Origin of the sequence: Lysinibacillus sp. NPDC095746, from assembly GCF_044763535.1 — a bacterium.
Classification (GTDB): Bacteria; Bacillota; Bacilli; order Bacillales_A; family Planococcaceae; genus Lysinibacillus.
This window is the reverse complement of the sequence record NZ_JBIWGL010000001.1, coordinates 1-115,343: the sequence shown is the minus strand read 5'-3', so window position 1 is coordinate 115,343 and position 115,343 is coordinate 1. Positions and strand designations below refer to the sequence as shown.

The following is a 115,343-nucleotide window of genomic DNA, read 5'->3' as shown; positions in this document are numbered from 1 at the left end:
TTCCCTGGTATTTTCCGTGGGGCATTGGATGTTCGAGCAACAGATATTAATGAGGCTATGAAAATAGCTGCAGTGGAAGCGATAGCCGCTCTTGTAAGTGATAAAGAATTAACGGAGGAATATATTGTACCTAAATCATTAGATGAGCGGGTTGTTGAAATTGTTTCCCAAGCTGTAAGTGGAGCAGCTGTTGAGTCTGGTGTGTCGGAGCTATTCCAACAAAATACAGTGCTTTCAGTTTAACGTGAAAAAATCTCCCACTCTCATAGAGAGAGGGGAGATTTTTTACGTTCTGGCTAAAATGCCGATAGCTGCAAAGAGAACAATCATCAGAATAATAAGGACAATGAGAAGAATGCCTGGGATATAGAGTGTAAAGAAGGCCCTCCAATTGGTTATTTGGTGTGCTTCTGCAATAATTCCTACTGTAATAATAAGGTTCCAAATTGCAACCACAATCGATAATAAAATTGCAATCCAAATAACCCAAGGGTAAGGCCCGGCGAAGTCAGGATCCATTAAAGACTCAGGTGATGTAAATAACCAAATTAAATAAAAAGGAATAAGGACTATAGATGGAATAGCAGTTAAACTTAATCCTTTGAATAAGTGTGAGTACGTACCTGTCCCTTTAAAAAGTTTACCGAACAGCCAAGCGATTAGTGCAAGAAAAGCTGTACCGATTATTCCTGAAATCGGTGCTACAATAACACAAAATAGTAAGATAAGCCAAGGAGACAAGTCTATCACGGATATTTTATCAATAAGGTCTGAAAGTGTAACACCAATATAACCAATTGACAAAAGAAGAAGAGCAAAACCAATTGATTTTTCTTCTATCATGTAACGGGTTGTTTGCTTTGGGTGCAACCAAATAGACAAAAATGGATTAACCTTTAGCCTTTCTTGTGATCTTTCATTAAAGTCATCCATTAAATTACCTCCAAAATAATAGTATAAATGCATGATGCGTATAATTAGTATACGAGTGATTCGATGAAAAGTTTCGAAAAAACATTTTAGACAAAAAGAGCCGCAAGAAAGCGACTCTTTTGGAATACTCGTATCTAGTCAGGCATGGCATTTTAATAGAATAGTTTTTTACTCAGCCAACATAATTTTTTCAAGCTCTAATGGTTCTATGTATTGTTCGCCTTTGTAAGCACGCATATTACCACCTGAAATTTCATCTATTAATAAAATTTCATTTGTTTTAGCATCGCGGCCAAACTCTAGTTTGATATCATAAAGTGTTAACCCTTTTTTGTCAAGCTCTGCAGCAACAAATTTAGCAATTTCAATTGTACGTTGCTTTAAAATTGCGTATTCTTCATGTGCTAACAGGTTTAACATGGCTAAAGCATCTTCAGAAATGGGAGGATCTAGTCGATCATCATCTTTGATGGTAACTTCTACGAAAGAATCTAAGTCTTGTCCTTCTTTTACGTAAGCACCATAGCGACGTAGGAAAGAGCCAACTGCCTTGAAGCGGCAAATGACCTCTAAACCCTTACCAAAAACAGTTGCAGGCTTTACTGTCATTGTTGCATCGTTGAAGTTTGCATCAACGTAGTGAGTAGGAACACCTTGTTCGTTTAATTTTGAGTAGAAATAAGAAGTTAAGCGAAGTCCAGCTAAACCAGCGCCGTCGATTGTTAACCCTACAGTATTAGCACCTGGGTCGAATACGCCGTTTTCTCCAGTTACATCATCTTTAAATTTTAATAAGTAATGACCATCTTCTAATTGAAACACATTTTTTGTTTTACCTGTATACAATAATTCCACAAAAAACCCTCCAATATTTCGTAGTACTTCATTAGTATAACACGAATGTTTTAAATATTTAATACTAAAAATGTTCGTTTTAAACGATACTTTTTTATGTTTTTAACTTTATTTCTATTGACAAAACAAGGTGATAACGAATGTTCGTTATCACCTTGAATGATTGAAAGGATTCTGAAATTAATATTAATAAACGCCTTCAGCTAGCATACCATCAGCCACTTTTATGAAGCCAGCGATGTTCGCGCCAACTACAAGATTTCCGGGGTAGCCATATTTTTCAGCAGCTGCTTTGCTGTCCGCATAAATGTTTTTCATAATTTCATGTAATTTAGCATCTACTTTTTCAAATGACCAGAAAACGCGACTTGAATCTTGCGCCATTTCAAGAGCAGATACAGCAACACCTCCGGCATTAGCAGCTTTAGCAGGACCAAATAATACGCCAGCATTTAAGAATTCATTAATTGCTTCAAGATCTGATGGCATGTTTGCACCTTCACCAATAGCTTTCACTCCGTTTGAGATTAAAGTACGAGCTGAATCGCCATTGATTTCATTTTGTGTAGCACATGGAAGCGCGATGTCACAAGGGATCGTCCAGATACCAGTGCAACCTTCTGTAAATGTAGCATTTGGACGATAGTTTAGGTAAGTAGAGATACGATCGCCTTTTACTTCTTTAATTTCTTTAATTGCATCAAGATCTAAACCTTCTGGGTCATAAACATAGCCTGAAGAGTCAGAGCAAGCAACAACTTTTGCGCCATAAGCTTGTGCTTTTTCAATCGCATATGTTGAAACGTTACCAGAACCAGAAACTACAACTGTTTTACCTTCAAATGAATCGTTGACATCTTTTAGCATTTCGTTTACAAAATATACAGTACCATAACCAGTTGCCTCTTTACGGGCTAAAGAACCACCGTAGCCAGGAGTTTTACCAGTTAATACACCAGATTCGCTTGCTTTTGTTAAACGCTTATATTGGCCCCATAAATAACCTACTTCACGAGCGCCAACACCGATATCACCTGCTGGAACATCGACATCTGGACCAATATGGCGGTATAATTCAGTCATGAATGCTTGACAGAAACGCATAATTTCCGAATCTGATTTACCTTTAGGATCGAAGTTTGAACCACCTTTACCACCACCGATTGGTTGGCCTGTTAAAGCATTTTTAAAGATTTGTTCAAAGCCTAAGAATTTGATAATGGATTCATTTACGGAAGGGTGGAAGCGAAGACCGCCTTTGTATGGCCCCATTACGTTGCTGTATTGTACACGGTAACCACGGTTTACTTGAACATCGTTGTTATCATCTTGCCAAGCTACACGGAAAGAAATGATACGATCTGGCTCAACGATACGAGATAAGATATTGGCTTTAATATATTCAGGGTGTTGTGCAAATACAGGCACTAATGAAATGAAAATTTCTTCAGCTGCTTGTAAGAACTCTGCTTGATAACTATTTTGTTGTTTTAGTTGCTTGAATACGCCATCAACGTATTCTTTTGCTAATTGTTCGTTGCTTACAGTTGTAGTTGTCATAGTAAAAAACCTCCAGTTATTTGATAGTTGTATCGTATATCTATTTTTCACACTATTCAATAAAATACTTTTTCCAACAGTCTAAAGTTTGTGAAAAATTGAACAATCGAGGGGAGGAATTTATTATATTGAAATAATAACAGGTTGAGCGATCTATCTAATTATGAGAAAGGAATGATGCTTTATTGTGAAGGTTTTAATTGACGCTGATGCCTGTCCAGTCGTGGATTTAGCGTTATCTATATCATCTGAGTTTGAGATTGAAACAATCTTGTTTTGCGATACATCCCACCGTATCGAACGTGATAATGTAATAACAATTATGGTTCCAAAGGGTCCGGATTCGGTTGATTTTACGCTAGTGAATGCGCTTTCAAAACATGATATTGTCATTACACAGGATTATGGTTTAGCAGCTATGGTTTTGGCAAGAGGAGGTTATCCAATCGATCAAAATGGAAGAGAGATGTCTAATGAAAATATCGAACGTTTGCTCGATATGCGCCATGTTGGACAGAAAATTAGACGTGCTGGAGGACGGACGAAAGGGCCTAAAAAACGAACTCAAGAAAACAATATTTCGTTTGAATTGAAATTTCGACAAATTTGTGAACGAGCGATTTTAGCTCAAAAAATGGAGGAATCTGAAGGTGGAAAATGAGCGTAAACACGAACTATTAAATCAATTTCCGGGACTAAACGAGTTAGCAAATTATCATACTGTACTTTGGGAAAATACAAATCGAGAAAAAAAGGCGCAAACAAATCTTTTTTCAATGGAGGAAGTTGAGGAGGCAGAGGAAACGCTTAAACGCTTTTCTTCCTATTTAACTTTAGCATTTCCAGAGCTTTTGGAAAGCAAAGGGCTTATTGAATCGTCTTTACTAGATATACCTTGCATGAAGAAAGCTCTTGAAAAAGAATTTGATGTATTAATACCAGGTCAATTTATCTTAAAATGCGATCATGCCTTGCCAATTTCCGGCTCTATTAAAGCACGTGGTGGTATTTTTGAAGTATTAAGGCAGGCAGAACGGCTTGCGATCGCTAGTGGCAAGCTAACAAAAGAGGATAGTTATGCGATGCTGGCAACAGAGGACTTTCAATCGTTCTTTCAGCAATACACAATTGCCGTAGGTTCTACAGGTAATTTAGGATTGAGTATCGGCATTATGGGCAAAAAACTCGGCTTTAATGTCGTTGTACATATGTCGAGTGATGCAAAAGAGTGGAAAAAAGCATTACTGCGTGAAAAAGGTGCGACAGTTATTGAATATGAAGCAGATTATAGTGTTGCTGTAGAACAAGGTCGTCGAGAGGCTGAACAAGATCCTATGTGTCATTTTATTGATGATGAAAATTCGAAGTACCTATTTGCCGGCTATGCAGTGGCAGCAAAGCGTTTAAAAGCGCAGTTTGAAAAGACGAATATTTCTGTGGATGCTGCCCATCCATTGTTCGTGTATTTACCATGTGGTGTAGGTGGAGGACCAGGGGGGATTGCGTACGGGATACGTGAAATTTTTGGAGAGCATGCCCATATATTTTTCGCAGAGCCCGTAGCATCTCCTTGTATGACAATTGGCTTAATGACAGGTTTACATGATGAAGTTAGTGTAGAAGATATCGGTCTTACTAATAAAACCGAAGCAGATGGCCTTGCTGTTGGTCGTGCGTCAAAATTTGTTGGCAAAGTGATGGAAACATATATTAGTGGTTGTTATACAGTGAAAGATGAAGAATTATTTACGTCACTCGGTTTAGCGATGGATTCGGAAGGCCTGTTTTTAGAACCATCTGCACATGCAGGGATGTTCGGACCAATTCAGTTAATGAAAAATGGACAAAGTTATTTAGAAAAGCATGATTTAGTTAATAAGATGGAGCAAGCTACCCATCTTGTATGGGCAACAGGTGGAAGTATGGTGCCGGAGGAAATGCGTGAGGAATACATGGCAAAGGTGTGCCGGTAGCAAGAATGAATGATTAAGGTAGTTCGTTAATAAGAAAATGCAAGAATGCTATCGGAATCAGCATTCTTGCGTTTATTACTTTTAAAGTTATTTATATAAATAGTCCAACGCTTGATAATCTTGCTGATAGCGTCCACCGTCTGCTACTTCAGCGTGATATAAAGCTTTTAAAGCATAATTTTTTTGCAAATCCATTTCGGACATTAACTCTTTTAGGCGATCATGTAATTCACGGTTTTCTTTCACAAGTTGCTGCATTTGTGGTTTAAAATATTTCATACTGTCTAACTCCTCAATTTATAACGTGCTTATTAGTATAACACTTTTAGCTTTTGAACATGCACTCATATTCATAATTCGAGTCGATCATGCCGTGAAGTACTGGCCGAAATTGCAATTTTACTTAGGTATATCGTTCTCTGACGATTTCAATGCTTGTTTATGAACTTTTGATTTAATGACAGGTATACTTGATGAGATCAATGTTGAAGATATTGGGATGTTTAGTCTAAAAGGATTTTTTAAACTGAACATTTCTTCTTGTTCAGTAATCGCCCTCGTTTCTGAATTACGTTATCTCCTAAATATCCCGTTCTGTTTTACTTTTTTACGTAATAAACAAACTTCCAAATCCATACATAGATTTGGAAGTTTAAATCTTTATCCCATTTATCAAGCAATAAGAGGAAGAATAATTACCGATATAATCCTAATTGGTGAAGACAAATCACATCTGTGGGGAAAGTTTCACTTTATCGTGGCATTGTTTTCGCTGAGCGGTTAAAAATACTTCCTGTGCTGCCCGTACACCTGCACCTGGCTCAAAGTCATATTCAAAGTCTTGAAGTGCTGCTTCCATTAAAGAAACTGCTTGTAAAATATCACTTGGGAAACAATAGCCCATATGGCCGAATCTAAAAATTTCACCTTGCAAATGGCCGAGGCCACCAGCGAAATCTAAATGATATTGTTGTTTTAAATGTGCCAAGAAGTTACCGAGTGCAATCCCTTTTGGTGCCATAATCGCTGTAATGGTCGGAGAAGCATGCTCATCCGTAGTTAGAAGCTCAATATGAAGGGCATTCATCGCATGACGTACCATGTTTTTCATTAGTTCATGGCGGGCAACTGTATGTTCAAAGCCTCCTTCTTCCTCTATAAGGTTACAAACCTCATGAAGTCCAGAAATAAGTGTCACAGTAGGCGTGTTTGGCGTCATCCCTTTTTCTGCCCAGCTACGATAGCTTAATAGGTTTAAATAATAGGACGGTGTATTGTTTTCTTCAATAACGTTCCAAGCCCTATCACTAACGCTGACAAGAGAAAGTCCTGGAGGTAGCATCATCGCTTTTTGAGATCCAGTAACAAGAATATCAATTCCCCAGGCATCCATTTCAGCTGGAGCTCCACCTATGCAACTTACACCATCGACAATACACAATGCATCTGTTTCCTCACGTACAACTTGTGCTAATTCAGCAATTGGGTTTAAGATACCAGTCGAAGTTTCATTGTATGTGACAAAAACAGCTTTAATATCTTTCAACGGTTGCAAAAATTCTCGTAGTTCCTTAGCTGTGCAAGCTTGTCCCCATTCTTTTTCAAGCTTATGTACATGAAAGCCATATTTCTCACAAATCGAAACAAAATAGTCTCCGAATGCTCCAACAGTGATCACAACAACATTTTCACCGGCAGAAACAGTGTTAACCGCAGCGGCCTCTAAAGCTGCTGTACCACCTGATGGAAGAAGTAAAATTTCTTGCTTTGTCCCGAAAATAGGTTTTACTAATTCAATTGTTTCACGGTAAAGTGTTACAAATTCATTGCTTCGATGACTAATAATATCGCGATTCATTGCAAGCTGAACCTTTTTAGGAATTGGCGTAGGTCCTGGATGTCTTAAAATATTTTCATACACAATCATCAAACCCCTTTGTATTAAAAAATTGAAATTCGAAATTTTCTAACTATAATATAGCATATTTTTTCTGTTATCTAACTTATTTTTCAAAATTTGATAGATCGAGTGTCGTAGGAGAGTAGAAAATACAGCTGATTAGTTCCTAATTTTTGTATGGTAAAATTTTTATAGAAGGGGGTCTAAGTGTTGGAATCGAAAGTAAAGTATCCATATATTTATTTTTTGCTGGAATCAAATATAGTTTTTGTCTATCGAATTAAAACACATAATTATTTGAACGCATCGGATTTGATAGAAAGGAGTGAATGGGAGGTTTATGAATTACAGCATCATGTTCAATTTGAAGCATTCAACCATGAAGAAAGTAAAGCAATTGACGGGTGGAGGTTGTGGTTTGAGCAACATAACTTAAGCGACATCGTAGAAATTATCAATGACTGTATTCAAAAACATTGTTCTGTGGATCAACGAATAACAACACAGGCTGTTCATATTGTGAGCTCTGAATCTGCAGCTGGCTCAGTGAGAGTAGCACTTGCACCATCAAAACATGTGATTGGATTCCCAGATTGCTTTTCAATTGGACCATTGTGGAAGCTAGAGGAGAAAAGAGGTCAAACATCCCGAAACAATTGGTTATTTGAAAATATTAACGATGGACAGGAAGATGTTTATCAAAATAAGTTTACAAATACTTTGCGTGAAATAGAAGATATTTCGAATCATATTCCTATCTATATTTGGTATGGTAATAATGCCGATGAACAATGCGGGCTTCGTTTTTTCCTCTATTTATTGCGAGATAAATCAAATGAGATTTTTCTTATTAATACAACAGAACAGAGTAAGGCTAATTGTGCGACAAGCCATCTTAGTTCACAGCAATTAGCGCAGCTTTTTATGAACATGGAAGAAAAAAAGCCATTAACTATCCAGGAGCGTCGTATGTTCCAAAATGAATGGGAAACATTATCGCAAACTAACGATATTCTGCGCTTATGGACTAATAATGGAATAAAAGGGGTACCAGAAAATTATTTTGATCCACTTATTATAGAGACGATAGAAAGGCTACATAGTGAACAAGCAACAACAGATTTTATCAAGACAGGGGCAGTGATTGCGGAACTCTTACCTTTGATTGAAGAGCTTCCTAGTGTCTTCTTTTTAGAATCTAGAATAAGATTTTTAGTCTATAGTGGGGTGCTCGCATTAAAAGGTATTCCTAAGTCCATAAGACATTATAGTGTAAAATTACGTGAATAACTAGAAAACCTCTTTCACCTAAAATGGTGTAAAGAGGTTTTTGTACGGGCATATGTATTATGCAACGAAAGGTTTATTCATTTTTAGTAAGCCATAGATCGAATAGAATAGTCCTAATGTGATGAACGATAAAATCGTATAAAGTACAGCTTTCCCAGTTCCACCAGTCCAACGATAGAAAAGACGATATGTGAAATAGAAAATAAAGCCAAGAAGACCTATTGAAGCAATCACATCTAGAAACAGAAACGGAATAAATGAAACAAATACCAATACAGCATAAATAATAGCATTTTTCATTGCTGCTGCTCGAACTGTTGCGTCATTATCACCCTTTGCTGTTAATAAGAAAAGGTTATAAATACCAATAATCGGAATCCAAGCAATGTAAGCCAGTTTGCTAAAGCCATTTACTTTAGATGCCTGGTAATAAATAAGTGAACTAATGACATAGCTTGCAATACTTAGCAATGCAATACAAATTAACATAATAATGAGAAATTCCAAATCTAAATCATCGAAATCATTGTAATATGAAGAATCGTACATAAGAAAACCCCCTTTCAAAAAAATACTTCATAATAATAACAATACTAAAGTCATATATCTACAGTTAATTTTATCCGGAATTTAATGTTAATGATGTATTTGTACTATTCCGATAGATGTAAAAATTGTATTAATGATAATTTCTAATAAATGAATGATTGGAACAAAAAAGGGGTTAGCAAAGGGTAGTAGATGTCACCAAAAAAACAGTGTTTAAACAGATAGCTTCCAAAAAACATTCAAACTAAAATGCTACAAGAAACTATTTTGATGAAAAATTGAGTACTAATGTAAAAAATCCTAAAAATATCCATGATAATATTGGTATAATAGTTTTAGGATTTTTGGCTTATTGAGGTAAAAGAAACAATAGATAGGGGAGTATGTTTATGCTAATTATAATTTTAATATCGATAGTGATAAGCTTTTACTTTATGGAAAAACATTATCGGAAAAGTGTCTATTATAAACAGACAAAAAATAATTACTTTGCAGTTAAACTAAATAAAGGGAGAAATGGTGAGTACTTAACATCGAAGATTATTGAACGGCATGCCTTACAAAGTCATAGACAATTATTAAATGTCTATATTCCAAAAAGAAATTCAGATGAATTAACGGAGATTGATTTACTTTATATTGATCGAACTGGTCTTTATGTAATTGAGTCAAAAAACTATAGTGGTTGGATTTTTGGTAATGAAACACAACAACAATGGACACAAACGATGCCGAATAAGAAAAAATATAAATTTTTCAATCCAATCCGTCAAAATGCTACGCATATCCGTGCAATTCAAGATTTTTTAGACCTCCCGAAAGATGCAATTCATTCAGTCATTGTTTTTAGTGAACGCTGTACATTAAAAAAAGTGGTAGTAACTTCCCAAAATGTTCATGTTATAAAACGAGAGAATGTTGGGCGTTTTATCCAAACACAAAAGCAAACTGCAAAACAGTTTTTCTCTCAAGACGATATTCAAGCAATTTACAATAAGCTTGTACCTCAAATGCAAGTATCCAATGAAGTCAAAAAACAACATATTCAAACGATTCAGCAGAAATATGGAAAATAATCTTATGTAAAGGGGACAGTTGGCATACCAATATACAATAAATTAGTACGTGATTTAATTCCTCAAATAATTGAAGAGAATGGTAAAAAATGTAGCATAAGAGTATTAGAACAAGGAGAACACTTAGAGGAAATAAAAGTGAAAATGCAAGAAGAAGCATTAGAATTTCTAGAGGCAGCCTCACCAAAAGAGGCCGTTGAGGAACTTGCGGATATTTTAGAATTAGTACATACAGCTATACAAATGTACGACGTGCCCTATGAACAATTAGAACAAATACGTACTCAGAAGAAGAGCAAATGCGGAGGCTTTGCGAAAGGTATATATTTAGTTGAGGTGAAGGAGTAGGAATAAGCATGTCGCATGATTTAAAGGTCGGTGAAATACGCGAACAATATGTAACTGAGGATCAGATTTGGCATCATCTAAATAATTTTTACTATCGTTCATCAGTCGCAACTTCTTATAAGTATGTGTTTTTTAAAGCATTGCTTGAAGATTTATACAATGTAGATGAAAAGTTAATACTCAGTTATGATCAAATATTTTATTCTTTCACAAATATATATTGGAATCTTGTAATTCATCACGAGTTAGCACAATCGCCAAATAAAAATAAACCAGCTCGTGCCCAAACAATTTTACAGAAATACGCTATTGACAATGCGATCCCTCCCGAATGGCAATTCGATCAGCTTTTAGATTCGTTGCAACTAAAAATCGTCAATGAGGTGAAGCGTGATTGTAAGCAGAACGTGATCGGCGCATTTTACGGAGATACAGCAGGGGTATTCTATGAATTTGACATCAAACATGCACATTTTCGTTTCAACAATCCTGTCTATCAATTCATGAAAAAATACCAGCGGGTTTTAACAAATCTAACAAATTATCATTTAGCCAAATATCTCGAAAAAGTGAATGAAGTCACAAGTACAATGGCTTTGCTTTCGAAAATAGAAGTTATTTCAAAGCGCAGTTCTTTAGAGGCATTTTACAAGGTTCTTACACAATTTGAACAAAATCGATGCTTCTATTGTAATTGTGATTTATCAACTAATCGCCGAAAAACACATGTAGATCACTTCATTCCGTGGAGCTTTGTTCAAAATGATAATTTATGGAATTTAGTGTTGGCGTGTAATGATTGTAACTTACAAAAAAGTGACAAAATCACAACTAAATTTTATTTAGAGTCCATGCTTGAAAGAAATCATAATTTAGTGTCAATTATTAGAGAACCAACTTATTTTTATACATATGAAAATAACAAGCTTGTAGATTTATATGATTACTCAATAATGAACGGATATACGACGTTATGGGAACCAAGGAAGGTACACAAGGTAAAAAATTAATTTTATGACGGAATAACACAAGATTAATTCTGATGGATTTTACGTTTCTTAAGAAGTGTAATTATTGCAAGTATTGTCACGTTTGATAATCCTATTATTTCAAGATATAGTTCTTATTACAGATACAATAAGGAGGAATGAATATGGCTGAAATTAAATACGAAATTGTTGAAACAGTTGCGGTATTATCGGAAGGCAATAAAGGCTGGAAAAAAGAATTGAATTTAATTAGCTGGAATGGTCGTGAGCCGAAATACGATATTAGAGATTGGTCGGAAGATCGTACAAAGATGGGGAAGGGTGTTACGTTGTCACTGTCGGAATTACAGCTTTTGAAAGAGTCATTAGCTAAATTGTCAGACTTGGATTAATGTACAGAGCAACTTTTTAGAGTCTTTTGACTAATTATGTAAGTGAGTAGCAATTTTAAATTTTCTGGGGATTTTCCATAGAATATATTTCGTAAAATTGTTAGACTAAACATTAGCAACAATTCATAATGCAGGTGGCGGCTGAACTCCCTTTTGAAGGGGGGTGAGGCGGATGACAGTATTTGAAGCATTCAGTTTGATTGTGCAGTGTAGCCTTTTGCTAATTGCAGTACTGACACTGATGCTTAGCATTATTGTCTCTCAAAATAAAAAGAAATAGCCACCCTGCCGGCTAAGTAAGGTGGCTATTGCTAAAACTTTAACTTGGTCAGCCGCCATTGTTGCGGCATGAATGTTGCTTTGACTGGATGTTGACGCATCCAGTCTTTTTTATTCTATATTTAGTGTATCATATTTATTCGAAAAAGAACATTTTTCTTCATTTTAGCGAGCATTTTAAGCCATACGAAATTGATACAGTCTTTCTCTTGGATTAAATGAATTTTGCGATGTCATTTAGCGCTAAACGAGATGAGCCGTAAGCTGGTGCTGCTGCTTTTCCGATAGCGATTAAGACAATTGGCACTAGATTATCTGTTAATGCAAAGTGCTTCGCAAAAGCCTCTTTATTGAAGCCACCCATTGTAACCGTATCATAGCCCATATCTTTTGCTAAAAGCATGATTTGCATAGAAATTAAGCCTGCATCAAATGTAGCTATATTTTTTAGAACTTCTGTAGGAAGGTTTGAATAAATCTTTAATGAATTTTCAATCATCATGTTTTTTGTTGCTTCGTCCATATAGCCAAGCTCGACGTTTTTTGAATAGATTTCTTCAACATTATTGTACATTGCAGTATCGCCTAATACCGCAATGATGGCAGACGCAGTTTCTACTTGCTCCTGGTTATTTGCAATTAAACGTAGTTCCTTTTTAACTTCCTCATCTTGGATCACTAAAAAGCGCCAAGGTTGTAAATTACTTGATGATGGAGCGGTTGTTGCCATCACAAGTAACTCCTCTAAATCTGATTGAGGAATTTTATAATTAGCTTCATATTTACGAACAGATTTACGATCATGCATTACTTTATTTAAATAACTTATTGGTGTAGTCAAGTCAAAATATCTCCTTTATTTTTGATGAGATTTTACTATACGATATACTTTTCGGAATTCCAAGTAAATTGCTCGAAATTGATTAACTTCTTTCAGCGGGTGTCTAAACAGCTGCGCTACGCTTTCGCGCAAAAAACATGTGTTGACCTAAAGCCTCCGCGGATTTCGGACGCGATGATGCCGGGGCATAATCGATAATTATTACTTAAATTTAAATGTCTCGAAGTCAACGTTTATATCTTTATTGTGGGATTTCAATTGCTTGGCAAAATGTTTTAGCATTTTTTCGGGGCCACACATAAAAATACTTGTATGTGAGGGCACTGGAAAATTTTCGAATGAAAGCCTGTCCATTTGGGTAGTATCAATAAAGTTCACTTTGAATTGTTGATTAGTTATTGCATACTCCTGTAAAAAATCTTTATAGATAGCATTGTTTTGACCATGGTAAGTGTAAAATAACTCAATATCACGATCCAATGGTTGTGATTGCAAATAAGATAAAAATGGAGTAATACCTATACCGCCAGCTATCCAAACTTGTTGCTGTGTTCCATTTTCAAAGTTTAAATGACCATAAGGACCATCGAGTGTGATTGGTGTATTCAGTTGAACTGAATCATATACTTTTTTTGTGAAATCACCAACCGCCTTTATAGTGACAAATAATTTTTTTCCATCGCCACCTGAAATTGAAAAGGGATGAGGCGCCTTTTCTATGCCATCTTGCAAAATTTTGATAAAAATAAATTGTCCATGACGAAAGGGGAGGCTTCTTTCAAGAGTTAGCTCCAGTTCAATAACATTGGAGCCCATTTTCTTGATTCCTGTAATGTTGCCTGTATATTTGAAAAACATATCCTGATACATCGTCAACATATATAATGCTGACATAAATCCAATAGTTGTAGTTATTGCTGTGAAAATTCCTAAAGGTGTAGGCTGCAATAAATCGTATCTGCTTGAAAAATAGGCATGATAAATTCCAAATGTATATGGAATAAGCATTAACCGATGAAAGATCCGCCAATGCTCATATTTTAGAAATTTAGCAAAAAGCGCAATGACAATTAACGCTATGAAACCATATTGACCAAGTGATCCTAGTTCTTTCGCAAATTCGCTGAGTGAAGTTCTTTGTACTTTATCCCAGTGGGGGACCAGATCTTGTAATTGACCATGAATAACCACTAATACTAGTGAAAGAATGGCTAAAGATTTATGATAAAAATAAACATTTTCTAGACCATGGAACCAACGCTCAAACATTTTCATTCTTGTTGCTAGCAAAAAGACAAGGAAGAAGCCTGTAATGGCCATGCCTCCAATGATGTGACTGAGCCTGTTAACTGACTGGATAGGTTCTATAGGTGTAGCGAAAGACCACAGTAAAGCACTACTACTCATTATTAGTATGATAAACAAAATTCCTTTGATAGATTTCATAAATAACCTCCAATATTCATTTTTATCTCTAAATATCCTATATATACAATAAGAGGCTGAAATGTTTCTGAATTTGATAGGAAAGTTAATTTCGTTAACAAAAAAGGGATTATACGTTCGGAATATATGTTCCCTTTTGTGCTGGAGTGTGTTAAATTAAGAAGGATAAAAATATAGAGATATAAGGAGCAGAAGTAAATAATGCAAGGGAATACACATATTATCGGGGGCATCACTGCTAGCCTTGCTTTTGCACAAATTTCTAATGATAATCCACTTGTTTTAGTAGGAGCGGGCGTTATCGGTGCATTACTTCCAGATATTTGCCATGGGGGCAGCAAAATCGGGAGGAAGTTTCCCGTTATTTCAAAGATCGTCAATACTTTGTTTGGACATCGTTCATTTACACATAGTTTGCTTTTTTTATTTCTAGTAGGGATGTTACTACATACGTTTATACCTTACGAATCCATTTCACTAGGCATTTTATTAGGGATGGCAAGTCATGTTTTCCTTGATATGGGCACTAAGAAGGGTGTTAAGCTGTTCTTCCCAGTATCCATTTCAATACGTCTACCAATGACTATAAAAACGGGTAGTAAAGCTGAAAAGGTAGTATTTATGTTGTTAACGATGCTTTCAATCTTTTTTAGTTATGAAATGATTGTTAATCTAGTTCAGTCCGTATAACTAAAACAGCCCCAGTACGGGAATTTCTCATACTGGGGCTGTTTTATGGTGTAAGTTTTAGTCAGCCTGTACCTCTTCGACTGTTTGTTCTACTTCTGCTCGTGACATTTTTTCACGACCTTCTTGCATTGCCTTCAATGTTTTATGGGCTAATGCAAGTGGTAGACGGCAGAATAATAATACAGTACGTTTATTAATATCTTTCATATAAAGATCCGCTTTCGCGAGATTTTCCTCCGCATATGCAAATAAATCTTCACGAGTCCAGCCATCAGGAACGAAACTTACTCCGCGCTCGTCCATATCCTCATGCTGATTGCGTAAAATATTGACTGCTTGGAGACCACGGCCATAGCCAATAGCTAAATCGCGATCTGTTTGAATGTCAGCACCCCACGCCCAAAGCTCAGACAGCATTGTCCCAACAAGCCCTGCAACGTAGTATGTATAATCATCTAAATCCTCTCGCGTATGCACCTGCCAGTTTGCTTTTGCCCATTTTGCCATCCCAAACGCCATTTCACTTGTTGAAGCTTGGACAATTTTACGGGAGCCTTCAGGACAAAACGTTAGCCAATCTGCTAAACGAAGAGATACTTCAGGTAGCTGATCTACATATGGCGCTAATAATGCTTCATAGGCTTCAGCATTAAATGATTCCTTTAATAACTCACTTGTTGCATTAAGTAAATCGAATTTTACGTCATTAGAAAGGTTTTCATGATCCTCAATTTCATCTATGGCACGCATTGCTAAATACGCGGCTGCCACAGACAATTTTAAATCGTTTTTTAAAAAAGTAATCGGTATATAAAAAGTGCGACTAGTTTCCTTTAAAACTTGCATCGCTTCTTTATAAAGTTTTTTTTGATCTTTCACTTGTATTCCTCCGTTCAAATGGTCACACATCTATAGTATATCGTATCGTAAAAGTGATGAAAGATAAAACAGATTGTTCAATTTATAATCAACTATTTTCAAATGGTATAAATTAAGACAAAGTGGGGATAAATAACGAATAAAGAGATTGTAATTTTTATAGGTAGGGACAGGCACGCAAAATTGATTCCGGGAAGCAAACTAGTGATTTTGGAGGATATCAGCTAATCCCTTAACCAGTTCATAGGACATACTTTTTTTAGTTTTATCGGAACACTTTCAGGAATTAGCGCTCAACTTTTAATTTTTAACGATATACACTTGCTAGAATCGATAATGAACTAAGTGTCATTGCATTTTCAGTTCTTTTGTGTTTTTATAGTAGAATAATGTTAAAGTTATAAAATTGCGACGAAAATCGTGTGATTAATAGAAAAAAATTGATATTTTTCGTCTTTTTTTCATGAAAGTTTGCTAAGTTATTGCACATTTATTTCAACAGCGTTAAAGTTTAGGAAGGACAGAGATACAACTTCACTTTTCGAGTAATTGCTGCTGACGCTTCGCTTTCGCGCAGAAGACATTTGTAGCAGTTGATTTGCTTTCGGTACTGAAATACAATACATCGGATTTTGGCACAATAACTCCTTGCAAAATCCGTGATATTTGTGGAGGCATGAACGATATTCAACTGGCTTCTAATCGCCTCTTGAATACAAGCAAAATCTAGTATATATCTCACCATCTGAAATAGAGATTGTACGTAAAGTCAAAGGAGAATGGTATGCCAAAGGCTATAGGTATTGATGCAGGCGGAACATTGACAAAAGTTGCTTATTTAGATGAGCATAATGAGCTCGTTTTAATAACTTTCCCGTCAAATGATTTGCTAGCAGTGCAAAATTGGATTATTAATCATCCAGATATTGAGGATATTGGTGTTACGGGAGGGCGTACAGAACAATTACTGGATGTCATCAAAACAATGAAATCGATTCATTATATAGTAGAGTTTGAAGCCACATTGAAGGGCGTTCGATTTTTATTGCATAAAGAGGGCTACTTCTTTGAGAGAAGTATGATTACTAATATTGGTACTGGTACTTCAATTCATTATATGGAAGATAATACGCATGTTCGTGTTGGTGGTACAGGCGTTGGTGGTGGAACATTGATTGGATTGTCAGCGCTTACAACTGGCATCACGGATTACAATGAAATAAGAGAACTGGCCTCTAAGGGTAATCGCGAAGAAATTGATTTACTAGTAAAGGATATTTATCAAGGGATGGACACACCTATTGATGGGCAACTGACAGCTAGTAATTTTGGGAAAGTTGGTATTACAGAATCCATCAAACATCCAACAGAAGATATTATTGCAACTGTACAAGGACTAGTAGGTGAGGTTATTACCACACTTAGTATTCAATATGCTGAAGAAAAAAATGCTCAACATATCGTTTATATTGGCTCAACTTTAAGTAATAATGATCATCTTACACGTGTTATTGCCAATTACACTCGTACGAAAAAGCATACACCCGTCTTTATTAATGACCACGGTTTTTCAGGTGCAGTTGGTGCATTATTAAATATAACTGAATATACGATTGTCTAAATACAATGTGCATTACTAATTAAAGTTAGTGATGTACATTTTTTTTATCTTTATTCAGTAGAAGAGTTCTACCTATAAGAAGGATGAAAACAGAGCGACTGAAAGAAGAGCTGAACGAATCAGATGTGGTTCGTTTTTTCCAAACACCTACTGTAAAAGACGCCACATCCTGCGGCAATTTGTCTGTGCGAAAGCGAAAACAACAACAACAACACACGACTGTGTGACCAACTTCATGCCGCTTTCGCGTATGTTGGCCCAAAGCCTCATTCGGACGCAATTATGCCAAGGCGAAAATTGATTGGACTGGAAACCTTTTAGTAATGCCTGCAGTTATCCCCAAAGCATAAAACCTTTTATCCTGAGCACATTACATGTAGGAGGTGAATATCCGTGGCCAATAGAAACACCAATAGAAACAACAAAAACAACAATAAAACAATGAATGTGAGAACGCATAATCCTTTTGATACCTACAAAAAAATAGACCTCGATAAATCAAATAGTAATAACAATAACCCGAATGACAATCTCAATGAAGAATTCGCTGCAGAATTTGATGCGAAAGCCAAAAATAAAGATAATAAAACGAACCATAAGAAAAATCAGCAGTCCAACAAAAATAAATAACCGAAATTGGAGGCTTAAATAATGGCAAAGAAAAATAAAACGAGCTTCAAAAAGAAAAAGAAAGAAGATACACATAAAAGAAATGATCGTGAAGAATATTCAGCAGAATTTAATCAAGTAATTCATAACAATCCTCAACAACCAAAACAATCCAGTAAAAGATAATGAAAATTGCTCCTTAAGGTTGAGAATGCTTAAGGAGCACTTATTTTTTGCTGTTTTGGCTACTTTATACCCAAAAAATTGAAAGGTTGATGAACTTGCGAAAATTTTATGTGAAACTTGGCATTTTTCTTGTCTTGTTTACTGTATTCATCACTCCAACGATTACTTATGCTCAACAGGGAATTCCAGCTCATGCTCTATGGGGAAAAGTAGTGATAAAAGAGACACACGCAAAATACCCTCAAGCAAAAATCCTCGATTATTTGTATGAGGGAAGCGAGGTTGTTGAAGATGCCACTATTGAAAAATTTAAACTTTTGCTAAAACAAAGTGACAAGGAATTCGGTGTACATGTTCGAATTAAATATGACACCAATACAAAGAAAGTAGTGAAAATTGAATTCCAAGAAACCACTCCATAAAATAAGAGGATGCCTGCTTTCAGGCATCCTCATTCCGTTAGTTTTCTAGCTTTTGAATAAATTCTCGCATTAAGCCAGGTAAATCTGGCCATGCATGACCACTAATTAAATTATCGTCTGTATGAAGATTAGAATCGATATACGTTGCACCTGCTACTTGAACTTCGGGCTTGCAGGCAATATAGGCTGTTAGTTCACGTCCTTTCAATATTTCTGGGATGGTCGCGAATATTTGAGCTGCGTGACATACAGCAGCGATTGGTTTATTTTTTTCAAAGAAATGGCTCACTAGTGCTGGAACATGTTCATTTAAACGAATGTATTCTGGCGCTCGTCCACCAGGAATGATGAGTCCGTCAAATTGTGCTGGATCTACTTCTGCGAAGGATGCGTGTGCTTCTATGCCATATGCTGTACGCTCGATGTATGTATCGACACCATCGACAAAATCGTGCAATACAGTCTGTAATTTTTTTGCGGATGGTGCTGCAATCGTTACATCATAGCCAGCCTCAAGACAACGGTAATAAGGATAAAAAATTTCTAAAGCTTCAACTGCGTCTCCTGCAAGTATTAATACCTTTTTCCCCATGCTTCCATCTCCTTTTATTTGTAATCTATTAGCTTAATTCGACACTTTTAAAAATTTCCCTTCTGATAGTTAGTACGTCGGAGAAAATCGCTGATAAAATGCAAGCTAATCACTGATGAACAAATACGTAAGTCGCTGTGGTTATGCGCCATCAAAACTTCAAACACTTTACAGCGAAAAAAATGAGGCGTATAGTATTTATTTAGCTAGGTAAATAAATAAGGAGGACGCTAACATGAATCCTATTTTTCATGCTTTATTCCAAAAAAGTCGTTATTTAACGAATTGTTTAAATGAAGTACTGAAACAGCACAACTTGTATAGCTCACAATGGGCTATTTTATATTGCTTACATAATCATGGGCCAATGACATTAACACAAATTTGGAAGTATTTAAATGTTGAGGCACCGAGTATAACGAGAGCAATTACTCGACTTGAGGCTTTAGGTTGGGTGCTTAGAATGGAGGGTGAAGATAAACGTGAAAAAATCGTTACTTTATCACCATATGCAGAGGAACATTTGCCTGCTATCACTGAAACCATCTTAGCTTTTGAGGAAGAAATGGTAGGGGCATTAACTGTTGAAGAACAACAGCAATTTATAATTTTATTGGAAAAAATGAAAGGTTGATAGACGTGCAGCAAGAAGGGAATACAAAAATATGGACGAACAGGTTTATTAGTCTCTTTTTAACAAATATCTCGGTATTTTTTGTTTTTTATGGATTGGTAACGACTTTGCCGTTATATGCGATCGGTGAGTTGCATCAGACAGACAAGGAAGCGGGATTGTTAATATCAGGATTTTTATTATCAGCTATTATAGTTCGTCCTTTTTCGGGTAAATTATTAGATGTTTTTGGGAAGAAAAAGCTTTTAGTTATATCAATAATAGGCTATTTTTTATGTACAGTCTTCTATTTATTTATTCATCCTTTTGGACTTTTACTAGGATTACGTTTTATTCAAGGGATATTTTTTAGTGTTATTACAACAGCAGCTGGCTCTTTAGCCGCAGATATAGTGCCAGCCAATCGAAAAGGTGCAGGGCTAGGCTATTTCGCAATGTCTACTAACTTAGCAGTAGTTATTGGACCATTTATCGGTTTGCTGCTTATTCAATATAGTAGCTTTAATGTGCTATTTATTGTGATGAGTATTTGTATATTAGCAGGGGGCATTTTAGCTGTAACGATAAATACTGATGATTTATCTAAGTCAGAACATCAGGGTAAATTGACATTTAAATTTAATGATTTATTTGAATATCGTGCACTTCCAGTTGCAGCGATTGCTAGTTTAGTAGCTTTTTCATATTCGAGTGTTTTATCGTTTTTATCAGTCTACGCTCAGCAAAAAGATTTAATGGCTGTAGCGAGTCTATTTTATGCAGTTTTTGCAGCAGCAATGCTTATTACACGTCCATATACAGGTAAACTTTATGATACAAAAGGGCCGCAGTTTGTTATTATACCTGGTATTATACTCTTTGCTATCGGTCTTGTTATGCTCGCATTTGTCTCAGGACCAGCACTATTTTTATTGGCAGCCATTTTTATTGGATTTGGCTATGGGGCAGTAACTACAAGCTTACAAGCATTAGCTATACAGTCTACATCACATACACGCAGCGGTTATGCAACAGCAACGTTCTTTACGATGTTTGACATTGGTATTGCGCTTGGCTCTTATATTTTAGGAATGGTGGCCGTGCAAGTAGGCTATTCTTCTGTCTATCTAACTGGAGCAGGCTCGCTAGTTGTAGTCTTTATCATTTATTTAATACGTTTATTAAAAATAAAAGCGAAAAAAGTAGCACATGTATAAATAAAAAACAGTTGGGGCATCCCAACTGTTTTTTATTCACGATATACGACCATATCCAGCAAAGTGTGTTTTCCAATAAGAGCTATTTAAGTTAGCAACAGAAACACCACCGTCACTTGCACTAATCATTTGACTATTTCCAATATAAATGCCTACATGAGAAATACCAGCTTTATATGTATTAGCGAAGAATACTAAATCACCTACTTGAGGTGAACTTACTTTTTTAGCTGAACTGTAAAAACCTGCTGCAGACTTACGAGCTGTAGAAATACCAGCATTATTATATACATAAGTGACGTAGCCTGAGCAATCAAATCCTGTACTCGGCTTACTTCCACCAAATGTATATTTTACGCCTAATTGTTTTTTAGCAACTTGCACTAGATTAGTTGTTGGCTTAGGTGTAGGTGTTGATATTGTTGCTGATGTGAGTGGGGTATTGAGGTTTAACTTTTGTCCAACGCGAATTGTCGTAGAAGATAAGTTATTCCATTTCATCAATGTTTGATAAGTAACACCGTACTGATTGGCAATCTTCCATAAAGAATCACCAGATTTTACTGTATAAGTTGCTGCTGATGCTGTGTCAATTGTTGAAAAAAGTACAGATGAACTTAAAGCCAATGTAGCTAATTTCAATCCCCATCTATACTTTTTATTCTTTTTCATAATATGTATCCTCCTAAAAACCTTAAAACTTAATATATATATGATATTATCATTGTAATATTACAAAAGTATGTCAATAAAATAACATTCGAGATACAAATTATACTAATAATAATTGGAAAATATATTGTTTTATGGCTCATCATCAAAAATCAGGGGTGATATTTATATATATATGCCATGTATGTAAGTTAATTGGATGATGACTTGGCGATTGCAATGTATTGCTTATAAGCACGGTATACATTTTGTTTATATATGAAGAATGATAAAAATGAAATATTGGGGGATAGTAAGTATCTGAATGAAGGAAGGGAGGAGACCGACTCTTGGTAACCTGAAAGAAGTAATCAAAAGAATCTTTTTAGAAAAGTGGTAAGCAGTACATTATACATGCTCAGCCTATGTTTTCATAATAACAAATGTATTATAAATTTCTTCAGAAGAGGTGCAAAGCAGAAGAAAAAAACCACTCTCTGAACCACTAACCACTTCGATTTCAAGTTTCCAACGTAACGGTCGTTCTACTACTAAATAATCGGATTTAACATCTTTCCAATCCTACAAATCCTGGACTTTCTGTAGCAGATCCCTCTATGGTATTTCATTATGGTGATCTGAAGGTTATCATAGGAAATTAAATTATTATTCCTCTAAACGGTTTATATATTAAACTCCTCATCAATAAGCAATTTTACAGTTAAAACTCAAAACCTTGTTAAATTATTCTGCGCCATAAGTTCAATTAAAAAAGAGCTAGCTTCCGATGGTGTTCCTTAAACAACTTAGGGATGATAAGTAATTAGAAAAAAGAGCCCCTTAGGAGCTGAGGGCACTGAAAAAGTCCATATCTTCTCACATTGCGAGGTATTCAGCGGTTAATCGTTGAATACCTCGCTTTTTTCATATGGCACTGTGATTCTACTGTTGTTTGGAGAAGCATTTCGCTCGCTTTCCGCGGGCGAGCGCCGAGCCTCCTCCTACGCTTCGCTTCGTGCGGGGTCTCGTCTGTCTCGCTTTCCCGCAGGAGTCGAGCGATGCTTCTCCAAACAACGCAATGTATCAACCTATTATTTTAGTCACGATAAAGGTGTAGAGATTGATCCAGTTAATATCTATGAAATTGATCAACAAACTTTCAATTTTATCAGAGATGAAGGAGATACACCTGTGGTTAGACCAGTTTTTAATCTTCCACCTGTACCACCTGGATTTGAATTAGAAAGAAAATGTATTTTTACAGTTGATAATGCATATTACGTAATTTATGATTTAGAAAATGGAACTGATACCAATGTTATATTAAGGATTGGTGCAGCTTTATTTAACTCATTGAGAAATTCTGGTAATAAGAGGATAATATGTTCAATATATGAGCATATATACATATTAAAATAGGTCTTTTGTCATACTCTTACACTCTCCTTATCCTTGTGCAAGAGTACTAAGTAAACGTGTTTCATCATCTTTTAATTTAATTTTTTTTGCCAAGCATTATTGATGGCGAAAATCCTTAAATAGCAAATAAAAACATCCCCAAAAATGATAAAACTAAATAAAAGATGGCTTCGTGTTTGATGACAACTGAAGATGATGGTATTTCATCTTTTGCGTTGCTATTTTTTTTCAAGAAGACGTGAAAGAATGCTTTAAAGATGAAATATCCAATAATAGCGCCTAGTGTGTTCATAATTAAATCATCTGTCGTTGTGTTTCGACTTTGAGTAAATAACTGACTTAATTCAATACATAAAGATAACAAAAATCCCGACAAGGCAACTTTTTTAATTGTTCGAAATTGTTTCCAAATCAATGGTAACAAGAATCCTAATGGTATCGTCATTAAAATATTCAAAACATATGGCATAGTCACCTCAGAACTAGAGAATGGAACTAAGTAAATTCGATTAAATTCAGATGTAGATGCGGTAACAAACCTTTGCACATCCCAAATTGTTCCTATACCTGTTACACCATAAACAACTGCCAGATATACTAAAAAAATAAATACCTTTAAAAAATGCTTGCGGGAAACTCTTCCTTCCTTCTTCTTAGCCCTTAGAAAAAATATTTTTTGAAATATAATACATAAAATACATGTGCAAATAATGTTAATTAATAAATCCGTATGAAAAACATATGTAATACATATACGAATATAAACATATAGATACTGAAATAGTGACATAATAATCCTCCTTAATGAATCTCTTTACATTAAACCTTTGACTTTATCATTTTAGAACATAATTCAAGAAAAGGTGGTCACAATCACGCCATCTATATTATTACCAGATATTTCATAATGTTCATCCACTGGTATTTCAACGTCAATTGTCTCGTTTTGAGAAATGGGATAATATGAGATTGTATATTTTTTCCCATCAACACTAACAGAAATGCTCATTTCTTCTTTTAAATAGTCCAAATATTCTTCCAAAGCTAAATTCATATCCTGCATAATTGCACTATGAGGCAAGCCGACATAGCGAATATGCCAAGGTTCATATTGAATTCCTGTAACATCCGTTTTGTCCAACGGATAGCGTAATATAAATCCGTATTCCCAAGAATTTTTTTCTATCCACTTTCCTTCAAGCGCTTCCTCCATCTTCTTTTGAGTGGACCCCACATCAAGCGATAACCCCAAATTGTGTTCGCTACGACCTGCTGGCAAAGCATAATCAGAACCCATTTTTTCGTAAAGTCTGCTTTGCTCATCTAGGTCTCGAAAACCACTACTAATTAAAAAGTGAAAAACACCATCTTTTTTAGCATTAGCTATCAACTCAGAAAATTTTTCAGCTATTTCTTCTGATAATTTAATTTCGTTATCAAGTAACCCATACCCATTCGTCAATTCTTTGTGCGTATATAAATTTATGACATCGGATTTTATGCTCTTTTGGTGAACAGGGTGTTCATTATTGACCAAGAGTAAATTCCCTTGATAGATATGTTCTTTTGTAAGTTCAATCTTTTGGGTATTTTCAGTAGCCGTAATATCATTTTGTTCATATAACTCTACTTTATCTTGGGATATCGGTAATATATTAAAAATAAAAACTATAAATAATGCAAAAACCAATAAAAATCCCCACTTTTTCATTTTTAGTCTCCTCCTTGATGTAACTTGTTTATAGGATAGGAAAAACTTTTAAAATAAAAAGTGGGGTAAATATAAAATTTTTCTTAAATTTTTACTTGGATTTAGGAACCCTCCATTGGTAATCGGACTTCAAATATAGTGCGTATTAAATCACTTTTGGCTGTTATTGTCCCACTGTGTTGCTCTACAATATTCTTCGCAATGAATAAACCGAGACCTGTACTATTTTCTTGATGAGTTCGTGCTTTGTCACCAGTATAAAGCATATCAAAAATATGAGGCAGTTCATCTGGAGGAATGGCATCCCCATAATTGATAACTTGAATAATTACTTCCTCGGACTCAATAAAACCATTGATATCTAGATATTGCCCCTCATACCCATAGCGATTTGCATTAATCAGAAGATTTTCAAACACACGTGCCAACAGCTCTCCATCACCCCTTATAGATAAAGGGGAAGTAATATTCATCCTTGCTATCAAATCGTTTTTCTCGAAAACAGGATACAACTCTTCTTTCAATTGAATAAGTAGCTCACTCAAATCGATTTGTTTCTTTTCAATTGGTAACATGCCATAATTCATCCTAGTTATTTCGAATAATTCATCAATCAACCTTTCTAACCGTTGAGATTTGGTAAAGGCAATCGTTAAATAATGCCTGATCTGATTTTCAGCCAAGCTATCATCCTTAAGGATTAAATCTAAATAACCTAAAACAGAGGTAAGAGGTGTGCGCAAATCATGAGCCAAATTTACGACTAAATGCTCTTTACTACTTTCCGAAAAGTCACCCCTCTCTATTGCTTGTTCCAATTTTTCACTTGCCAGATTAATGCTTTGTGCAATATCATTAAATTCATCATTTGACAATATTTGAACTCGATGCTTAAAGTTACCCTGAGCGAGATAATGAATTCCTTTTGAAATCTCATTGAAGTAAGTAGAATAGGGTTTTGTAAGTAAAAAGAAAAACAATATCGAAAGTAGGATAAATAACAGTAAAAAGACGTTAAGGTCCCCAATATTTTCTATAATTTTGCGAAAATAAGCTAGTGTATCTCCATAATGAACATTTGTATAATAATAAAGTTGGAGTACTTTAAAGAGTAGGTAGGTTATGGCGCTAGACAACAACATGCTTAAACCTAACAACATTATCATTTTTGAACGAAAGCTTCGTAGTATTTTACCCATTAAATTTATAGCCTACCCCCCATACCGTTTTTATCAATTTGTTTTTTCGTTTATCCTCTTCAAGTTTTTTCCGTAAAGTACGAATATGAACCATAACGGTATTCCCACCTTCATAATATGCATCCCCCCATACCTTCTGAAAAATATCTTCGGCACTATAAACTTTATTTGGATTACTGGATAATAAATATAAAATTTCAAACTCTTTCGGTGTTAACTCAATATTCTTACCATATAGACTAACTGTACGTTGTTCAGGTGAAATCGTTAATCCTCCAAATTCCAAGTTTGAGCCCTGTTTGGTTTTAGGCTGATTCAACTTTAAAAAGCGTCGCAGCTGCGCATTTACCCGAGCTACCAATTCAATGGGTATAAATGGTTTCGTCATATAATCATCTGCTCCAATCACGAGTCCCTGCACTTTATCAAAATCAGACGTTTTAGCGCTCAAAAAAATAATCGGCATATTATGTTTTTCACGAATGCGACGTGTAACTTCATATCCATCCATTTTCGGCATCATAATATCCAAAATCAGTAAATCAATTGGTTGAGTATGGATAACATCAATGGTTTCTTGCCCATCTGATACCTTAATCACACGATACCCTTCTTTCTCTAAATGTATAGCAACCAAATCAGCAATTTCAACATCATCATCAGCTATTAATATTGTTATATTTTTCATTTATTTCACTCCTAGATAAAGTTAGCATTAATGGTCAATAAGTTATACGAAGCTGTATCATAAAAAAACATAGAATAACTTTATATTAAACCAACATTCACTACAACTTTTTTATAAAAAATTAAATCATGTTTTGACATTATAATCAAAAAATAAATTGTTAATAGTAATTGTCATAAAAAGAATGTTTTGTTGAGCTAAGAGTCCATTCAAAAAAAGGAAACCATTTTGATTAATCTTTTTTCAAAATGGTTTCCTTTTATTTGCCAAAGCTTGTGGGTTTACAGAAAAAAATGATCACTCTAATACGTTAATAACGGGGCGTTTAACCTAATAAATACAACAATAAGCCCATAAAAAGCATAAAGCAGCGCGGCTTGTTATTTGATATACGGATTATTACTGTAACTCAAGGAGTTTTTTGTTGAGAATTGTTGAAAATAACTTGGAATAGTTTTGGAATTAACATGGAGAATATGGAGTGAAAAATATAAGGATTTTGAAAGAAGTAATAAATTTGTAAAATAAGAAGATTGAAGAGGCTTAGTAGAAATTCTAAGCCTTTTTGGTGCTTTCAATGAAAGGAAATAGCATTTGTATTATGAATTCAAAAAGATTCTTTTGTTGTCGCTCGGTAAGGCAAGGGACAGTCCCCGTTGTTTAATTTTTTCCTTTTTGAATCGCTTTACGTGCAAGTGCATCTGCCGCTTTATTTTGTGTATCTGGGACCCATTTGATGAAAAATAAATCGAAGCTATTTGCAAGTGTAAGTGCCTGCTCAAAATAAGGTTTAAATTCCTCATTTTTCACATATTCTTTTTCCATAGAGGCTACAACAATTTTTGAATCGGAGCGCACTGAGACTAGGTTTGAACCAAGCTTTTGTGCTTCCTCAAGACCGCGTACTAAGGCAGTAAATTCGGCAATGTGGTTATTGGTTTGCCCTATATACTCACTGATTTGTATATGATGGCCTTCTCCTTTAATAAATATCCCAATACCACTGGGGCCAGGATTTCCTGCACTAGCAGCGTCAATATATACTTCTAACATAAAATCCCTACTTTTTGATTTAGATTATACATTAATTGTACATCAATAGTGCTTTTTCACAATATCTAAGTAGAAGATCGATTATGCCTTTGCATAATTTTAGTGGCATCTGACAGAGGCTTTACTTCTTTCAGCAAGGTTTAGACACCTGTTGAAAAGAAAGTAGCTCAAATCCGCTTGTATCTCACTATCTAAAAAGGTGGGAAATGTACCTGTCGCTATGCTTTCGGTACAAAAGGCATTTTGTAATACAAAAGCACCTGTGCCTGCCAATACAAAAGAGATTTGCAGAAAGATGTTAAATGGATAAACAAAATAGTTGCTTGTTCAAAATGTTCACTTCATAATAGTAGGAAGCGAAATTTGGACGTGAAAGGAGCGAGAGTTCAATTTGGATAAAGTGACGGTTATGAAAGATATTGACGAACTACATGATACGTATTGTGCCGATTGCTTAGTGATAAAGCAATTACGAAAAGATCGTGGTAAACCTGGAGCTCACCGCTTTTGTATTGAAGCGTGCACCGTAGGAGAGCGACTACAATTTCTTGGAGAAGAGCTCTTGAAGGTGTATAGTAAATAATGTTTTTAACCAGTACAGAAATGTCGCAAAGTAATCATAGGAACTAAACAGACTATGTTTAAATAAAATAAAGCTTATTTCATTTTTGCTCAATAAATAATCATATTTACTAATTTCGATGCATAAATAACAATATGTTCGGAAATAATAGTATTGGTTGGTTACCATAGAAAAAGCTACTTTGTTGTTGGCTCATTGCCGATAATAAAAGTAGCTTTTTTCTATGGTAACTAAAATGCGCCACACACTCTAAATCTCCTCCAGAGTGTGTGGCGCTATTTTAAGCATTATTTAGTTGCAGCATAGCTACTTAAGTCTTGGTAGTATTTTGTGAGAGAGGAAGCTGAAATATCGAACGTCGCCGCAATTTCTTTTACAGTCAGTGATAACGGCTCGAATAGCTCTTTTTCTTGACCGTACCGAATCGCGCCGGCAGCAATAGCAGCCTCTTTGCGCGCAGATGGTTGACCTTCAATTAAATAGTCCTCTAAAAGCTCTAACAAAGGAGCTGTTTCACGCTCATTTTGCTCAAGGAAATCTTTAACCTGAGTGATTACATTGCTCTCAAAGTTCGTGAACTCCTCGCCTTTATAACCGTTTGACACAAGTAGTTCCCAGAAGGATAAATGCTCTTCTTTTAGGAATGCTCCTGCCTTCTTCTCAGAAGCATCAAAAGTTTTCTTAAATTGCTCAAATACTTTAGCATGATCTTCTGGGAAGAAGATAAGCGTTGATACAGCTAAATAATGTTCCGATTTTTTTGTACCATCTGGTAAGATGAATGCAAAGACATGCATTCCTTCAGGGATTGGCTTGTCATTTTCACGACGAATATGAATCTCTTCATTTGTTAACACATGTGTGGCCTTGAAATATTTTTCTTCTACAACTGACACGGAACCAATAAATAGACGGGGTTGTGACCAGCCTTCTAACACTTTTACCGTAGAAGGTCTTACCGTTTTTTTCTTTGTTTTCTTTAAGTAACCTTTCCAAATTGATGGTTCCTGATGGAAGAAGAAGTCGTCTAACGCGATCGCCTCGATTAGCTCTCTTTGTAGTACGCTCTCTAATTTAGGCTGCCATGTACCTACATGCTCTATATAGGCACGAACATCTTTACGTTCTGGATATTCTAAGTAAAATGTTTGTAGTACACGCTCTAATTCTTCGATTGCTACAGCTTCTACGGTAACCTGTTGTTTACCTTCACAACATTTTTTATATTTTTTGCCGCTACCGCATGGGCATGGATCATTACGTTTTACCATAATTAGAAACACTTCCTTTGAAAATTGTTAGTAGAATTTTGCTAAATAAATTGCATACAATTAATAATAACGGTACATTTGTACGAAGAAAAATGATTGTCTATTTAGAAATATCAAAAAACATTAGGGGGGCGGCTTAATTCTAGTATATGTATATATTTCCCTGCTTAGAACTAAAAAAACCATCTACGCTTTAAAAATAGCATAGATGGTTCTTGCTTTGTTTAGCCTTTGACAGCTTCCATTTCTATCGTTAATCTTTCGAGCTCATCAATAAGGTGACCAATATAAGCAATCGTATCTCGAAGCGGCTGATCTGTTGTAACATCGACACCCGCCATTTGAGCTAGCTCCACAGGTGATTTCGTACCTCCAGCTTGAAGGACTGCTAACCATTCAGCTACAGCCGTCTTCCCTTCTTTTAAGATACGCTTAGATACTTGTGTGGAAATTGTTAAGCCAGCGCTATATGTGTATGGATATAGGCCCATATAATAGTGTGGTTGACGCATCCAAGTAAGCTCTGCTCCCTCCGTAATATCGACGGTGTCACCCCAGAAATCTTCTAATACGGAGCGTTTTAAGTGATTTAAAACAGTAGCATTCACAGCTTCTCCAGCATCGATTAATTCATATACTTTTCGTTGATAAGCTGCCTCTAGTAAGTGTGTGACAAAGTTATGATAATATGTTTTGGATACAATATTTGAAATTACCCAACGTTTGAAGCGAAGATCGTCGTTATGGGTTAATAAATAATTGGCTAGCAGCATTTCATTCATTGTTGATGGTGCCTCTATAAAGTATAACGACGGACGACTGTTAAAATAGGATTGATGGCTATGTGCATTCACAAAATGACCTGCGTGCCCAAGCTCATGAATTAAAGTGAATACCTCATTCATACGTCCATTCCAAGACATTAAAATATACGGATGACTACCATATGGACTTGAGCAGAATGCCCCAGTCGATTTTCCCTTATTTGGTGCATAATCAATCCAGCGTTCGTTAAAGGCCTTTTCGAGCATCTCTTTGTAACCTTCACCCATAACGTCTAATGCTTTTTCAACATATTCTTTTGCTTCAGCCATTGTTAATTTCGGATCATAGTCTGGATCAAGGGCAATCTTTAGATCGGCAAATGTCATTTTTTCAATGCCGTTTGCTTGTTGAATAAGCTTTGCGTAACGGCGCATATGTGGAGCAAGCTCTTTCGTAATCAGATCTATTTGACGATTATAAAGCGTACGATCAACATCTTGATTAAATAATAAATAGTCAATAACAGAATCAAAACCTCGTAAATCAGCCATCGTTTTTTCCTGTTGAATATGTGTGTTATAAATTTTTGCAGTTGTGTGCTGATAATCGCGCAACTTATTCGAAAATGCTTGGAAAGCTGCACGGCGAACATTTGTATCGGCGTCAAACTCCCAATCATTCTCGTATAATACAAAACTAAGTGGATGTTTTTCGCCATTGGCATCAAATTCTCCAAAATGCATATCTACAAGCTTTGTCGTATTATACGTTTCATACGGTGCATCAAAAGTAGAGCTAAATGCAGCTAGTGCTTTTTCTACCTCTGGATGTAGCTGATGCGGCTTTTGTTTTAATAATTCCTCTATATAGACTTTATAATTAGGGCTTAATGTAGCAGCTTCCTCTAAAATAGACCCATCCAGTGCTAGTAATTCACTGCGTACAAAAGAAATTGTACTACTTATTTTTCCGACTGCCGTACCATATTTTGCAGCACGCATTTGAGCTTCGTTATTTGTATGGTCAGCTTGATTATTTAAGCTTGCATAAGTACCAATAGGAACTATGCTTTCATATAGTGCTTCATAAGCTTTTAAAACATCAATTACCTTTTGAGCACCCGTAATTGTACCTTGATACGTGCTTTCGAAATTTATTGCATCTTCCACAAGCTGCGCTAAAGCACGTTCAAAATCCGCGTCATTTTTAAGTAAATCTGTTAAATCCCATGTTTGTTCTACTGGTACATCTTTTCGTAATGGTAATACCTCCATTGATGAACACCCCTTTTTAGTAAGTGATTCCATTATAACGAAACTATTTCGGAAAGTGAAATAATTATAGGTAATAGTTTCAATGTTCTTAAAAATGTAACAATAGTTTAGAAACTTATGTTCGTAATAGTTATAATGTATTTAAGGAAAGGGGGGGATGTAGTTAGTTTGGGAGAAACCAGATGTGTATATGCTTAGTCAAGTGGATCAAGATAATCTATGGAAGAAGTTAATTGCGGATTTGTTTGAAGATTTTTTGTTGTTCTTTTTGCCAGACTTACATGTAGAAGTTAAAGCCTCCGGCGGATGTTGAGTTTTTACAGCAAGAGCTTTTCAAAGAAATTATTGAGCATCGTCAGAGACGCAAGGTAACTGAAATTATTTTGCATTTAAATAAAGAAGATTTACCGTCCACACTTGCTGGAGTTTTTGAAGTAGAAAGGCAGGAAGGCATTGAGCAAGGAATCGAACAAACCATCAAACAAATAATCAGTGGTTTGATTGAAACGGGTGCTGACGACGAGTGGATTGCTGAAGTTTCAAAGCTTCCAGTGACAAAGATAAAAGAGGAACTAAAGTAGTCTAATTGTAAATGACAATCTCTTATTAGTTTTGATGATGTTTAAACGTCCAATTGATGGTATCCATTTGTATTTTAGGACTGGTTATGTAGCGGAAAATGTTTTGGTTTTGTATTTTTATCTACAGATGACCTTAGAATTTTTTCCAATGAGAAAAATGTGTGTATAGCTAGCATACTTTGCAACGCATACTAAAGACTAGAATAACTGGTACATTGGAGGAGAAATAATGTCACAAAACTTAAACAAACAATTAAATAAACTTGTCGCTACATGGTCTGTACTTTATACGAAATTGCACAATTATCATTGGTATGTGACGGGGAAAGCTTTCTTTACACTACATGCAAAATTTGAAGAATTATATAATGAAACAACGTTAAATCTAGATGAAATTGCAGAACGTATTCTTTCGAAAGATGGAAAACCAGTTGCTACGTTAAAAGAGCATCTTGAGCTATCCTTTATAGAGGAAGCTGCAGGGAATGAGACGACAGAGGAAATGGTAGCAACAATCATAGCAGATTTCCAAAAACTTATGAAGGCTTTGAATTCGACGATGGAGCTTGCGGCAGAAGAAGGAGACGATCGAACAGAGGATATACTAAATGCTATGTATCAGTCGTTAGAAAAGCATACATGGATGTTGAAGGCATTCCTTGGGCATTAAAAAACCAATTAAATGATAGGCAAAGGGGGCTATAATGTACTTCCATTGCCTATTTTTTTAATATTTCATAAAAGTATTAGACCATTGTTTCAAAAGGTGAACATGGATCACAGAGATATTACAAATATTAAAGTTCGTTAAAAGAATGGGTAAAATGGATTTATTTCTTGAATAGGAAGGTAAGATACTTAGTAAGCCATAAAAATTAGGAGGAATTGAGCATGATAAATGAGCAAAACCCACAAATTGAAGTGGCCCATACGAGGGAAGAAATGCTCCATATTTTAGAAAGTTTGCGTTTAGAGGCATGTCAAATAGAGGACATTTATGTTATTGCAAAGGATCCAAGCAAATTTGATGGAGTAAAATGGGATGCTAATGTTAAAACCCATGAGGTAGGGAATTGGGTTGATCAAATTAAGTCTTGGTTTACCGGTGAATCGGCTGTAAAAGAAGGATTTAAGCGATTTGATCTTACGGAAGGTCAAACAGCTTACTATGCTCATCTCGTTGAACAGGGTGTTATCGTATTATTCGCTGAGCAGTCAGCTGAACCTATGACAACATAATATATACTTTGATGATAATTGCTATTTGTCTTGATTCACCTTTAAAAAGGTGAGTTTTAAAAAACAGAGTGAGTGCACATGCACCACTCTGAATTAATTTATAGCTTTTTCTTGTTCATGTTTTTTAATAAAGCGTAAAACATGGAGATGCTCTAATTGGGCAACAAGATTACCAATTAGAATAAAGCTACCACCTATTACTATTTTTACTGTTATTCCTTCACCGATAAACAGCATGGCAAACATCGCCGCGAAAATTGGCTCTAAGGAAAATATTAGTCCTGTATGTGTAGCGGAGGTAAACTGTTGTGCAACAGTTTGACCTACGAAGCAAAATGCACTACAAATGACACCAAGCCCTATAATAGCAATCCAAGAAGTCATTGTATTTGGAAGTGTTGGTGTTTCGAAAATAAATGTTAATACAAGTGCATAAAGTCCAGCAAAACCGAGCTGGTAAACGCCATAAGAAATTGATTCAACGCTCCGTGTAAATGAGCTGTTTAATAGTAAGTAAAACGAATAACATAGTGCAGCAATGGCTACTAGAATATCTCCTTTTTGAAAGGTAAATGAGCCATGTGCCGTTAAAATTGTAATCCCAATCATTGTGCAAATAATTGCAAAGCTAACTGCTCTTGAAGGTAATTTCTTGTCAATAAAACTGCTGAAAATAGGTACTAAGATAACTGTTAGACTTAAAATAAAACCAGCATTTGATACCGATGTCGTTTCTAGTCCGAATAAGCTTAGAACGAACACAATGAATAATATAAACCCTTGTATAGCTGCATATTTTAGTGTCTTCACATCGACTTTAATCATGCGTTTATAAAAGATAATACCAGCTACGAAAAATGCGATGATACAACGCAATGCCACCACATTATAAACAGCCAATGTTTCAAGCCCCATTACCATAAAAGTATAAGATAAGCCCCAAAACATTGTCACAATAACCATTAATAAATTTGCTTTTCCTTGGATACTCATTATGCTCACCTACAATCTGTGTACTAAAACAGTTTTGATTCTAAAATTTACTATAAATCTTGTATTGTGATTAGTAAAACGAATGTTTATAATGGTTGGTATTAAAAAAATTCATGTATATAGAGGACAAGGCGATGAGTTTAGTCAAATATGAGATTTTGAATAAAGTGGCTGAGGTAGCTAGCTTTACAAAAGCAGCAGATGCATTGGGGTTAACCCAATCTGCTGTAAGTCATGCTGTTTCAAGCTTAGAAAAGGAGTTCGGCTTTGCACTCATTCACAGAAGTCGAGCTGGTGTCACGTTAACGAGTGAAGGGAATACAATGCTGAGGGCAATGAGACATGTCCTCGATGCACAAGAACTATTACAGCAAGAAGCTGCACACATACTTGGCGTTACGAGAGGAAAAGTAAGAATTGGTGTAATTTCAAGTATTTCTTCGAACTGGATGCCGGAAATTGTTCGTATTATGGATAATCAATTTCCTGGTATACAAGTCGAATTGCGTGAGGGAGATTATTATGAAATTGAACAATGGCTATTAAGTGGAGAGGTTGATGCGGGATTTTTAAATGGTCAAAAGTCTAAACAGTATCATTTTACCGAACTTCAGCAGGATCCGTTGCTGTGTATTGTCTCCGATAAAAGTCCACTTTATCATAAAGCCGAAATTGATATTGTTGAACTAGAAAACATGCCATTTATCATGACTTCATATAAAGGGACAAATGATGTAAAAGTGTTGTTAGAGCAATATCACGTGAAGCCTAATATTCGCTTTGAACTATCGGAAGAAGTAGGGATCATTTCAATGATTGCTCACCAGCTTGGAATTAGTATTTTACCGAAATTAGTGACGTATAACTTACCTCCTACGATAAAAGCTATACCTTTAAAACAAGGTGGCTATCGCACAATTGGAATTGCTATGAAACATCATGCTTCACCAGTGACCAAGAAATTTGCTGAGATATTAAGTTCCTGGTTAAAAGAGCAAAATAGGAAATAGTATTAATTTAATGCCAACCTTATAAAACAACATTGAAGCATAACATAGCATTACGATAAAATAGTAATTGTATATTTTCTAGAAAAAGGTGAGTGTATGGGGACATTACGAGGTAAGACCGTACTCATTACAAGTGGGGGAACACTTGAAAAATGGGATCGTGTGCGTGGACATACGAATTTATCGAAAGGGTCGATGGGCTGTTATTTAGCTGAAGCGGCACTAGAGGCTGGAGCAAACGTATTGTATATGCACGGTTATTTTGCACAGCTTCCGGCGAACAAAGACAAAATGCGTACCATTCGATTTGAAGGTATTGAAGATTTAGGCGACAAAGTTCGACATGCTGTTCAGGAAGAATATGTGGATATCGTTATTATGGCAGCTGCTGGTTCTGATTGGCTCATTGACAAAGTGTATGACCAATCTGGGAATTTAATGGAGGAAGCAGGTAAAATGCCATCTGATGAGCCACCTATCATTCACTTTAAAAAGGCGCCTAAAGTATTAGGTCAAATAAAAGGGTGGCAGCCTAAAGTAACTTTAGTAGGCTTTAAACTCGAGGCAACAGATGACGAGGAATTTTTACTATCCCGTGCACGTCTACGGATGGAATCTGCCAACGCTCAGTTTATGGTAGCTAATAGCTCACAATCTTTATATGGTGGTGATGAGCCACACTGGATTGTACCGGCTAAAGGCAAACCGATGAAGGTTATGGGCAAGCAAAAGACAGCGACAGCACTAATGGATTGCCTACAAAATGATTAATAAAAAACTGTGTAGAGGTAAATAAATCTACACAGTTTTTATTTTGGTGTTTTTTCGTTTTTGAATTCCTTAGTAAACAAATAAGTTTTATAATATTTATGTTGACAATCGGTTTTCAGAATTATAGAATTATTCCAAAGAAGCGAGATACCTACAACTTGGCCTAAAAAGAAGCTTTGATAAATATAGTAGGTCAAATCCAAAGAGCTATTTAGGATAAGTGGCTATAATTAATGTTTTGGCCTCAAAATATGTTAAAAGAAGGGGTGTATCGGATGACTCAACAGGCAAAGGTAAATGACAATAAACTAGAGGCAATTGCAAAGGCAATTCAAAATTTGGAATTTGGAGAAGTACACATTACGATTCAAGATGGTGTCATTGTGCAAATTAACAGACTTGAAAAACAAAGATTTCCGCAGAAAAAATAAAAGTATAGGGGATAATTCGAGTGTTTAGGTTGCTTTTTTATGTTTAGGAACTGTTGAGCTCACTATCCATAGCAACAGCATAGATTATGTTAAAGAGTTAGCTATTTTAACTAATGTGTAAGTTGTATCAGTGTTAGTTACCTCCTTATAAATACCTAGTAAATATTGCAAATTGTTTTTTTCAAAGACAAAAAAGTTAAATAGTTGGTCTTCAAAATAAATTGCTTTTGTATCATCTAGAAGAGTATATTCTTTACCTTTTAAGTTCAATTTGTCTTTAAAGTTTATTTTATTCTCTATTGATCGAATCTCAATTTTATAAATATTTTCTTTTATTTCTTTATTAACAAACATAATACTCAATGCATCATTCACGTTATATTTTTTATCTTCGTAAAATTTCCCGAATTGATGTGTGAAGGAAATCGGTGGCATAAATTGAGGTAACTTTACCTTGCACTTGCAATGATATTCAAATTCTTTAACGGCCTTTTCCACGGATATATATCCACCTTCAGCGAATTTTTCTTCAAACGAAGGAGGGGCGGTGTGAAAATTTGCAGTTACCCATTCATTAGTCGAAAGTAAAAAAATAATAGGTAACATGTAAAGGGATTTTTTTAACATTTGTCATTCACCTCATTAATTATTGTTTCATCAATCAAACTTATTATTTCGATAAAGAGCGGAAAAATACGTCAAAAAAACAGGATGATTACGACGACGAGTCATCCTGTTTTTTGCGTCTATATTTTCTTGCAATAGCCTATTCATAAAAACTATTTGGGATTTCACCAATATGCCTGCGATGATATAGTAAGGGTTCCTTCTGAGAATTCTCAATTTCTAGAACCTGCCCAATAAATATCGTATGATCTCCAGCATCGATTTGCTGAGATGTTGTGCATTGCAAAATGGCCGCAGTATCATGTAAAACCGGTAGACCTAAAGCAGAGGTTGACCATTTAGCCTGGGAGAAACGATCTGGGATTTTACTTGAAAATAGCGTACATAAGTGTTCTTGATTGCTCGCTAAAATATTGACAGCAAACTTTTGAGTCGTTGTAAAATATGGATGTAGCTGTGATTTTTTATCGAGCGACCATAAAATAAGGAGTGGGTCTATGGAAACTGACGCAAAGGAATTGACAGTTAAGCCAATAGGTTCACCTACGTCATTACAAGCAGTGACAACGGTAACACCTGTTGGGTAATTACCTAATGCTAGTTTAAAAGCAGCTACTTTGTCTGTCATTTTAATCACCTCTTTATTGTTTTTTAATGAACTACTAGATCAAAATCCTTTTGTTGCTGATATCGTAAAATATAGCAACTTTTAATAATTATAATATTCTAAATTTTATTTTAAACCAACAAAACTAACAGGTAAAGTATATAATAGAGAAAAAAAGGGGGTTCAGTCATGACTTTATATTTTGACCATCTAGTTCATCAAGTTCAATCACCAGAAAATACAAAGGTTTTTTTAAATAAACGTAATATCCATACAGTTAACGGTGGTCAACATACAATGTGGGGGACATACAATACGTTAAGCTATTTTGGATTAAACTATATTGAGCAAATAGCGATTTATGATCGTACTTTATTTGAAAATGCAGTGAAATTACCTTATTCCCTACATTATACGTTTAAACGTGCTAACGAGCGCTATGGTTTTTCAAGAATTGCATTACGGACAAAAAATATAGAAGAAGAGGCACAACGTTTACGTGCGCTTGGATTTGAAGTATATGGGCCTGATGCTTGTAGTCGTACAAGACCAGATGGCTCTGTAGTAGAATGGAAGCTATTGCATTTTGGGAAGCCAGAGCAGGCAATTGATTTTCCATTTTTGATTGAGTGGACTCATACAGATGAGGAACGTTTTGCACAATTAAAAGCAAATGGAGCCATTGATACGAATCAACCAATATCGATGGAATCTGTCCAATTTTATGTGAAAGATGTGCAAGCAACAGTGAATTTATGGAAGGAAGTATTACAACTACCTGAGCCTGAACAACATGAGCAATTTATCTCCTTACATCTACCCAATATTCGACTGGATTTTTATGACGAAGTGGCTGCAACTGCTATGACACTAGGTCATTTACATGAAGGGGCGTTTGGGGTTACACTTATGGATACTAATAGAACGAAGGAAACGCTAGTTTTTCCTGGAGCTTTTTATTGGATCAATCGCTGAAGTTATAGTGTTATAAAGCAGCGCTAATTTCAGCATTTGAAAAAAAGGAGCCGTTCATCCACCGAACAGCTCCTTTGAGTTTATAGTTTCACTACATTTGACGCCTGTGGCCCTCTATTACCTTCCACCACTTCAAATGATACCTTTTGACCTTCATCAAGTGTACGGAAGCCTTCCTCTTGGATTCCCGTAAAATGTACAAATACATCTTCTCCATCATCACATTCAATAAAGCCATAACCTTTTTCATTATTGAACCACTTTACGATTCCCTGTTGCATAAGCATTCGCCTCCCATGCGCTTGAATGTAGAATAAAATCAATTAAGTCGTGACATAAATTGTGAAAATGTGAAAAAATGCATTTTCATTTAGAACATACATGAATTGTGCAATGTTGTCAATCGATTGTCGAAATACTTGAATAACTTACTATGATTTTTTTCACAATAAAGTCTATAATGGAATTAACTTCTTTCAGCAAATTCCTGCTGAAAAAAGTTAAGGCCTCCGGCGGATGTCCCAGAATCGGAAAAGCAGTCTTAGAGGATGTTAGCCTAAATGCGATAACGGCTAACTGACCTGCATCGGTAAAAACGCCATGTCTTGTGGCATTACCGAAATGACCGACATCGTGTCGGCCCTCGTGCAGGCCTAAGCACAAAGCCGATTCAGGACGCAATTATGCCGAGGCATAATTGACCGACATAGAAAGTAGGATGCCAAATGACAACGAAAAAACAACAACCTTTGACAGATTTAGAAATCGCTAATCAAGCGGTTATGCAACCTATTACTGAAATAGCGAAAGCAGCAGGTATTCCAGAGGATTCACTTGAACAGTATGGTCGCTACAAAGCAAAAATTGATCCATTAAAAATTACAGCACATGGTGAGGATGCAAAGGTTGTATTAGTAACAGCTATTAGTCCAACTCCAGCGGGTGAAGGGAAATCAACTGTAACGGTTGGGCTTGCTGATGCACTTCATCAATTAAATAAAAAAGTTGTTGTTGCTTTACGTGAGCCATCACTTGGCCCTGTAATGGGTGTAAAAGGTGGAGCAACAGGTGGTGGATATGCACAGGTTGTACCAATGGAAGATATTAACTTGCATTTCACTGGTGACCTTCATGCGATAACGACTGCGAATAATGCATTATCAGCTTTTATTGATAATCATATCCATCAAGGAAATGCTTTAAACATTGATCCTCGCCGTATAATTTGGAAGCGTGTAATGGATTTAAATGATCGCGCCCTGCGTAAAGTTGTTGTGGGCCTAGGTGGTCCTGTTCAAGGGATGCCACGTGAGGATGGCTTTGACATTACTGTTGCATCAGAAATTATGGCAGTTTTCTGTTTAGCTACAAGTATTGAAGATTTACGTGAACGTTTATCAAGTATCGTCATCGGTTATACATTTGATCGTGAGCCTGTATTCGTGCGTGATCTTCAAGTAGAAGGGGCCTTAACATTGTTATTAAAAGATGCCTTCAAACCAAACTTAGTGCAAACGCTTGAAGGGACACCTGCCATTATTCACGGTGGACCATTTGCCAACATCGCACATGGCTGTAACTCGATTATGGCGACACAAACAGCTCGTAAGCTTGCAGATATCGTTGTGACGGAAGCAGGCTTTGGTTCAGATTTAGGTGCTGAAAAATTTATGAATATTAAAGCGCGTAAAGGGGGCTTTAAGCCAAGTGCAGTTGTAATCGTAGCTACAATTCGTGCATTAAAAATGCACGGCGGTGTAGCGAAAACGGAACTAATTGGCGAAAATGTAGAGGCACTTTTACAAGGAATTGAAAATTTAGCCAAGCACGTTGAGACGATTCGTACATTTGGCGTTGAGCCGATTATCGCTTTAAATCGTTTTATCACGGACACAGAGGCTGAGTTAGAAGCAGTCCTGAATTGGTGTCAAGAAAATCATGTTCGTATCGCACGTACAAATGTCTGGGAGGAAGGCGGAAAAGGTGGTCTAGGCTTAGCAGAACAAGTGCTAGCTGTTCTTGATGAAGAAAACAATTTCTCACCTTTATATGATGTAACAGAATCTATTGAGGAAAAAGTACGTACAATTGTGCAAAAAGTTTATGGTGGGAAAGATGTGCAATTTACCGACCAAGCGAAAAAACAAATTGCCCAAATTGAAAAATTCGGTTGGGATTCTCTACCGATTTGTATGGCGAAAACGCAATACTCTTTATCAGACCAACCAAGTCTTTTAGGACGTCCAGAAGGCTTTACAATCACTATTCGCGAAGTCATTCCAAAACTTGGTGCTGGCTTCCTAGTATGCTTAACTGGGGATATTATGACAATGCCAGGTTTACCAAAAGCACCAGCCGCTTTGCGAATGGATGTTGATAATGAAGGACATGCGGTAGGGTTGTTCTAGAGTGAAAGAAGTATAAAAGAATATATAAATGCAAAAGCTGTTCCTTTAAGTTATAAAGGGCAGCTTTTTTAACTTCTATTAGCGGATGTAACTGAACAATGCCGAAGCATAATAGTTATTGTGAAAAAGGGGGAAGAAAATTAATAGCCTTTATATTCACGAAGGAGAAAACTGGTTAACCATAAAAAAATTGCAATTCGAATGATTAAATACATTGTATATTCAAAAAAAGAAAGTTTTCTTTCACGCTTTAGATTTTTTAAAAGTCTTACAGAAAAAATTGAACATAAGAGAAGGAATGCTATGGAAATTTGGTCTATGTTTTCTAACAGGTTTACATTTTCTAATAGGCTTTTCAGCAAGATCATCCTTTCATACTAGAACGTATGAGTTGTCTTGTTTTAGTATGCTGATACTTTAGTTGATTACGAAGAAAAATTGGAAAATGACATTCATCAGTTGATTGGGTGCACATTGTATCGGGTCTAGTGACTGATTACTTATTAGCAAAGGAAAATGGTTTTGATGAAGTTAAACAAGAAGTTGGTGGCGAATACAAGGATGATAAGCAGTCAAGATTAGATATTGTTGTGAAAACGCAGAATCAGCAAATGATTAATATTGAAATTCAATTGTCTAATTAGCACGATATGTTTAAGCGTACATTATTTTACTGGGCTCAACTTTATACATCACAATTACAAAAGGGCATGGGGTATCATAAACTGCTACCGACGATTACTATTAATATATGTAACTTCACATTGTTTCCTCAAAGCGCAAGTACCTTCTATTTATATGAGGATAAAACATTAAAGCGATTAGTTTTACAGGATGATGCTTTGGAAGTGCACTTTATTGAAATGAATAATGAATAAATTCCTGGAACAATGGCATAGGGGAGTTCTTAAGCCACTGGATTTTATTGGGAATGGTCGATGCACGAAAGAAAAAGGTCTATGAAAAAATTTATCGTGAATTGGAGGAACTAGCGATGAAGGACGAACATTTATTACAGGCATTTAATGTTTGGGAAGAGCTAAGTTTATCACAGGATGATGTTATAGCTTATCAATCTCGCTTAAAGTATATCCTCGATGAAGCGGCGAAGTTAGAGGATGTGAAGTATATGGCAGAGCAACTGGGAATAGAAAAAGGAATAAAAAAAGTAAAAGAAGATGTTGCTAACAAACTTTTAGCGAATGGCATGGATATTGATTTTATTCATAAAATAACAGATTTATCTGTGGAGCGTATTAAAGAAATTAAAGAAATTAAAGAAAGGCTAATTCAAAGTCGTGACGACAAAAAACGATAAGGTTAACAAGGCTCGTCAGGACCCTAAAATCTCCCGTGTTCAGAATTTCTTCCCTTAGGAATGTCTTAGAAGGGAAATAGGGGATAACAAGTAACAAGGAAAATGGAGATAGGGGATATATGTCTTTAAAAGAAAAATAAAAGCTGCCATCATCTACAATAAATAAGATGGGCAGCTTTTATTGTTTCTTCAGCGGGTTGGTATTACATAACATAACTATCGTTCCTACTTCCTTCATAACTTAATACTTCAATTACGGCTTAAATAAAATTCGGAAAAATTGTTGCCTAAAAAAATTCTCTAGTTTTGTTAGCACGACTCTGGATGATTAGACTTTTCGCAAAATGGCAAGAAATTGGTATGCTATTTGCCATTAATGGGAGGAGTTACGTTCATACATATTCAAGATAATGAATAGAAGAAGGTAACATCGATTAATGATAAAAATATCACACGCTTGCGACATATGCTCAAAGCTTTCTAGGTCGTGAAAAGCTTGTTTGTTCACTTATCTCGTCATGTACATTCACTATGCGGGTTAAAACAAAGAATTTCTAAGGGAAAGTGTTCACTTTTATTTGTTTAGATGATTGGTTTTCACTATACGTACGTCATCTTGCAACACAGTATTCAATTTTAAAGCCCGCTGAAGTTGTTTAATCTGTTAAAACATAGTTCTTGTACATCACTGAAATAGTGAGCCTACAGAACAAAAATAGTTGTTCTGTACATTCATCTTATAGTATTCTGAAAAATTAGTCAATTGAAAACAACTTCCCAAATTGATTTTTTTGTTAAATCTAGAGGTTACTTAATTACCAACAATTCTAAGCAATACCTTATAATAAAGGATGAAGGGACTGAACTAAGAATATGAACAATTTAATGGACAAAGTACGAGGGATTTACGAGCAATTTGATGCTAGCCATGATTTTCAACATATTGAACGTGTTTATCAAAATGCGTTAACGATATTACAATCAGAACCGGAAGCCGATGCAGAGGTCGTGGAAATTGCTGTGCTGTTGCATGATGTTAGTGATAAAAAGTATACCGATAGCAAGGAGCAAGAGAATAAGCTAATTGCCGAGCTGTCTTTAAGCGAGGAGAAGAAGCAACATATTCAAGATTGCATCGCACAAGTATCGTATAATGGTGGCAATGAGCTAGAAGCAACTTCTCTCGAAGCAAAAATAGTACGAGATGCAGATCGTTTAGATGCGATTGGAGCAATCGGTATTGCGCGCACATTTGCTTTTGGTGGAGCTAAGGGTCGAAAGCTTTACGACAAGGAAGAGAATGCACGTACGGATATGACAGAGGAGGAGTACCGCAATAAAAATACATCCTCAGTTACCCATTTTTATGAGAAGCTATTATTGCTGAAGGATTTAATGATTACTGACAAGGGCAAGCAAATGGCTGAAGAACGCCATCAATTTATGGTACAGTTTTTAGAGCAATTACAAAATGAAATAGGTGAGTAATACCTCACGCTACTAAAAAAATCCGTTGTCTATTTCAATAGACAACGGATTTTTAGGGTTAAATTAATGTTGATTCATTTACTTCGGAAGGAGTATTTTTTTGATTCAATTTTTTTTTACGTACAATCTACTCAAATATTAATGTGTGAAAATAAGGTTACCTATATTACATAAAAAAACCGTTGCATCATCACACCCTATAGCTCTGAAAATAGAAAGTGAGATAGCGTTGTGTAAACATGCTTAGGGATTTTTTACATATAATACATTTTTTATTTTTGAATACTCTTTAGTTTGTTTGGATAACATATTTTTATCATAATATTATAATTAGTTTAATTTAAATAGTAAAAGTAGTGAACATAGTCGAAAGGATTAAAGAAATTGCTCATTATGGACAGGTGTTCCTGTTGTAATTAGGCGAAGTCTTAGGTAATAAAACTAAAAATCTCTAAGCGACAGATGCAAAGTGGGAAAAAAATTGGAGGAAGAAAATGATGACAAAAGATTTTTACACTACACTTAAAGAAAGACGTACTTACTACGGAATTAATAAAGAGGTAAAAATATCTGATGAAAGAATTAAAGAAATTGTAGAATTTGCTGTGAAATATACTCCGTCAGCATTTAATTCTCAAACTGCACGTATTGTTGTATTATCAGGTGAGGCACATAATAAATTGTGGGATATCACAACTGAAGTATTAAGAAAAGTAGTTGGAGATAGAGATTTTTCAGGAACTCAACAAAAAATGGATTCTTTTAAAGCAGGTTATGGTACAGTATTATTCTTAGAAGATGAAGCGGTAGTTAAATCACTTCAAGAGCAATTTGCCGCATATGCTGAGAACTTTCCGATTTGGTCAAATCAAGCATCAGGTATGCACCAATTAGTTGTGTGGGCAGGATTGGAAGCAGAGGGATTAGGAGCTTCTTTACAACATTATAATCCACTAATTGATGATGAAGTGAAAAAAGAATGGAATATCCCTAATAATTGGAAGCTTATTGCGCAAATGCCTTTTGGCAATCCAACGGTAACACCAGGCGAAAAAGAATTCCAAGCACTTGAAGATCGAATAAAATTTCACAAATAATTATCTGCTAGGTATATGATATACCAAGCCGTACGGTACTGAGTGTCATTTTTGAGACAGTAACCTTTTTACAGCCAGTTGAAGGTAGTGAACCGACGACTGGTTGTTGTTTAATTTCGGCTTTTAATCCGGATTTCTGAGCGTTGTAAATCCGCATTTTCTTGACTGTACCTCTATATCCATCATTTTGCAATTACGTTAAAATACAATCTACAAAATGTAAGAAGAGTCCATTTTGAACAAATGTTCAAATGGATTCTTCTTTATTTTAAAGTAACCTTTTATAGATCAATGGTATAAAAGTTTTTGCTTCGTTCCATATTACTATTATGTTTTAAGCAGGTGGAAACCCGTATGGGCCGAGTTTTTTATCATAGGTGAGAAAAAACAAAACGACAACTTACAGCAATTTACTGGGTTAGGGATGGCGAAAGTATAACGAGGAGGACCTTAAATGTATCCAGATTTAGAAGGGAAAGTTATTGTTATCACAGGTGCTTCAACAGGATTAGGAAAAGCAATGGCATTACGCTTTGGCGAGGAAAAAGCAAAAGTTATCGTAAATTTTCGCTCAAATGAAAAAGAGGCAAATGCTGTTGTTGAAGGAGTAAAAAAAGCAGGGGGGGAAGCGATAGCTGTAAAAGGAGATGTGTCAGTTGAAGGGGATGTCATCAACCTCGTCCAGACTGCTGTGAATAAGTATGGAACTCTCGATGTGATGATTAATAACGCTGGAATAGAAAATCCAGTACCCTCACATGAAATGCCGCTTGAAGATTGGAATAAAGTAATCAATACGAATTTAACAGGTGCATTTTTAGGAAGTAGAGAAGCGATTAAGTACTTCGTCGAACATGATATTAAAGGGACAGTAATCAATATGTCCAGTGTTCACGAAGTTATTCCATGGCCTTTGTTTGTTCACTATGCGGCTAGTAAAGGAGGCATTAAACTGATGACACAAACATTAGCATTAGAATATGCCCCAAAAGGAATTCGTATTAATAATATCGGGCCTGGTGCGATTAATACACCTATTAATGCTGAGAAATTTGCCGATCCTGAAAAACGTGCAGATGTTGAAAGTATGGTTCCGATGGGTTATATCGGAAAACCAGAAGAGATTGCAGCAACAGCAGCATGGCTTGCTTCATCCCAAGCTAGTTACGTAACAGGAATCACTCTATTTGCTGATGGTGGAATGACCTTATACCCTTCTTTTCAAGCAGGTCGTGGGTAAGTAACGGAAAATGGAAATGGGGTTATCTGCCCTGTTCAAAGTGGTTAAATTCTTATAATACTTCATTGTTGCGTTTGTTGATTTAATAAAAAATAACATAAATAAAAACGGCATTGGAACCTAACAGACATTTAACCCTCTTCCAATGCCTTTCTTCATTTTGTAGATATAAGACCGCGTTTTCGAATTTCCTATATTTAAGGTATGGATAAAATAAATCTGTATTGACTAAGCAACTTTGATATAAATTACTTCATCTTGTTAACACATCTTTTTGAATTAATAATCGATATTTGGTTAATCTGCTGGTCTTGGACCTCTTTCGCCCTGTGTATTTTCAGAGGTTAAAATAGGCCGAACGGTAATGTCGCCTATTACTCGAATTTGACAAGATAGCCGTAAACAGTCTTCATATAAATTCTCATCAATATTTTTAATAGAGAAGGCGTGTTTTTCTATTTTTGAAATATCCTTATATTCACCAGCTAATACCTCCACTCTACAAGTTGTGCATTTTGCTATTCCGCCACACTGATGAAAAATGTTTATATTATTATCTTCAAGAGCTAATACTAATTTTTTTCCTTCTTCTACTTCAAAGGTTTTTCCTCCAAATACGTTGACAAGTGGCATCCATGAATACTCCTTTCAATTAATGGGGTTTTAACGCAGTAACCGGTTACTATCAGTTTGTATTGATCCAGCTATTCTCATACAGTTTAAAAAGTTTTACCTAGCCCAGGAAGTTTGTATGGAGGGAAGCGGTTTGAAGGATACTCATATGGTGGGTAGCCATAGGAAGGGTTCCCAAGCATGAACTTGAAGGAGCGACTTGGGTAAATCCTAAAGACTTCGTGTATCTTATCAATGGATATTGCACATGCTAATTTTAAATGATAAAAAAAGTAACTTTTTCCCAATAATATTAACAAAAAGGGAAATATTTCTGAACCGAGATCATTTTTTTCTTAGTAATGAGTTAAAAATCTTTTCATTCATTACATAAAGCATATATAATTACTTATGTTTTTTCGACAATGGGGATCTTGAATTAGGTCTATTTTTCTTTCAATTATTAGATCGTGGGAGAAATCTCCTTTTAAAAACATTGGGGTAACCGTCAAAGGAGTTTTAACATCATGAAAGAAGCAAAAAGCGCAGTCAAATGGATTCCTTTCCTCATTTCCCTTGCTGTTGGCGTGGCTATCTGGTTTTGTCCAGTGCCTTCAGGAGTAGATGAAAAAGCGTGGCATCTGTTCGCTATTTTTGTTGCGACCATTATAGGATTTATAACGAAACCGTTGCCAATGGGAGCAGTATCATTTATTGCTATGGCTATGATTGCCATAACAAATACATTAACTATTGAAGAGACATTAAGCGGTTTTGGTAATTCAACGATTTGGCTAATTGTTATTGCCTTCTTTATTTCTCGAGGATTTATTAAAACGGGACTAGGGGAACGAATTGCCTATGTATTTGTTCGTCTTTTTGGGAAAAAAACTTTGAGTCTGTCCTACTCATTACTAGCAAGTGACTTAATATTAGCACCTGCTATTCCTAGTAATACAGCTCGTGCTGGTGGTGTTATATTCCCAATCATCCAGTCATTATCTCATACCTTCGGATCTAAACCAGAAGACGGGACAGAGCGTAAGATGGGTGCCTTTCTTTTGAAGGTAGGTTTTCAAGGGAATTTAATAACATCTGCTATGTTTATGACAGCCATGGCAGCGAATCCTTTAATTGTTAAGTTAGCAAGTGATTCAGCTGGAGTAACTATTACTTGGTTTGGTTGGGCAATGGCGATGATTGTCCCTGGGTTAACAGCTTTAATTGTTGTTCCTTATGTTATTTATAAAATTTATCCGCCTCAAATCAAGGAAACACCAGAGGCAGCAGCTATCGCTAAAAAGAAGCTGGAAGAATTCGGTCCTCTGAAAAGTTCTGAAAAACGAATGATCGTAGTATTTGTTGCTGTGTTGTCGTTATGGATTGGTGGAGACTACTTAGGCATTAGTGCTACTACTGCAGCTCTTATAGGTCTTTCGTTGCTGTTATTGTTAAATGTGTTAACATGGGCAGATATTAAAAAGGAAGAAGGAGCATGGGATACACTAATCTGGTTCGCAACGCTATTTATGATGGCATCTTTTATGAACAAACTAGGGTTGATTCCGTGGTTTAGTAATGAAGTTGGTGGTCTTGTATCTGGGTATAGCTGGATATGGGCGGTTGTCATATTAGCTTTAGTCTATTTCTATTCACATTATTTCTTTGCGAGTTCCACTGCTCATATTAGTGCGATGTATGCAGCATTTTTATCTGTTATGCTGCAAGCGGGAGCACCTGCTATGTTGGCAGCTATATTATTAGCGGCATTTAGTAATTTATTTGGCGCCACTACTCATTATGGTTCGGGTCCAGCACCTGTCTTCTTTGGTGCAGGTTATATTGATCAAAAAAAATGGTGGACAGTTGGATTTGTAGTTTCCGTTGTTACTATCCTGATTTTTGTTATAGTAGGAGGCCTATGGTGGAAGCTTCTAGGTTATTGGTGAAATAAAAAGCTTCTGTATTCGGATAGAATTATGTTCTATCCGGATTTTTTTGTGATTTTTACCTCATCTTCATTTTGCAGTTAATTGAGCAGCGTTTTTTAGATAGCTAAGAAGAGTTTGTTGTCCTTTGTTTACCTGTCATTTGGTGTTATGATAAAAATGGATATCAATAATAAACTACATATAAAAGTAGTATGGACACTAAACAACACCTAAATGAAAGAGATGGACAAGTGGAATGAGTCATTTAATAGTACAAAATTTAACGAAAACAGTGGGCGATAAAACGCTCTTTCAAAATATTGAATTTACGATTTATGAAGGGGAGCGAGCTGGGCTAATTGGTATTAATGGTACTGGTAAATCCACATTGCTTTCTATTTTAGCTGGTGAGATTGAAGCGGATTCAATGGAAGTTGACCGCCCAAATAAATATCGTGTTGCCTATTTACCACAGGAGCCTACTTTTAATAGTGGCGAAACTGTGTTGCAGGCAGTGTTTGCAGGGGATTCACCTATTTTAAAACTTAATCGTGAATATGAAGAAACCGTTGCTGCACTTGCATTAAATCCGACTTCAGAAAGTTTACAGAAAACGCTATTTAGCTTGCAGCATCGTATGGATGAGGAGCAGGCATGGGATGTCAATGCACTTGCTAAGACGGCGCTTACGAAGCTTGGCATTGAAATGTTTGATAGAGAGGTTTTAACATTGTCAGGCGGTCAGCAAAAGCGTGTTGCTTTAGCTAAAGTATTAATTGAGCCGGCAGATTTATATTTATTGGACGAGCCTACCAACCATTTAGATGTGCAGTCTACAGAGTGGCTGCAGGAAATGGTGTTACGATTAAAGGGAGCAGTTATATTTATTACCCATGATCGTTATTTCTTAGATGAGCTGTCTACTCATATTTACGAGCTAGCTGATCAAACTTTATACCGACATACTGGGAATTATGGGGATTATTTAGAAGCACGTGCTATTCGTGAGGAAATGAAAGCAGCCTCCGCACAAAAAGACCGCAACCGCTATCGCTCAGAATTAAAATGGATTCGTCGCGGAGCGAAAGCGCGTTCTACGAAGCAAAAGGCACGTATCCAGCGCTTCGAGCAGTTAGAGGATAACTTAGAGCGTAAATCGGAGGATATTTCTCTTGACATGGGCCTAGCAACAACTCGTCTTGGCCGGAAAGTTTTAGAGGCTGAAAATATTTCAAAGGCTTTTGGCCATCAAAAAATTCTCGAAAGCTTTTCATTTTTACTGCAACAGGGCGACCGTATTGGCATTATCGGAGCAAATGGTGTAGGAAAATCAACATTAATGAACATGTTATCAGGAGAGCTTACACCTGATGTTGGTGAAATTCTAGTTGGATCGACAGTGAAGTTAGCGCATTTCAAACAAACTTTACCAAAAATGAATGAAAACGAGCGCATGATTGAATATATCCGAGAAGCTTCCAATGATATCACAGATGCGGAGGGTGTACGTTATTCGGCAGCACAAATGCTGGAACGTTTCTTATTCCCACTTCATGCACACGGTACACCTATCGGTAAATTATCGGGTGGTGAGCGTAAACGTCTGCATTTGTTACGATTATTAATGGAGCAACCAAACGTACTGTTACTGGATGAGCCTACAAATGATTTGGATATTGAAACACTAGGTGTACTCGAGGATTTCATTGAGCATTTCCCTGGGGTTGTTATCACTATATCTCACGATCGCTTTTTCTTAGATCGTATTGCGAAAAAGCTATGGATTTTAGATGGTCTTGGGCATGTTAATGAAACGCTTGATATTTATAGTGAATATTTACAAAAGCGTGACCAGGAATCCGCTGTAAAGGTAGAATCGCCAAAAGTTGAAAAAACTAAGACCGAAAAGCCTAAATCGGACAAGAAAAAGTTATCCTTTAAAGAGCAGAAAGAATGGGAAACAATTGCTGATGAAATAGAAAAGACAGAAACAGCGATTATGGAGACAGAAGAAGGTATCGCCAACGCTGGTGCTGATTTTACAAAGCTACAGGAATTAACGTCGAAGCTAGATGAGCTAAATGCACAATATGAACACCTTATTGAAAGATGGTCATATTTAGATGAAATCGTAAATGGATAAGGAGCGATAGACATGAAGATTATGACAATTGAACCGACACCAAGTCCTAATTCTATGAAGATTGTCGTCGATACAGAGTTACCTTTTGGCAAAAGCTATAATTTTACAAAAGATAATAAAGATGAAGCAACTGGTGAAGTAGCAGCAATTTTAGCAATCGAAGGTGTTAAAGGTGTTTACCATGTAGCGGATTTCTTCGCTGTTGAGCGTAACGCAAAGTATGCATGGGAAGGTATTTTAGCAAGCATTCGCCAAGCGCTAGGTGAAGATGTACAGGAAGAAAACAAAGAACAAGTAGCCAATGAATTTTATGGGGAAGTGTACGTTCATGTGCAATTTTATAAGCAGGTACCACTGCAAGTAAAGGTATTTGATAATCAACGAGAGTACCGTGTAAGCTGTGGTGAGCGCTTTGTGGAAGCTTTCAATAAAATTCTTGAAACAGCAGTGGATGAAAATTATATTTTCCAACGTAAATGGATCGACTATGGCGTACGTTACGGAGAGCTTGAGGAAATTGCGGAAGCAGTAAAACAAGAAATCGATGTGACATATTCTGAGGAACGTTTAGTGGAGATTGTTGCAACGATTAATGATTCAGAGAAAACTATTAAGAAGCCAGCTAAACTAAAAATTACTGTTGAACAGTTTAAGCAACCAGAATGGGAAAAACGTTTCCAATTGCTTGACCAAATGGCAGATCCAGAGCTAGAGGATTTACCGCTTTTAGATTTGGCGTTACAAGATGAGCAAATGTCTATCCGTCGACTGGCAACCGTTTATTTAGGAATGATTGAAGATGTGGCAGTAGTGCCATATTTGGAAAAGGCATTACAGGACAAAAGTGCAGCGGTTCGTCGAACTGCAGGAGATTGTATGAGTGACCTCGGCTTTGTGGAATTTGAAGACGTGATGCAACAAGCATTACAGGATAAAAACAAACTTGTTCGTTGGCGTGCAGCTATGTACTTATATGAGGTCGGCACTGATAATTCATTAGCAGCATTAAAGGCTGCTAATGAAGATAAAGAGTTTGAAGTGAAGCTACAAGTAAAAATGGCGATTGCCCGCATCGAACAGGGTGAGGAAGCAAAAGGTTCTGTTTGGAAGCAAATGACAGAATCTCGCCAGCAATAAAGAGTTTTAATAGTGACCCGATAATGTGGATAAAAGAAATAAACCAGCTCTCTGTTATGAATGTAGTTCAACAGAGACGCTGGTTTTTTATTACCATTTCACACTTTTCCAGCTGGCCAAATGACGAACAGGAAGTCTCTAGCATGACTATTCTTTTGGAAGTTCCAATTTGTCTTAAGTCTTACGATGTCGAAGCGCAATGTTTTTAAAACTAGGCTGTGTTCTCCAAGTTGTTATTTCTTGTTTGGCTTCTTCTTCAACTATAGCAAAAAATTAATAAATTACGGTACGTTGTTTTTCGTTTGAAAGTTCTACTTTTTTATTAAATTACTAGGAAGATAGATTTAATCTATATTTGATAAACTGATACTAATTATCAATATTTCGGAATATTCAAATATCGGGATACTCGGAATAGTTTCCTTGTGATAAATTGGAAATATCACACTAAACTGAAAAGTGTGACAATTAAAGGCAGGGGAGGAATTGAGATTTGAAAAAGTTTAAGTTTACGAAGTTCTTAAGTAGTGTTCTAGCTTTCTTTATGGTGCTTTCTCTATTGGTTCCATTGTCGAGTGCTAATGCTGAAGAATCAAAACTATTCAAGCAGGATAGTCAAAGTGAAAGTATCATTCAACTAAAGGCGGCTATCGCTGAACAGCTAAGCTTGTCTAAAGATGGACCAACTCTTCACGAAAGCTTACAAAATGTATCAGGCAATCAAGATGTTGCAGTCATCGTTCATTTATCTGAAAAGCCTGTGGCACTTGAGCAAGGAATAAGCCAAGTCAAAGGCCAAAAATTCTCTAATGCCCAAGCAAATGAAGTTCGTTCAAATGTAAAAGCACAGCAAGCAGAAGTTAAAAAAGAGTTAGCTGCTAAAAAAGTTCAGATGACTCAAGGATACTCATTTGATACTGTCTTAAACGGTTTTGCGGCAACTGTGAAAGCAAACGATCTCCCGAAATTGCTTACAGTGGAAGGAATTACATTAATCGAACCTGATGCAATTGTTTACGCATCGGAAGATAAGCCGATGAAATCAACGGAACTTAAGAAGGAAGATCCATTAGAAGCTCGAATGAATACAAGTAATTCTTTCCTTGGCATCGAACAGCTTTGGAAGGAAGGAATTGAAGGACAAGGAATAAAAGTAGCAGTATTAGATACTGGTATTGATGCAGATCACCCTGAGTTCGCTGGAATTTACAAAGGTGGGAAAAACTTCATTCCGAATTCAGCAACTTACACGAAGCCTCGGGCAGATGATGACGCATCGGAAACATTGCCTTCGGAGCGTCCTGTCGGAACACCTGAATTTAATGAAAAAGGAAGCTCGTTCTATACTTCTCACGGTACACATGTTGCTGGAATAATTGCAGCAATCGGAGCTAACGAGTTCGGTATAAAAGGAATTGCTCCAAAAGTAGACCTTTATGCTTACCGTGTTCTTGGGGCGTACGGTAGTGGAGCTACATCTGGTATTATTAAAGCAATTGAAACTGCTGTAAAAGAAAAAATGGACGTTATCAACCTTTCACTTGGCGGGGGCGCAAACTCTGAAACGGATGCAGGCTCATTTGCTATTAATAATGCAATGATGGCTGGAACAATCGGAGTAATTGCAACAGGGAACGAAGGTCCAAATCGCGGAACAATAGGCACGCCTGCAACGGCCCGTTTAGGAATTGCTGTTGGTAACACAACAAATCCTGAAACAATGTATAACGGGGAAGTGAATGTTACAGTTGGCAACTACAATTTAACAAAGCAGCTTCCGTTAATGGGCACGACTTTTGGGAAAAATTTAGCAACACAGCTTCAAGGAGAATTTGACCTAGTTGCTGTTCCTGGAAACGGGGAAGTAAAAGACTTCGAAGGAATTAATGTAAAAGGTAAAGTGGCATTGATTTCCCGTGGTAGTATCGCATTCGTTGATAAAATTGCGAATGCAAAGGCAAATGGAGCAGTCGCAACAATTATTCATAACTTTGCTGGTGGAACGAATGCACCGAACATTTCAGGCACATTCCTTGGTGATGCATTTGATTTTCTGCCAACATTTGATATGTCACAAACGGATGGCGATGCAATTCGCGCTGCATTAGCAGGCGGAGCTGGAAAAGTAAGCTTTAGTAAATTTGCTTCCACAAAGACACTGGGAGATGATGTAAACTCTTCAAGTTCACGTGGACCATCTACACCAAATTTTGATATTAAACCAGATGTAAGTGCACCTGGAACAAACATTATGTCAACAATTCCGATGTATAAAAAAGATTTCCCTGCTGCAGATTATAGGGAAGCATATGCTCGTAAAACAGGAACTTCTATGGCAACACCGCATATTACAGGTATTGTTGCATTAGTTAAACAAGCAAATCCTGATTGGAACGCCTTCGATGTAAAAGTGGCGCTTTCTAATACAGCAAAGGTTTTAGATAAAACAAAATACGATGTGTTTTCTCAAGGTGCAGGGCGTGTAAATGCTTATGCAGCAGCTCATCCGGAAATTCTCGCCTATGCACTTGATAGCGCAATTTTAGATGGAACTGGTGCAGTTGCAGAAAACTTGAAAGGTACAGTTACTTTCGGTCCCCAATCTCTTAAAGACCGGGATATTTCTGTAACGAAACAAGTTTTAGTAAAAGATATTAAAGGGAACGGCGGCAATTATAACGTATCAATCGATGTGACAAAAACATTTGGTGATGCAGCTGTTACAGTCGATCAGCCGACATTTAATCTAGTCGGAGAGCAAGTTTTAAATATTACATTAACGGCTTCGCAAGCTACGGCACCAAAAGGCTCTGAAATACTAGGGTATATTTACATCAGCAGTGGAGATACAGAAATTTCATTGCCATTCGCAGCTGACTTTGGTGGCGCGGCAGCAACTGAAATTAAAGATTTTAAGATTACAGAAACAGACCTATCCTTTAACGGAGATGGGGTAAAAGATTCAGCTGTACTGTCATTCACATTAACTGGAGATGTAACAACTAACTATATCGAGCTTTGGGATATTATGAATCCTAAAGGTGGAGAATACGGAGACGGCTACATTGGTTATATACATGCTGGGACTGCACTAGGAAAAGGCTCTTATACGCTGAATATTGCTGGGCAGTACAAACCATGGGGAACAGCACCTGCCACAAAGATTCCAGATGGTCTGTATACAATTGACTTCACCGGTCTTGCAGCATCAGGAGTAGTTTCCGATTATGTTGGACCAATTATCGTGAAAACGACTAAACCAGAAATTACTGGTTCAGTAGCTAAAGGTGTCGCTACAGGACAAGTAACAGATAAATATATCGACTACAATGAAGAGCTATATTTATACGGTTTAGATTACAATTTAAATGATAAATTAAAAGCTTCCTATATTTCGACGATAAATGGTGAAGTACAAGCGCCAGTAGCTTTTGAATTAAATCAAGACGGTAGCTTCACATTCCCAGTAACAGCAGAAACAAATGCTGTTTCAGTAATCATTAAAGACGCTGCCGGTAATGTTGGTGAAGCGAAGATATATGAAAAAGAAGTAGTAGAACCAGTAATAGCACTTTCTGTAAATCCAACTAAGCTAGACTTAATAGCTGGAGAAACTGCACAACTTACGGTAACAGAAACGACAACGCCTGCAGAAGGTGCTGCAACAGAAAAAGACGTAACTTCAAAAGCTACTTATGTTGTTGGAGATGAAAATGTTGCAACAATAGTAAATGGATTAGTAACTGCAGTAGGTGAGGGCACGACGACAATAACTATTTCATATGGTGATAATGAAGTACCTATAAATGTTACAGTTAAAGCACCTGTTGTAAAAGAACCAATAGTAACACTAGAAATTGACCAAGCTCAGGTGGAAACTAGAATAGGTAAAGAAGTTCCAGTTAAAATTACTGAAGTAACTACTTTTGATGGTAAAACAACAGAAAAAGATGTTACAAAGCTTGCAACCTACGAAGTAGAGAATGATAAAATAGCTACTGTAAAAGCAGGGGCTGTAAAAGGAAAAGGTCAAGGTAATACGACGGTTAGAGTAAAGTATGGTGAGCGCACACTAACATTTGATGTGTTGGTTGTGAAGCCAGGGAATGGCAATGGTAATGGTAATGGTAATGGTAATGGTAATAAAAATAATAATGAAGTTATCGAGGATGAGTTATAATTAATTTCAGTTTAAGCACCAAGAGAAATTGCATAGCGCAATTTCTCTTGGTATTTATTATCAAGAAATAACTGTGACATATTCTTTCTGATTTTCTTGCCATTAAGCAGTTCCTCTTTTTTTATTCCTTCTTGTAGTACATATTTATCATTACTTGGATGTCATTTCTTCAACTTTTCATTAAGTTTAATTATTGTTTCTTCATATCCTAAATCACTATTAGATTTATCGGAGCAATTTCTCCAAAACTACCTCATACTTTCCAGAAAGAACAACTCTCCTTACATAATTTCTTAAAGCTTAAAAAAATATGCCCGTCTACGACAAAAACTTTCTTCATTTTAATCACCTTAAATGCATAGTATGTTTGATATTATCCTACTTCCTCACTGCACTAAACTGTTCCGCCAGTTGAATAGCAACAATCTTTTCGAAAGGCCGTTTTCTAAAAGATTGTTGCTATTAACACATAAAGACAGATTAATTCTACAAAATGTAGTGAATGAACTCTGTCTTTTTGTTTTGATATTTCGCAAAACGAATTTTTAACTAAAGCATTCTGTTAGTTTTAATATGATTTCTCATAAATTCTTGGATATTCGTAAAAAGTAGTGGATTACCTTATTTATTATTTTCCTCATATTGTGCATTGAATCAATCCATATTTTCAAACATTACTTCATTATGTTATCCTTATATAGGTTATTAACCTATATATTAGGAGTTGTTGTGCAATGAAAACACATTCTAAAATTGGATATATCATATATGTTTTAGGCATCTTTTCACTTTCAATAGGATTAGGAAGATTAACTGGTTCCCTAGAATACAATTCATTTATTTCAAATAAATCTATTGCAATAATATTCGTTGCTATAGGGCTTTCTGTTATTTTCATTTCATTCTTTGTAAAACCTCAAATAGATAAATAACTTTACTGAACATTTTCTTTCAGATATTCATTCAACATAGCGATGATACCTCTGAAATCTGCTTAAAGAGCATCTGAATAAAGGTGCTTTTTGTTTTTTCTTAATGCTTCAACTGTGAAATAGTTAGATTTTTGACAAGCTGAATTAAGCATTTGTTCTACCCAATTTTCAAATGCCAAGTTTTTATGTATCTCAAGCCAACGATACCAGTAGAGAACTATCCAAATAATACGTACCAACGCCTTGAAATCGTTCCAACCATCCTTTCAAACGGCGATGGAAGTTATTAACGTGTTGTATGTGGTATCCCTTTTTTTACTCGTTGATGTTGATTAAGATTAATTGTATCGTGTTTAAGATTTTTGCTGCTGCAAATTAATAGTTAGTAGCTGTATCTGTGCATAACAAAGAAGAATGGGCTATATAATCCCCGATAACCCCATCGATTTCTTCTGCTTTCACACGACCTCTACCCGCCATCCTCGCAATAATATTGTTATTTTGATCTTGTGCTACAACTACAGCAATTTTTCTGATTTTGAAATTCCTTGTTTTCATCCTTTTCTCCTCGTTTTTTTGGTTTACGATGTGTAAAACTACGACCTTTTAAAGATTCACGAAAGAAAGTCTCATCACTTCAACAATGGCAGGTAATTGATTGAAGCCGTGACTTCCTAAAGATTTAAAATCTTGTGTCTCAATAAAATGCGGTAGATATATGATATTTTTAAAGGTCTGAAATCTTTGATAATGTAACACCGTTTATCATCATTTTAATGTACTTAACCATTTTTCCGGATAACGCGAACCTGAAAAAGGTGTATTTGTCATATCATTAAATGTTTTTCCACAATCCTTACATAAATATCTTTGTCTAGAACGATATTTACCATTACGTTTTACGGCAGTACTTCCGCAATGAAGACAACCTAAACCAGACGAAAAGCGAGACTCCTTGATCATAGGAAGTAATTTTTGCATTTTATTTTCTTCTTTTGGATATAGATCTTGTTTCATTGCCTTAAATAAGGCTAGTGGATCTGCTTTTCCCAATTCTCCGACTGCTTCATACACATATCTCCACATTATTGAACACCTCCTGAAAATGCATTATATTCAACCATAATTAATATTTTCAAGAGAGCAGAATCTATACGAAAACAGCCTTTCGAAAACAGCTTAAAATGAAAAGCTATTTATTTTTTTTACCTAAAAATGAGATGGCATTTTGATAAAACCTATGACATGCGAATAAGGTGATTGTTGTGAAAATCGAACTCCCTCGGAACGAGCCCAATAGAACGAAAATGCATCCCACATTATGGTAAATGCCTGAGCTTTTATTATCGAAAAACAACATAAGATAGATAATTTTGTTGTTTTCTAACTTTTTACTACTAAACAAAAAGTTAATAGCATTTTATGTATTATTAACAAAGTGTCTAATACTTGTCTAATAGGACAATGTTAAAGCTTCCAGCGGATGTCACGGAATCGGAAAGGAGTTCACTTAGGATGTTAGCCTAAAATGATTGCATCCATGCGATAACGGCTAACTGACAACCTGCATCGGTAAGAGCGCCACGTCCTGTGGCATTACCGAAATGACCGACATCGTGTCGGCCCTCGTGCAGGCCTAAGCACAAAGCCGATTCCGGACGCTATTATTTCGAGGCATCATTGATCTCTAGAAAATTCTAAAAACAAGGGGGCATTTTTGATTGGCAGTAACAAGTTTAAAGACAACGGAATCTTATATGCGCGACCGACAAGCAGTTATCGAGCTTACACAAAAGCTAGTACGAATAGATAGCGTTTATCGAGAAGGTGATCCAAATGGCAATGAACAACAAGTTGCGAATTTTGTCGCTCAATATTTACGTGATATTGGGATAGAAACACATGTAGAGGAGGTTATGCCCGGAAGGCCGAATGTTATTGGTATTATTGATTCGGGTAAGCCAGGAAAAACACTACTCTTTGAAGGACACACAGATGTTGTTACAGAAGGAAATCGTGAGGCATGGACGTACGATCCATTCAGTGCAGAAATTATTGATGGTCGAATGTATGGCCGAGGCACAAATGATACAAAAGGAAATCTTGCTTGTATGATTACAGCTTGTCAGTCGTTGTTACTGGATCAGGAGGAATTTACAGGCAAGATTATTTTATGTATTCCATGTGATGAAGAAGGAATGATGCTTGGGATTAAACACTTTATAAAAAATGGCTGGGCAGATGATGTGGATGGGGCGATTATTTGTGAGCCAGAGGAAAACAATGTTTGTATTGCACAGCGTGGCGCAATACGTTTGAAAGTAGATATCTTCGGTAAAATGGCGCACGGTGCAATTTCTTGGAGTGGCATTAATCCGAACTGGCGCATGGCACGTTTTATTGTAGAGCTTGAAAAATTAGAAAAAGAAGAGCAAGCACGTTTAGGACGTGATCCGATGCTTAATTGGCCCTCTATTACACCAACAATTTTACGAGCACCTGTAAAAGGAGATGCCCAAATTAATGTTATCCCTGATCATTGTATGACAACACTTGATATTCGTACAGTCCCTGCACAGGATCATGATAAGCTTCTCGGTAAAATTGATGCCATTATTAAACGTCTGCAAGCAGATGATCCAGATTTTAAAGTTGAGCTAACAGTGCTAGATAATCGTCCTGCAACAGCAACAGCGAAGGAGGATCCTGTTGTACAAGCCATTTATGAGGCAGTCGCTGAGGTAACGGGAAAAGAGCCGAAATATAACGGTGTTCCAGGGGCTACGGATGGAACGTTCCTTCATGTACATGGAGTACCAATCGTTACGGTTGGAGCGGGTAATCGTGATATTCCTCATCAAATTGACGAATATGTCGATATTGAAGAATTAGCAGAAACAACAGCCATTTATCGTTTGGCAGCACTAAATTTTTTAGCAGGTGATGCACAATGACTCACACAAAAATCGCAATCATTCCAGGCGATGGCATTGGAAAAGAGGTTATGGTGGAAGCATTAAAGGTACTGAATTCTCTTCAGGAACATGATTCATCTTTACAAATAGCAACGACCATTTTTCCTTGGAGCTCCGATTACTACCTCAAGCACGGTCGTATGATGCCAGACAATGCATTAGACATATTAAAAGCATACGATGCGATTTTATTCGGGGCAATTGGAGATGCTCGTGTTCCGGATAATGTGACTGTATGGGAATTAATTATGCCGATACGAAAAAGCTTCCAGCAATATGTTAATTTCCGTCCGATTAAATCATTACCTGGTATAGCCTCACCGCTTGCTAACGGAAGGGATATTGATTTTGTGATTTTCCGGGAAAATGCGGAGGGGGAATATTCCGATAGTGGTGGGCGGGTTTATCATAATCAAATGCAGGAAATGACGATTCAAAATACGATTATGACACGTATCGGTATTGAAAAAATTGTCCAAGCCGCCTGTGATTATGCCTATAAAGATGGCAAAACCAAAATTACAAGTGCGACAAAATCGAATGCCATTATCCATTCCATGAAGTTCTGGGATGAGCATGCTAATAGAGTTCTAGCACAAAGCTCACCTGCGCTAGAGTTAGAATCTATCTATATCGATGCTTTAGTAGCTTATTTCGTAGAGCGACCACAAGATTTTCAGGTTGTCGTTGCCTCCAATTTATTTGGAGATATTTTATCAGATTTAGGGTCAGCTATTGTTGGTGGTCTTGGGTTGTCACCATCAGCTAATTTAAATCCGGAGAAAGAATTTCCGTCTATGTTTGAGCCTGTACATGGGTCAGCACCAAATATCGCAGGAAAGGGCATAGCAAACCCGATCGCACAAATTTGGTCACTTGCTTTGTTACTTGGACATATTGGGAGACCGGATATAGAACAGTTAATTGTGAGTGCGATTGAGAAGGTGCTTCGAGATGGTGTTGTGAAAACCGCAGATATTGGTGGACAGGCGACAACAGCGCAAATGGGAGATGCCATTTGTCAGGAAATTATCAAAACGAATTTAGCGGCAAGGGGTGTATAGCATGGCAGTAGAACAACAGGTCATTATCGTTACAGGTGCAGGGGGCGGTATGGGGAAAGCCATTATTCAGGAACAACTTGCGCAGGACAATATAGTAGTTGGGCTAGATTTATCAATAGCTTCGTTAAGTGATTTAGCGCAGGATACTTTACAGTGCTTTGAAATCAATGTCTTACAAGAGCAGTGTGTGAGCGAAGTGTTCAAGCAAGTTTTTGACAAGTATGGACGCATTGATGGACTTGTTAATGCGCTTGGTATAGCGCAAGCAGCAACATCGCTTGAGCAAGTAACGATGGACGAATGGAACCGGTTAATGGATGTCAATGTTAAAAGTTTGTTTATTACAACAAAGGCAGTCGTTCCGTACATGAAAGAGCTGCACAAAGGTTCAATTATTACGATCGCTTCCATTTCTACTGTACGCCCACGCCCAGGGTTACAAGCTTATATTGCTTCTAAAGGGGCGGCGGAGAGTTTTACACGTGCTTTGGCTATTGAGCTAGCACCTTGCCAAATACGTGTTAACACGATTCACCCAGGGCCAGCCGATACTCAGATGCTCGGTCAATTTACGCCACAAGGAGCAGACATCGAGCAAACAAAGCAAAGTGTTTTTGTTCAATCGGTCCCCCTTGGACGCTTAGTGAATCCATCAGACATTGCGGGAGCAGTAAGTTATTTACTTTCTGATGCAGCGGGTATGGTTACTGGAACGACATTACATGTAGACGGTGGTCGCGGACTTTAGGAGGGATAAAGTGAAAAAAATTCCGATGTTTATAAATGGTGAGTGGATTTACGATGCTATGGACGAGGCAGTATTAGATGTTATGAACCCCTCTACTGGTGAAGTCATGGCTCAGATTACGAATGCGAGTAAAACGCATGTCGACGAGGCAGTTCGTGCTGCACGTGTAGCGTTTGAAAGTGAAGAGTGGCGGAAAATAAAGGCCTATGAACGAGGACAGCTACTTGTTGAACTTGCGCACTATATACGCAAGCATGTAGAGGAATGGAGTTTATTAGAATGTCGTGATGTTGGTAAGCCATTAACACAAGCAAGAGCCGATATTGAAGCGGCAGCTCGCTATTTTGAGTTTTATGGGGGAGCTGCTGATAAAGTAATGGGGGACACGATTCCCATTGAAGACGGTATTTTAAATGCGGTAGTGTTAGAGCCTGTTGGAATTACCGTACATATCGTGCCTTGGAATTATCCTATTCAAATCACAGCGAGAAGTGTAGCAGCTGCAATTGCTACTGGCAATGCAGTAATTGTCAAAAGTGCGGAAGATACGCCATTAACTACGCACGCTATAACGGAATGGTTTGCTGATAAATTGCCGAGAGGTATTTTTCAGCATATTACAGGCTTAGGTCGCGATGTAGGGCCGTATTTAACATCTCATCCTGATATCAATCATATTACATTTACAGGCTCTGTACCAACAGGAATTGCAGTGATGAAATCAGCTGCTGAAAATGTTGTACCTGTTACGTTAGAGCTTGGTGGGAAATCACCAAATATTGTTTTTGCGGATGCCAACATGGAGCAAGCACTTGATGGCGTTGTACGTGCCATTATTCAGAATGCCGGGCAAACATGCTCTGCAGGAGCTAGATTACTGATTGAAGAAAGTGCTAAAGAAAAATTCATTGCTCAGTTAGTGCAGAAATTTCAAGCTTTAAGAGTTGGTCCAGGTGAGGCAGACGTTGATATGGGTCCACTTCTTAATGAACGACAATATACGAAAATTTCAACACTGCTGCAAAAGGCGAAAGAAGATGGTTACGTGATTACTGGTGGAGAGACACTGACGATTGCGGGCTATGAAAAAGGATACTATGTTGAACCAACAATACTTGCAGGAGTAGCAGCTAACGATGCACTTGCACAGGAGGAAATTTTCGGGCCGGTGTTGACGGTATTGACGTTTAATACCGTTGAAGAAGCAATTACTTTAGCGAACAGTACAGATTATGGTTTAGTTGCAGGCGTTTGGTCGAAGGATTTAGATACTACGCATTATGTTGCAAGCCGTATTAAAGCAGGACAAGTATTTGTTAATAACTACGGTGCAGCAGGCGGTATTCAAATGCCGTTTGGTGGCTATAAAAAGAGCGGCATTGGCCGAGAAAAAGGTTTTGTCGCGTTGAGAAATTATACACAAATGAAAAATATCGCGATACGCTATGCACCACCAAATCAAATGTGAGATGGAGGAATGCATATGGATCAGTCAAGAGAAAATCAAGTGCTCTTAGAGGTAAATCATTTAAAAATTAAATTCCATTTAAAAAATGGTAAAGAGGCAAAAGTTGTTGATGATGTAAGCTTTACGATTCGTAAAGGGGAAACAGTTGCGCTTGTAGGGGAGTCTGGAAGCGGTAAAAGTATTACATCGTTATCGATAATGCGATTACTGCCCATACCGCCAGTAGAAATGACAGCTGGTACGATTAAATTAAATGGTAAAAATCTCTTAGACTATAAAAATAAAGAGATGAGCAATATAAGAGGTAATGAAATTAGTATGATTTTTCAAGAACCGATGACATCATTAGATCCTGTGTTTACAATCGGTAATCAAATAATAGAAGGTATTCGTAGACACCAAAGGATTTCAAAAAAAGAGGCGAGAGAGAAATCTCTACAGTTGTTAAAAGAGGTCGGTATTGCGAATGCGGAAAAGATTATTGCTGAATATCCCCACCAATTATCAGGTGGAATGCGCCAGCGTGTCATGATTGCTATTGCCATGTCCAATAACCCTCAGCTGCTGATTGCGGATGAGCCCACAACGGCACTTGATGTAACCGTACAGGCACAAATTTTAAAGCTTATGATAAAGATGAAGGAAGAACATCGTTCGGCTATATTATTTATTACACATGATATGAGCGTTGTAGCAGAAACGGCAGACCGCGTTTTGGTTATGTATGCAGGACAAATCGTAGAAGAAGCACCAGTGCGAGAGCTTTTTATGAATCCAAAGCATCCGTATACAGCTGCTCTTTTAAAAACAATGCCTAATTTAGAGACAGATGTTAAAAGGTTGCCGTCAATCCCTGGCGCGGTTCCACCAGCTTATGCGTTACCAGAGGGCTGTCGCTTTGCACCACGCTGTCCATTTGCGATGGTACGATGTCATAACGTGGAGCCGGAGGTAATCCATATTCAAGACGAGCATAAAGTGCGCTGTCATTTATTTATGGAGAAGGGGGTGCTTGATCATGACGAAGAAAGAAGTTTTGCTTGAAATTAATCATTTAAAAGCCTACTTTCCTGCGAAACGTAAGTCGATGAAGGAAGAGAAAAAAGTCATTAAAGCAGTCGATGATATTTCGCTTGAAATTTTCCGCGGCGAGACGCTTGGCATTGTAGGAGAATCCGGCTCCGGAAAATCAACGTTTGGCCGAACTATTTTAAAACTCGTCGAACCAACCGAGGGAGAAATTTTATATAAAGGACAGCCCATTCAACAGTTAAAGGGGAGTAAGTTGCAAACTTTTCGCAATCAAATGCAAATGATTTTTCAGGATCCTTTTGCATCACTCAATCCTCGTATGCGAATAGGTGCCATTATCGAAGAACCGATGAAACTGCAATTAACAATAACAAAAGAGCAACGTAAAGAACGAGTCAAGGAGCTTTTACAAAAGGTAGGTCTACCAGAAGATGCTATGCGAAAGTTCCCGCATGAATTTTCTGGCGGTCAAAGACAACGAATCGGGATTGCTCGGGCGCTTGCTATTCATCCAGCGTTCATTATTGCGGATGAGCCTGTATCTGCACTAGATGTTTCGGTCCAGTCACAGGTCTTAAACTTAATGATGGATTTACAGGATGAATTTCATTTGACCTATTTATTTATTTCACATGATTTAAGCGTTGTAAAACATATTAGCGATCGAGTGGCTGTGTTGTATTTAGGGAGGGTAGTAGAAATAGGCACGAAGAAGGAGTTATATGCGAATCCTCTGCATCCATATACGCAGGCTTTGCTATCAGCCATTCCAGTTATCAATTTTAATCAACCGAAACAAGAAATACCGTTACAAGGTGAATTGCCAAGCCCGATGAATCCGCCTGTAGGCTGTGCGTTTCATACACGTTGTCCTTATGTGATGAACAGATGTCATCATGAACGGCCTGTGCTTCAGGAAGAAAATAACCATCAACGGGTAGCGTGCTTTTTATATGAAAAGTAGACTGAAAAATCAGTCTACTAGCTAAGCGAGGTGTGTACGATGTTTGGAAATATTACAGATGTGCCTGGCGTTAAAGTTGGGCATGCAGAACATAGTGAAGGCATAACAGGCTGTACAGCGATTTTAGTAGAAGATGGTGCTGTTTGCGGTGTCGATGTAAGAGGCTCAGCACCAGGCACTCGAGAGACTGATGCACTTGATCCTATTAACGAAATTGATCATGCTCATGGGATTTGCTTGTCAGGAGGAAGTGCATTCGGATTGGATGCTGCTACAGGAGTCATGCAATTTTTAGAGGAGCAGGGAGTTGGAGTAAAGGTAGGTATTGCTACGATTCCAATAGTTCCTAGTGCGGTGCTGTTCGATTTATTTATCGGTGATCCCAAGACAAGACCTACTGCTTCAATGGGCTATAAAGCGGCAAAGAGTGCGGTTGTTGGTCCATTGGTAAATGGTAATACAGGAGCTGGTTATGGTGCGACTGTAGGGAAATTGGCAGGTCCTCAATATTGTATGAAAGGGGGACTAGGTAGCGCCTCCATAGCTGGCAAAGAGGGGGTTGTAGTGGGTGCTATTGTTGCTGTTAACGCTGTTGGGGATGTAAAAGATCCTAATACAAGAGAAACGCTAGCAGGTGCAAGGAATCTACAAACAGGAGAATGGCTCGATTGTTGTGCTTATTTAGAGGAGCATATGCAATCGGAAGGATTACCTGGTACGAATACGACAATTGGTGTTATTGCAATGAATGCCAAGCTGACAAAAGTAGAGGCAAAAAAAATAGCCCAGCTTACACAAAATGCACTCGCGCGAACAATCTATCCTGTACACACAATGCTGGATGGGGATACGATTTTCGTGCTTGGCACGGGGGATAAAAGATACCCAGTTGACTATTTGGGCCATTTGGCTACAAGAGCTATGGAGGAAGCGATCATTACTGGCATTAAAGCTGCTGATAAATTAGCTGGAGTAGAAAGCTATAAAAGCATTCAAATGAATAGGGGGAAATAATGTGAGTCTGAAGAACAATTGGTTGAGGCTGTTGTTGACATTGATAGTAGTTTTACTCGTTAGTGCCTGTTCAAATGATGACAAAAAAGATGCAAGTTCTGAAGGAAAAACAGTAGCAGATTTACCTCAAGACATTGTAGTACGTATAAGTGATGACCCAGATTTTTTAGATCCACATAAAGCAACAGCATCTATATCTTACCAAATGATACTCAATATTTTTGAGGGACTTATGGCACCAGAAACAGATGGTACTTTAAAAGAAGGGCTAGCCGAAAGCTATTCATTATCTGACGATGGTTTAACATATACATTCAAAATTCGTCCGGGTGTTAAATTTCATAATGGTGAGGATTTAACGGTTGAGGATATCCAATATTCATTTGATCGTTTGATGGGGAAAAACGGTGGCGAAAAGATGTCAAATAGTTTTGATAATGTTGCGTCAACAGAAGCACCTGATGCCAATACATTTGTGATCAAGCTAAAAGAGCCAAACTCCAACTTCTTATATTCATTAACTGCTCGACAATCAGCCATCTTACCAAAAAGTAATGATGGAAAACATAATGAAAATCCAATAGGTACTGGACCATTTGCTTATGTTAAATACTCTCCGGGTTCTAATTTAGAATTGAAGAAAAATGAACGCTATTGGCAGGAAGGGTTACCATACTTGAATAAAGTGACATTTACCTTCCAATCGGATGATCAAGCGGCGATTATGAGTTTAATGGCCAATGAAGTCGATTTAACGAGTATACCTTGGCAGCGCGTAAGTGAAGTAGAAAATAACTATAACTTATCTCATCAAAATAATAACTCATCATTAATCGTTACATTTAATGAAATGAAAGCTCCTTTTGATAATGTAAAGGTCCGTCAAGCAATTAACTACGCTGTTAATAAGTCTGATATTATCGATTCAGTATTTGCAGGCTATGCTGTACCACTTGGTTCAAATATGAGTCCAGCGATGGGGGACTATCAAAAGAAAGGCTTGGAAAATAAGTATAAGCGAGATGTGGAAAAAGCCAAAGCATTATTAGCAGAAGCAGGCTATCCTAATGGCTTTAAAACAAAAATTACAGTATCTTCGCATAATGATATGTATTCAAATATTGCGCAAATCGTAGCGGCTAATTTAAAGGAAATCGGTATTGATGTGGAAATTGAAGTAGTAGAATGGGGCATTTGGCTAGACCGAGTTTACTTTGGTCGGGACTATCAAATGACAACAATCGATTTAACAGGCCGTGCCTCTGCCTATGATATTTTAAATGATTACATTTCAACAAATGAAAGTGAAAACTTCTTCAAATTTAAAAATGCTGAATACGACAAAATTATGGAAAATGTTTTAAAGGAAAGAGATCAGGCAAAACAAATTGACTATTATCATCGTGCACAGGAAATTTTAGCTGAGCAGGCAGCAGCGGTTTACATCGCAGATTATCAGATTGTTTGGGGTTCTAATAAAAAAGTTACGGGATTAAAGAGCTACCCATTCTGGTACCATGATATGTCTGAGGTTAAATTTTCTAACTAGAAAGGGATGAGTGCTAGATGATGTATATAGTACGTCGATTTATTCTGTTACTAACAACCATCCTTCTAGTATCGATCATTACATTCGGTGTTTTTCAAATTTTACCTGGTGATCCGGTTCGAACAATGTTAGGCACGGAAGCGGATCCTACACAAATTGAAAATATGCGATCAGAGCATGGCTTAAATCGCCCCCTTTACGAGCAATATACAGATTGGATGAAGGGATTATTGACAGGGGAATTAGGAAGTTCCATTCGTTTTTCGATGCCAGTAAAAGATTTACTGTTTGACAGACTACCTGTAACGATGTCATTGGCTGGGCTCACGCTCTTAATTGTGCTACTCATTTCCTTACCATTGGGGATGTTTGCAGCGAGAAGACAAAATAAGCTTAGTGATGTCTCGTTGTCGACAGTGACACAAGTTGGCATGGCCATTCCTTCTTTCTGGCTTGGGATGATTCTTATTTTGTATATTGGCATGCAATTCAGCTTCTTTAAAATAAGTGGGTATATTCCGTGGACGCAAAGTGTAACAGGAGCGTTAAGTACACTCGTTCTGCCAGCGTTAACAATAGCGATTCCACAAATTGCGGTCAATTTCCGCTATGTGCGTTCGGCGATTTTAGAGCAAAATCAGCTCGATTATGTACGTACGGTTCGTAGTAAAGGGATGTCTGAGCAAAATGTAATGTATAAGCATGTCTTAAAAAATTCGATGATTCCAATATTAACGGTATTTGGATTAATCATGGCTGAAGTTGTAGCAGGGACGATTATTGTGGAGCAAGTATTTTCACTACCGGGTGTCGGTCAACTCCTCATCACGGCTATTAGTAATCGTGACTTTCCATTAGTACAGGGAATCGTTATGTATATTACAGTAGCGGTAGTCATGATCAATTTTATGGTCGATATTTTATATTCTGTGTTAGATCCTAGAATCCGATTACGATGAGAGGTGGATACGATGAAGAATAGGCAAAGATACAGGGAAAATATCAATTTAATCATTGGTCTACTAGTCATTGTCGGTTTTCTAATCGTATTGATTATCAGCTTTTTTTATACACCACATGATGTGAACTCGATGAATATACCTCAAAAATTACGAAGTCCAAGTAGTGATTATCTTTTTGGTACGGATGAATTTGGTCGGGATATTTTTAGCCGTATGATGAAAGGAACACAAACGGCGTTTGCAGTCGGTCTACTAACTGTATCTATCGGAACAATTTTTGGTATTTTAATTGGTGGTATAGCGGGGTATGTGGGTGGCTGGATTGATGAAATCTTTATGCGCATAATGGATGCATTAATGGCTTTTCCAGGTATAATTTTAGCTTTAATGCTCGTTGCGGTATTTGGACCAGGGATTGTTAATACAGCTATTGCATTAGGCATTATTGCCATACCGGCCATTGCCCGGATTACACGTAGTGGTTTCGTCCAACATCGTGACAATGAATATGTCTTAGCTGCAAAGTTAATCGGCGTAAAACCTTATAGCATTATGTTTCGCCATATATTACCTAATATTTCATCGCAGATTATCGTCGCCGCAACAGTAACCTTTGCAACTGCGATGCTTGCTGAAGCGGCACTAAGTTATTTAGGGCTTGGCGTGCAGCCACCAAACCCTAGCTGGGGACGAATGTTAAAAGATTCACAAGCTTATTTAGTTGGAGCACCTTGGTATACTTATGCGCCAGGGGGAGCCATTACAGTACTTGTATTAGGTTTGTATATGCTTAGTAATGCGTTACGCGATTTTATGGATCCACGTTCAAAAGCGTAAAAATAGCAGGTGCTGTTTTTTTAATAATTCAAAAGCCTATTGAGACGATGTGGGGCCCGCAAAAAATCAGCACTTAATCAAATCAATTATAGAGTGTTTGAATGATTGTTCAGCAGTATCATTTTTGGCACCAATGCATGCTAAATAAACACGTTCGATCAATCAACAGTAAAATGGTGAAAAGATGGGAGCACAATTTGACATTTATAGATCGCTAAAAAGCTATTCTTCGCAAAGAAAGGCGATCCCAAATGCCCAGAAGCGCATGGAATCGCCTTTAATAATTTCGTGTATGACCTTTCTTTACATATTCCCAGTCGGTTTCAATATTTTGACGAATACGTATTAATAAGTCATGAATACTGTCAATTTCATTAGGCGAAAAACCATTTAATGCTCTAGCATTTGAGTAGTCTTCTTCTCGCTTTAACAATGAATAAATTTTGAGACTTTTCTCTGTCGGGAAAAGCTGTTTGTTTTTCTTATTGCCCATTTCATTACGCTTTTCTATAAAACCTTTTGTCTCCAACTTTTGAATTGCTCGGGAGGCTGTTGTGCGATCTACCTTCAATAGTTCAGCTACCTTTTCCTGAATAATACCAGGGTTTTCGCAGATACGAGTGACATACAAATATTGTCCCTTTGTTAAATCAAGTTCTTTAAACTCTATATTACTAATGGAATCAAGTGCCCGCGCAATCGCACCAATATCTCGCAAAATTTCCTTCATTTATTGCCTCCGAAAAATTTATTGTATTTGCAATAAAAAATGCTCTATACTATATATTATCATCCATGCAAGTAAATTTCACTTCATAATATCTACAGTTGGAGGTTCCGCATGCACAGCGTCTTTAGCGGCGAAAAAAGTGGTTTTAGCGGCGCAAATGATGTGTTTACCGGCGGAAGAAGAAGTTTTAGCGGCGCAATAGCCGAATATAGCGGCGGAAAAAGCAGTTTTACCGGCGAAGTAGCCAGCACAACTGGCGGAGGAAAACAAAGTTCACCAACGGAGAGTACGTCCCTAACAGCAAAAAACGAGGAGGAATATAAAGATGAACACGAAAAAAATTACACATAAACAAGATTTACAAACAGCATTTGCCCTTCGTCAAAAAGTTTTTATAGAGGAGCAACAGGTACCAGAGGAAGAAGAATTTGATGAATTCGACACACTAGATGCAGCATGTGATCATATTCTTGTATACTATAACGAACAACCTGTTGGCACTGGCAGACTGCGAGTTGTAGATGACTATGGCAAACTAGAGCGTATCTGCATATTAATAGAATTCCGCAAATTTGGTTTAGGAAAAGTAATTATCCAAAGTTTAGAGGAAATTGCACTTGAAAAAGGTTTAACAAAATATAAATTAAACGCACAATCTTATGCAGAGGGCTTTTATGAAAAATTAGGCTATAAGCGTGAAGGCGAAGAATTTATGGATTGTGGCATCCCACATATTTTAATGAAAAAAACAATTTAATAGGGTGTAGTGGTGGTGGTATTTATTTTTCATTTTAAAAAATAGCAAACCAATGTTAGTTTGCTATTTTGCTTTAGTGTAATAGCGCTTTTATTTTTTCCCATAATGGCTTAATTTTTTCTTTATTCGGTACATTTTCAAAAATCCAATCTGACTCATTGCTGAAGGCGTTCACTAATTTTTTTACTGCCAATTCATGAGTTACAATGCTCAAACAATTCATAATATCGACTATTTCATGCAATGGGTCAGTGGGCAATGAATTAGATAACGTTTTAAGTCCAAGTAAAGCCCGCTCAGGACAATATTTATGCAGTAATACTTTGGCGAAGTGTTCTAAACTATTCAGCAGTAAATGAACACTCCAAATCCCATTTCCACGTTTGGCACTCCAATAATATTGATACAAATACCAGACAGTATCATCTACAGCATCTTGAAATTCGAGTGGAGTTAATGACAAAGTAGTATTCTTTTGTTTAGCTGTAAGGAGTCCATTTGGATCAAATAATATTTTAATGACATCTTTTTCACTTATTTCTGAGAGCGTTACTGTAAATAAATCAATATGAATCATATCTTCATATACGACTAATAGCTGAGGTGCAATAATATAGATATCATCAACGAAACATGTTTCCTTATAAGCTTCAATATGTTGGACGCGATTCGGCAAAAAAGCTGCGACATTTTCTTCATTCACAACGCAATAAATATCAATATCTGAAAATTCATCATGCTCCTCTCTAGCCATCGATCCTCTTAAAAATACAGCTTCAATATATTGATCATCCTTTAGACTTTCAAGTAAAACTTCAACAACATGATCTAATTTCAAGTGTATGCTCTCCTTCAAAATAAAACAGGCTACCAAGTTATTTTTTGAGTAGCCTGTTTTTTACTAGATTTCCTTAACAATAATGCTTGAGAAGCTATCGTGGGGAAGAAATTTTCCATTATGTTATTCGATTTCTTTTGGACTTTTCAAGTAATCTAATATGCTAATTGAGTCGGTTAGTCATTCATTTTCATAATTTAAGTGGAAGTCTGCCTAGTCCTGTTTTCATTCAAAATGTTCAAAAGAGCTTAATGTCTTAAATGGCAATTCACGCTTAGTAAGGTAAGATGCAATAGCACCATGTTTTTCGGTCGAAGCTCCTGCATAGCGATTTGCAAAAGTAAGAAGGGGGATAGCTTGCTCCTTACAAAATTCGACTAGATTGATCGCTGTAATCTGCTTGTTAAGAAGAATAGCTAACAATGCTCCTATAAAGGCATCGCCTGCTCCAGTAGTATCAATCGCATCAACGTTGTCAGCTGGTACCTTTACATGATGCTTTTTAGTATAAAGACTTGCACCTTCTACGCCACGAGTAATTATGAGTACTTGTACTTTCCCTTGAAATAATGAATGGACTGCTGTTTCTTCATCCTCACTTGCTGTTAAAAATAAAAGCTCCTCCTCGGACAATTTAACGATATGTGCCTTTGGTAAAAATTCTAAAATAGTTCGACGACATGCCTTCTCATCATTCCATAGTGGCAAGCGAACATTGGGATCAAAGGAAACAAGACTACCTACCTGATGGGCCTGTTCAATCAATGCTACATGTGCATGTTTCATAGGGCTTTCCACTAAATTAACTGAACAAAAATGAAGAATATCGTGATCTGTTAATAAATTAGGTGGGAGTTGTTCTTTGGTGTAAAGTAAATCTGCTGCGTGGCGACGATAAAATAAGAAATCTCGACCTCCATCACTTGTCAGGGAAACAAAGGCTAGACTTGTTTCACCCTTATCTGTTTGAACAATATAGTTCGTATCGACATCGACTTTTTTTAACGTTTCTACGAGAAAATCTCCGAAAGCATCCTGACCTACCTGTGTAATGAGGGCAGCTTGTTGCTCGAGTTTTGCACAAACAGCGGCAACATTGGCAGGAGCCCCACCAGCATTTTTAGTAAATTGCTCAACTGTAGCAAGGGAAGCATTTTGTTCAGTAGGTGTAAAATCAATTAATAATTCACCAATTGCATAAAGTTTACTCACGGGGGAATTCTCCTTTAAATAAAATATTGCTGTCGCTTCGCTTTCGACAGAAAAATTGCTACAGGACGTGGGCTTTCCGTCGCTTTGCGCAATGCATCCGTCGTTTTGTTAGGCCGTACTGTCGCTCTGGTAGGCTAACCACGACTTTGGCAGCTCTATCCGTCGCTATGCGCAATGCATCCGTCGTTCAGCCAGTTCGTACCGTCGCCTTCAATTGTATTCGTCGCTCAGCACGACCGTTCCGTCAAGTACTTAGACTGAGTTCCTTATTTCAGTAGTTGTTTAGATATCACCTGAAAAGGAACCATACCTTCCATCTTTTCACCTTTAAAGGTGGGTGGGGTCCGTAGCTGACGCTTCGCTTCCGCTACGAGGCACACGTTTTTTCTTCGGTACGTAAATTGTATAAAAAATCCCACCAAAAATTAATACAATACCAGCTGTTTGCATGAAGCTCGGCATAAAATCAAGCAATAGCATATCAAGCAATATAGCCACAACTGGGTCAACAAATACTAATACTGAAACTAGAATGGTAGAAAGGCTACGAATACTATCAAAAAATAAATAGTAAACAAATCCTGTATGAATAAAGCCCGTCCCTAAAATATATAGCCAGTTTGTTGTCGTTAAGCTCTCAAATAATGAAAAATTAACAAATGGCAATAGTATGATAATTCCGACTGTGGTTTGGATATATGTTAAGGCATAGGAGCTAAGCTTTGTGATTGTTTTACTTGTGAGCATCGTAAACGCGTAAAACAATGCAGACAGTAATGCCCAAATAAAACCTGATTTCATAAATTCAGAGAGTGACATAAAATTATTTAAACCGATAATGAACATACTGCCTATAAAGCAGGTTACTGTTGCTAGCAATGCTTGAATAGTCATCTTTTCTTTTAAAAACAATGCGCCAAATATTAATACGAATATTGGTGCTAAATTATAGATTGAAATGGCAATGGAAATTGACATTTCTTCAAAGGCTTTAAATAAAAATACCCAGTTTAAGACAATAAAGACACCGCATAGAAGTGTACGTAATATTTCTTTTTTATCCCATATCTCTGTTTTATGACCACCTGTGATCAGCCACAATCCTCCTAAAAAGAGGGTAGCGCAAATACATCTAACAAATACTAGCTCGGTAGCAGGTACGCCAGTATGAACGGTAAAAAATCCAATAGAGCCAAAAAGGGCCATTGATACAGTTAGTTTGATAATCGCTGAAATGTTCATACAAAACCTTCTTTCTATAAAATTATGATAGGGGGAAACTTAACGTTTCGCCCCGTTTTTAAAGTTTTCGCTTAGGTAGAGTTAGTACCTGCTCGGCTAATAGAAGAATCTTCGCAGGTATAGTTTCAAACTGCCTCATCTTGGAGAAGAATCTAAAAATCTTAAGGAAAGAAGGCCGACAGTTGACATACGCTTCCGACTCTTCATTAATAGTTCTACAATTATTCCCGAATTTGGCCGTTACCGTGAATGAAATACTTTGTTGACGTTAATGCTGGTAAACCCATTGGACCTCGAGCGTGTAATTTTTGCGTACTAATGCCGATCTCTGCACCGTAGCCAAATTCAAAACCGTCTGTGAAGCGAGTGGAGGCATTGTGATATACAGCTGCAGCATCCACGCTATTTAAGAACGTATCTGCTACTAACTGATCCTCAGTCATGATGGCTTCAGAGTGGTTCGTGCCGTATTTATTAATGTGTTCGATTGCTTCATAGACGTTTTCCACAATTTTAACGCTGATCTTTAAATCTAAATATTCAGTTGCATAGTCTTCAGCTGTTGCTAGTTGAGCGAATTCAAGAGCTTGACAAACAGTTTCATCACCAATAATTGTCACACCTGCTTGATGCATAGCATTTAGTAGCTGTTTGCCGTGCTCCTTAAACCAATCAGGATGAATAAGTAAGCTTTCCGCTGCATTACAAACCGATGGGCGTTGCGTTTTCGCATTGATACAAATTTTCTCTGTTTTTATGTAATCGGCTGAATGGTCCACATAAATATGACAGTTGCCAGCACCTGTCTCTAGTACTGGTACAGTGGCTTCATTTACTACTAAATCAATAAGTGCTTTTCCGCCACGAGGGATTAATACATCTAAGTATTCTTTTAAATGGAATAATTCTTTAACAGTTTCACGATTCGTATCCTCGATTAATTGTACAGCGTCCACAGGGATAGACGTTTTGCTAAGTGCACGATGTATACTTGCCACAAGTGCTACATTAGAAAATTTGGCAGAAGAGCTACCACGTAAAATGACTGCATTACCTGTTTTCAATGATAATGTTGCCGCATCCACTGTTACATTAGGTCGTGCCTCGTAAATCATCCCGATAACGCCAATTGGCACTTGACGTTTTTCAATCAATAGTCCATTATCTTTTTCTATTCTCTCTAGAAGACTACCTACTGGATCATTTAATTCAACAAGTAACTGAATAGCACTTGACATAGCTTCCACTCGTTCCTTATTTAGCATGATACGATCAAGTGTAGAAGCAGGCATTCCCTGTTTCTCACCATGAGCTAAATCCTTTGCATTTTCAGCAATGATAGTGTCTTGGTCAATGATTAATTGCTCAGCAATTTTTGTGAGAGCCTCATTTTTTTCGCAAGTTGTTTTAATATTTAAAATATAGCTGGCGGCTTTTGCTAGCTTTCCTTTTTGTTGAACTTCACTTGTCATGTGAATTCCTCCTTAATTTGTTTGAATTTTTAGCCATTTATCTCGGTGAATGACCTCAATAGGATAATTCGTTAACTCATCTGTACGTTTTCCCATCGCATGTGCTAACTCTAGGGAAGAATATAAAACCTCACCACGCCCAAGCAGTCCCTTGTCACTGTGGACCTCGACAACGTCTCCATTTTCGAAGTCGCCTTCAACACGGTATACACCAGCGGGTAACAAGCTTTTCCCATTTGCCAATAAGGCATGCTCAGCACCGCTATCTATAAAAATTTTACCAGATACTTCCGTGAGTGCAATCCACTGTTTATTATTTGTTAAAACAGCCAGCGCATCATGCTCAACGTATGTACCATCACCATGTCCTTTCAAGATGTCGACAAGCTTTTTAGCACCGTGCCCAGTCCCAATAAATACTTTGACACCTGCATTTAATGCTGCTCGGGCTGCCAGTAATTTGGATTCCATACCACCTGTACCGACCTTCGAGCCTGCACCGTCTGCAAAACCAAGCATCTCATCTGATACCTCTGTTAAACGATCAATTCGTTTGGCATGTGGGTTTTTAGATGGATTGGCGTTATACAAACCATTGATGTCTGTTAGGATAATGAGCTGATCGGCATGAACAAGGCCACTTACTAGTGCCGATAACATGTCGTTATCACCAAAGGTTAATTCGCTAACAGATACTGTATCGTTTTCGTTAACGATTGGTAGTATGGAGCGCTCAAATAATTCTTCAAATGTAGCATAGGCATTTTTATAGCGCTCCTTTTTTGAAAAATCAGTACGCGTTAATAAAATTTGAGCAGGTACAATATCATAAATGCTAAATAGCGCATTGTAAATTTGAATAAGTAAACTTTGCCCAACTGCTGCCGCAGCCTGCTTTCCTTTTACTGTGACGGGACGAGAAGGGTACCCTAGCTGTTTAAAGCCAGCTGCAACTGCACCTGATGAAACAAGTAATACTTCATGACCGTCTTTTTTTAATTCAGCTATCGCTTGAACATGGTCCATTAAACGTATTTTATCAATTTCACCTTTTGCATTTGTTAAGGAGCTACTCCCAATTTTGACGACGATTCTTTTTCTTTCCATTGCAATACCTCCAATTCGCCATTCCATTTGCATTATGATTTAAACATTAAGATTTGCTAAAAATAAAAAAACCTTTTCATCCTAATAATTAGGACGAAAAGGTTTGCTTTCCGTGGTACCACCTACATTGAACGTCATTGACATTCCACTTCGCTCATAACGCTTGAGACTGCGCCTAGATTAGCTAGGACGTATTACGAAGTAGGTTCTTTAGTCTTTCTTGTGCAATGCCTTACAGCCGATGGGCATCGCTCTCTGATCAAGTAGTTTCTACGTACTAGTCTTCGCCGCTTTTATTTTTATAATTGAATATCTTTTTGAATGATGTCTCATACCTCAAAAAGTAATTGAATAAAGAATGCACTACTTTAACAAGTCTGTCAAGCTAATTAGGAATGTTAATAAAAAGTTTTGAATAAATAAGTAAGTAATACTAAACAATCGAGGTAAGTTGAGAGGGAAGCACAACTTTGTTTAATTGTACCACCAGATTGCGGCTAATAGTGGGAGCATCGCTATAACAATTACGAAAAAGCTCCATAATAATTGCTTTCCTGAAGACATATTTTTAGGTTTTATACTCATTTGTTCATATAGTTCGTTGATGGCGCGTTGTTCTTTAGCATAAAGCATAGTTTGAAATTCATCGTAATCTAGAATATAACTTGAGGGAGGGCGAGGGCTGAAACGTAAACTTCGAATATCATCAGTAATCTCTTTTTCACCCATAAAGTAAGTAATAACTGGCGCTAACCCTGAATTTTGTGTAGCTTGTACCTCGATATCATGTGTTTTCATTTTATAATAGACATTTCCTTGCTCGTCTTCATATTGCTTTACAATATCACTTACTGCCAACGACAAACACCTCTTTCTCCAAAACGATACGACCTTTACGTTATGATAATATCCATTATAATGTATTAAAAGAGAAAAGTGTTGTATAAGCGAGCATAATTGGTTAGATGTTTTTGTGAAAATTGAGAAAAAGAGAATCTTCGTGTAGTATAATGGAAATACAACCACATTATAATAGTTCTTTTCTAAAAGTAATTATTTATTACCGAAAGTCGGGTGTGACATTTTGGTAAAATATATGTTAAGTTATGAGCCTATTTAAAAGTAATGGAAAGAAGGGGTAGTATTGACGTTTTCAACGTTATTGGCGTTTTTAGGAGCAGCAATTATTTTAACATTAATGCCTGGACCAGATAATTTATTTGTTCTTGCGCAAAGTATTACACAGGATAAAAAGGCTGGTATAGCGACATCACTTGGTCTTTGCACAGGTTTGCTCGTTCATATAGGAGCGGCTGTTCTAGGAATCTCAGCGATTATTTATCAATCAACAGTAATTTTTTCTATTGTTAAGTTTGCAGGAGCAGCATATTTATTGTATTTAGCTTGGCAATCGTTTCGCGCGAAAGGTGATCCATTCACACTGGAACAGCAAAATGAACAAGCCTATATGACGTTATATCGAAAAGGCATTTTAATGAATATTTTAAATCCAAAAGTTTCTTTATTTTTCTTAGCACTATTGCCACAGTTTGTAAATCCTTCTAATGGCCATGTAGGTTTACAAATGTTAATTTTGGGTTTTGTATTTTTAGTACAAGCGCTTTTACTATTTTCATTATTTAGCATTTTTGCCGGTAAAGTAAGGGGGATGATTATTGGTAAGCCTGCAATTGCTAAACGATTAAATATGATTCAAGGCGTACTTTTCACTTTTATTGGGATACAAATAGCGCTGAGTAAACAGTAAATTGGGGGATTTTTATGGCAATTTTACATATAACGTTTAGCTTATCTACACAAGGTTCGATAAAGCATGCAATACGACAGCATCATTTACAACGAGATGAATCAGTGCTTAGTGTCAATGAGATTTTCTCGATTGGTCCACTAAGCAGCGCAGTAGAACGAAAAAACTGGTTAGAAGCCTATATCTTTAGGGACAATGAAGAACGTGAGTTGTACGAGGATCTTCAACAAGCATGGAAGAAAAAAATTGCAGCTTTACCGTGCGATGTCGATGTCTGGGTTTGGTACAGCCAAAGTACCCATGAAGAGATTGGGTTACGTCTTGTTATGAGCGAATTGATCAATAAATGTAGTATGGTATATGGGATTGATGCTACAGAGGGTCTAAAGCGTGTACAGCCAAACTTGAGGATTCGTCAATCAGGTGAACTTTCAGCAGATTTGCTCATGAAACTCCGTTCTGAGGCAAAGCGCTTTTCTATTGATGAGTGTCAGCAACTTGCAAAGGAATGGGAAGAGCTGAAACAAAACCATAGTACACTGCGAATTTGGCAAGAAGGAATTGTACATGTAGCGGAAGACGCATTGGATCCAATTATTATGGAATGTGCGGAAAGAGCCCATGCCGAACTAAATGAAGAATGGCTTATACCGATGCGTATCATCGGTGAAACACTTGGTGCAATTGATGACTATTTAAGTGAAGAGTTTGTGGAGAAACGCCTGCTGACCCTTGCAAAGCAGGGGCTTTTTGAGCTTAATGGAGATACGACAGATATGTATTCGTATCAATTAAAATATGTAGTGAAATAAAGTAGCATCTTTACAGTAACCACCTTTCATTTGGAGAAGGTGGTTTATTGTTGTTATCTTTATGGAACGCTCTTCGTAAATAAAAAAAGCGAGTAACCATTGTTACTCACTTGGGTACAATTTTTATGACTAGCCATTACTTTTCGTAAAAATTGAATACAAATTGTTGAAATTGCCTTGCTGAAGGTGGAAGATATCGATTTTCAATCCAAGCCATACCTATTATCCGTTCACAAACCATATCCTCTACACGAATTTTAGCTAATTTATTTGGATTCAAATCTTCATCCACAGGTAGCAACGAGACGCCAAGCCCAGCACCTACAAAACCAGCAACTGTTGATACCTCATCACCTTCAAAAGTAATCTTCGGTTTAATACCTGCAGCGTTTAATAATTTATCAGCTGTACGGCGCAATGCGTAACCCTTTTTCATCAGAACAAAATTCTCATGTTCAAGTTCCTTCATTTTAATGCTCGTCCGGTTAGCGAATGGATGGTCGATCGGCACCATAATAAAAAGCTCATCACGCCACAGCTCCTTCCAGCAAACAGGCGGCTCCGTGTCAATCGATGCAAGTAAACAAAGGTCTAACTCTCCCGCGAGTAATTGCTTAAGCTGAGAATGTGAGTAATTTTGTGTAAAGTGAAAGCGTATATGTGGATGATTCTGACGGAAAGCGCGAATCAAATCAGGTACGATGCTAGTCCCTAGTGTATGTAAAAAACCGAGTGATACATCTCCTAGCTCTGGATTATTGAGCTCCTGTAATTCTAAAACGGCTTTTTCATACTCCTTACGCATACGTTGAACACGATACAAAAAAAGCTCGCCATATCGGTTAAGCATAATCGAACGTCCTTGACGGTCGAACAAGGGTACTCCTAATTCCTCTTCAAGCTTTGAAATCGAACGACTTAATGCCGGTTGAGAAATCGCTAATGTTTCAGCTGCACGAGTCATATGCTCAAGCTTTGCTACTGTGACAAAGTATTCCAATTGCTGCCATTCCATTATTTCACCTCTATTCTCGTTATTTTTGAGTTAACAGCATTATAACGGTAAAAGAGTAGGAAGTATAGGCACATAAAGTGAAACTTTTTCCCACTCATAATTAATCTCCAACAATCGCGCTTTTTGGGCAGTTTATCCCTCACCTAACTTCTTTGAAATCACAAAATTTTGACTTCTTTTTTGCTACAAATAAGTTAGGCCCGTTAATGCTAGAAAAAAGATTTTAAAAACTTTGCCCTTGAAAAATGAAATGTAAAAATAAAAGGTACAAAAAGCGTTATATAACAGTCATTAACCTCACATCGTTAATGCATGAAACACATTAATATGATAAAAACTATAAATTGTACATTATGAATAAAGGGTGTTAAGATAGACACATAAATTACACAATTACAAATTTCCGTGAAGGGGATACTATAAAATGAATTTAACTAAGCCACAACCTCTAACTATTGAGGGAGGCAAAAAAGCCGTACTATTATTGCATGGATTCACAGGTAGCACAAAAGATGTGAAAAAGCTAGGAGAATTTTTATCAAAACGTGGTTATACGGTTCATGCACCGATTTATAGTGGGCATGGTGTAGAACCAGAAGCGTTACTTGAAACAAGACCAGAAGACTGGTGGAACGATGTTGTGGAAGGTTATAACTTCTTAAAAAGTAAAGGCTATGAGGAAATTGCTGTAGCAGGGATTTCACTTGGCGGTGTATTTTCTTTAAAAGTAGCGGAGACGTTTCCAGTTAAAGCAGTTGTTGCAATGTGTGCACCTATAACACGCGACAATTCTAAAGGTTTATTTACCCGACTTTATCATTACGCTCGTTTATATAAACATTTTGAAAATAAATCAAAAGATCAAATTATTTCTGAATTACATGAACTACGTATTACACCAAAGGATTCATTAGACGGTGTTACACGTTTAACTACAGAAACACGCGATGAATTATCTACAATTAAAGCACCTACATTAGTATTACAAGGTTCATTAGATGATGAACTTTATCAAGAAAGTGCACCATTCATTTTAGATACTGTAGAAACTGATGATAAAGAGATTATTTGGTATGAAAATTCTGGTCATATTATAACTTTAGATAAAGAACGTGAAAAAGTGTATGAGGACGTATACAAGTTTTTAGATCACATAGATTGGTCTGTAGCAAACTAAGGAGCTGTCAGCAGACAGCTCTTTTTAGTTTTCTCTATTTACCCCCGAAAGAAGTCCTCATTTCCACGTGAAGGTGTATGACAGCACCAGTGAAAAGTTTAAAAGGAAAAAACAACTATTGTTTTTTAAATAAATGCTATGTTAATATAGTGGAATTGTAATGAGAAATCTCTTCATATAAATTGTATGCAATGGTTAAATACATCTAAGGAGTACATCAAAATGCAACAGAAAATACCTTTTTCAACATATGCAGTCATTGGTACAATGCTTTTCGGACTGTATTTTGGAGCAGGCAATCTTATTTTTCCAATTCAGCTTGGACAATTAGCAGGGACTAACTTTTGGTTTGGCTTAATTGGATTTTTAGTAACAGCTATCGGTTTACCGTTTTTAGGCATTTTAGCTATCGGTTTATCAGGTAGCAACGGTTTGCGTGACTTAGCGAGCCGTGTTCACCCATTATTCGGCGTCATCTTTTCATTAGCTCTTTATTTAACGATTGGTCCTTTTTTTGCGATTCCACGTACAGCGACAGTTCCGTTTGTTGTTGGCTTTGAACCATATATACAAGCGGAGCATACAACACTTTTACTTGCTTTATTTAGCTTCGTATTTTTTGCCATCGTTTTTTATTTCTCATTGAATCCAGCGAAAATTATGGATTATATCGGAAAATATTTAACACCAGCATTTTTGATTGTGTTATTTATTTTAATTATTATTAGTATTGTAAAACCGATGGGCCATTTCCAGCAGCCAATCGGAGATTATATTGATTCGGCATTTATGACAGGCTTTAAAGAAGGCTATAACACAATGGATGCTTTAGCCTCATTAGCTTTTGGTATCGTTGTAATTAACGCAATTAAAAGCGCAGGAATATCAGATAGAAAGGAAATTGCTAAAGCAACGTGGAAATCTGGTATTTTCGCCATGGCATTAATGACGTTAATATACGGTTTAATAACGTATATGGGGGCATCGAGTATTGAAGCTATTGGTACATTTGATAACGGTGGCTTAATATTTGCCGCAGTGGCAGATCACTATTTTGGATCATACGGAGCTATTTTATTAGCAGTTATAATTGTCCTTGCTTGTTTAAAGACAAGTATTGGCTTAATCACATCTTGTAGTGAATTTTTCCACGAAGTGTTCCCGAAATTAAGCTATAAATGGTTTGTTTTTTTATTGTGCGTTGTGTCATTTACAATCGCCAACTTCGGATTAACGAATATTATTAAGTTTGCTATTCCAGTGCTGATGTTCTTATATCCGCTAGCAATTGTCTTAATTATCCTTGCATTATGCTCATCACTATTTAAAAATAAGCAAACAGTATATGCGATTGCTATGATTTTTACAATTTTTATTAGTGTAATTGATGGTTATAAAGCGTTAGTAGGTAGCATTCCTGCAGCGAAATTGGGTATTTTTGATGCGATTGAAAAAGCTTATTCCAACTTATTACCTTTTTATGACATGGGCTTAGGATGGATATTACCAGCGTTAATTGGTGCTTTTATAGGATGCTTATTCCCAGCAAGAAGAGCGGATGAAAATTTAAATATAAAATAATCAAAAGCACGCACAATGGATTTTATGTGCGTGCTTTTTCGTATGGTGAAGCTTAGTAAGCTGTCCAGCCACCATCTACAGTAATTACTTGTCCGTTGACAAAACTTGCTTCATCTGAGCCAAGGAATATAGCGAGCTGAGCAATTTCCTCAGGTTGTCCTGCACGTGGGTTAATAGCTAAACCTAGTGCTTGGCGAGCTGCACCTGTTTGACTCACATTTGTCATGGAAGAGGCAATGTTTGTGATCACTGCACCTGGAGCGATACCATTACAGCGAATATTTTTATCTGCATACATAAATGCTGTATTTTTTGTTAGACCAACAACAGCATGCTTAGAAGCAGTGTAGGCAGCCCCAGCACGAGCGCCATATAAACCACCAGCAGAGATATTGTTTACAATGACTCCATGTCCTTGAGCAAGGAAAATCTCTGTTGCCATACGCATCGAACGCATTACGGCAGTTGTATTCACCGCGAATACTTTGTCCCAACGTTCATCAGAAACTTCACCGACTGGCTCCATGCCATCCATAATACCTGCATTATTCACTAGAATATCTAATTTGCCATAAGCATTTTTTGTTTCATCAAATAAGCGTTGTAGGTCTTCTGTTGAGGCAACATTCGTTTGAATAGCGAACGCTGAGCCACCAGCTGCTTGGATACCCGCAACAACTGCTTGTGCACCTTCTAAATTTAAGTCAGAAACTACGACCTTTGCTCCTTCTTTGGCATAGCCCTCTGCAATGGCTTTACCCATACCTGACGCTGCACCTGTTACGATGGCTACTTTATCGTCTAATCTCATCTCAAAAACCTCCTATAATTTATGTTCTTTCACCAGCGTTTGTTCCAGTGATTTCGAGGATATAAAATGTTAAATATTGAACATGTGTTCATTAAAATAATATAATAATTTTGTAAGCGATTTCAATGCGCAAAATACTAGAAACTGTTCAGTAATCAACACATCTAAAAAATCTGTTTAGTAAGGGGGAAAAAATTTGAGCGCTAACGATTTAAGAGTTGTCAAAACGAAGCAAGCATTACATAATGCTTTACTAACGTTATTGAGTGAGAAGCCTTTAGAAAACATTACAATCGCAGAAATTTGTCGGGTCGCAAAGGTAAATAGGGGTACCTTCTACTTGCACTATGAGCAAAAGGAAGGCCTATTTGAGGAATACTTTCAGGAAATTATGAGGGATTTGAATAATTCCTATGAAGAACCGTACCGTGCAGTAACAACATTGGATAAAAACCAAATAGATCCAAATACTATTCGTATTTTTCATCATATTGAGCGTTTTAAAATGTTCTATCGTATTGTTTTTTCCAAGAATGTGCCGCTGACATACTATTACATGTTATTTGATGGAATTTTTGCTCTGCTAAAAAGAGATATCGCACTCCATAATAAAGTACATGATGAGATATCGATTGAGTATTATAGTGCGTACCAAGCAAACGCAATCATTGGCCTAATCATTCAATGGTATCGTCAAGATTTTGTAGATAGTGTAAGTACCTTAAATAAACAACTTGCCGGTATTTTACAAATTGGTGAAAAGTGATGAAGGGTTGATTAGAAGTGTAGAATAAATAGGCGAATATCACTCATTTGTCAAAACTATTTGAATTAAGGTGTCATATTAATGTACAGCTCTTTTGCAAAACGAGGGGTCGATTTCCGTTCGGACTGAACGCTTTGGTTTTAGCCTTCGTTCATCTATATCGCTAATCTCCAAGGAGTCGCTCAGTCTCCACTCCAATCAAGCACTTCGCAAAATAGTGTCTTCTTATATTGATGGGCAAGCCTGGAACGAAAATCATCTTCATTTTAGCTCTATAATATACATAATGATACCCTTTACCATTTTATTTTTAACTCTAAAAGCGATGTACTAATTCGTTCATTAGTACATCGCTTTTTTGACCAAATTATTGAACAGTAGCAGGGACTATCTGCTCGCGTTCGCTTTGTACTTTTGATTTTTTAAAAGCAACGACGATAGTAGAAATGGTTAATGTTACAGCAATGATCATTCCTAACGAGCTACAATCACTCATTAAATTATCAGTGCTTCCACCAAAAATAATGGTGAAATAGCCATCAGCTCCATAAGTAGCTGGAAGAAGCGACGCTAGTTTATTGTAAAAATCAGATAGCATCGCTTGTGGGACTAGGGCACCTGAAGTAACAAGCTGCATAGAAAGAGCGCAAATATTAAAAATCATACCCAGATTACCAAAAATGATGATAAAGGCTTGTGCTAGGCAGAGGAAAGCCCAGAACATTAATGCTTGCAAAAGATAAACTGATAAAAAATTTACTTGACTTGAAATGTTAAATAGATGCATTAAGGCAATCGTTAATAGTGGAAGGGCAAAGGCAACACCAATATTAATAAGCTGTCTTGCTAGGAACAATTGCCACTTCGAAATTGTATCTTGTACAAGTTGTGCAGCCTGCTGATGCTGCATAATCATGACCATTGCACCAACAAATGACGAAATAATAACCATCAATGGCACAAAATTTGCAGCAAACTCTTCAACATTATTCGTTTTAATAATAGTAGAATTTATCGCACGATCCTTTACACTCATAATTGTGGTAGCAACGGCTGCGTTAATTTGCTCAGTATTTTGTTCCATTGGAAGCTGTGAGAACTTTTGAGAAAATGCTTCAATGGTTTTGCCCTGTTGTAAAGGATAAATATTATGGTTAATTTCCTCAGTTACTTGTTTGGCTATTCCATCCATCATGTTTTTTGCGATACTAGCATTCGCTTGATTAATAGCGTAAATTATTTCAGCCTCTTTACCAGCTTGTAATTGACTCGTAAAATCGCTTGGAATATGGATAATCATATGGATATCACGTCGATTTAATGCTTGCTCAGCTTTGTCAAGAGAAGTGTAATTTTCTAATGTGAAAGGTAGTGTGGCTGTTATTTCATTTACTACTTGATGCCCCATCTCTGTATCTTCACTAATTAGTCCAATCTTTAAATTGTCTGTTCGGTCATTGATACCATCATAGGCGGTCATCCATACGGAAAAGAAAATGATCTGAAATGCAATTGTGATGACGATGCCAATATAAGTTTCTTGAACTTTAAATAAAGCATGTAAACCATTCATAAATAAACCTCCGATATAAGTAAGTACTTACTTGCATTGATGGGGAAAATTTTTTCTAGGGAGTCAATCCCCTAGAAAAAATTGAAACACTTGTTTTTAATAATTCTTCAGATGGCATATGAGAAACATTTGTTCCTAAGCGTGCACGTGACATGAAATGACCAAAATTAACAGCAATAAGAGATAACGCTGCTGCTTCAAAATCAATCTCTCTCATTTTCCCTCTTTCATGCATTTCCTGAAAATAATGAATAAGCTCGTTTTTAATATGCAATGGGATATTAGCAATCTCTTCATTAATCTCAGGAAACTGCATGGCTTCTTTAAAGCCGATCATGACAAAGTCTTTAATAGACATTAAAAAGTTAAAATGCTTGATAGAGAAGTTTAGTAAATCCGTTTCCAAATCCCATGTAACATTTTTATTGATCTCTTGCTGTAAAAGAGGGAAATAGGAAAATTGCTCAATAATGGCTTTCAAAATACCACGCTTGTTTCCGAAGTGGCGAAAAATTGTTACTTCATTGACCCCTGCTAATTCAGCAATAGCTTTCGTTGTTGCCGCAGTATAGCCCTTCTCACTAATGAGTTGTAAAGCTGCTTCAGTGATTCGTTCTACGGTGCTTTTTGTTGACAATAGCGTTCTTCCTTTCGTGCAAGTAATTACTTACATGCTAGCATATACCAATTTCATACGCAATATAAATATTGAAGGACAGGCGAAATCAGGAAACGTTTAGATAACCAGATTGCCTTGTTGATGCCAAGAACTGCTGAAATGTTCGGGTATCCAGGAAACGCGAAGAGAATCAAAATACTCACATATTGCTTCACTACGCACACGAAAAGCTAGCAAGTGTCGCGCCACACCCGCTGAATAGAGGAACTCAGTCTAAGAACGTCACACCCTGTGGCAACGACTGAGTGACCAATGTCGTGTTGGCTAAAAGCTTCCGAAAGCAAATATGCGGGAGTATAATTGAATAACTTTTTATGGAAAAAATAATGTTGACAACTATATCGTCAGCTGATATATTTTAATTGTATCAGCTGGCGATATATTGTTGGACGATATAAAAAGGGGGATTTGTATGACGCAAGAGCATCAGCCATTAACAGAAGGCGTTTATTATATTTTATTAGCTTTATTTGATGCAAGACATGGTTACGGCATCATGCAATTGGTAGAGGAAATGAGTGATGGTCGTGTTCGGCTTGGAGCGGGGACGATTTATGGAGCTATCAAAACTTTACTCGAGCGAGGATGGATTGAGGCACTAGACGGTGATGGACGAAAAAAGGAGTACATCATTACAGAGAGTGGAAAAAAAGTCGTTGAATACGAAATTTTGAGATTAAGGGAACTTTTTGACAACGGCATCCGTATAACGAAGGAGTATGGAACAAATGAATAAATATCGATTGGCTGTTAACCCGTATGATATTGAGAAATGGGTTAACGATATGGCAAGACAAGGTTGGCATTTAACTTCTTTCAGCAGAAATTCCCCACCTCTAAAGGTGGTGAGATGATTTCTGATTTAGGCTGTTTTTCAGAAGATGCCCAAACACTAACTGAAAGAAGGTTCTTTGTGCAAGCACAAAGCCGATTCCGGACGCAATTATGCCGAGGCATAATTGATAATAGTTAGCTTGGATACGTTTTACATTCGAACGTGGAGAACCAGGTAGCTATATTTATCGGCATGATGAATTAGAGCGCTACGGTGCTTCGTATGAAGACGAATACTTTGAATTTCTGAGGTCCTCAGGAATTGAACAGGTAGATCGTTCTGGCAATCTCGTCTTCTTTAGGAAACTAGCAAATGATGGACCTTTTGAACTTTACTCTGATAAGAAAAATAAAATTAATAAGCTATCCCAAAGGATTTCCGTGCTACTATCGCTTATCCTTCTTAATTTGGCTATAGGACTAATTGGTCTAAGTGGGGTTTTTTCAACACACGCAATTGACTGGATGAAATTATCAATGAATATCACTAATATTCTTGTAGTCGTGTTTTTTTCTATTCCATTATTAAAACTTGTTCGTGTGCGCAATAAATTGAAGAAGGATTTGGATCTGTTTACAGATTAGTATAGGAGACTGTTCAATTTTGCAATAATGCCAATTAGAAAGTTACATAAGTATGGGATTTCGTATTTGCCCTCATAATTATTTTCTGGGAAATCAGAAAAAACAATCAATAGTTATAAAATTATTATCAAAGCGCATATTTAACCAGGAGTTCGCATCAGTTTTATACGATTAAAGATTGGAGGTGGGACTTTATGAAAAAAAGAGTGTATCGTTTTTTTCTTGATTATGAAAAGGAAGAAGCATGGGTAAATGATATGGCGGAACAAGGTTGGCATCTAAAGCGTACAATGGTGGGATATTTTATTTTTGAAAAAGGGGAACCTGGTCAATATATTTATCGCAATGAACTAGTCAAAGGCAAAAACCAGGATTACTATGATTTTTTAGACACGATGAATATTGAGTTTGTTTCAAAATTTGGCGTATGGGCTTATTACCGGAAAAAGAAATCAGAAGGTCCATTTGAATTATTTTCAGATAGTTCTTCGAAAATAAAGTATTTAAAATCAATAAGTCGTCTTTTTATATCCGTCGCATTTCTTAATCTATTAATTGGATTTATTAATCTTTATATTGGACTTGGTGAATCAACAGAAAGATTCTTAAATACGGGATTATCATTCTTAAATTTTGTAGTCGTAATAATTCTGTGTATGCAAATTTTGAAGGTTGAAAGACGTAAAAAAGGACTACAGCAGGAATTACATATATTTGAAGCATAGGAGGGAAAAGGATGACATTACAATTAGAGCGTGTCACAAAAAAATACAAAGACTTCACAGCAGTGGACAACTTAAATTTCACCATTGAAAAAGGGGAGATTTTTGGGCTGATTGGACAAAACGGAGCGGGTAAAACAACGACGTTCCGAATGATTCTAGATTTACAGGAGACAACGGCAGGTACAATTACGTGGGATGGCAAACCCGTTAATGCCATCAACCGTGATGTACTTGGCTATTTACCAGAGGAACGAGGCATTTTTCCGACGATGAAGGTAGAGGATCAGCTTTACTTTTTTGGCGAGCTACGTGGCATGAAGAAATCGGTGTTAAAGAAGGAGATTGATTATTGGATTAACCGCTTTGAGCTCGAAGAAAGACGGAAAGATAAGGCTGAAACGTTGTCAAAAGGGAACCAGCAAAAAGTACAACTGATTGCTAGCTTTATTCATAAACCGCAGTTCTTAATACTAGACGAACCATTCAGTGGACTTGATCCTGTGAATAAAGATTTACTGAAAGATGCAATATTGCATTTAAAAGAACAGGGCACAACGATTTTGTTCTCTAGTCACCAGATGGATAATGTTGAGGAGCTATGCGATCATCTTTGTCTATTAAAACGAGGAGTCTCTCTGTTTTCAGGTAGTCTACTAGATTTAAAGAAACAATACGGAAAAACTAGATTGGCAGTACGTACAGAATGGTCGACAACTCAATTGTTGACGCTTGAGGGAGTCAAAGATGTCCGAGTGGAGAAAGAGCAAACGGTGCTCACTCTAGAGGATGAGAGCTATGCACAAAGCATTTTCGAGAAGCTTTCCAACGGTAAATATATAGAAAAATTCAGCTTAGACTATTTATCGTTAGATGAAATCTTTAAAGATAAGGTAGGTGGCAACGTTGTCGAAGTTTAATTTGTTAATGAAACAGCTTTACACATCAAAAATAAAATCAAAATCCTTTGTTGTAATGACATGCATTTATATACTTGGGATGTCTGTTGCAGTTTTCTGGTCAGATATTAAAGAGCTTTTTACGGGTGATGATCAAGCGCAACAAATTGCAATTGTCAACGAAACGACAGCTGATTTAAGTGGTCTCTTTGTATCGAATGGCGATATGAAATTTATACAAAATGAATCGAATATATCAGAGCTAGAGAAAAAGGTCAAAGACGAAAAGCTAGATGCCATCGTTAAAATAACAGATCAAGATGGACAGCTACATGCTGAAATTGCCACTTTCACTCCGTTGAAATTAAATGATCAAGGTTCGATAAATTCGATTCTTCAACTTGCTGGTCAAAATTATGCTGTACAACAGTTATCATTAACGCCAGAACAAGCAACTCAAATTATGGATGCCAAAACGATTATTACTGATAAAAACTTAAATACAGAGTCTACAGGTGGTAAAAGCGAAGAAGAAAAACAATCAGGACAATTTGTATCTTATGCAGTAGGTATTTTAATTTATTTCTTTATTTCTACATTCCTATCTATGATTACAACGGAAATTGCGACTGAAAAAGGTTCACGTGCAATGGAAATGCTACTAGTAAGTGTAAAACCAGCTACCCATTTTAAAGCAAAAATTGCTGGTGTATTATTACTCGCATTAACACAGATGGGTATTATTATAGTTGTCTTCCTAATCTATGCGAAATTTGCGAAAAACGGTGTTATTTGGGATATGGCATCTAGTATCGTTAGTGAATTATCGATTAGTTATGTGATATATGCCGTGCTATTCTTACTATTAACAATTATTCTTTATTTAATTGTTGGTGCATTATTCGGCTCTTTAGTGTCTAAAGTTGAAGAAGCAGGTCAAGTATTAATGCCAGCCATGATGATTACATTAATTGGTTTCTATGTTATGTTATCGGGAATGGGGAATCCGGATACTCTTATCATTAAGATATTCTCTTATATTCCATTTACATCTGGGATGATTATGCCGATGCGTATCGGGGCTACTGATATTGGCGTAATGGTACCACTTCTATCGTTAGGTATTTTAATAGCGACAATTATTGTTGCTTATTTATTCAGTATTTCATTCTATAAACGCAGCGTACTAACATATAGTTCAGGTGGCGTTATTAAGAAAATTAAAACGGTCCTAAAAGTGACTACATGATGATGAAAGCAGCTATACTAAGTAGCTGCTTTTTTCATCGTTATGGTGCTCAGTCGGAGCAGGAATCAACCCTATGTCATGAGGTAAGTCCTAAAATACACTAGTGTTAGAAAACTATGTAAAACATTTCGTGGTTTCAGTCGAATTTCCAAATGAAACAAGCTATAATTTAATAGGGTATAGTTTTGTTATTCAAGAATGATTGAAGATTAAAAAAATCACCTAGTCAACGCCTAGCGATACAAGAGGAGAGAGAACAGTTCTTTGTGAAACATGAGCAGCAGCTACCTATGCGTAAATGAGTTGACAAAATCTTAAATGATCTTGAGCAATTAAAGCTTTTTGTCAATAGTTCTAATACATCTTATTAGCTTTCAACATCATAGGGGTTCAATGACCCTTATTTTGTAAAACTTGACTAAAATGAAACTTTTTCAGCTTGGAATCGTATGTAAATAAAAGAGATAAATCGCAGGGGGTAAAACTTTTATGTCTGAATTCGACAACGACCTATTAAAATCAAAGGATCCATTTGCATCAGAAAATCCATTACTACAACCTAATCCATTATTGCAGGTGGAGCAAGAGCCAAAAAAACCAGTACTTGTTTCTGAGCAGGAGCTATCACAAATCGCTCAAAATCAACTTGCTTTAAAGCAAGATCCTGAGGTTCATGCATTAGCACAAAAAATTGATGTGAAAGACCAAATTGCTATGCTAGAGCTTGGAAAAGAAACTGCGAATGGTATTTCTACTTTTTCAGATAAAATGCTAGCCACGATGAAAACAAGCAAGCTTGAGGAATCAAGTGTATTATTAAATAATTTAAATAGAATTATGGATAAATTTGATCCTCAAGATTTTGAAGAGGATAAAAAAGGTGGCTTCCTTACGAAGCTGTTTAATAAAGGAAAGGAACAACTAGAAAAGTTTCTATCCAAATATGACAGCATGAACAAGGAAGTGGATGTCATTTTCCGCGAGGTTCAAAAATACGAGGGTGAAATGAAACGTAATACCATTGATCTTGAAAATTTATATGATCAAAACTTAAATTACTTCCAAACTTTAAGTAAATTTATCGCGGCAATTGAAGTGAAAACAGATGAAGTACGTTCATCCTTACCAGCACTTGAGCAAAAAGCACAAACTGGTGATCAGTTAGCGGCAATGGAATATGAAACGATGGTACGTGCCGTTGATTTACTAGAACAGCGTCGTTATGACTTAGAAATGGCGCAACAAGTTTCATTCCAATCTGCTCCACAAATTCGATTAATGCAGCAAGGGAATAACCATTTAATTGCTAAAATTAACTCTGCGTTTGTGACGACAATTCCTATATTTAAGCAAGGGCTTATCCATGCGGTGACGTTAAAACGCCAAAAGCTTATTTCAGATTCAATGAGTGAATTAGACCGTCGTACAAATGAAATGCTTGTACGAAATGCAGAAAATATTAGTAAAAATAGTGTTAATATCGCGCGTGCGGCTGGAAGCCCAAGCATTAAAATCGAAACAATTGAAACGACATGGCAAACAATTATGTCTGGTATTCAAGAAACGAAGCAAATTCAAGCAGAAACAGCAAGAAATCGAGAGGAAGGCCGTAAACGTATCGAACGTCTGCAGCTTGAATATGAAAAACTGAAAAAAATGTAATCGTAAAGCTTCTTGCATCTTACTTTGCAAGAAGCTTTTTTTGACAAAATAGAAATTCCTCATTATGATAAGGTAAATGAGAATGATTATCAAAGAAGAGGGAAGAGGAAAGATGCTAAACAATGCAATTCGATTACATAAAATAATCAATCATGGGGTTAAAAGATGATGAGCAAAATGAATCCTACTTCATTATCATGTGAACGTTTAAAGGATGGAGCGCTAGCAATCAATACGACAGAAAACCTAATGCTCGTGTTAAAAAGTCGCTACCAAGAATTAATGCAAATAGAAGAGCTATACAATGCCATGAATATAGATTTAGATGAAAAGCACATTATTTTAGAGCAAGAGAGAAAAGTGTTAAAGAAGAAAAATATTGAGCTTGTGGAAGACATGCAAAAAATAAAGCAGCAAAACACCGTCTTACAAAAAAAGCTAACAGAATATAATTGTGTCGTAAATGAGCTAAAGGAGATTCGCCGACAAAATACAAAGCTATTAATTGAATTAAGTAAATATACTGCTCTGTCAAAGGAATCTCTGTCAGGTCCTTTAAAATCTATGATTCGCGATATGCGAGAGCAGGGAGTTGGCATTAAAGAAATCCACATTCGCATAAAACGACAAATTAATCCTGATATTAGCTATAGTACGGTACGCAAATATATTTCTGAGCTTGAATCTGAAATGAAAGAGTAACTTTGTTCATGTCAATTTATTAAAACTTGGCATTTACAGTTCCCAATCAAAGTCCTATAATAAGTCTATTCTTTAAATGGTAATATTAAGAATGTCGTATAGATTTATATGGAGTAGGAGAGTTAGAGGCAATGTCAAATGAGAAAAAAGGGGTTTTGGCGGCATTTTTAGCCTATGCTTTTTGGGGTGCATTTCCGCTTTATTGGAAATTGCTTGAGCATGTCCCTAGTATGGAAATTTTATTATCGCGTGTCATTTGGTCCTTCGTCTTTACAGTACTAGCAGTAATATTATTTGGAATGCGCAAAGATCTTATCGCAGACTTAAAATATTTGTGGTCACACCAAAAGCATTTTTGGCAGCTTGCAGGAGCTTCCTTTGTTATTTCAATGAACTGGTATTTATATATTTGGGCAGTTACCCATAACCACTTAATTGAAACGAGCTTAGGCTATTATATTAATCCTTTACTGTCAGTTATTTTTGGCATTATTTTCTTTAAAGAAGCACTTAGTCGTGCGCAATGGGCAGCTACCGGAATTGCCTTTATCGCTGTAATTATTTTAACGATTAATTATGGGTCAATCCCATGGGTAGCACTTCTTATTGCTTTATCCTTCGCCATTTACGGTGTACTGAAAAAGAAAATTAAGCTTGATGCGACAAGAGGTCTAGCTATTGAAACGTTATTTATTGTACCGTTTGCATTAGGCTACTATATTTACCTTTTTACAACGAATCAAGCATCATTTTTACATGTTAATGTGACAACTGACATCCTCATGATTGTCAGTGGTATCGTGACAGCAGTGCCATTAATTTTATTTGCAAAAGGTGCACAAAATATTCCACTCTATTTATTAGGCTTTATTCAATACGTATCGCCAACAATAGTATTAATTTTAGGAATTGTACTTTATAAAGAACCGTTTAGTCAAATAGAGCTATTAGCATTTAGCATTATTTGGGCAGCGTTACTACTATTTTCAGGCTCGAAAATCATTGAAACGAGAAGGGCTCATCAGAAATCTGCTTAAAAAAAGGACTTGTAGAAATTTTCTACAGGTCTTTTTTTCATGGATTAATATATTTTGGGGGATTTTAAGAGGATCCTGCTAAACATTACCATATAACGATGAAATATTTGTATGGTAATATATTTTTGGTATTTTAAACTAGGAAATCATACAAATAAGGAGATTCAAATGAATCACCCATATAAAAAGTATGAAACCACAGAATTATGGCACATTTTTTCCGAAACTATAGGAGAACTAGTAGCTAATCAAGATATAGAAGAAATGACAAGTAGAGAATATATAGTTGGTTATTTTTGTGCAAAACTAAGTCATATGGAAGAAGATGAAGCACAGAACGGATAGTTATATAGAAAAGAAATATTCAATGACGGCTTTAGTTATATTGCTGGGAAAGATACAGGGGGTATTCTAAATAAAAAATTTACCAAAAGATAAAGCATCAAGAGCGTATAATCGCATTGTCAAAAAAGCCAATCTATATGATGTTTTTTTTATGAAAAATAAAGCGATTAATATATGACGAATGCTTTGAAACTACCATTTACTCCTAGGGAAATATCAAGTGCCTCTATTTATATTGGGCTATTATACTCAGAATTAAAAATGTATAAAGAGGCTTCCCATAATTTTCATAAAGGAATGACTATCGTAGAGTGTGAAGAATTTCAATACAGCCCCCATTTTAAAAAAATTATAAAAGTTTTTATGAAGAATGGTGACTTGGAAAATGCAACTTTCTGGCTAGATAATTTAAATAATAGAATATGGTACGATAAAAAATTTAAAAAATTAGGTCGTAATAGTTCTTATGTAAAGAAGAAAAAAATGGATAGTAGTACATGAAGATGAAGGCTTTGGTCAAGGGGTCTATTCTATGGAGCACTTTGGTTAGATAAATTACCTTATTAGGTTACTAAAATAATAATTTACCTATTGCTTGGAACAGTCTGCTTAATTGTTGGTTTGTCCATTTATAGGTAATCAGATTTCCTCTATTGTTAGACAAAAATAAGCAACTTTACTTTTTTGTCAACATATAGTAATATAACGTCAATCAATTAGATAACAATGATGAATATTATAAATTAATGAGAGGTGCTTTTGATGAGTGCGGTAGGTTCTAAATAGGAACAACTTAATGAAATAAATGGAATGACGACAGGGGATTTAGTCATAAAAGTGACCCCTTATTTAGTCATGGATTTATTTCGATACCTATGAAGATACCTACAATACTTTATAAAGCGTGTAATGCTCTGGAAAATACTTCCGTGTTAATAGCGGCTAGAGGAACTCCGTCTAAAAAGGCAACGTCCTATGGCAACGGAGTGACCAACATCGTGTTGGCCTAAAGCCTGCAAACGCAATTATGCCGACGCATAATGGATTGAAGTTTTTTTCGCGATGCTTTTTTACACATGCCTTGTAATGTAAAAGCTGTGGGATCCCCACAGCTTTTTTCTCTTTTTTAATTGCATAAAAAATCATTGCTATCTAGTGAGTAGGTATCTTCATGAATGATTATGGAAAAATCATAGTGAGGAGACATTAACAATGAATCATACTACTTTTGAGAAGTTACAATACAATGAATTGAAGGAAATCGTTAAATCATACTGTGTCAGTGGATTAGGTAAACAGTTATTAGATAAATTAACGCCGAGCCCAATTATGACAGTTGTTAAAAATCGTTTAAATGAAACGACTGAGGCACGAGCAATTTTAGATGCGGAAGGTCATGTTCCGTTTTTAGGGATATCAAATATTGATAATACGATTAAAAAGCTTGAAAAGGGGATTATTTTAGACCCTAGTGAATTAGTTAGCATTTCAGACTTTTTAAGAGGCTGTAGAAAAATTAAAAAATTTATGCTGGAGAAGGAATTTTTTGCGCCCGTACTTGCATCCTATGCTAATTCGATGGCTGAATTCAAAAGTGTGGAAGAGGAGATAAACTTTGCGATTAAAGCCAATCGTGTTGATTCAGCTGCTAGTAGAGAATTAAAGCGTATCCGCAATCATATCGAGACAACAGAGGAGAAAATTAAAGACCGCTTAGTAAAATTTTTAAATAATAGTGCCAATAAAACGTATATCCAGGAGTTCTTTATTAGTAAAAAGGATGATCGATACACGATTCCCATTAAGGCTTCCTGTAAAAATCATGTGCAAGGAACAATTGTAGAAATTTCATCTAAAGGTGTAACGGTCTTTATGGAGCCTAGTACAGTAGCCAAATTAAATGTGGAATTGGCTACTTTGAAAGCAGAGGAAGCGGTGGAGGAATATCAGATTTTGGCGACATTATCTGGCCTGCTCTTGGAAAATATCCGTGAAATCAATATCAACATGGAGTTAATTAGCCAATATGATATGGTCTTTGCCAAAGCTAAGTTTAGCAAGCATATTGGAGGCGTAGAACCGGGCTTAAATGATGTTGGCTATATTAAGCTCGTTAATTGTACGCATCCACTGTTAACAGGTAATGCGGTGGCACTTCATTTTGAAATTGGTAAAGACTATCGTAGCTTGATCATTACAGGACCGAATGCAGGTGGTAAAACCGTTGTTCTCAAAACGATTGGCTTGTTAACATTGGCTACAATGTCAGGCTTCCATATTGTTGCAGATAAAGGTACTGAAATAGCTGTGTTTGATCATATTTTTGTAGACATTGGTGACAATCAAAGTATTGAAAATGCACTTAGTACGTTTTCTTCCCATATGAAAAATCTTTCGGATATTATGAGAGCATCCAATAATAATACTCTTTTGCTATTTGATGAAATAGGGAGCGGTACGGAACCAAATGAAGGAGCAGCATTGGCGATCTCCATTTTAGAGGAGTTCTATCATATGGGCTGCATGATAGTAGCAACTACCCATTATGGAGAAATTAAGCGTTTCTCTGAAATGCATAGTGATTTTATGAATGCGGCTATGCGATTTAATAGTGAAACATTAGAGCCGTTATATCAATTAGTAATCGGAACATCAGGAGACAGTAATGCTTTATGGATTTCTAAGAAAATGAATATCCGTGAAAGCGTTTTGCAAAGAGCGAAGGACTATATCGACAATAAGGATTATTTCCTAGAACGAGTAGATGATAGTAAAATCAGAAAGCCGAAGTTTGAGCAAACGAGAGCTAAAGTAAAGTATGACTTTAAAAAGGGAGATCGTGTAAAGCTGTTAGATCATGCTGACGTTGGAATCGTTTATCAAGAAATGGATAATTTCTATAATGTTGTCGTGTTCTATGAGAGAGAATTCGTAAAGGTAAATGTTAAACGACTGGCATTAGAGCTACCGGCAACAGAATTATACCCAGAAGGATATGATTTAGAGACATTGTTTGTAGATTATAAAGAACGCAAGCTTCAGCATGATATTGAGCGCGGCTCGAAAAAAGCCCTTCGCAACATTCAGAAGGAAATGAAAAAAAATAAATCGAGCTAAAAGTCAAAAAGGGATTGCCCATAAATTTTAAAATGTGCAATCCCTTTTATTTATTGAACCGAATTTATTTGTGCTTTAATTGAATAATACGTTTCTTCGATTTTTTCTTTATAGGGCAGATCGATTAAATCTTGAGAATCTGTATAGGCCTTTTTGGCAATTTCGTAGGCGGTTGTTAACTCACCGAAATGTGCATAGCAAAGTGCTTTATAGGAAAAGCACTCATTTAAGCCTAGTATATCAAATGGATGTAAGATGAATGGGGGAACATTTGTAAAATGTTCAAAAGCTTCCTTTGCTTCTTCATAACGACCTAGTAAATATAAAGATTTCCCCTTTTCAGAATAATATAGGTTTTCATCAAATTTAACCGATCCTAAATCCATAAGTGGACGAAAGCGCTCTATTTCTTCTAATGCCTTTTCATAATCATGAGTGAAATTATTATAGTAATGTGCTCGTAATGTGAAAATAAAAGCATCTACATTCACTTGTTCCGCAAAAACTCGATACTGTTCTAGCTTCTTGATCAAATGTTCTGCATGCTCAAAATCATTGTCAATCATGGCACAAAACGCTGCAATACGGTACATATCATCGATATAAGAGTAAAATTGATTTTTATGTGCATTGGCAATTGTCTCTTTAACGAGTTGTTTACCTGCTTCATGTTCTCCTATTGCTAATTGATAAACACTAATAAAATAAGCCATTTTTCCAGCATCTCGTGAATCTAATTGATAATTTTCTTGCTCAGCCTCTTCTTTAGCTTGTAAGATACAGGAATAAGCCATTTTATAGTTTCGATCTTCCATGAATATCGCGGACTGTAATATAAACGTTTCAAACCAATGACTTAGTAAATTAATTTCTTTAAACATAAAGCGTGCTTGTTGAAGCGGTGATTCCCATGTCGTTAATCCCGCTTGGTATTGAGCTACTGCATATATATAAAGTAAACGACCAGCTTCATAGCTTAGAGGAAGCTGTTCTACATAAGGCATAATCATCTCTTTGATTTGCTGCAAATTTTCTGTATTATTACCTAGCTCTACATCTGCATATAATATTTCCACCTGCTCTAAAAGGTGACGTATCGTAGAAGGGGCTATTTCTTCAAGTAATTCACTTGCTTTTACATGTAAACGCTCTGCAATATATTCTAGACTCTCCATCGAAGGCTTGGCCTTATCATTTTCAATTTGGCTTAACATTCCTTTTGTTAGACGATCACCGGCAAGTGCCTCTAATGTTAATTTTTGTTCCTTCCTTAATTTGCGAATTCTTTTTCCTAAAGAGTTCATTGCCTCGCCTCCTTTTTCATTAAAAGTGGTAATATCATTTTGTTTAATTATATTAAACTTTTTCTTGCGTGAAAAGTAGGAGCTATGTTATATTTTGTTTAATTAAATTAAACTTTTTAAAATAATTAAAAATAAGGAGGTATTTTAGATGAATGAAGTGCAAAAGTATAAAAAGGCGACGTACCATTTATGGACATTCACAACTAGTAAAATGATTTCGTTGTTAGGGTCACATGTGTTGTCATTTGGGATAGGTTTATATATTTTGGCACTGACAGGGTCAGCGATGAGTTTTGCTACTACTATGATATGTTCCATTTTGCCTCGTGCATTAGTCGCGCCTCTGGCAGGGTATGTAGCTGATAATTATTCAAAGAAACGCACGATTTTATTCGCACAAGCAGGTACGATATTGACCGTTTCGGGGTTACTACTCTATACAGAAATGGTCGGTTTGTCGGTTTATGCTATTTATATAGCAACTGTATTTAATACAATTTGCTCGGCCTTTTCAGGTGTAACATTTTCTTCCTCAATCGCTACTCTAGTAAATCCAGAACGCCTACAGAAAGCAATGTCATTCAATCAAATGTCAGTGTCATTGGCAGCAATTGGTGGACCAGTAATCGGCGGAATGATGTATGGATTTTTCTCTATGAAAGCCTTTTTGCTTGTACATATGGTGGCCTATGTAATTGCTTTTTGCTTAGAAGCGACAATGAATTTTACTCTCTATAGTACAAGAGAACCTACTTTAGAAAAGGAAAAGATATGGGCGGGGCTTGCTAGTGGCTTTCGTTATATTAAGCAACAAAAAGTTGTTAAAACAATCATGTGGATTTCATTATGGATTAATTTGTTTTTCTCTGCCATCGTTGTAGGGGGGACCTATATTATTATTGAATTACTAAAAGTAAAATCAACGCATTTTGGTTTTATAGAGGCTTCGGGTGCAGTTGGTATGCTTATAGCTTCCCTCGTTTTCGCAACACGTAAAGAGGTTAAGGCGCCACTACGTTTTTCTAAAATTAGCTTATTGCTGTTGGCTAGCAGTTTAGGACTGGCGGTTGTTCCATTAATAACGAATTTATCCTATCTAGCTATTGTAATCTTTTATATTGTAATCTACTTTATTTTCGCTATTTTTGAGATGGGGGTCAACATGCCGATTATGGTTTATATGCAAAAGTTAATTTCAGAAGAATATCGTGGACGCGTATTGGGATTAATGGAAACAATGGCGATGTCAATGATGCCGATTGGTATGGTCGTATACGGCATCTTGTACGATACATTCCCAGCAACGGTTATTTTACTTGTCACGAGTGTCATTATCGTGACGATATCACTAGTAATGCTACGAACATCTGTCTTAAAAGAAGCACATCCAGAGTTTTATGAACAAAAGAAGATAGTAACTGAGAGTGTAGCAAATTAATGTAACAGAGAAATGCGCAGTTTAATCGGTGATTATTGAAAGTTTATCAGTGATTAACTTAACGAGATACTATTGCAACAGATAAAACCAGGCATTTCTTCAATGTTGAAGCATGCCTGGTTGATCGGTTTTACAGATCTTCAATCACAATATAAGTAGCTTTAATTGGTCCATGTACACCAACGATCAGAATCATTTCGATATCCGCAGAATTACTTGGTCCTGTTATAAAGTTGATACAAGAGGCAATTTGCTCGCCACGTCTGACTTTTTCATGAATAAAGCGGGCAGCTTGCGTCATGCGTGGAACAATAGTACTTTTAGGAATTAAAATTATAGACTTCTCTGGTAAAAAGCTAACTGATCTACCTTTATCCTTATCACTAAAAAGTACTGCAGTTCCTGATTCTGCTAATGTAATTTCACTTATCGTAATGCCAATGTTAGCTTTTTCAGCTTGTCGAATATTTTCCTGTGGCTGCTCAGAATGCCATTCGTACAGTTGAATCTTTTCTTGAGGCCATTGCTCAGTCATTAATGTTCCTAGGCCATAGTTTTCAAAACGCTCATCTTTCCATGTTATAACAGATTGACCGCCATAATTTCCAACTACTTTTTGTAAATCTGCAGGAAGATTAGCTGTATTTGTAATGACAATATCCGTATGAATATTTTTGCATTGTTCAACTAAAACCTCTAGTAACTCATTTTGTGTAGCATCATTTAGGACGCGATCTTGAGGGGTATATTGCCATGTAGGCCGTACGATTTCTGTTTTTGGTGCACGTCCAAGCTGTTTTGCAATTTTCGTTAAAAATACATCTCTATTTTCAATTGTACCTGTCATTATTCATCGCCTCCTTTTTGTCGGTGTTTAAACCAGTCACGGAAATTATCTTTATTGGGGGCTGGAAAATCCCTTGCTTCCGTCCATGCTTTTAGTGGGCCAGGGCCATTAGAAATTTTCTGATCCCTTGTAAATGGAGCCATCGCTGGTGAAGCTATTTTTGTCGCCATTTTATATAGGGCAGGGGAGGAAGCACCTAGACCAAAGGCCTTCATTAATAACTTTTCCGATACAGGTGCCTTTCCTTCGTTTTCGACAATTACTTGGCGATGTCTATGAATAAGCTGATGTAATGGTATTTTGACAGGACAAGCATCTGTGCAGGCACCGCATAATGTGGAGGCATATGGCAACTCTTTAAAATCCTCATAGCCACCTAATAATGGTGAAAGAACGACACCTACTGGCCCAGAATAAATAGATCCATAAGCATGACCGCCAACATGTCGATAAACAGGACATGCGTTAACACAAGCTGCACAGCGTATACATTGTAAAATAGGCTGGAATTCACTGCCTAAAATATCAGAACGTCCATTATCAACAATAACTAAATGGAATTCCTCTGGTCCATCTGTGTCACCTTCATCTTTGATCCCGGTTAATGTCGTAATATAGCTTGTTAGCTTTTGCCCAACCGCGCTTCTTGTTAATAAGCTTACAAGTACTTCCATCTCTTCAAATGTAGGCACAATTCTTTCCATTCCCATTACCGTAATTTGTGTTTTCGGTAAGGCTGTTACTAAATCTGCGTTTCCTTCATTTGTCACGAGTGTAATCGAGCCGCTCTCCGCAATAGCAAAGTTACAGCCTGTAATGCCAATGTCTGCTGTTAAATAATCATTTCTCAATTTTTCACGTACATATAGAGCTAGTTCTTCAGGCTTTTCGGTTTTTTCATAACCTTGTTTTTCTTTAAAAATGTCACGAATCTGTTCCTTATTTTTATGCAAAGCTGGAGCAATGATATGAGAGGGTGGCTCATGATCATCTACTTGTAAAATGTACTCTCCTAGATCCGTTTCAATGACCTCACACCCGAGCTTTTCTAAAGTGGCGTTTAAATCAATTTCCTCGGTCACCATAGATTTTGATTTTACAATTTTAGCAGCATCCTTCTTTTTCGCGATACTTTGAATATAGTCTGTCGCTTCTTTCGCTGTTTGCGCAAAGTAAACATGTCCACCTCTTTTAGAGACGTTTTCACTTAGCTGATATAAGTAATAATCTAAGTTCGCCAGCACATGCTTTCGAATTTCTTCGCCGTGAGAGCGCCATTCCTCCCAATGTCCGAGCTCATCAGCTTGTTGTAGCCGCCGTGTTTGTAAGCGCTCCTGTGCACTTGATACTGCTCCGCGCATAAACATATTTTCTAATTCTTTCGTTACACGATGATTAAAGCGTTCATCACTTGTTTTCATGGACATTTCTTTTACCCCCCTCTTAGTGACAATTTAATACTTCCGCAATATGCATGACTTTAATAGGCTTACCTTGTCGATTAATTCGACCACCAATATTGATTAAGCAACCAGCATCTGCACCGATTAAAATGTCTGCTCCCGTTTCTTCAACATTTTGTACTTTCTCATTAACCATTTCTCCAGAAATATTGCCCATTTTTACTGAAAATGTTCCGCCAAACCCACAGCATCTTTCTTTTCCTGGGAGTTCTACATACTGTAAGCCTTTCACTTGATTTAATAATTTAAACGGTGCATCTGTAACACCGAGTAGACGTGTCATATGACAGGAGGTATGATAAGTAGCCTTGCCCTCTAAATGTGCTCCTACATCCTCGACTTTTAATATATCTACAATAAACTCAGTAAATTCATATGTTTTATCTGCCAATGCTTGCGCTTTTGGCTCCCAAACTGGATCTCCCTTAAACACTTTTGGGTATTCCTTAAACATATAAGCGCAGGAACCAGAAGGGGAGACAACATATTGGGCATGTTCAAAGGCGGTAATCATTTTTTTTATAGCATTTTTAGAGTCTTTTACATAGCCACTATTATAGGCAGGTTGTCCACAGCAAATTTGATTTTCAGGAAAATCTAGGTCGCAGCCGAGCCTTTCTAAAACTTCCACAACAGCTTTTCCTACATCCCCTTGAAACATATCAACTAAACAAGTCGCAAAAAGTGTTACTTTCATGAGAATCGCTCCTTTTTGTCTCTATTATTCTCTAAATAACTAATCAACAGGTCATCTGATGACTAATATATTGTTTTTATAATACTACAATTGTTCAGATGAATAAAAGGTGTTTATTGTTAATTTTCAAAAAATTCAAAGAGAGTGGGACAAACTAAATAGTCCTTCGTAAGCAGAATAATCAAGAAATTAACAAAATATGATAAAAAGAAAAACGAACTATTCCGCAACACTCTCATGGGCGTTTCATTGGATAGTTCGGTATTTTAGTTGGCTAAAAACGCTTTTGTCTCAGCTTCACTGTTATTTCATAGATTTAGTTGTTTCAAAATATTGCATTAAGACCTTTTCCACATTACTTAAATGTGAAGCCATAGCATGTTTGGCAAGCTCTTCATTTTGCTGTTTAATCGCAAGGAAGATTTGCATATGTTCATCATACAGCTTTTCGCTCGTAATTTTTTTAGAGTACAACCAAATTCGACGTGTCTCTTTCATCGTTGCGATCATTAAACCTGAAACCTGGTCCAATATAGTTGTAAGTAGGGGGTTTTTAGAAGCTGCAGAAATGGCCGCGTGAAATTGAAAATCCACTTTTTCTCCTAGCTCTCCATCTCCTTGTACTCGTTTCATCTCATCTAAAATTTGCATCATTGACTGTATGTCTTCTTCTGTTCGATGAATGGCTGCGCTAGCTGCAGCGCCAACTTCGATAATTTTACGTACTTCTAACAAATGTGAGATATCTTGCTTATTTGTTAAAATCGCAGTTGATAAGGGGAAATCAAGTTGATTGGATTGATTACTTTTAACAAATGTACCTGAGCCTTGTTTAATTTCAATAAGCCCCATTGCTTTTAAAGCGGAAAGAGCTTCTCGAATGGCAGATCTGCTTACTTGTAATTGTTCAGCAAGTTGTTCTACTGAATCAAGTCGGTCACCTGGCTTCAGTTCGCCAGTTCTAATTTTTTCATATAGTATTTCAGATACTTCCTCATATATTTTTTTCGGTTTAATTTTTCTTAATTCCAAGGACTACACCTCATTTATGCTATCAATGCTCTATTGTTTTTTAATTATACATGAAGAAAGTTAATTTTCGAACTATTAACAGTAAATAAAAAAGGGTACTACAACTTCGCAAGCGGCAGGTAATGGTGGCTATAAACAGCCTGCCAAATGCTCTGTTGCTAGTGTCTTTTGAGACAAAACTTGAAGTGTAGAATTATGGTGAATTTTGTTGACAGATAATATAAGGGGAGCGCATAATGCAAAAGTACATTAGCAAATACACGTTGATTTAATAAGGTCTGAAAATTAATTTGTATGATAATATGATGGAACTTCACTTTTTAAACACCTTTTTGCCATGAAACGTTCACAAACAGGAAGGGCGCAATTTACAGTGATTTTTGGTACGATGGAGACAGTAACTGTAAGGAGCGAGTGAGAAAATATGGAAACTGATATTAACGTATTTTTAGCTTTAGGTGCAGGGTTTTTAAGCTTTATTTCACCATGTACCCTACCGCTGTATCCAGCATTTTTATCATACATAACAGGTATGTCGTTAGATGAGCTAAAATCGGAACGAGGTATGATGCAAAAGCGTGCAGTTTTGCATACCCTCTTCTTTTTACTAGGATTTTCAATTATCTTTATTATGATTGGACTAGGAACATCATTAGCCGCCAAGTTCTTCCTTAATTATCACACATTATTACGTCAGGTTGGTGCCATCCTAATCGTTGTATTTGGTTTAATGATTGTGGGTTTACTACAAATTGACTTTTTAATGAAGGATCGAAAATTCCAATTTAAAAATCGACCTTCTGGTTATTTTGGATCAGTATTAATCGGTATAGCCTTTGCGGCTGGTTGGACGCCTTGTACAGGTCCAATTTTAGCATCGATTATTACATTGGCTGGTGCAAATCCAAGCGCAGGCATTAGCTATATGTTGGCTTATTATTTAGGCTTTGCGATTCCGTTTTTCGTGTTATCTTTCTTTATAGCACGTATGACTTGGATTCGTACACATAGCCAAAAAATTGTAAAAATCGGCGGTTATATTATGATTGTCGTTGGTGTAATGTTATTCTTCGACGGTTTATCGTATTTAACACGCATTTTACAGCCTATTTTTGGTGGATTTACAGGCTTCTAATCTGCTAAACTAAAGAAGCCATACTGTACTATTACGTTCCGGGGGAGATGAACAGGTGCCTACAGTTTTAGTAGTGGATGATACGCTCTTTATGCGTGTAGCAATCAGTAATATGTTTACTGAATGGGGTTATGAGGTAGTCGGCAATGCAGGAAATGGTAAAGAAGCTGTGGCGATGTATCGTGAGTTACAACCAGATCTAGTAACGATGGATGTAACAATGCCCGTTATGACCGGTATAGAAGCAGTAAAAGAAATCATCCCCGAATTTCCAGATGCAAAAATAATTATGATTACAGCTTTAGGACAACAAAAGTTAATCGTAGAAGCAATTGAAAGTGGCGCAAAGGATTTTATGACAAAACCTTTCGAGCCAGAAAGATTAAAGGCTGTAGTTGATCAATTACTTGGACAAAATTGTCAATGACATTAGAGGAGGAATTTTTATGTTTAGCAATATCCCTTCTCAATATTATGTAATAGGTTCGACCATAATGGCCATTTTTATGGGTACCTTTGTCATGGTTTTACGTATGCGAGCATCTAAGAAACCGACAAATGAGAAGAAAATTATCATTCCACCAATTGCAATGTCTTCAGGTGCGTTAATGTTTTTATTTGAACAATTTCGAGTACCACCTATGCAAATCCTTGAAGCGGCAGCAGTCGGAATGGTGTTCTCAACAATCTTAATTGCCACTTCTAAATTTGAAGTAAAAGGCCAAGATATTTATTTAAAGCGTTCAAAAGCATTCGTTTTTATATTAATCGGACTTTTAGTATTCCGGGTAATTGCAAAAATGATATTAAGTAGCTCCATTGACGTTGGTGAGTTAGCAGGAATGTTTTGGATTTTAGCGTTCGCTATGTTACTTCCTTGGCGAATCGCAATGCTTATTCAATTTATTAAAATCAAAAAAACAATTCCGCTGAAAAATATTTAATGGGAAAACTACACTAGAGATTTCATCTAGTGTAGTTTTTTTGTTGCGCCCAGTTTGGCTGATGGAAAGAGCGATTCGAGCTATTGAGAGTCTTGGCAAAGCGACAGAAAGCGTCGCTCGAATGGCGGAATGAAAGGCAGAAGCAATTGATGGGAGCTACAGTATAACGGACGGGTAGAAGAGTCAAAATGAAGGATAGAACGCAGGTCGACGGATAGGATTGCCGGAGTGACGGAAAGAGCCGTCCAAGTGACGGAAAGAGCCGTCCAAGTGACGGAAAGAAGAGTCCAAATGAAGGATAGAACGCAAGGCGACGGATAGGATTGCTGGAGTGACGGAAAGAGCCGTCCAAGCGACGGAAAGAAGAGTCCAAATGAAGGATAGAACGCAGGGCGAAGGATAGGATTGCCGGAGTGACGGAAAGAACTGTCCAAGCGACGGAAAGAGCCGTCCAAGTAACGGAAAGAGCAATCCAAGCGACGGAAAGAAGAGACAAAATGAAGGATAGAACGCAGGTCGACGGATAGAATTGCCGGAGTGACGGAAAGAGCCGTCCAAGCGACGGAAAGAGCCGTCCAAGTAACGGAAAGAGCAATCCAAGCGACGGAAAGAAGAGACAAAATGAAGGATAGAACGCAAGGCGACGGATAGGATTGCTGGAGCGACGGAAAGAGCTGTCCAAGCGACGGAAAGAACCATCCAAGCGACGGAAAGAGTCGTCCGAGCGACGGAATAAAAGACAAAGGCAACGGAAAAAAGGGGGAGGGCAAGAACGCAGAGTGACGGATCAACCCCCTGTACTAGCAGAGAATATATGATGAAACTTATCTAAGGTCAGTAAAAACGCTGCACAAATCATTGTGCAGCGTACCATTAATCAAACAAATGCTCATATGGAGCAATGTCAATTTGCATTTCATCTAACTTTTTACGTAAAAATTTATGGTCGCGCTTTGGTGTTGCTTGGATATAGCCTCGAATAATTAAATCTTGGCTAATGGCAGGTGCTTTTTCTTCTAAAGCTAGTTCGCCAATTTTCCCTGCAATTTTTTCCTTTGCTACTTGTCGAAATAGCTCAGGTACAGGGCTTACAAGTTCATATAAAAGCTCCTTCTCAGGTTGTCCCCATAAATGAATCGTTTTATCTAAATAATATTCTTGCCAATCTAAATCAGATTTACCGTCCTGTTTCGGTAATGCCTTTAAAAATTTACGGAACATGAAAAATCCGCCTATCGCCATAAACGAAATAAGCACAACTACCCAAAATAGGATAAACCATAAAAACCAACCAGTTAACAAATCGTTCACCTCTTTGCCTTCTCTTACTCTATTATAAAAGCTTGCAGAAAAAAATCCATCCTAAATGTCCCTTTTTTAGCAATAAGTCAGTATATATTGTAAAAGGAGGTGACGCTCATGGCAAAAGTCAATTTCATAGGTGCTTCATTGCGCTTAAAGTATATTACTGGACAGAATGCACAAAACGAGCCCATATTTACATTTAAAACGTACCGCAATTTAAACGGCTCGCATACAGCAGAGGATTTAGTAGACGTAGCAAAGGCTATTGCAAGTCTATCTTCACACGCACTAGATAGCATTGAAAAACAAGAAACAACAGATTTATCCTAAGGGGGGAGAAAGCAATGACACAAGTTTTAGAGCTGCAATTTGAGACAGCGGCAGGGAAAACGACAACGATTGCGATTGATGCACCGAAGCCAAATGTAACAGCGGAGGAAATTCAACAGGTTATGCAAACGATCATCGCTAAAAATGTTTTTGATAGACAAGCTAGTGCTTTGGTGGCAATGACTAAGGCTCGCATCGTTGATCGACAAGTAAGAGAATTTGAATTAGGGATCGAATAGTCATGAAATGGTCTTTGCGGGATTTTCTGCAAGGACCATTTTAGCAATAGTATTTATGATAACCTTAGTAAAGGAGGGGCCACATGGAACAGTGGTTAAACATGATATCGGATATCGGTTTTCCTATCTTAGTGTCGTTTTATTTACTACATCGAGTAGAAGTTAAATTAGATGCAATTCATGATGCACTTGTTTCCTTAAAGTGAAATCGATTTCACAAAGATGTACGAAAGCTGTCACTTGAGTGTCCTTGCCAATATTTACATCGTACGATAGGATGGGGATAGTGTTAGTAGGGAGCGTGTTAAAGATGAGAAATAAAATAATGGGGCTTGTTCTACTGTTTGCATTAGCTGCAGTGCTCAGTGCATGTGGAAATACAAAATTTAAAGCAGATTATAGCTTGGAGTTACCGGATTTTGAACATGTTAATCAACGCGGAGAAAAAGTTTCTTTAGAGAGTTTAAAAGGGAAACCATGGATTGGTATGTATATTTTCACAAATTGTACATCGATTTGTCCACCAATGACCTTTAATATGACGCAAGTTCAAGAAAAGCTGAAGAAAAAAGGTGTGGAAGATTATAATATTGTTGCGTTTTCAATTGATCCAGATGTAGATAAGCCAGAAATATTAGCTAATTATTTAGGCAAATATAATGTTCCAGATGAATCAAAATGGAATCTTCTTACTGGATATTCACAAAAATATATCGAACAGTTCGCAGTCAAATCAACTAAAATATGGGTAAAAGATGATCCTAAAACCGACCAAGTGATACACGGAAATCAATTTTTCTTAGTTGATAAAGATGGCAAAATCGTAAAAACGTATTCTGGATTTGCAGAGAATGCCGAGGATGTCCCTATTGACACAATTGCATCAGATATAGAAACATATATTGATGAAAATTTATAATAGATAGAATGAAACCGTCTCAATAGTATGAAGAGACGGTTTTTTTTGTTCAAATTTAATCCTTTATAACTTTAACCTCGTTTATAGTGTATTTGTTTGAAATAAAATATTTATAGTAGCTAATGGAACAAAGGGGGCTTTCATGAATGAGCATGGAGCAGACTTACTTAAACGTTGTTCAGAAAAGGTTTAAAAGTGTGAAAGAACAAGGTGATAAAACACTTTTACAATTGGATAATGAACAACTGCATTGGGCTTTTAATGAAGAATCCAATAGCATTGCCGTTATCGTAAAACATGTGAGCGGTAATATGCTATCGAGATGGACTGGCTTTCTAACGACAGATGGTGAGAAGGAAACGAGAAATCGTGACGATGAATTTACCGATAGCCTTCAGACAAAAGAAGAGATTATGATGGTATGGGAAAAGGGCTGGCAAGTATTTTTAGATGCTTTACTAGGTTTAAAGGAAACTGATTTACAAAGGTATGTAACGATAAGAGGAGAACGGCATTCCGTCATAGACGCTATCGAAAGACAAATGTCCCACTATTCACAACATGTCGGTCAAATCGTTTACATCGCTAAACAACTAAAGGGCTCTGATTGGCAAACATTAAGTATTCCAAAGGGGCAATCTCAGATTTTTACAGAGTCTATGATAAAAAAACATCAACAATAATTAAGAAATAGGCTGGGACATAACTAAATGGTTCCTTCATAAGGCCGTATAATCTCTAATTAACAAAACACGATAACTAGAAAAACCGAACTATTTCGAAACAACTCATTAGAGTATCATTGGAAAGTTCGGTATTTTTGTTGGCTGCAACACATTTATCCCAGCCTCTTCGGATTTATCTGCTATGCAAAATAAAGCTGATACATTGAAGTTTCCTCGTCAATCGATTTTGCGAGTTCTAAGGCTTCCTGCTGTGTTCGCTTATTGGCAATGATTTCGTACATAAATCTTATAAGAAACATTAAATTTCCATTCCCATCTATATAATCATTCGGGCCTAAATATGAATGGCAACCACTTTTTAAAAAGGCATTTGCTAGCTGTTTTTCACCTAAAGTACAGCCCGAGGCAATTACCTTCACATCTTTTAATTTACAATAATTTAAGATCTCTTGAGGACCGAAAAATTCACCTCTTGGTTCATTTAACTCATAAACTTCGGGGCCTAGCTCTGGCATGCAAAAGCGTCCTTCATCCCCGTGAAAGTTTAAAATTAAATAATCTATTTGATCATTCAAATCTTCTCCTGATAAAACATCAATAAAATCATTTGGTCTTCCTATTAAATGAAGTGTTACTCGAACACCAAATGACTCAAGTACTGAGCGTAATGCAAGAGATTCGATATCACAATTAGAGCCTACTACTAAACTTACATACAAATTTGGCTTACTCATTTTCTATTATTCTCCTTTTCTTATTTTCATATTAATATTATACCCAAAATTGGGTATTGTGCCCAAATAGTTAACGAAAGCGTAGTGAATGTTTTTTCTTAAATCAAAAATATTGATCAGTTCTATAACGAGGGGGGTGGCTTCTTTTACGGCTGGTAGCTTTGTGCAGACGCACAGAGCAAAGCATCTTGGGGGCGTCCGATGAAATGGTAACTCAAATTTTACTGGGTGACAAGAAACCCCATAAATAAAGGCGTCTTTGAAACTGCTGTTCAGAATTTAGAGAAGTCAAGACATTTGGTGGTGTGTTATATTTTTTGTAAAATTTTTGTGTTAATTTATGATAAAAGACGCACTTTTTATAGGTGGATAGGTAAATTTAGTCTATACTTTAAGAGGATTAACGTTTAAAGGGGAATAGAGGGAGTCGTATGAAATCAACGGTAGAACGAAAACTGCAATTTTCTTTTGGTATAGTTTTAGTCTTTCTATTACTAATTACTAGCATTGCCATTTACTTTTTAAATGAAAATAAAAAAACACTTGCGCAAATCGAAAAAAAGACGGAATTAATCAATTTGTATAATGATATTTCCTTCCAAACGGTTCGGGCAAACGCAGCTATTCGGGGGTATATATTATATGGTAAAGAAGACATGCTCAATAATCATCTCGAAATAAGAGATACTTTACATAAATCTATACATCGTCTTGAAGAACTCGGACATAAAAATAAGGACTTTGAACAGTTTTTAAGGCAGTTAGAGGAATGGGAAAAGCCAATAGATGAACAAATTGTACCGCTTTTTCAAAGTGGGGAAAAACAGCAAGCACAGCAGTTGGCATTACCGATTTTAGGGAAAGGCTCGCTAAAGCTTGTTGAGTTTGGAAAAACGATGGCAACGGCTCAGCAGGACGAAATGCAGGCCCGTATAGAGGCTACAAAGCAAAAAGGCGACAACAGTGGCAAAGAAATTGCCATACTAGCAATTGTTTCCTTGCTTATAAGCATTATTATTGCGACAACTTTTGGTCGTAGAGTCGCTAAAAATATTCAACAAACGGTAGTAGAAATGGACAAATTCTCAAATGGCAATTTACAAACGCACCTGCAATTTAAAACAAAAGATGAGTTTGCGCAGCTGGCAGCTTCGTTTAATTCGATGTCAGAAAAGCTTAGTCATACTATGAAGCATGTCGCTAATTCATCTGAGCAAGTAGCAGCAACTTCCGAGCAGCTCACAGCGAGTAGTATGGAAGTGACACAGGCAACAGAAGTTGTCTCAGAATCGATTCAAGATATTGCCCATGGTATTGAAGAACAGGATACATTGACAGGTGATGTACGTAACTTATCCTCCCATATTTTTAAAAAAATGAATGACATATCAACGAGTATTGATCATGTGAACGATGCAACGATAGAAACTAAAAATATGGCTAGCATAGGACGTTCCTCAGTCCGTAATGTCAATGAACAGATGAATGAAATTGCGGAACATACAGCAGAGCTAAGTACACGTGTTAAAGACTTAGATGAAAATACTGCGGCAATCGTCTCAGCAGTCAATGTTATTAAAAATATAGCTACCCAAACAAATCTATTGGCTATCAACGCCTCTATAGAAGCAGCACGAAGCGGTGAGCATGGCAAGGGTTTTGCCGTAGTGGCAGAAGAGGTGCGAAAGCTAGCGGATGAATCGAATTTAGCAGCAGTGGATATTGAAAAGGTTGTTGTGCAAATTACTGAGGATACAAGAATAATCGAGGAAGACACGATCAGTTGTAATGATTCTGTAAAAGTCGGTCGTGAAAAAGTAAATGTGGCAAGCGATAATTTCATGCAAATTGACAATGCCATTAATGATGTGCAAGCACAAACCGAATCAGTTACAGCAGCTATTCGAATGATCCATCAAGATATCGAAAAACTTGTAAAAGAAATCGACTACATTAGCGAAGTATCTATGAAATCAAGTAGCAATGTTCAAAGTGTTACGGCATCCTCTGCGGAACAAAACGCAGCGATGGAAGAAGTAGCAGCAGCCTCTACACATTTGGCAAAAATGGCGGTTGACCTACAAGAATCGATTCAAGCATTTAAATACTAACAACAATAGCCCCTATGCATCATAGTTAAAACGTGATACATAGGGGTTTTGTGTCTCACTACATATTGAAGTAGTATCAAAATAGAAGAATTTATATTAAGAAAATCAAAAAAATGAAAAAAGGGGTTTGAATTTAAGTATTTCGTCCGATAAAAGCATAGGAAGAAAATTTAATCGATATGAGAAGGGAAGGTTGCGAACCGAGGCGGTTTTCTTTTGTGAAACTGAATCGGATAAAACATATTTTAAAAACTAATGAAAATAAAAGGAGAGCTATTGTATGAAACGATTATTTGGAAGCTTTAAGGGTAAGCTCTACACATTATTTGCTCTTATCTTACTAATCCCAGTTATTTCTGTAGGAAGCTTATCGTATCTTTCAGCAAAAAATTCGATAAGAGAAGAAATACTTTTTAGTGCAGATGAAAGTGTTAAAATTTTGAATACGTTAATTGATAGTTCCATTAGCGCAAAAATAAACGAAATTACTTCCTTTAGTGAGGAAATAGATTCTTCTAAGTATGAACAGAATGAAACAACAATACTACCAAATTTTCAAGAATATATGAAGTTGAGTCCGGATATTTTAAGCATTTATATTGGAACAAATGACGGAGAAGTATTTGTAGAACCAAAATCGAATAGCGCTGATTACAATCCTTTGGAAAGAGATTGGTATAAAGAAGCTACGGCTTTGAAGGGTGAAACGTTAATAACGAGTCCTTATAAAGATGTAGCGACAGGAGAAATGATTGTAACAATTGCTCGTCAGGTAAAAGATCAATCTGGGGTAGTGGCGATTGATTTAAAATTGACAGACCTTCAAAAAGTTTCGGACTCTATAAAAATAGGGAAAAATGGATATCCTTCTATTTTTGGTGAAAATAACTTGGTCATCTCACATCCGACATTAGAACCGGGTGGCCAATTAAAAGAAAGCTTCCTCGATAAAATATACGAGGGCAAATCGGGAACGTTTGAATATGTCTTTGACGGTGATGATCGTATTATGTTCTTTACAACGAATGAACTGACAAATTGGAAAATCACAGGGACAATTTTTGCGAAGGAAATTGACCAATCAGCATCATCTATTTTGTATAAGACGTTTCTCGTACTAATCGCCGCAATTGTAATCAGTGGGATTGTATTCTTCTTTGTCATGAAGGCAATTATAAAACCGATTAAAGCGCTCAAGGATAGTGCAGTAACCATAAGTAAGGGTGATTTAACTGAAAAAGTGACGGTAAAATCTCATGA

Annotated in this window: 115 protein-coding genes and 3 pseudogenes (1 of these 118 running past the window's edge); 75 read left to right on the top strand and 43 right to left on the bottom strand. The window is 36.7% G+C overall.

What is annotated here, in order from left to right:
* On the top strand, positions 1 to 243 hold the final stretch of the coding sequence (locus tag ACIQ7N_RS00590) for an NAD(P)-dependent malic enzyme (protein WP_402929529.1). It extends 960 nt beyond the left edge of the window; the window shows 243 of its 1,203 coding nt (coding positions 961-1,203); the start codon falls outside the window, past its left edge; it ends in the stop codon at positions 241 to 243.
* Positions 244 to 285: 42 nt separating this feature from the next.
* Here the strand turns inward: ACIQ7N_RS00590 and ACIQ7N_RS00585 are convergent, their stop codons facing one another.
* From ACIQ7N_RS00585 to gdhA, 3 genes are all read right to left on the bottom strand, one after another.
* Complete coding sequence (locus ACIQ7N_RS00585; protein ID WP_402929528.1) at positions 286 to 933, bottom strand: Yip1 family protein; 648 nt, start codon at positions 931 to 933, stop codon at positions 286 to 288.
* A gap of 168 nt (positions 934 to 1,101) precedes the next feature.
* Positions 1,102 to 1,788, bottom strand: coding sequence for a phosphoribosylaminoimidazolesuccinocarboxamide synthase (locus ACIQ7N_RS00580; protein ID WP_402929526.1), 687 nt, complete (start codon positions 1,786 to 1,788; stop codon positions 1,102 to 1,104).
* A gap of 186 nt (positions 1,789 to 1,974) precedes the next feature.
* Positions 1,975 to 3,348 carry an NADP-specific glutamate dehydrogenase gene (gene gdhA, locus ACIQ7N_RS00575; protein WP_402929524.1) on the bottom strand — a complete coding sequence of 458 codons (1,374 nt, stop codon included), beginning with the start codon at positions 3,346 to 3,348 and terminating at the stop codon, positions 1,975 to 1,977.
* Positions 3,349 to 3,535: 187 nt separating this feature from the next.
* Between gdhA and ACIQ7N_RS00570 the strand changes: the two genes are divergently transcribed.
* Positions 3,536 to 4,009, top strand: coding sequence for a YaiI/YqxD family protein (locus ACIQ7N_RS00570; protein WP_132358967.1), 474 nt, complete (start codon positions 3,536 to 3,538; stop codon positions 4,007 to 4,009).
* Positions 3,999 to 5,321 carry a D-serine ammonia-lyase gene (locus ACIQ7N_RS00565; RefSeq protein WP_402929522.1) on the top strand — a complete coding sequence of 441 codons (1,323 nt, stop codon included), beginning with the start codon at positions 3,999 to 4,001 and terminating at the stop codon, positions 5,319 to 5,321. Before ACIQ7N_RS00570 ends, ACIQ7N_RS00565 begins: the two co-directional genes overlap by 11 nt.
* 87 nt (positions 5,322 to 5,408) lie before the next feature.
* On the opposite strand, the gene ACIQ7N_RS00560 is transcribed toward ACIQ7N_RS00565, so the two are convergent.
* Both ACIQ7N_RS00560 and ACIQ7N_RS00555 read right to left on the bottom strand, forming a co-directional pair.
* Complete coding sequence (locus tag ACIQ7N_RS00560) at positions 5,409 to 5,600, bottom strand: hypothetical protein (protein WP_049666523.1); 192 nt, start codon at positions 5,598 to 5,600, stop codon at positions 5,409 to 5,411.
* Between the two features lie 448 nt (positions 5,601 to 6,048).
* Positions 6,049 to 7,242, bottom strand: coding sequence for a pyridoxal-phosphate-dependent aminotransferase family protein (locus ACIQ7N_RS00555; protein ID WP_402929520.1), 1,194 nt, complete (start codon positions 7,240 to 7,242; stop codon positions 6,049 to 6,051).
* 186 nt (positions 7,243 to 7,428) lie between these two features.
* Here ACIQ7N_RS00555 and ACIQ7N_RS00550 point away from each other — a divergent pair, with 186 nt between their 5' ends.
* Positions 7,429 to 8,511: a DUF1835 domain-containing protein gene (locus ACIQ7N_RS00550; RefSeq protein ID WP_402929518.1), complete on the top strand. Its 1,083-nt coding sequence runs from the start codon at positions 7,429 to 7,431 to the stop codon at positions 8,509 to 8,511.
* A gap of 57 nt (positions 8,512 to 8,568) precedes the next feature.
* Here the strand turns inward: ACIQ7N_RS00550 and ACIQ7N_RS00545 are convergent, their stop codons facing one another.
* A complete protein-coding gene (locus tag ACIQ7N_RS00545) occupies positions 8,569 to 9,060 on the bottom strand; it encodes a hypothetical protein (protein WP_248718555.1) in 492 nt (163 codons plus the stop codon).
* Positions 9,061 to 9,449: 389 nt separating this feature from the next.
* Here ACIQ7N_RS00545 and ACIQ7N_RS00540 point away from each other — a divergent pair, with 389 nt between their 5' ends.
* From ACIQ7N_RS00540 to ACIQ7N_RS00520, 5 genes are all read left to right on the top strand, one after another.
* Positions 9,450 to 10,136, top strand: coding sequence for a nuclease-related domain-containing protein (locus ACIQ7N_RS00540; RefSeq protein ID WP_248718556.1), 687 nt, complete (start codon positions 9,450 to 9,452; stop codon positions 10,134 to 10,136).
* Positions 10,137 to 10,160: 24 nt separating this feature from the next.
* Entirely contained in the window at positions 10,161 to 10,484 is a 324-nt protein-coding gene (locus ACIQ7N_RS00535; protein ID WP_402929925.1) for a pyrophosphohydrolase domain-containing protein, read from the top strand.
* Positions 10,485 to 10,492: 8 nt separating this feature from the next.
* Positions 10,493 to 11,494 (top strand): HNH endonuclease signature motif containing protein, encoded by a 1,002-nt coding sequence (locus ACIQ7N_RS00530; protein WP_402929515.1) that lies wholly within the window; start codon positions 10,493 to 10,495, stop codon positions 11,492 to 11,494.
* 143 nt (positions 11,495 to 11,637) lie between these two features.
* Positions 11,638 to 11,865: a YdbC family protein gene (locus ACIQ7N_RS00525; protein ID WP_248718557.1), complete on the top strand. Its 228-nt coding sequence runs from the start codon at positions 11,638 to 11,640 to the stop codon at positions 11,863 to 11,865.
* Positions 11,866 to 12,037: 172 nt separating this feature from the next.
* Positions 12,038 to 12,145, top strand: a complete 108-nt coding sequence (locus ACIQ7N_RS00520) for a putative holin-like toxin (protein ID WP_220443510.1) — start codon at positions 12,038 to 12,040, stop codon at positions 12,143 to 12,145.
* Between the two features lie 213 nt (positions 12,146 to 12,358).
* On the opposite strand, the gene ACIQ7N_RS00515 is transcribed toward ACIQ7N_RS00520, so the two are convergent.
* Together ACIQ7N_RS00515 and ACIQ7N_RS00510 are read right to left on the bottom strand one after the other, a co-directional pair.
* Positions 12,359 to 12,952 (bottom strand): nitroreductase family protein, encoded by a 594-nt coding sequence (locus ACIQ7N_RS00515; protein ID WP_402929923.1) that lies wholly within the window; start codon positions 12,950 to 12,952, stop codon positions 12,359 to 12,361.
* Between the two features lie 234 nt (positions 12,953 to 13,186).
* Positions 13,187 to 14,431 carry a ferredoxin reductase family protein gene (locus ACIQ7N_RS00510; RefSeq protein WP_402929512.1) on the bottom strand — a complete coding sequence of 415 codons (1,245 nt, stop codon included), beginning with the start codon at positions 14,429 to 14,431 and terminating at the stop codon, positions 13,187 to 13,189.
* Positions 14,432 to 14,632: 201 nt separating this feature from the next.
* Between ACIQ7N_RS00510 and ACIQ7N_RS00505 the strand changes: the two genes are divergently transcribed.
* Positions 14,633 to 15,121 (top strand): metal-dependent hydrolase, encoded by a 489-nt coding sequence (locus ACIQ7N_RS00505; protein ID WP_402929510.1) that lies wholly within the window; start codon positions 14,633 to 14,635, stop codon positions 15,119 to 15,121.
* Between the two features lie 57 nt (positions 15,122 to 15,178).
* Here the strand turns inward: ACIQ7N_RS00505 and ACIQ7N_RS00500 are convergent, their stop codons facing one another.
* The gene (locus tag ACIQ7N_RS00500; RefSeq protein ID WP_402929508.1) at positions 15,179 to 16,000 is read right to left on the bottom strand and encodes a squalene/phytoene synthase family protein; all 822 of its coding nucleotides are present in this window, start codon (positions 15,998 to 16,000) and stop codon (positions 15,179 to 15,181) included.
* A gap of 784 nt (positions 16,001 to 16,784) precedes the next feature.
* On the opposite strand from ACIQ7N_RS00500, the gene coaW reads away from it, so the two are divergent.
* The 4 genes from coaW to ACIQ7N_RS00480 all read left to right on the top strand — a co-directional run bounded on the left by coaW (position 16,785) and on the right by ACIQ7N_RS00480 (position 18,838).
* Positions 16,785 to 17,621: a type II pantothenate kinase gene (gene coaW / locus ACIQ7N_RS00495; protein WP_142508241.1), complete on the top strand. Its 837-nt coding sequence runs from the start codon at positions 16,785 to 16,787 to the stop codon at positions 17,619 to 17,621.
* 393 nt (positions 17,622 to 18,014) lie between these two features.
* On the top strand, positions 18,015 to 18,251 hold the full coding sequence (locus ACIQ7N_RS00490) for a hypothetical protein (protein ID WP_400719611.1): 237 nt from the start codon (positions 18,015 to 18,017) through the stop codon (positions 18,249 to 18,251).
* A 21-nt stretch (positions 18,252 to 18,272) separates the two neighbouring features.
* Positions 18,273 to 18,416: a hypothetical protein gene (locus ACIQ7N_RS00485; RefSeq protein ID WP_185903432.1), complete on the top strand. Its 144-nt coding sequence runs from the start codon at positions 18,273 to 18,275 to the stop codon at positions 18,414 to 18,416.
* 95 nt (positions 18,417 to 18,511) lie between these two features.
* Complete coding sequence (locus ACIQ7N_RS00480) at positions 18,512 to 18,838, top strand: DUF3889 domain-containing protein (RefSeq protein ID WP_402929506.1); 327 nt, start codon at positions 18,512 to 18,514, stop codon at positions 18,836 to 18,838.
* A gap of 37 nt (positions 18,839 to 18,875) precedes the next feature.
* Here the strand turns inward: ACIQ7N_RS00480 and ACIQ7N_RS00475 are convergent, their stop codons facing one another.
* Positions 18,876 to 19,430 carry a DJ-1/PfpI family protein gene (locus ACIQ7N_RS00475; RefSeq protein WP_402929504.1) on the bottom strand — a complete coding sequence of 185 codons (555 nt, stop codon included), beginning with the start codon at positions 19,428 to 19,430 and terminating at the stop codon, positions 18,876 to 18,878.
* A gap of 235 nt (positions 19,431 to 19,665) precedes the next feature.
* Here ACIQ7N_RS00475 and ACIQ7N_RS00470 point away from each other — a divergent pair, with 235 nt between their 5' ends.
* Together ACIQ7N_RS00470 and ACIQ7N_RS00465 are read left to right on the top strand one after the other, a co-directional pair.
* The gene (locus ACIQ7N_RS00470) at positions 19,666 to 20,064 is read left to right on the top strand and encodes a MarR family winged helix-turn-helix transcriptional regulator (RefSeq protein WP_402929502.1); all 399 of its coding nucleotides are present in this window, start codon (positions 19,666 to 19,668) and stop codon (positions 20,062 to 20,064) included.
* A complete protein-coding gene (locus ACIQ7N_RS00465; protein WP_402929921.1) occupies positions 20,064 to 21,260 on the top strand; it encodes an MFS transporter in 1,197 nt (398 codons plus the stop codon). Before ACIQ7N_RS00470 ends, ACIQ7N_RS00465 begins: the two co-directional genes overlap by 1 nt.
* 36 nt (positions 21,261 to 21,296) lie before the next feature.
* On the opposite strand, the gene ACIQ7N_RS00460 is transcribed toward ACIQ7N_RS00465, so the two are convergent.
* Entirely contained in the window at positions 21,297 to 21,932 is a 636-nt protein-coding gene (locus ACIQ7N_RS00460) for a C40 family peptidase (RefSeq protein WP_402929501.1), read from the bottom strand.
* A 1,083-nt stretch (positions 21,933 to 23,015) separates the two neighbouring features.
* Here ACIQ7N_RS00460 and ACIQ7N_RS00455 point away from each other — a divergent pair.
* Positions 23,016 to 23,330, top strand: a pseudogene (locus ACIQ7N_RS00455) (spore coat protein); the annotation flags it as partial.
* 115 nt (positions 23,331 to 23,445) lie between these two features.
* Here ACIQ7N_RS00455 and ACIQ7N_RS00450 read toward each other — a convergent pair.
* The 5 genes from ACIQ7N_RS00450 to ACIQ7N_RS00430 all read right to left on the bottom strand — a co-directional run bounded on the left by ACIQ7N_RS00450 (position 23,446) and on the right by ACIQ7N_RS00430 (position 27,981).
* Positions 23,446 to 24,120, bottom strand: coding sequence for a VanZ family protein (locus ACIQ7N_RS00450; protein ID WP_402929499.1), 675 nt, complete (start codon positions 24,118 to 24,120; stop codon positions 23,446 to 23,448).
* Positions 24,121 to 24,183: 63 nt separating this feature from the next.
* Positions 24,184 to 25,041, bottom strand: coding sequence for a VanY-A/VanY-F/VanY-M family D-Ala-D-Ala carboxypeptidase (gene vanY / locus ACIQ7N_RS00445; protein ID WP_402929497.1), 858 nt, complete (start codon positions 25,039 to 25,041; stop codon positions 24,184 to 24,186).
* A gap of 101 nt (positions 25,042 to 25,142) precedes the next feature.
* Positions 25,143 to 26,240 (bottom strand): HAMP domain-containing sensor histidine kinase, encoded by a 1,098-nt coding sequence (locus ACIQ7N_RS00440; RefSeq protein WP_402929496.1) that lies wholly within the window; start codon positions 26,238 to 26,240, stop codon positions 25,143 to 25,145.
* Positions 26,233 to 26,928, bottom strand: coding sequence for a vancomycin resistance response regulator transcription factor, VanR-F/VanR-M family (vanR, locus tag ACIQ7N_RS00435; RefSeq protein WP_402929494.1), 696 nt, complete (start codon positions 26,926 to 26,928; stop codon positions 26,233 to 26,235). Before vanR ends, ACIQ7N_RS00440 begins: the two co-directional genes overlap by 8 nt.
* A 660-nt stretch (positions 26,929 to 27,588) precedes the next feature.
* Entirely contained in the window at positions 27,589 to 27,981 is a 393-nt protein-coding gene (locus tag ACIQ7N_RS00430) for a ribonuclease HI family protein (protein WP_402929492.1), read from the bottom strand.
* Positions 27,982 to 28,372: 391 nt separating this feature from the next.
* On the opposite strand from ACIQ7N_RS00430, the gene ACIQ7N_RS00425 reads away from it, so the two are divergent.
* Positions 28,373 to 28,564 (top strand): zinc-finger domain-containing protein, encoded by a 192-nt coding sequence (locus ACIQ7N_RS00425; RefSeq protein WP_132358910.1) that lies wholly within the window; start codon positions 28,373 to 28,375, stop codon positions 28,562 to 28,564.
* Positions 28,565 to 28,851: 287 nt separating this feature from the next.
* Here the strand turns inward: ACIQ7N_RS00425 and ACIQ7N_RS00420 are convergent, their stop codons facing one another.
* Both ACIQ7N_RS00420 and pepF read right to left on the bottom strand, forming a co-directional pair.
* Positions 28,852 to 29,835, bottom strand: coding sequence for an SEC-C domain-containing protein (locus tag ACIQ7N_RS00420; RefSeq protein WP_132358907.1), 984 nt, complete (start codon positions 29,833 to 29,835; stop codon positions 28,852 to 28,854).
* A 224-nt stretch (positions 29,836 to 30,059) separates the two neighbouring features.
* Positions 30,060 to 31,874, bottom strand: coding sequence for an oligoendopeptidase F (gene pepF / locus ACIQ7N_RS00415; RefSeq protein WP_402929491.1), 1,815 nt, complete (start codon positions 31,872 to 31,874; stop codon positions 30,060 to 30,062).
* A 383-nt stretch (positions 31,875 to 32,257) separates the two neighbouring features.
* On the opposite strand from pepF, the gene ACIQ7N_RS00410 reads away from it, so the two are divergent.
* From ACIQ7N_RS00410 to ACIQ7N_RS00400, 3 genes are all read left to right on the top strand, one after another.
* Entirely contained in the window at positions 32,258 to 32,455 is a 198-nt protein-coding gene (locus ACIQ7N_RS00410; RefSeq protein ID WP_402929490.1) for a hypothetical protein, read from the top strand.
* A gap of 229 nt (positions 32,456 to 32,684) precedes the next feature.
* The gene (locus ACIQ7N_RS00405; RefSeq protein ID WP_248718566.1) at positions 32,685 to 33,125 is read left to right on the top strand and encodes a Dps family protein; all 441 of its coding nucleotides are present in this window, start codon (positions 32,685 to 32,687) and stop codon (positions 33,123 to 33,125) included.
* Between the two features lie 221 nt (positions 33,126 to 33,346).
* Complete coding sequence (locus tag ACIQ7N_RS00400) at positions 33,347 to 33,694, top strand: general stress protein (RefSeq protein WP_132358900.1); 348 nt, start codon at positions 33,347 to 33,349, stop codon at positions 33,692 to 33,694.
* 93 nt (positions 33,695 to 33,787) lie between these two features.
* Here the strand turns inward: ACIQ7N_RS00400 and ACIQ7N_RS00395 are convergent, their stop codons facing one another.
* Entirely contained in the window at positions 33,788 to 34,687 is a 900-nt protein-coding gene (locus tag ACIQ7N_RS00395) for a DMT family transporter (protein WP_402929489.1), read from the bottom strand.
* A 134-nt stretch (positions 34,688 to 34,821) separates the two neighbouring features.
* Here ACIQ7N_RS00395 and ACIQ7N_RS00390 point away from each other — a divergent pair, with 134 nt between their 5' ends.
* The 3 genes from ACIQ7N_RS00390 to ACIQ7N_RS00380 all read left to right on the top strand — a co-directional run bounded on the left by ACIQ7N_RS00390 (position 34,822) and on the right by ACIQ7N_RS00380 (position 36,899).
* Positions 34,822 to 35,697, top strand: a complete 876-nt coding sequence (locus tag ACIQ7N_RS00390; RefSeq protein ID WP_402929488.1) for a LysR family transcriptional regulator — start codon at positions 34,822 to 34,824, stop codon at positions 35,695 to 35,697.
* 96 nt (positions 35,698 to 35,793) lie between these two features.
* Positions 35,794 to 36,468, top strand: coding sequence for a phosphopantothenoylcysteine decarboxylase domain-containing protein (locus tag ACIQ7N_RS00385; RefSeq protein ID WP_402929487.1), 675 nt, complete (start codon positions 35,794 to 35,796; stop codon positions 36,466 to 36,468).
* 275 nt (positions 36,469 to 36,743) lie between these two features.
* Positions 36,744 to 36,899, top strand: a complete 156-nt coding sequence (locus ACIQ7N_RS00380; RefSeq protein WP_132358892.1) for a YezD family protein — start codon at positions 36,744 to 36,746, stop codon at positions 36,897 to 36,899.
* An 84-nt stretch (positions 36,900 to 36,983) separates the two neighbouring features.
* Here ACIQ7N_RS00380 and ACIQ7N_RS00375 read toward each other — a convergent pair whose 3' ends face one another.
* A complete protein-coding gene (locus ACIQ7N_RS00375; protein WP_402929486.1) occupies positions 36,984 to 37,526 on the bottom strand; it encodes a carbon monoxide dehydrogenase in 543 nt (180 codons plus the stop codon).
* Between the two features lie 139 nt (positions 37,527 to 37,665).
* Complete coding sequence (locus ACIQ7N_RS00370; protein ID WP_402929485.1) at positions 37,666 to 38,154, bottom strand: flavin reductase family protein; 489 nt, start codon at positions 38,152 to 38,154, stop codon at positions 37,666 to 37,668.
* Between the two features lie 168 nt (positions 38,155 to 38,322).
* Between ACIQ7N_RS00370 and ACIQ7N_RS00365 the strand changes: the two genes are divergently transcribed.
* Entirely contained in the window at positions 38,323 to 39,108 is a 786-nt protein-coding gene (locus ACIQ7N_RS00365; protein ID WP_402929484.1) for a VOC family protein, read from the top strand.
* 80 nt (positions 39,109 to 39,188) lie between these two features.
* On the opposite strand, the gene ACIQ7N_RS00360 is transcribed toward ACIQ7N_RS00365, so the two are convergent.
* Positions 39,189 to 39,389, bottom strand: a complete 201-nt coding sequence (locus tag ACIQ7N_RS00360) for a cold-shock protein (protein WP_248718574.1) — start codon at positions 39,387 to 39,389, stop codon at positions 39,189 to 39,191.
* Between the two features lie 444 nt (positions 39,390 to 39,833).
* On the opposite strand from ACIQ7N_RS00360, the gene ACIQ7N_RS00355 reads away from it, so the two are divergent.
* Positions 39,834 to 41,516 (top strand): formate--tetrahydrofolate ligase, encoded by a 1,683-nt coding sequence (locus ACIQ7N_RS00355; RefSeq protein ID WP_402929482.1) that lies wholly within the window; start codon positions 39,834 to 39,836, stop codon positions 41,514 to 41,516.
* A gap of 140 nt (positions 41,517 to 41,656) precedes the next feature.
* Here ACIQ7N_RS00355 and ACIQ7N_RS00350 read toward each other — a convergent pair whose 3' ends face one another.
* Positions 41,657 to 41,878, bottom strand: coding sequence for a hypothetical protein (locus ACIQ7N_RS00350; protein ID WP_402929481.1), 222 nt, complete (start codon positions 41,876 to 41,878; stop codon positions 41,657 to 41,659).
* Between the two features lie 105 nt (positions 41,879 to 41,983).
* On the opposite strand from ACIQ7N_RS00350, the pseudogene ACIQ7N_RS00345 reads away from it, so the two are divergent.
* The 5 genes and pseudogenes from ACIQ7N_RS00345 to gdh all read left to right on the top strand — a co-directional run bounded on the left by ACIQ7N_RS00345 (position 41,984) and on the right by gdh (position 46,659).
* Positions 41,984 to 42,394, top strand: a pseudogene (locus ACIQ7N_RS00345) (Rpn family recombination-promoting nuclease/putative transposase).
* A 116-nt stretch (positions 42,395 to 42,510) separates the two neighbouring features.
* Positions 42,511 to 42,834: a hypothetical protein gene (locus ACIQ7N_RS00340; RefSeq protein WP_402929479.1), complete on the top strand. Its 324-nt coding sequence runs from the start codon at positions 42,511 to 42,513 to the stop codon at positions 42,832 to 42,834.
* Between the two features lie 873 nt (positions 42,835 to 43,707).
* A complete protein-coding gene (locus ACIQ7N_RS00335) occupies positions 43,708 to 44,322 on the top strand; it encodes an HD domain-containing protein (RefSeq protein ID WP_402929477.1) in 615 nt (204 codons plus the stop codon).
* 497 nt (positions 44,323 to 44,819) lie between these two features.
* Positions 44,820 to 45,419, top strand: coding sequence for a nitroreductase family protein (locus ACIQ7N_RS00330; RefSeq protein ID WP_402929920.1), 600 nt, complete (start codon positions 44,820 to 44,822; stop codon positions 45,417 to 45,419).
* 454 nt (positions 45,420 to 45,873) lie between these two features.
* Positions 45,874 to 46,659, top strand: coding sequence for a glucose 1-dehydrogenase (gene gdh / locus ACIQ7N_RS00325; RefSeq protein ID WP_402929476.1), 786 nt, complete (start codon positions 45,874 to 45,876; stop codon positions 46,657 to 46,659).
* A gap of 297 nt (positions 46,660 to 46,956) precedes the next feature.
* On the opposite strand, the gene ACIQ7N_RS00320 is transcribed toward gdh, so the two are convergent.
* Complete coding sequence (locus ACIQ7N_RS00320) at positions 46,957 to 47,292, bottom strand: 2Fe-2S iron-sulfur cluster-binding protein (RefSeq protein ID WP_402929475.1); 336 nt, start codon at positions 47,290 to 47,292, stop codon at positions 46,957 to 46,959.
* A 506-nt stretch (positions 47,293 to 47,798) separates the two neighbouring features.
* Here ACIQ7N_RS00320 and ACIQ7N_RS00315 point away from each other — a divergent pair.
* From ACIQ7N_RS00315 to ACIQ7N_RS00295, 5 genes are all read left to right on the top strand, one after another.
* Positions 47,799 to 49,220 carry an anion permease gene (locus ACIQ7N_RS00315; RefSeq protein ID WP_402929473.1) on the top strand — a complete coding sequence of 474 codons (1,422 nt, stop codon included), beginning with the start codon at positions 47,799 to 47,801 and terminating at the stop codon, positions 49,218 to 49,220.
* Positions 49,221 to 49,458: 238 nt separating this feature from the next.
* Positions 49,459 to 51,345 carry an ABC-F family ATP-binding cassette domain-containing protein gene (locus ACIQ7N_RS00310; protein ID WP_402929471.1) on the top strand — a complete coding sequence of 629 codons (1,887 nt, stop codon included), beginning with the start codon at positions 49,459 to 49,461 and terminating at the stop codon, positions 51,343 to 51,345.
* A 12-nt stretch (positions 51,346 to 51,357) separates the two neighbouring features.
* The gene (locus tag ACIQ7N_RS00305) at positions 51,358 to 52,482 is read left to right on the top strand and encodes a conserved virulence factor C family protein (protein WP_402929469.1); all 1,125 of its coding nucleotides are present in this window, start codon (positions 51,358 to 51,360) and stop codon (positions 52,480 to 52,482) included.
* 493 nt (positions 52,483 to 52,975) lie between these two features.
* Complete coding sequence (locus ACIQ7N_RS00300) at positions 52,976 to 56,662, top strand: S8 family serine peptidase (protein WP_402929468.1); 3,687 nt, start codon at positions 52,976 to 52,978, stop codon at positions 56,660 to 56,662.
* Positions 56,663 to 57,396: 734 nt separating this feature from the next.
* On the top strand, positions 57,397 to 57,594 hold the full coding sequence (locus ACIQ7N_RS00295) for a hypothetical protein (RefSeq protein WP_402929466.1): 198 nt from the start codon (positions 57,397 to 57,399) through the stop codon (positions 57,592 to 57,594).
* Positions 57,595 to 57,656: 62 nt separating this feature from the next.
* On the opposite strand, the pseudogene ACIQ7N_RS00290 reads toward ACIQ7N_RS00295, so the two are convergent.
* Positions 57,657 to 58,680: pseudogene (locus ACIQ7N_RS00290) on the bottom strand (IS1595 family transposase).
* Between the two features lie 635 nt (positions 58,681 to 59,315).
* On the opposite strand from ACIQ7N_RS00290, the gene ACIQ7N_RS00285 reads away from it, so the two are divergent.
* Genes ACIQ7N_RS00285 through ACIQ7N_RS00240 form a run of 10 tightly spaced genes read left to right on the top strand, consistent with a single transcriptional unit; the run spans position 59,316 to position 70,207 of the window.
* Positions 59,316 to 60,548, top strand: a complete 1,233-nt coding sequence (locus ACIQ7N_RS00285; RefSeq protein ID WP_402929465.1) for a M20 family metallopeptidase — start codon at positions 59,316 to 59,318, stop codon at positions 60,546 to 60,548.
* Positions 60,545 to 61,633 carry a tartrate dehydrogenase gene (locus tag ACIQ7N_RS00280; RefSeq protein WP_402929464.1) on the top strand — a complete coding sequence of 363 codons (1,089 nt, stop codon included), beginning with the start codon at positions 60,545 to 60,547 and terminating at the stop codon, positions 61,631 to 61,633. Before ACIQ7N_RS00285 ends, ACIQ7N_RS00280 begins: the two co-directional genes overlap by 4 nt.
* Before the next feature lies 1 nt (position 61,634).
* Entirely contained in the window at positions 61,635 to 62,381 is a 747-nt protein-coding gene (locus ACIQ7N_RS00275; RefSeq protein WP_402929462.1) for an SDR family NAD(P)-dependent oxidoreductase, read from the top strand.
* A gap of 10 nt (positions 62,382 to 62,391) precedes the next feature.
* Entirely contained in the window at positions 62,392 to 63,849 is a 1,458-nt protein-coding gene (locus ACIQ7N_RS00270) for an aldehyde dehydrogenase family protein (protein ID WP_402929460.1), read from the top strand.
* A gap of 15 nt (positions 63,850 to 63,864) precedes the next feature.
* Complete coding sequence (locus ACIQ7N_RS00265) at positions 63,865 to 64,893, top strand: ABC transporter ATP-binding protein (RefSeq protein WP_402929458.1); 1,029 nt, start codon at positions 63,865 to 63,867, stop codon at positions 64,891 to 64,893.
* The gene (locus ACIQ7N_RS00260) at positions 64,868 to 65,845 is read left to right on the top strand and encodes an ABC transporter ATP-binding protein (protein WP_402929457.1); all 978 of its coding nucleotides are present in this window, start codon (positions 64,868 to 64,870) and stop codon (positions 65,843 to 65,845) included. Before ACIQ7N_RS00265 ends, ACIQ7N_RS00260 begins: the two co-directional genes overlap by 26 nt.
* Before the next feature lie 39 nt (positions 65,846 to 65,884).
* The gene (locus ACIQ7N_RS00255) at positions 65,885 to 66,859 is read left to right on the top strand and encodes a P1 family peptidase (protein ID WP_402929456.1); all 975 of its coding nucleotides are present in this window, start codon (positions 65,885 to 65,887) and stop codon (positions 66,857 to 66,859) included.
* 7 nt (positions 66,860 to 66,866) lie between these two features.
* Complete coding sequence (locus ACIQ7N_RS00250) at positions 66,867 to 68,408, top strand: ABC transporter substrate-binding protein (protein WP_402929918.1); 1,542 nt, start codon at positions 66,867 to 66,869, stop codon at positions 68,406 to 68,408.
* A 17-nt stretch (positions 68,409 to 68,425) separates the two neighbouring features.
* Positions 68,426 to 69,367: an ABC transporter permease gene (locus ACIQ7N_RS00245; protein ID WP_402929455.1), complete on the top strand. Its 942-nt coding sequence runs from the start codon at positions 68,426 to 68,428 to the stop codon at positions 69,365 to 69,367.
* Positions 69,368 to 69,379: 12 nt separating this feature from the next.
* Positions 69,380 to 70,207, top strand: a complete 828-nt coding sequence (locus tag ACIQ7N_RS00240; RefSeq protein WP_402929453.1) for an ABC transporter permease — start codon at positions 69,380 to 69,382, stop codon at positions 70,205 to 70,207.
* Between the two features lie 277 nt (positions 70,208 to 70,484).
* On the opposite strand, the gene ACIQ7N_RS00235 is transcribed toward ACIQ7N_RS00240, so the two are convergent.
* The gene (locus ACIQ7N_RS00235; RefSeq protein ID WP_402929451.1) at positions 70,485 to 70,937 is read right to left on the bottom strand and encodes a MarR family winged helix-turn-helix transcriptional regulator; all 453 of its coding nucleotides are present in this window, start codon (positions 70,935 to 70,937) and stop codon (positions 70,485 to 70,487) included.
* 111 nt (positions 70,938 to 71,048) lie between these two features.
* On the opposite strand from ACIQ7N_RS00235, the gene ACIQ7N_RS00230 reads away from it, so the two are divergent.
* A complete protein-coding gene (locus tag ACIQ7N_RS00230; RefSeq protein WP_402929450.1) occupies positions 71,049 to 71,288 on the top strand; it encodes a hypothetical protein in 240 nt (79 codons plus the stop codon).
* Positions 71,263 to 71,694, top strand: coding sequence for a GNAT family N-acetyltransferase (locus ACIQ7N_RS00225; protein ID WP_402929448.1), 432 nt, complete (start codon positions 71,263 to 71,265; stop codon positions 71,692 to 71,694). The genes ACIQ7N_RS00230 and ACIQ7N_RS00225 overlap by 26 nt, the downstream gene beginning before the upstream one ends.
* A gap of 73 nt (positions 71,695 to 71,767) precedes the next feature.
* Here ACIQ7N_RS00225 and ACIQ7N_RS00220 read toward each other — a convergent pair whose 3' ends face one another.
* The 6 genes from ACIQ7N_RS00220 to ACIQ7N_RS00195 form a co-directional block, all read right to left on the bottom strand.
* Positions 71,768 to 72,532, bottom strand: a complete 765-nt coding sequence (locus ACIQ7N_RS00220; protein ID WP_402929447.1) for an aminoglycoside 6-adenylyltransferase — start codon at positions 72,530 to 72,532, stop codon at positions 71,768 to 71,770.
* A 225-nt stretch (positions 72,533 to 72,757) separates the two neighbouring features.
* On the bottom strand, positions 72,758 to 73,744 hold the full coding sequence (locus ACIQ7N_RS00215) for a carbohydrate kinase family protein (RefSeq protein ID WP_402929445.1): 987 nt from the start codon (positions 73,742 to 73,744) through the stop codon (positions 72,758 to 72,760).
* 327 nt (positions 73,745 to 74,071) lie between these two features.
* The gene (locus tag ACIQ7N_RS00210; RefSeq protein ID WP_402929444.1) at positions 74,072 to 74,986 is read right to left on the bottom strand and encodes a DMT family transporter; all 915 of its coding nucleotides are present in this window, start codon (positions 74,984 to 74,986) and stop codon (positions 74,072 to 74,074) included.
* 221 nt (positions 74,987 to 75,207) lie between these two features.
* A complete protein-coding gene (locus ACIQ7N_RS00205; protein WP_402929443.1) occupies positions 75,208 to 76,458 on the bottom strand; it encodes a glutamate-5-semialdehyde dehydrogenase in 1,251 nt (416 codons plus the stop codon).
* Positions 76,459 to 76,470: 12 nt separating this feature from the next.
* Positions 76,471 to 77,565 carry a glutamate 5-kinase gene (gene proB, locus ACIQ7N_RS00200; protein WP_402929441.1) on the bottom strand — a complete coding sequence of 365 codons (1,095 nt, stop codon included), beginning with the start codon at positions 77,563 to 77,565 and terminating at the stop codon, positions 76,471 to 76,473.
* A gap of 474 nt (positions 77,566 to 78,039) precedes the next feature.
* The gene (locus tag ACIQ7N_RS00195; protein WP_402929439.1) at positions 78,040 to 78,423 is read right to left on the bottom strand and encodes a sodium:proton antiporter; all 384 of its coding nucleotides are present in this window, start codon (positions 78,421 to 78,423) and stop codon (positions 78,040 to 78,042) included.
* Positions 78,424 to 78,709: 286 nt separating this feature from the next.
* On the opposite strand from ACIQ7N_RS00195, the gene ACIQ7N_RS00190 reads away from it, so the two are divergent.
* Positions 78,710 to 79,333: a LysE family translocator gene (locus tag ACIQ7N_RS00190; protein ID WP_248718600.1), complete on the top strand. Its 624-nt coding sequence runs from the start codon at positions 78,710 to 78,712 to the stop codon at positions 79,331 to 79,333.
* Positions 79,334 to 79,347: 14 nt separating this feature from the next.
* Positions 79,348 to 80,145 (top strand): DUF1835 domain-containing protein, encoded by a 798-nt coding sequence (locus tag ACIQ7N_RS00185; RefSeq protein ID WP_402929437.1) that lies wholly within the window; start codon positions 79,348 to 79,350, stop codon positions 80,143 to 80,145.
* 136 nt (positions 80,146 to 80,281) lie between these two features.
* Here the strand turns inward: ACIQ7N_RS00185 and ACIQ7N_RS00180 are convergent, their stop codons facing one another.
* The gene (locus ACIQ7N_RS00180) at positions 80,282 to 81,160 is read right to left on the bottom strand and encodes a LysR family transcriptional regulator (protein ID WP_402929435.1); all 879 of its coding nucleotides are present in this window, start codon (positions 81,158 to 81,160) and stop codon (positions 80,282 to 80,284) included.
* Between the two features lie 424 nt (positions 81,161 to 81,584).
* Between ACIQ7N_RS00180 and ACIQ7N_RS00175 the strand changes: the two genes are divergently transcribed.
* Both ACIQ7N_RS00175 and brnQ read left to right on the top strand, forming a co-directional pair.
* A complete protein-coding gene (locus ACIQ7N_RS00175) occupies positions 81,585 to 82,337 on the top strand; it encodes an alpha/beta hydrolase (RefSeq protein ID WP_132358820.1) in 753 nt (250 codons plus the stop codon).
* A 222-nt stretch (positions 82,338 to 82,559) separates the two neighbouring features.
* Entirely contained in the window at positions 82,560 to 83,918 is a 1,359-nt protein-coding gene (brnQ, locus tag ACIQ7N_RS00170; RefSeq protein ID WP_402929434.1) for a branched-chain amino acid transport system II carrier protein, read from the top strand.
* Positions 83,919 to 83,970: 52 nt separating this feature from the next.
* On the opposite strand, the gene ACIQ7N_RS00165 is transcribed toward brnQ, so the two are convergent.
* The gene (locus ACIQ7N_RS00165) at positions 83,971 to 84,729 is read right to left on the bottom strand and encodes an SDR family oxidoreductase (RefSeq protein ID WP_402929433.1); all 759 of its coding nucleotides are present in this window, start codon (positions 84,727 to 84,729) and stop codon (positions 83,971 to 83,973) included.
* Between the two features lie 196 nt (positions 84,730 to 84,925).
* Between ACIQ7N_RS00165 and ACIQ7N_RS00160 the strand changes: the two genes are divergently transcribed.
* Positions 84,926 to 85,495 carry a TetR/AcrR family transcriptional regulator gene (locus tag ACIQ7N_RS00160; protein WP_402929432.1) on the top strand — a complete coding sequence of 190 codons (570 nt, stop codon included), beginning with the start codon at positions 84,926 to 84,928 and terminating at the stop codon, positions 85,493 to 85,495.
* Between the two features lie 367 nt (positions 85,496 to 85,862).
* Here the strand turns inward: ACIQ7N_RS00160 and ACIQ7N_RS00155 are convergent, their stop codons facing one another.
* Both ACIQ7N_RS00155 and ACIQ7N_RS00150 read right to left on the bottom strand, forming a co-directional pair.
* A complete protein-coding gene (locus tag ACIQ7N_RS00155; protein WP_402929431.1) occupies positions 85,863 to 87,068 on the bottom strand; it encodes a YhgE/Pip domain-containing protein in 1,206 nt (401 codons plus the stop codon).
* Positions 87,069 to 87,123: 55 nt separating this feature from the next.
* Positions 87,124 to 87,705 (bottom strand): TetR/AcrR family transcriptional regulator, encoded by a 582-nt coding sequence (locus tag ACIQ7N_RS00150; RefSeq protein ID WP_402929430.1) that lies wholly within the window; start codon positions 87,703 to 87,705, stop codon positions 87,124 to 87,126.
* A 454-nt stretch (positions 87,706 to 88,159) separates the two neighbouring features.
* Here ACIQ7N_RS00150 and ACIQ7N_RS00145 point away from each other — a divergent pair, with 454 nt between their 5' ends.
* From ACIQ7N_RS00145 to ACIQ7N_RS00095, 11 genes are all read left to right on the top strand, one after another.
* Entirely contained in the window at positions 88,160 to 88,483 is a 324-nt protein-coding gene (locus ACIQ7N_RS00145) for a PadR family transcriptional regulator (protein WP_402929429.1), read from the top strand.
* 242 nt (positions 88,484 to 88,725) lie between these two features.
* A complete protein-coding gene (locus tag ACIQ7N_RS00140; protein ID WP_402929915.1) occupies positions 88,726 to 89,166 on the top strand; it encodes a DUF2812 domain-containing protein in 441 nt (146 codons plus the stop codon).
* 194 nt (positions 89,167 to 89,360) lie between these two features.
* The gene (locus ACIQ7N_RS00135) at positions 89,361 to 89,891 is read left to right on the top strand and encodes a DUF2812 domain-containing protein (RefSeq protein ID WP_402929428.1); all 531 of its coding nucleotides are present in this window, start codon (positions 89,361 to 89,363) and stop codon (positions 89,889 to 89,891) included.
* 11 nt (positions 89,892 to 89,902) lie between these two features.
* Positions 89,903 to 90,808, top strand: a complete 906-nt coding sequence (locus ACIQ7N_RS00130) for an ABC transporter ATP-binding protein (protein ID WP_402929427.1) — start codon at positions 89,903 to 89,905, stop codon at positions 90,806 to 90,808.
* On the top strand, positions 90,795 to 92,036 hold the full coding sequence (locus tag ACIQ7N_RS00125; protein WP_402929426.1) for an ABC transporter permease: 1,242 nt from the start codon (positions 90,795 to 90,797) through the stop codon (positions 92,034 to 92,036). The genes ACIQ7N_RS00130 and ACIQ7N_RS00125 overlap by 14 nt, the downstream gene beginning before the upstream one ends.
* A 489-nt stretch (positions 92,037 to 92,525) precedes the next feature.
* Entirely contained in the window at positions 92,526 to 93,698 is a 1,173-nt protein-coding gene (locus ACIQ7N_RS00120; RefSeq protein WP_248718614.1) for a toxic anion resistance protein, read from the top strand.
* A gap of 165 nt (positions 93,699 to 93,863) precedes the next feature.
* Entirely contained in the window at positions 93,864 to 94,400 is a 537-nt protein-coding gene (locus tag ACIQ7N_RS00115; RefSeq protein ID WP_402929424.1) for a hypothetical protein, read from the top strand.
* Positions 94,401 to 94,531: 131 nt separating this feature from the next.
* Positions 94,532 to 95,437, top strand: coding sequence for an EamA family transporter RarD (gene rarD, locus ACIQ7N_RS00110; protein ID WP_402929422.1), 906 nt, complete (start codon positions 94,532 to 94,534; stop codon positions 95,435 to 95,437).
* A gap of 168 nt (positions 95,438 to 95,605) precedes the next feature.
* The gene (locus ACIQ7N_RS00105) at positions 95,606 to 95,782 is read left to right on the top strand and encodes a hypothetical protein (RefSeq protein WP_402929420.1); all 177 of its coding nucleotides are present in this window, start codon (positions 95,606 to 95,608) and stop codon (positions 95,780 to 95,782) included.
* 174 nt (positions 95,783 to 95,956) lie between these two features.
* Positions 95,957 to 96,283 (top strand): hypothetical protein, encoded by a 327-nt coding sequence (locus tag ACIQ7N_RS00100; RefSeq protein ID WP_402929418.1) that lies wholly within the window; start codon positions 95,957 to 95,959, stop codon positions 96,281 to 96,283.
* Positions 96,284 to 96,994: 711 nt separating this feature from the next.
* Positions 96,995 to 98,899 (top strand): endonuclease MutS2, encoded by a 1,905-nt coding sequence (locus ACIQ7N_RS00095; RefSeq protein WP_402929416.1) that lies wholly within the window; start codon positions 96,995 to 96,997, stop codon positions 98,897 to 98,899.
* A 50-nt stretch (positions 98,900 to 98,949) separates the two neighbouring features.
* Here ACIQ7N_RS00095 and ACIQ7N_RS00090 read toward each other — a convergent pair whose 3' ends face one another.
* The gene (locus ACIQ7N_RS00090) at positions 98,950 to 100,203 is read right to left on the bottom strand and encodes a helix-turn-helix domain-containing protein (protein ID WP_402929415.1); all 1,254 of its coding nucleotides are present in this window, start codon (positions 100,201 to 100,203) and stop codon (positions 98,950 to 98,952) included.
* A 148-nt stretch (positions 100,204 to 100,351) separates the two neighbouring features.
* Here ACIQ7N_RS00090 and ACIQ7N_RS00085 point away from each other — a divergent pair, with 148 nt between their 5' ends.
* Entirely contained in the window at positions 100,352 to 101,641 is a 1,290-nt protein-coding gene (locus tag ACIQ7N_RS00085) for an MFS transporter (protein WP_402929413.1), read from the top strand.
* Positions 101,642 to 101,771: 130 nt separating this feature from the next.
* Here the strand turns inward: ACIQ7N_RS00085 and ACIQ7N_RS00080 are convergent, their stop codons facing one another.
* The 4 genes from ACIQ7N_RS00080 to ACIQ7N_RS00065 all read right to left on the bottom strand — a co-directional run bounded on the left by ACIQ7N_RS00080 (position 101,772) and on the right by ACIQ7N_RS00065 (position 105,680).
* Positions 101,772 to 102,488, bottom strand: coding sequence for a LutC/YkgG family protein (locus tag ACIQ7N_RS00080; RefSeq protein WP_402929412.1), 717 nt, complete (start codon positions 102,486 to 102,488; stop codon positions 101,772 to 101,774).
* Positions 102,488 to 103,915, bottom strand: coding sequence for a LutB/LldF family L-lactate oxidation iron-sulfur protein (locus ACIQ7N_RS00075; protein ID WP_402929409.1), 1,428 nt, complete (start codon positions 103,913 to 103,915; stop codon positions 102,488 to 102,490). Before ACIQ7N_RS00075 ends, ACIQ7N_RS00080 begins: the two co-directional genes overlap by 1 nt.
* 16 nt (positions 103,916 to 103,931) lie before the next feature.
* On the bottom strand, positions 103,932 to 104,648 hold the full coding sequence (locus ACIQ7N_RS00070; RefSeq protein ID WP_402929408.1) for a (Fe-S)-binding protein: 717 nt from the start codon (positions 104,646 to 104,648) through the stop codon (positions 103,932 to 103,934).
* 303 nt (positions 104,649 to 104,951) lie between these two features.
* Positions 104,952 to 105,680 (bottom strand): FadR/GntR family transcriptional regulator, encoded by a 729-nt coding sequence (locus ACIQ7N_RS00065; protein ID WP_402929407.1) that lies wholly within the window; start codon positions 105,678 to 105,680, stop codon positions 104,952 to 104,954.
* Between the two features lie 424 nt (positions 105,681 to 106,104).
* On the opposite strand from ACIQ7N_RS00065, the gene ACIQ7N_RS00060 reads away from it, so the two are divergent.
* Genes ACIQ7N_RS00060 through ACIQ7N_RS00050 form a run of 3 tightly spaced genes read left to right on the top strand, consistent with a single transcriptional unit; the run spans position 106,105 to position 107,759 of the window.
* Positions 106,105 to 106,815, top strand: coding sequence for a cytochrome c biogenesis CcdA family protein (locus ACIQ7N_RS00060; protein WP_132358779.1), 711 nt, complete (start codon positions 106,105 to 106,107; stop codon positions 106,813 to 106,815).
* A 55-nt stretch (positions 106,816 to 106,870) separates the two neighbouring features.
* Entirely contained in the window at positions 106,871 to 107,242 is a 372-nt protein-coding gene (locus tag ACIQ7N_RS00055; RefSeq protein WP_248718625.1) for a response regulator, read from the top strand.
* A 19-nt stretch (positions 107,243 to 107,261) separates the two neighbouring features.
* Complete coding sequence (locus tag ACIQ7N_RS00050) at positions 107,262 to 107,759, top strand: CcdC family protein (RefSeq protein ID WP_248718626.1); 498 nt, start codon at positions 107,262 to 107,264, stop codon at positions 107,757 to 107,759.
* An 873-nt stretch (positions 107,760 to 108,632) separates the two neighbouring features.
* On the opposite strand, the gene ACIQ7N_RS00045 is transcribed toward ACIQ7N_RS00050, so the two are convergent.
* Positions 108,633 to 109,061, bottom strand: coding sequence for a DUF2621 domain-containing protein (locus ACIQ7N_RS00045; RefSeq protein ID WP_132359427.1), 429 nt, complete (start codon positions 109,059 to 109,061; stop codon positions 108,633 to 108,635).
* Between the two features lie 117 nt (positions 109,062 to 109,178).
* Here ACIQ7N_RS00045 and ACIQ7N_RS00040 point away from each other — a divergent pair, with 117 nt between their 5' ends.
* The 5 genes from ACIQ7N_RS00040 to ACIQ7N_RS00020 all read left to right on the top strand — a co-directional run bounded on the left by ACIQ7N_RS00040 (position 109,179) and on the right by ACIQ7N_RS00020 (position 111,235).
* Positions 109,179 to 109,394 (top strand): DUF1659 domain-containing protein, encoded by a 216-nt coding sequence (locus tag ACIQ7N_RS00040; RefSeq protein WP_132358773.1) that lies wholly within the window; start codon positions 109,179 to 109,181, stop codon positions 109,392 to 109,394.
* Positions 109,395 to 109,408: 14 nt separating this feature from the next.
* Complete coding sequence (locus ACIQ7N_RS00035) at positions 109,409 to 109,633, top strand: DUF2922 domain-containing protein (RefSeq protein WP_402929405.1); 225 nt, start codon at positions 109,409 to 109,411, stop codon at positions 109,631 to 109,633.
* An 83-nt stretch (positions 109,634 to 109,716) separates the two neighbouring features.
* Positions 109,717 to 109,839: a YvrJ family protein gene (locus ACIQ7N_RS00030; RefSeq protein WP_082337366.1), complete on the top strand. Its 123-nt coding sequence runs from the start codon at positions 109,717 to 109,719 to the stop codon at positions 109,837 to 109,839.
* Positions 109,840 to 109,943: 104 nt separating this feature from the next.
* A complete protein-coding gene (locus ACIQ7N_RS00025; protein ID WP_402929404.1) occupies positions 109,944 to 110,552 on the top strand; it encodes an SCO family protein in 609 nt (202 codons plus the stop codon).
* A 146-nt stretch (positions 110,553 to 110,698) separates the two neighbouring features.
* Positions 110,699 to 111,235, top strand: a complete 537-nt coding sequence (locus tag ACIQ7N_RS00020) for a DUF1572 family protein (RefSeq protein WP_402929403.1) — start codon at positions 110,699 to 110,701, stop codon at positions 111,233 to 111,235.
* Between the two features lie 182 nt (positions 111,236 to 111,417).
* On the opposite strand, the gene ACIQ7N_RS00015 is transcribed toward ACIQ7N_RS00020, so the two are convergent.
* Positions 111,418 to 111,972 (bottom strand): delta-aminolevulinic acid dehydratase, encoded by a 555-nt coding sequence (locus ACIQ7N_RS00015; protein ID WP_402929401.1) that lies wholly within the window; start codon positions 111,970 to 111,972, stop codon positions 111,418 to 111,420.
* 431 nt (positions 111,973 to 112,403) lie between these two features.
* On the opposite strand from ACIQ7N_RS00015, the gene ACIQ7N_RS00010 reads away from it, so the two are divergent.
* Together ACIQ7N_RS00010 and ACIQ7N_RS00005 are read left to right on the top strand one after the other, a co-directional pair.
* Positions 112,404 to 114,083: a methyl-accepting chemotaxis protein gene (locus tag ACIQ7N_RS00010; RefSeq protein ID WP_402929400.1), complete on the top strand. Its 1,680-nt coding sequence runs from the start codon at positions 112,404 to 112,406 to the stop codon at positions 114,081 to 114,083.
* A 280-nt stretch (positions 114,084 to 114,363) separates the two neighbouring features.
* The coding region (locus ACIQ7N_RS00005; protein ID WP_402929398.1) for a HAMP domain-containing protein at positions 114,364 to 115,343 on the top strand (980 nt) is incomplete at its 3' end.

Coding starts and splice junctions, on each gene's coding strand:
- ACIQ7N_RS00585 (WP_402929528.1), bottom strand. CDS start 933: ATGGATGACTTTAATGAAAGATCACAAGAAAGGCTAAAGGTTAATCCA.
- gdhA (WP_402929524.1), bottom strand. CDS start 3,348: ATGACAACTACAACTGTAAGCAACGAACAATTAGCAAAAGAATACGTT.
- ACIQ7N_RS00560 (WP_049666523.1), bottom strand. CDS start 5,600: ATGAAATATTTTAAACCACAAATGCAGCAACTTGTGAAAGAAAACCGT.
- ACIQ7N_RS00545 (WP_248718555.1), bottom strand. CDS start 9,060: ATGTACGATTCTTCATATTACAATGATTTCGATGATTTAGATTTGGAA.
- ACIQ7N_RS00540 (WP_248718556.1), top strand. CDS start 9,450: ATGCTAATTATAATTTTAATATCGATAGTGATAAGCTTTTACTTTATG.
- ACIQ7N_RS00530 (WP_402929515.1), top strand. CDS start 10,493: ATGTCGCATGATTTAAAGGTCGGTGAAATACGCGAACAATATGTAACT.
- ACIQ7N_RS00525 (WP_248718557.1), top strand. CDS start 11,638: ATGGCTGAAATTAAATACGAAATTGTTGAAACAGTTGCGGTATTATCG.
- ACIQ7N_RS00520 (WP_220443510.1), top strand. CDS start 12,038: ATGACAGTATTTGAAGCATTCAGTTTGATTGTGCAGTGTAGCCTTTTG.
- ACIQ7N_RS00515 (WP_402929923.1), bottom strand. CDS start 12,952: ATGCATGATCGTAAATCTGTTCGTAAATATGAAGCTAATTATAAAATT.
- ACIQ7N_RS00510 (WP_402929512.1), bottom strand. CDS start 14,431: ATGAAATCTATCAAAGGAATTTTGTTTATCATACTAATAATGAGTAGT.
- ACIQ7N_RS00505 (WP_402929510.1), top strand. CDS start 14,633: ATGCAAGGGAATACACATATTATCGGGGGCATCACTGCTAGCCTTGCT.
- coaW (WP_142508241.1), top strand. CDS start 16,785: ATGCCAAAGGCTATAGGTATTGATGCAGGCGGAACATTGACAAAAGTT.
- ACIQ7N_RS00485 (WP_185903432.1), top strand. CDS start 18,273: ATGGCAAAGAAAAATAAAACGAGCTTCAAAAAGAAAAAGAAAGAAGAT.
- ACIQ7N_RS00475 (WP_402929504.1), bottom strand. CDS start 19,430: ATGGGGAAAAAGGTATTAATACTTGCAGGAGACGCAGTTGAAGCTTTA.
- ACIQ7N_RS00470 (WP_402929502.1), top strand. CDS start 19,666: ATGAATCCTATTTTTCATGCTTTATTCCAAAAAAGTCGTTATTTAACG.
- ACIQ7N_RS00460 (WP_402929501.1), bottom strand. CDS start 21,932: ATGAAAAAGAATAAAAAGTATAGATGGGGATTGAAATTAGCTACATTG.
- ACIQ7N_RS00450 (WP_402929499.1), bottom strand. CDS start 24,120: ATGTCACTATTTCAGTATCTATATGTTTATATTCGTATATGTATTACA.
- vanY (WP_402929497.1), bottom strand. CDS start 25,041: ATGAAAAAGTGGGGATTTTTATTGGTTTTTGCATTATTTATAGTTTTT.
- ACIQ7N_RS00440 (WP_402929496.1), bottom strand. CDS start 26,240: ATGGGTAAAATACTACGAAGCTTTCGTTCAAAAATGATAATGTTGTTA.
- vanR (WP_402929494.1), bottom strand. CDS start 26,928: ATGAAAAATATAACAATATTAATAGCTGATGATGATGTTGAAATTGCT.
- ACIQ7N_RS00430 (WP_402929492.1), bottom strand. CDS start 27,981: ATGTTAGAAGTATATATTGACGCTGCTAGTGCAGGAAATCCTGGCCCC.
- ACIQ7N_RS00420 (WP_132358907.1), bottom strand. CDS start 29,835: ATGGTAAAACGTAATGATCCATGCCCATGCGGTAGCGGCAAAAAATAT.
- pepF (WP_402929491.1), bottom strand. CDS start 31,874: ATGGAGGTATTACCATTACGAAAAGATGTACCAGTAGAACAAACATGG.
- ACIQ7N_RS00405 (WP_248718566.1), top strand. CDS start 32,685: ATGTCACAAAACTTAAACAAACAATTAAATAAACTTGTCGCTACATGG.
- ACIQ7N_RS00400 (WP_132358900.1), top strand. CDS start 33,347: ATGATAAATGAGCAAAACCCACAAATTGAAGTGGCCCATACGAGGGAA.
- ACIQ7N_RS00395 (WP_402929489.1), bottom strand. CDS start 34,687: ATGAGTATCCAAGGAAAAGCAAATTTATTAATGGTTATTGTGACAATG.
- ACIQ7N_RS00390 (WP_402929488.1), top strand. CDS start 34,822: ATGAGTTTAGTCAAATATGAGATTTTGAATAAAGTGGCTGAGGTAGCT.
- ACIQ7N_RS00385 (WP_402929487.1), top strand. CDS start 35,794: ATGGGGACATTACGAGGTAAGACCGTACTCATTACAAGTGGGGGAACA.
- ACIQ7N_RS00380 (WP_132358892.1), top strand. CDS start 36,744: ATGACTCAACAGGCAAAGGTAAATGACAATAAACTAGAGGCAATTGCA.
- ACIQ7N_RS00375 (WP_402929486.1), bottom strand. CDS start 37,526: ATGTTAAAAAAATCCCTTTACATGTTACCTATTATTTTTTTACTTTCG.
- ACIQ7N_RS00370 (WP_402929485.1), bottom strand. CDS start 38,154: ATGACAGACAAAGTAGCTGCTTTTAAACTAGCATTAGGTAATTACCCA.
- ACIQ7N_RS00365 (WP_402929484.1), top strand. CDS start 38,323: ATGACTTTATATTTTGACCATCTAGTTCATCAAGTTCAATCACCAGAA.
- ACIQ7N_RS00360 (WP_248718574.1), bottom strand. CDS start 39,389: ATGCAACAGGGAATCGTAAAGTGGTTCAATAATGAAAAAGGTTATGGC.
- ACIQ7N_RS00355 (WP_402929482.1), top strand. CDS start 39,834: ATGACAACGAAAAAACAACAACCTTTGACAGATTTAGAAATCGCTAAT.
- ACIQ7N_RS00340 (WP_402929479.1), top strand. CDS start 42,511: ATGAAGGACGAACATTTATTACAGGCATTTAATGTTTGGGAAGAGCTA.
- ACIQ7N_RS00335 (WP_402929477.1), top strand. CDS start 43,708: ATGAACAATTTAATGGACAAAGTACGAGGGATTTACGAGCAATTTGAT.
- ACIQ7N_RS00330 (WP_402929920.1), top strand. CDS start 44,820: ATGACAAAAGATTTTTACACTACACTTAAAGAAAGACGTACTTACTAC.
- gdh (WP_402929476.1), top strand. CDS start 45,874: ATGTATCCAGATTTAGAAGGGAAAGTTATTGTTATCACAGGTGCTTCA.
- ACIQ7N_RS00320 (WP_402929475.1), bottom strand. CDS start 47,292: ATGCCACTTGTCAACGTATTTGGAGGAAAAACCTTTGAAGTAGAAGAA.
- ACIQ7N_RS00315 (WP_402929473.1), top strand. CDS start 47,799: ATGAAAGAAGCAAAAAGCGCAGTCAAATGGATTCCTTTCCTCATTTCC.
- ACIQ7N_RS00310 (WP_402929471.1), top strand. CDS start 49,459: ATGAGTCATTTAATAGTACAAAATTTAACGAAAACAGTGGGCGATAAA.
- ACIQ7N_RS00305 (WP_402929469.1), top strand. CDS start 51,358: ATGAAGATTATGACAATTGAACCGACACCAAGTCCTAATTCTATGAAG.
- ACIQ7N_RS00295 (WP_402929466.1), top strand. CDS start 57,397: ATGAAAACACATTCTAAAATTGGATATATCATATATGTTTTAGGCATC.
- ACIQ7N_RS00280 (WP_402929464.1), top strand. CDS start 60,545: ATGACTCACACAAAAATCGCAATCATTCCAGGCGATGGCATTGGAAAA.
- ACIQ7N_RS00275 (WP_402929462.1), top strand. CDS start 61,635: ATGGCAGTAGAACAACAGGTCATTATCGTTACAGGTGCAGGGGGCGGT.
- ACIQ7N_RS00265 (WP_402929458.1), top strand. CDS start 63,865: ATGGATCAGTCAAGAGAAAATCAAGTGCTCTTAGAGGTAAATCATTTA.
- ACIQ7N_RS00260 (WP_402929457.1), top strand. CDS start 64,868: ATGACGAAGAAAGAAGTTTTGCTTGAAATTAATCATTTAAAAGCCTAC.
- ACIQ7N_RS00255 (WP_402929456.1), top strand. CDS start 65,885: ATGTTTGGAAATATTACAGATGTGCCTGGCGTTAAAGTTGGGCATGCA.
- ACIQ7N_RS00245 (WP_402929455.1), top strand. CDS start 68,426: ATGATGTATATAGTACGTCGATTTATTCTGTTACTAACAACCATCCTT.
- ACIQ7N_RS00240 (WP_402929453.1), top strand. CDS start 69,380: ATGAAGAATAGGCAAAGATACAGGGAAAATATCAATTTAATCATTGGT.
- ACIQ7N_RS00235 (WP_402929451.1), bottom strand. CDS start 70,937: ATGAAGGAAATTTTGCGAGATATTGGTGCGATTGCGCGGGCACTTGAT.
- ACIQ7N_RS00230 (WP_402929450.1), top strand. CDS start 71,049: ATGCACAGCGTCTTTAGCGGCGAAAAAAGTGGTTTTAGCGGCGCAAAT.
- ACIQ7N_RS00225 (WP_402929448.1), top strand. CDS start 71,263: ATGAACACGAAAAAAATTACACATAAACAAGATTTACAAACAGCATTT.
- ACIQ7N_RS00210 (WP_402929444.1), bottom strand. CDS start 74,986: ATGAACATTTCAGCGATTATCAAACTAACTGTATCAATGGCCCTTTTT.
- ACIQ7N_RS00205 (WP_402929443.1), bottom strand. CDS start 76,458: ATGACAAGTGAAGTTCAACAAAAAGGAAAGCTAGCAAAAGCCGCCAGC.
- proB (WP_402929441.1), bottom strand. CDS start 77,565: ATGGAAAGAAAAAGAATCGTCGTCAAAATTGGGAGTAGCTCCTTAACA.
- ACIQ7N_RS00185 (WP_402929437.1), top strand. CDS start 79,348: ATGGCAATTTTACATATAACGTTTAGCTTATCTACACAAGGTTCGATA.
- ACIQ7N_RS00180 (WP_402929435.1), bottom strand. CDS start 81,160: ATGGAATGGCAGCAATTGGAATACTTTGTCACAGTAGCAAAGCTTGAG.
- ACIQ7N_RS00175 (WP_132358820.1), top strand. CDS start 81,585: ATGAATTTAACTAAGCCACAACCTCTAACTATTGAGGGAGGCAAAAAA.
- brnQ (WP_402929434.1), top strand. CDS start 82,560: ATGCAACAGAAAATACCTTTTTCAACATATGCAGTCATTGGTACAATG.
- ACIQ7N_RS00165 (WP_402929433.1), bottom strand. CDS start 84,729: ATGAGATTAGACGATAAAGTAGCCATCGTAACAGGTGCAGCGTCAGGT.
- ACIQ7N_RS00155 (WP_402929431.1), bottom strand. CDS start 87,068: ATGAATGGTTTACATGCTTTATTTAAAGTTCAAGAAACTTATATTGGC.
- ACIQ7N_RS00145 (WP_402929429.1), top strand. CDS start 88,160: ATGACGCAAGAGCATCAGCCATTAACAGAAGGCGTTTATTATATTTTA.
- ACIQ7N_RS00135 (WP_402929428.1), top strand. CDS start 89,361: ATGAAAAAAAGAGTGTATCGTTTTTTTCTTGATTATGAAAAGGAAGAA.
- ACIQ7N_RS00130 (WP_402929427.1), top strand. CDS start 89,903: ATGACATTACAATTAGAGCGTGTCACAAAAAAATACAAAGACTTCACA.
- ACIQ7N_RS00120 (WP_248718614.1), top strand. CDS start 92,526: ATGTCTGAATTCGACAACGACCTATTAAAATCAAAGGATCCATTTGCA.
- ACIQ7N_RS00115 (WP_402929424.1), top strand. CDS start 93,864: ATGATGAGCAAAATGAATCCTACTTCATTATCATGTGAACGTTTAAAG.
- rarD (WP_402929422.1), top strand. CDS start 94,532: ATGTCAAATGAGAAAAAAGGGGTTTTGGCGGCATTTTTAGCCTATGCT.
- ACIQ7N_RS00105 (WP_402929420.1), top strand. CDS start 95,606: ATGAATCACCCATATAAAAAGTATGAAACCACAGAATTATGGCACATT.
- ACIQ7N_RS00100 (WP_402929418.1), top strand. CDS start 95,957: ATGACGAATGCTTTGAAACTACCATTTACTCCTAGGGAAATATCAAGT.
- ACIQ7N_RS00095 (WP_402929416.1), top strand. CDS start 96,995: ATGAATCATACTACTTTTGAGAAGTTACAATACAATGAATTGAAGGAA.
- ACIQ7N_RS00090 (WP_402929415.1), bottom strand. CDS start 100,203: ATGAACTCTTTAGGAAAAAGAATTCGCAAATTAAGGAAGGAACAAAAA.
- ACIQ7N_RS00085 (WP_402929413.1), top strand. CDS start 100,352: ATGAATGAAGTGCAAAAGTATAAAAAGGCGACGTACCATTTATGGACA.
- ACIQ7N_RS00080 (WP_402929412.1), bottom strand. CDS start 102,488: ATGACAGGTACAATTGAAAATAGAGATGTATTTTTAACGAAAATTGCA.
- ACIQ7N_RS00075 (WP_402929409.1), bottom strand. CDS start 103,915: ATGTCCATGAAAACAAGTGATGAACGCTTTAATCATCGTGTAACGAAA.
- ACIQ7N_RS00070 (WP_402929408.1), bottom strand. CDS start 104,648: ATGAAAGTAACACTTTTTGCGACTTGTTTAGTTGATATGTTTCAAGGG.
- ACIQ7N_RS00060 (WP_132358779.1), top strand. CDS start 106,105: ATGGAAACTGATATTAACGTATTTTTAGCTTTAGGTGCAGGGTTTTTA.
- ACIQ7N_RS00050 (WP_248718626.1), top strand. CDS start 107,262: ATGTTTAGCAATATCCCTTCTCAATATTATGTAATAGGTTCGACCATA.
- ACIQ7N_RS00040 (WP_132358773.1), top strand. CDS start 109,179: ATGGCAAAAGTCAATTTCATAGGTGCTTCATTGCGCTTAAAGTATATT.
- ACIQ7N_RS00035 (WP_402929405.1), top strand. CDS start 109,409: ATGACACAAGTTTTAGAGCTGCAATTTGAGACAGCGGCAGGGAAAACG.
- ACIQ7N_RS00030 (WP_082337366.1), top strand. CDS start 109,717: ATGGAACAGTGGTTAAACATGATATCGGATATCGGTTTTCCTATCTTA.
- ACIQ7N_RS00025 (WP_402929404.1), top strand. CDS start 109,944: ATGAGAAATAAAATAATGGGGCTTGTTCTACTGTTTGCATTAGCTGCA.
- ACIQ7N_RS00020 (WP_402929403.1), top strand. CDS start 110,699: ATGAGCATGGAGCAGACTTACTTAAACGTTGTTCAGAAAAGGTTTAAA.
- ACIQ7N_RS00015 (WP_402929401.1), bottom strand. CDS start 111,972: ATGAGTAAGCCAAATTTGTATGTAAGTTTAGTAGTAGGCTCTAATTGT.
- ACIQ7N_RS00010 (WP_402929400.1), top strand. CDS start 112,404: ATGAAATCAACGGTAGAACGAAAACTGCAATTTTCTTTTGGTATAGTT.